The following is a 113,314-nucleotide window of genomic DNA, read 5'->3' on the forward strand; positions in this document are numbered from 1 at the left end:
TCGAATTCGAAGCAATCATGACCACACCGGCCAGCCAGGCCGCGTAACCGAAACTGTCACCTATCCGTGCAGCAGACCCGCGAGCGAACGATGAATGTGTCGAACAGCAGGCCAAGACCGATGGTCGTACCGACCTGACCGATCGAACGCAGATCACTGGTGATCATGGAGATCATGGTGAAGGCAAAGACGAGTGCCGCGGACATGATGACACCGCCGCTGCCGGCGAAGGAACGGATCAGAGCCGTGTTCATTGCGGCAGGGGCCTCTTCTTTGAGCCGAGATATGAATAGCAGGTTGTAGTCCGACGCGACGGCGATAAGCACGATGACCGCCAGCGGGAGCACAATCCAGTACAGATCAACGCCCAAGATGTGCTGCCAGATCAGGATGGATAGACCGAACGAGGCAGCCAGCGACAACACTACCGCGCCAACGATGACAAGGGCGGCAACGAATGCCCTGGTAAGCAGCATCATGACGATAAAGGTCAAGATGATCGCGGAGAGCCCTGCGATCATCAGGTCGTAGCGAGCCGCCTGGTCGATATCGCGATAGGTCGCCGCCGTACCGCCAAGATAGAATTTGGCGTTCGCCAGTGGGGTCCCTTTCACGGCTTCCTTTGCTGCCTGGAATTCATCCTGCACGGCAGCGATACCGTCGAGCGAGGCGGGCTCGGTGTCGTGGGTGATCGTGAGTCGTGCGGCCTTGCCGTCCGGGGACACCATGAGCTTGAGGCTGTGCTGGAAGTCAGGGCTCTGGAAAGCGTCTGGTGGCAAATAGAACAAATCATCGTTCTTGGCTTCGTCGAACACCTGCCCCATCACGGTCGCGGTGTCGGTCAGCCGATCCATCTGCGTCAGCATTGCCGAAAACGTGCTGTGCGTGGTGAACAGGGTCGCCCGCATGCTTTTTGCGATAGAAATCAACGGCGGGATTTGATCGGCTAATTGCGGCATCAACGCATCCATCCTGTCCAGATGGTCCAACATCGTGCCCGTCTGCTCAGTTAGTTGGTCTACCCCATCTACCGACTCCGTGATTGAACGAAGCGCCCAACATATGGGTATATCGAAGCAATGCGGCTCCCAGTAGAAGTAATTGCGCAGAGGCCGAAAGAAATCATCAAAGTCAGCTAGTCGATCTCGTACCTCGGAAGTTGTCTCCTGTATATCATGCATCGTGGCCGTCATGTCGTGGGTCGTGTCCGCCATTTGGCCCATCAACCCGTGGATACGTTCCATCACTGCGATCATGCCGTCCAAATCGGTCACGATATTCATTATGTCGCCGGTCCGGGCCTTCAAGAACTGCAGGGATTCCTGCAATGTAGTGCTTTGCATACTCATCTGGAAAGGAATCGAACCATGCTCTACCGGTGGCCCGAGCGGGCGGGTGATGCTTTGCACGCGCGCGATTCCTCGAACGTGAAAAACGCTTTTGGCGATCTTGTCGAGAACCAACATGTCCCGCGGATTCCGTAAGTCGTGGTCGGCTTCGACCATCAACAGGTCGGGATTTATCCTGGGCCCGGGAAAATGACGCGTTGCCGCAGCGTACCCAACATTAGATGAGACAGAATCTGGTATGTAAAGCCGTGCGTCGTAGGCTGGCCGGTATGACGGCAGAATGATAATTCCGACCGCCACCACGACCAGAGCCGACACAAGAACTGGCTTCGGCCATCTGGCGATAACCGTTCCCACTCTTCGCCACCGGCGCGTCGCCATCGGGCGCTTAGCCTCGAGCAGTCCTACGGAGGTCGCCACGGTTAAGACCGCGGGGCCTAAAGTGAGTGCCATCATAAGGACGACACCCATTCCCAGCGCCGCAGGAATCGCCAGGGTATTGAAGTAATTCAGCCGGGTGAAACGCAAGCATAGCAGGACGCCGGCAATTGTTAATCCGGATCCCAGGATGACATGGCCCACACGGTGGATCGCCGTATAGTAGGCTGCGTCTTTATCTTGACCCGACGAACGCGCCTCGTGGTAGCCGCCGAGGAGAAAGATGAAATAGTCAGTTCCGGCCGCGATGGCCAGCGCGGTCAAGATGCTCACGACGAATACGGTCAATCCCATGACATGGTGATCACCTAGCCATGCCACTACGCCACGCGCGGTCGCCATCTCGGCCAGCACGACACCCAACGTCAAGATAGCGGTCACCAGGGAGCGATAGATCAAAAATAGCATTACGGCGATGACAATGAGCGTGACCACGGTCATCTTCACCATGCTTTTGTCGCCGGCTTCATTGGTGTCGGCGACAAGAGCCGCCGCACCGCCGACATATGCTTTGATTCCCGGCGGCGGTCCAGAATTAGCGACAATTTCGCGAACCGCGTCGACGGACTCCGTGCCCTGCGTCGTACCCTGATTCCCGGCCAAATTCACCTGAACGTAGGCGGCCTTACCATCTTCGCTTTGCATACCTCCAGCGGTGACAGGGCTCCCCCAGTAGTCCTGAACGTGCTGCACGTGTTGTGTGTCGCGGTCCAGCGTCTCGACCAACCGCGAGTAATATTTGTGCGCTTCGTCACCGAGGGGTTTGCCTCCTTCGATGACGATCATCATCACGCTGTCGGAGTCGAACTCATTGAACTTCTGGCCCATGTGCTTCATCGAGGTAACCGATGGTGCATCCGCGGGTGATAGCGATAAGGAGTTCTCTCGTGTCACCGTTTCCAACTGCGGACTGATGACGTTTAGCACCGCCGCCATTGCAAGCCAAAAAAGAATGATCGGTATGGACAGCGCCCGGATGACGCGCGGAAGCAATGGCCGCGAGCCGCGGTCAGCATGCGAGCCGGTCATGCCGACTTCACCAAACAAAACGTGGCGGCATCGACGCCATCCGAGGATTGCTCATCGCGAACTACACCGTTAATGGTGATTCGGCAGCCCAACGGCTGCGCGTCGCCTTGGGCAAAGATATCGGCGATGACGCTGGTCGCGGTGGTCGTGATCGTCAGCGACCAGGGCAGACTCGTGAAACTCGACTTGTGGGGTTGCGCATGCTCATCTAGGTAGCTGATCATTCCCGAGGACCGCTCTGGGCCGAAGAGTTCGTATATTACGTCTTTTTTGTTGACCGAAACGATCTGATCGGTGGGTGCGTTCGTATTGCGATAATTGGATCCAAAAATACCGTGGAGATTGTAGACACCCACAACGCCGAGGGCGCCTGCCAGCAAAGCCGCGCACGGGATCCAGACGGCGGTCACCTTACTGGCAACTGTTGATCGTTTCACTTCACACTTCCATTTCGAATCCGCGGCGGCTTTCCCAACGAGCTGATGATCTATTTCCCGTAACGACCAATTGAACGGCTGGTGCATCGCAGCCAGATCGTTGCGGGACGAGACCGTCTAGTTCTCCGCCAGCGTGGAACTGCCAGGGGTGTCGGCCAACATGCTGCGGCGGGCCTCGTCGAGTTGCTCATCGCTGCTGTGCGCGACCAAGGCCAGCAAGCTTTCTGCATCCGCGCCGATCGGTGCGCGGGTCGGAGCCGGCACCTGCTCGCTGAGCGCGATCATCTTGGCGGCCGCCAGCTCCGAAGACATACCGGCGGCCTGGGCAACATTGAACATCGTCATGAAGCGGCCGAAGACCTCGCCGTATAGCGCTTGCTCTGCGGGGGTCATTGCAGCGTGAGCGCTGACCAGCGCGTTTGCGGTTTTGGCCGGCCCCCCGGTGACCATGTTGCCGGGCTGGGCGATCACCACGTCAACCCCGAAGGGGTGCAATTCGGTGCGGTAGATGTCGGCGAAAGCTTCGAGTGCAGCCTTCGACGCGCTGGAGGGGCCGTTGAATGGAACCGGAAACGCGGCCGTTACCGAGCTGGTGAATACCACCCGCCCGCGTGCCTTGCGCAGTACGGGGAGGAAGGCGTTGACCGTGGCCAGCGCCCCGAAGACGTTGACCTCAAATTCGTGGCGGATCTTGTCGAGGGACACGACCTCAAGCGGGCCCGGCGTGAGGATCCCGGCGTTGCCGAACAACAGATTCAAACCGGCATCGAGTTCGACGCTGACCTGGGCCGCGAACTCGCGTAGGGCCTGCTCGTCAGTGACGTCGACAATGTTCAAGGCCACCCGGCCCTCGGATACCGCGGTCAGGCTGCTCACCTCTTGCTCGGACCTGGCTGTGCCCCAGACCCGATAGCCCTTGGCCGCCAGTCCCACGGCGATGTCCTTGCCCAGACCGGATCCGGCACCTGTGATCACGGCTGTACGGTCGATGGGTCGCATGGTTGGCATTGGTCCTTCTTTCAGATTGGGGGGCGATCTTGGCCCTGGTGTGCGGCCCAGCCTCACCTCGGATCGGGTGATATGTCGTCACCCGATCCGGGCGATCCGTCGGTTCCCCGGGCGCATAGCCGGATACTGGGTACCGTGTCCCGACCGTCTGCTCCCGAGATGTCTGCCGCTCCGTCGGTGGTCGCACGGCCAGCGCTGTTCAGCCGACTCTCAGCCGGTGGCCGCGTGACACTGCTGTCTGCCCCTGCGGGGAGCGGCAAGACGGTGCTACTTCAGTCATGGATCGACGACGCCGGACTCGCTGATCGTGTGGCTTGGGTATCGGTGGAACGCGGTGAGCGGGACGCGCAGCATTTCTGGCTGTCGGTGATTGGGGAGCTACGCGCGGCCGTCGGTGTGGACGCCTTCGTGGAGAAACTGACGCCCAGTCCGGAGTTCGAGGGTGAGGCGGTCGTCGAGCGTCTGGTGGCCGAGTTGGCCTCGCTGGAAGCGCAGGTCGTATTGGTGATCGATGATCTGCACGAGCTAGCCGCTCCCGAGGCGCTGCTGCAGCTCGAGGCGATGCTGCTGCGGCGCCCCAGGCTGTTACATGTGGTCCTCGCAAGCCGCCACGATCCGCAACTAGGTTTGCACCGTCTGCGCCTTGCCGGGGAGTTGAGCGAACTCCGCGCGGCCGAGTTGCGCTTCACGCTCGACGAGACGCGAGAGCTGCTTGCCGTGGTAGGGATTGCCTTGTCGGAGGACAGCATTACCCTTCTGCAGGCACGCACCGAGGGCTGGGCGGCAGGTCTGGGGCTGGCGACGCTCTCGCTCCTGGGGCATCCGGATCCGGAATCGTTCGTCGCTGACTTCTCGGGCAGCGAGCGCACCGTCGCTGACTACTTACTTGCCGAGGTACTCAAGCGACAGCCCGGCGAGGTCCGGCGACTCCTGCTGCGGACCTCGGTACTCGAGCGGGTGAATGGTGCCGTCGCCGACTTCCTCCTCGAAACTACGGGATCGGAGCGGATCCTGCACGCGCTGGCCGATGCGAATGCGTTTGTCGCGCCGTTGGATTCTGCGCGCTCCTGGTTTCGCTACCATCACCTTTTAGCCGATCTCTTGCGCTTGGAGTTGCGACGAACCGACCCGGACGCCATCGCGCCCCTGCACCGCGCCGCCGCACAGTGGTACGCGGAGCAGGGGTACGTGGTGGATGCAGTTCGACACGCCCAGATTGCACAGGACTGGGGGTTCGCCACCCGCCTGATCGCCGACCACGGCGTCAGCCTCGCCCTCGACGGCCAGGGCGCGACTGTGAGCGCGCTGCTCGCGGGCTTCCCGGCCAATGAAGTCTCCGATCCGGAGCTGGCCGCCGTCATCGCCGCCGATCAGCTCGCGCGCGGTTCGCTCAACGACGCGGCGGCATACCTGGCTATCGCCGAGCGCAGTTTTTCGGTGGTGCCCGACGAGCGGCGGCGCCGCTTGGAGGTCATGCTCGGCGTTGCGCGATTGGTGGTGGCTCGTCGGCGTGGCGATTTCGGCGGCGTGCTCGGCGAGGTGCAGCCGCTGCTTGAGCCCGCTGACGCGGAGACGCTAAGCGACGTCGCACTGGCGACCGACGCGCGGGCTTTGGCGTTGATGAACCTCGGCATCGTCGAACGCTGGTCGGGTCGCGACGAGGACGCGGACCGGCACTTGGAACAGGGCTTGGAGCTGGCGCGCCGGATCGAACGGCCGTACATCGCGATCGGCTGTCTGGCCCATTCGGCGATGGGCGCCAGACCGTTCGCTCTTCTGCGGCAACGCTGCCTGGAAGGGATTGCACTGGCAGACGCCCACGGCTGGGGAGCCGAGCCGATCGTCGGTGTCGCGCTTGCGCGAATGGCTGGTTTCGACGTGTGGCAGGGTCGTTTCGACGAGGCAGAGCATTGGCTCGACCGGGCAGCGCTGGCCCTGCGCCCAGAACTCGAGCCCGCCACGGGGCTGCTCCTGCATCTGGCTCGTGGCGGTCTACATGTCGGCCAGGGCCGGCTCGTTGAGGCGCTTGAGGCGTTCCGCGCGGCGGCGCAGCTGCAGACGCTCCTCGTCACACCGCACGTGTTGACCGTCCAGGTGTGCGAGGCTCTGGTACACACTCAGGTGCGGCTGGGCGACAGTGCAGCCGCCCGCGCAACGCTCGCCACGATGCCCGAGGTGCATCGCGATTGGGGTGAGGCGCGTGCGGCGCTCGCCTCGGTGCACCTTGCCGAGGGCAATGCGCAGGCGGCCGTCGACGCCGTTGCCCCCGTGCTGGCCGGTGCGGTTCCCGTGATTCGCAATTTCACCGTCATCATGTCCCTGATCCTCGACGCGCTCGCGCACGACCAGCTGGGCGACCCGCAGGCCGCCAGGTCTGACATCGAACGCGCGCTCGACCTAGCCGAGCCGGATTCGCTCGTCTTGCCCTTCCTGATGATCCCGGCCCTCGATCTGCTCGAGCGCCATCAGCGGCACCGCACCGCCCACGCCGCCCTGCTCCAGGACATCCTCGACGTGCTTGCCGGGTCGTCACTCCCCGAGCGCTCCGACGAACCCACCCCACTGGTAGAGGGTCTCAGCGAGGGCGAGCTGCGTGTACTTCGATACCTGCCGAGCAACCTGTCAGCGCCCGAGATCGGCAACGAGCTCTACCTGTCCCTCAACACGGTCAAGACCCACATGCGTCACATCTACGCCAAGCTCGGTGTGCACCGTCGCACCGACGCGGTCGAGCGCGCCCGCCAGGCGGGGCTACTGGGACCGTCCGCCCGGCGTTAGCACCATCGTCACCCGATCGGGGCGATGCGCCCTCACCCGCGCGACTGCGACGCTCGGGTCTATGCAGGGGCTGAGATGGTTCTGAGCCCACGACGCGACGAGAAAGGCGCTAGATGCAATTCGGAATCTTCTCAGTCAGTGACATCACCCGGAATCCCGTCACTGGCTACACGCCCAGCGAGGCAGAGCGGATCGACTCCATCGTTCGAATCGCCCAGAAGGCCGACGAGGTCGGGCTGGACGTGTTCGCCATCGGCGAGCACCACAACCCACCGTTCTTCTCTTCCTCACCGACTACTCTGCTGGCGCACATCGCGGCATTGACGCAGCGGATCGTTCTGAGTACGGCGGTCACGCTGGTGACCACCAACGATCCGGTCAAGATCGCAGAGGACTACGCGATGCTCCAGCATGTGGCCAAGGGACGGATGGACCTTATGATCGGGCGCGGCAACACGGTGCCGGTCTATCCCTGGTTCGGTAAGGACATCCGGCAGGGTCTGGAACTGGCCCTGGAAAATTACAACCTGCTGCACCGCCTGTGGCGTGAGGATGTGGTCGACTGGGAGGGCGGCTTTCGCTCCCCGCTGCAAGGGTTCACCTCCACTCCGCGCCCGCTCGATGACGTGCCGCCGTTCGTCTGGCACGGATCCATCCGGACCCCCGAAATCGCCGAGCAGGCAGCGTATTACGGGAACGGGTTCTTCGCCAACAACATCCTCGCCCCCAACTTCCACTTCCGGCCGCTGGTCGAGTTCTACCGGGAGCGGTTCGAGCACCACGGTCACGGCACACGCGAACAAGCAATCATCGGGCTTGGCGGGCACGCGTTCATCGCCAAGCGTTCGCAGGACGCCGTCGAAACGTACCGTCCGTATTTCGAGGGCTCGTCCATCTATGGCCGCAGCTACGCGCTCGAGGACTACATGAGCTCCACCCCCATGAGCGTCGGCAGCCCGCAGGAGGTCATCGACAAAACCCTGACCTTCCAGGAGGGCTTCGGGGACTACCAGCGTCAGTTGTGGAACGTCGACGCGGCGGGACTGCCGGTGGAGATGGTGCTCGAGCAGATTGAACTGCTTGGCACCGAGGTCGTGCCGGTGCTTCGGAAAGAGATGGAGGCGCGGCACGCGCCCGGCGTCCCCGACGCCCCTACTCACGAGAGCTTGGTCAAGGCGAAATACGGCGACGGCGAACCGCGTCAGCCGCGTCCCAACCCCAACCGCGGCGACAATGTCACAGGCACGTCGCCGTATCAGGACAGCGATCCCAACCTCGTCGCCAACCTCCCGCTGGTGAGTTGAGACACTGATGAGCACCACGGTGCCTGATCCCGACCCGGCCGCGAACGCGACAGGATCGACAATGCCTGCTGCCCCCGCCCGCCTCGTCATCGTGAACGCGGGCGTGAGCTCCCCCTCGTCTACCCGGCTGCTCGCCGACCGGCTGGCCCAGAAGAGCATTGACCAGCTGCGACGGGCGGGCATAGCTGCGGGCGTCGACGTGATCGAGCTCGGGCCACTTGCAGTCGACATCGCGCACGCCACCATCGCCGGCTTTCCGAACGAAAGACTCCAGAACGCGACGGACCGACTAGCGACTGCCGACGCCGTCATCGCCGCTACCCGGTCTACAAGGCTGGAATCAGCGGGCTGTTCAAGTCATTCGTAGACCTGCTCGATGACGATCTGGTGGTCGCCAAGCCGGTGCTGCTCGCCGCCACTGCCGGAACCGCTCGACACGCGCTGGTCGTCGATGATCAGATGCGGCAGCTGTTCGCCTACCTGCGTGCTCTCACGCTCCCCACGGCGGTTTTCGCTGCACCCGAGGACTGGGCTACCAGTGAACTGGGCATGCGGATTGAACGCGCCGCAAACGAGCTCGTGGTGCTCGTCGCCTCGGGCGCCAGTCACAGCATCATCACTCACCCGTGGGCCAGCTATCCGCATGAATTCGACAGCAACGCGGCTCGGCCGGATCACGTGGCGGCCGGTGTCGATGTCAACACGACGCTCATGCGGCTTGCGGCCGGAGGAAGTGCCTTGCCGGAAACCAATTCTGAGCCTGCCCGCTAACCACCAGCCAAGTCGGGTCCACCGTCGTACGTGCCCTCGACCTCGCCGGATTCGCTCGTCTTTCCCAGCAACCTGTCCGCATCGGGGATCGGCCAACGAGATCCACAGCGCCGAGGTGGTCGACCACGCCCCGCCAGGCGGGGATGCTGGGGTCGCCCGGCCGCCGCTGGGAGGATCGCCTCACCCGATCGGGGTGATGTGCCTTCACCCCCTCGAATGCGACGCTTGGCCGATGGACGGTGCGGCGAATACGGCTAACCCGCCATCGGCGGGCTATGAGATCCGCGTTCGCGGGCAGCTAAGCGCGACGATGCTCGCGGCCTTTCCCGCGCTGAACGCCGAGGTGCAGGGCGCCGAGACGGTGCTTACTGGTGGGTTGCCCGATCAGGCGGCGCTTTATGGCGTGCTCGCTCAAATCGAGGCACTGGGCTTGGAACTGCTCGAAGTCCGCTGCCCGCGCGGCTGAGCCGCCGGCAGATCGCCCGGATCGGGTGACGACCGTTCACCCGGTGGCGCGCGAACCTGTGCTATGGGACGTCCTCGACGGAAAGGACGCGATGGCCACGACGTCCCAGCCGTGCCGACAGTGCAGCGGCTCAATCCGGACAACCAGTTCAACTGCTCATCGATCACCAAGGAGCTTGTGATGATTGAAATTATTGATCCCAACGATTCTCGTGCTGTGCGCAACAAGGACAACGTCCTTGCCTGGTGCGAGCTGATGATCAACCAAAAGCGGCCCAAGGAGGCTGTGGCGAAGTACCTCAACCCTAACTACATTCAGCACAATCCGCTCATCGCCGATGGCCCCGACGGGCTGGCCGCCTACTTCGAAACGCTCACCACCGAGCGCAAGTACGCCCGCCTGGTGGTTGACAAGATCATGGCGTCCGGCGACTGGGTATGGACGCACGGCCGGTTTTTTAACTTCATCAACGACAACCCCAAAGACACCGGGATCGCCGTCGTCGACATCTACCGGATGGACGAGGACGGGAAAGCCATCGAGCATTGGGACGTGTTGCAGCTCATCGGCGATCCGAAGACAAACGCCGCTCCATTTTCCAACCCGACTCCCAAGCTAATACCGATGATGATCCCCAGGATGCGGTGGAAAGTCCGAGCCCTAAACCCCAACGGCGTCGTCTGAACGCAAACACTGACGGAACACACGACCGGCACCGTAGAGCAAAGAGTCCCGTTGGCGTAGGCAGCGCCGTCCGTTCTCAGGGCGGCGGACGAAAGCACGCGACTCCCGCAGGGAAATGTCGCCGCACAACTCAACGGAGATATGCCATGACGGCTGATGGGAATGCAAACGGTACCGAATCTTGGTGCGACTCAGGAGGAACCACGGTGACTGAAGGATGTAACTCGAAATCAAAAACACTGCTGCGGACGTCGGATCAACACTCCCGTTCGGCTCGAAACGGGAAAGGCATTGATGCAGACGGGATGCGCCGCCAACGTACGAATCCTGCTTTCCGCGCCGGCGCTGCCCTGCTGGCCCTCGGCATCGGCGCGGTGGCCCTTCCCGGGGTCGCCGTCGCCGACTCCACAGAGGACTATCCGATACCTCGCAGGATCATCCGGACAACCTGCACCGCCGAGCAACTCTTGGGAGCTGCGCGAGACGTCACACCGATTTATTACGAGCGGTACATGATTGACCTTCATAATCACCCGCCGAGCGTCCAACAGGCCGCCAAGGACGAAATTCATTGGTTTCTTTCCTTGAGTCCAGAGTCTCGCAGAGCCCAGTCCGAGGAATGGGTGACTCATTTCGCCGACCCCTTGACGGCGGCGTGGCCCAACTGGGGCAAGATCTTCTTCAACAATAAAGGTGTTGTAGCCAAAACAGCAGATGCATGTAGCCAATACCAGCCCGATGATGAATCCGTGTGGGACTGGTGAGGGCGATGAAACCCGCCAAGCTATTGGCTGCGATCGTTGCCGTGGCAATCGCTGCGGCTGGGCAGGTGCACGCCGACGTCGACGCCGATTTTGGCGATCAGCTCCACACCCACGGCATCTACGGGCCCCGCGACTACAACGCGTGGCTGGGCAAGATCGTCTGCGAACGACTGAATCGGGGCCTAGACGTCAACGCCGACAGGTCGGCCCATTTCCTATCCACCAATCTTCCAAGACACACCACACAAGTACAGGCGTGGGAGTTTCTTGCGACCGCGATCAGCTTCTACTGTCCGCAGCAGGCGCCCGCGCTGGAAAACGCGGCCGTTGAGTCCCGTCGGTGATCGTGTATGGCGCACTGAGGGGTAGTGTGTGGCGATGAGCAACACCGACACCGCCCCGGGCGAAGTGGCGTGTGCCGCATCGACATTCACCGGCGTGCTACATCCGCGCGAAGTGCCCTTGGGTGGGGTGCGGGCAGTCCGGGTGCGCCGCACACTGCCACAGCGGGAGCGGTCGCTGATCGGGGCGTGGTGTTTCGCCGACCATTACGGCCCGCACGACGTCCGCGACGGCACCGTCATGGATGTGCCGCCGCATCCGCACACCGGGTTGCAGACGGTGAGTTGGTTGTTCAGCGGCGAGGTGGAGCACCGCGACAGCGCCGGGGTGCACGCCCTCGTGCGGCCAGGCGAGTTGAACCTGATGACGGCCGGAGCCGGCATCTGCCATTCCGAGGTGTCCACCGCCTCGACGACAGTTCTGCACGGCGTGCAACTGTGGGTGGCGCTGCCGGATGCCGACCGTGATACCGACTGCGGTTTCGATCACTATGTGCCAGAGCCTGTTTCGCTTTCCGGCGGTACCATCCGGGCCTTTCTCGGTGAGCTTGCCGGTGCGCGATCTCCGGTCCGCACGTTCACGCCGCTGCTCGGCGCACAGGTCGACCTGGCCCCCGGCGCCCGCATGCTCCTCGATGTCAATCCGACGTTCGAGCACGGTGTGTTGCTCAACCAGGGCACAGTTGCGGTCGCCGGGAGCGCGCTCGATGTCGCTGACCTCGCGTACCAGCCTCCGGGCAACCACGGGCTGCCCCTGCACAACCTGGGGGAGCGTTCCGCTCGTGTGCTGCTTCTCGGCGGTCCGCCGTTCACCGAGCAGTTGGTCATGTGGTGGAACTTCGTCGGGCGTAGTCACGACGACATCGTCGCCTTCCGTCGGCTGTGGGAAAACCACGCCGACCGGTTCGGTGCCGTGCAGGGCTATCGCGGAGCGCTATCCCGACTGCCGGCGCCTCCGTTGCCAAAGGCCACGCTGCGACCACGTCCCAACCCGACCTGAGGGAACGCGCATGAAGCCGGCCCGGGAAGATCGACATTCAGCGCCCGGGTCTGGTCCAGCGCAACACCTGCAAGGCAGCGGCCACCTGGACTGGGTTCTCCGCGAGGGGTCGGGGTAACAGCGATTCAGCCCGCGCCACTCGACGCACGACGGTATTGCGATGTGCGTAGAGTCGGCCAGCGACCTGGCGGACACTACCGTTTTCCTCAACGTATGCCAGCACGGTGTCACGAATCTCTCGAGACGCCTGCGCGAGATCGCCGAGGATCTGCCGCACAAACTGCTCCGCGCCCTCCGCGTCGCTGGTCATCAACGCCACGAGTTGAACGTCATCGAAGAAGACGACGCGCTGAGGTGAGTCCAGTCGCGCCACCATGCGCTGCGCGACAATGGCGTCAAGGTGGCTGCGCCGGAATCCCTCCACGCCCGCAGCTCGCCCACCGACCGCAACCCGTACAGATGCGGCGGGATCCACAGCACTGCGCAGCTGGTCCCGATCGATGTCGTCGGTTCCCGGAAGCCACAGCCACTTCGTAGATGCGTCTGGCATCACCGTGAGGGGCCGGGTTCTCCGCGGTCTCCGGAGCATTTCGACGACATCGTCGACCCGGCGGAGATCGGCGTCGGGTTCTGTACTCCAGATAACTACCGCGGTGTGTGCCTGATCTAGCCGGTAGCCCAGCCTCGATTCGGCGCGTTGCTTTGCTATCGGCGCGCCGTCCAGCACAAGGGCGACAGTCTCACGGAGTTCGGACTGACTGCCCCGCAGTATTTCGGCCCGCTCGGCCCGCATCATGTCCCGGACCCCGGCCACGGTGCTGTCGACAAAGTCGTTGATCGACCAGATAGCAACATCGAGGAGGTCCTGGAGCTCCGTTGGGTCGCGGGTGAGTGTGAACGCCATGTCCAGCACCAGCCGAAAAGCCGAGGCCTGACCCGAACGGTAGGCCGCCAGTGGAAGGTCTTCGAGACCTCGTCTGATGAGGTCGCGCGCGATGTGGACGACCTCCTCGTCGAGGCCGGGAGGAACGCGGGCGCCTGGATAACGGATGTTCTGCGTGAACCAATGGAGAAAGCTAGCCCGGAACGCACGCTCAGCCGATGCTCGCAGAACCGGATCTGTAGCCGCAGCCTCCATCCCGGCCGCATTCAGCGAATCGGCTGCCAGCTTGGCCAGCCAGCTTTCCTGAGTGCGGACGAGTGCCTCGGCCATCGCGAGCAACAGCTCTCGCGTCCGGTCAGTGCAGCGGGGTGAGGTCACAGCGGCAGTCTATGGATGCGGTGCCCATTGCACCACGAAACCGCAAAACTGGTGCATTCAGCCCCTACCTCTGCCCACCAACACCCTGTGACGATCACCACATGACCTTCTCACCTTCTCCACCCTCGTGTCCGGTCTCAACCGGCGGCAGGCGTACGCCGCAGCCATGGGCGCGAAGTCAAGCTGGCTCGAGGCCACCGGGCAACGCGCCCGTCTATGAGGCGGACCTGTACTCAGAGAACGCGATTCGCGATCCTCATCCACATTACGCAGCCATGCGGGACCTCGGCCCCGTCGTTTGGCTGCCGAAACAGAAGTTATATGCACTGCCTCGTTACGCAGAAGTCAAGTCTGTTCTCAGTGACCACAACACCTTCCACTCCAGCGGCGGGGTGGCGCTCAACGTGATCTCACGGGTCATCGGGAAGAACAGCGTGCTCCTGACAGACGGAACCGCACACGATCGCCGCCGGAAGCTGACCGCGCACCGGCTCACACCCCGAGCGCTGCGACCGCTGCACACTTTCGTCGAGGATCTCGCCGAGCAGGCCGTGCTTGCGGCGTTAGCAAAAGGCCGCGTGGACGGTGTGGGCGACATTGCTCTGAAGCTGCCGCTCAGCGTTGTCCCCGACCTGGTCGGATGGCCGGAACGGGGACGAGAGCACCTAGTCGGGTGGGCCGGTGCTACGTTCGACATGCTCGGGCCATTGAACAGGCTGGCGATCCGATCACTGCCGAGCGCTTTCTCGATGTTGGGTTTCGTACATCGGCTGGCTCGTCGCCGAGACGTGCTGCCGGGCAGTATGGCCGACGAACTGTTCCAGCGCGTCGATGAGGGCACCCTAAAGCGGTCGGAATGTCCCGGCGTCTTCATCGACTATCTAGCGCCCTCCATCGACACCACGGCGAGTGCGATCGCCGCGGCTCTGTGGCTTTTCGCGCGCTACCGGGATCAATGGCAGATGCTCCAGGCGGATCCCACAACGGTGCCCAACGCAGTGAACGAAATCGTGCGGCTGGAGTCACCCGTTCGGGCGTTCGGGCGCCGTACCAGGCGCGATATCCGGATTGCCGGAACTCGAGTCCCGGCCGGATCGCGACTGCTGGTCATGTATGCGTCGGCGAATCGCGATGAGCGGGTCTGGAGCGATCCCGACCGTTTCGACATCACGCGAGACGCCTCCCGCCACGTCGGTTTTGGGCACGGGACGCACGGCTGCGCAGGTCAAGGTCTCGCCCGACTGGAGACGCAAGCCATCCTGCGCTCATTGATACGACACGTTGACCACATTGAACTCGACGGCACGCCGGGAAGGGCCGTCAACAACGTGATTCACCGATTCGAGAACCTGCCAATCCGGCTGGTGCCCAAGGGTCCAAGCACCTAGGTCCGCGTCGACTTCTGCCGTCGCCAACATCGCCCCACTGGGCAATCATCCACAGGAGGACAACATGAAAATCGGGATCGACCGCAATCGGTGTGAGGGTCACGGCTTGTGCGTCGAGCAAGCCCCCGCCCTGTTCACCACGGACGAGGAGGGGGAGCTCATTAATCACCACGACGGGCAGAATCTTCCCAACCACCTGGTCGGCGCAGCTCGGGGCGCCCTCAGCGCTTGTCCCGTGGCAGCCCTGAGGGAGGTCCTGTGACGGCGCAGAAGGGGCGTCTGCCCGCGATCATTGAAAGTCGCCATTCCACCTTCCACACGGAGGTCTAGGGGTGAGTCAGACAGTGCGCGGTGTGATTTCCCGGAAAAAAGGCGACCCGGTCGAACTGGTGGACATCATCATCCCTGACCCGGGCCCCAACGACGTCGTGGTCAAGGTGACCGCCTGCGGGGTGTGCCACACCGACCTGACCTACCGCGAGGGCGGCATCAACGACGAATACCCGTTTTTGCTCGGCCATGAGGCGGCCGGCACCGTCGAAACGGTGGGGTCGGCGGTCACCGCGGTGGCTCCCGGCGATTTCGTGGTGCTGAACTGGCGCGCGGTGTGCGGGCAGTGCCGGGCCTGCAAACGCGGCCGGCCGCAGTACTGCTTCGACACCTTCAACGCGTCGACGCCGATGACGCTGACCGACGGCACCGCGCTGACCCCGGCGCTGGGCATCGGCGCGTTCGCCGACAAGACGCTGGTGCACGAGGGCCAGTGCACCAAGGTCGACCCGGACGCCGACCCGGCGGTCGCCGGGCTGCTGGGCTGCGGGGTGATGGCCGGGCTGGGTGCGGCGATCAACACCGGCGGCGTCACCCGGGATGACACCGTCGCGGTGATCGGCTGCGGCGGCGTCGGGGACGCCGCGATCGCCGGTGCGGCGCTGGTCGGCGCCAAGCGGATCATCGCCGTCGACACCGACAACACGAAACTGAACTGGGCCCGCGACTTTGGCGCCACCCACACCATCAACGCCCGCGACCTCGACCCGGTGGAGACGATCGCCGACCTCACCGACGGCTTCGGTGCCGACGTGGTGATCGACGCGGTCGGCCGCCCGGAAACCTGGCAGCAGGCGTTCTACGCCCGGGATCTGGCCGGCACCGTGGTGCTGGTCGGGGTGCCCACCCCGGACATGCGGCTGGACATGCCGCTGATCGACTTCTTCTCCCGCGGCGGATCGCTGAAGTCGTCGTGGTACGGCGACTGCCTGCCCGAACGCGACTTCCCCACCCTGATCAGCCTGTATCTGCAGGGCCGGCTGCCGCTGGAGCGCTTCGTCACCGAACGCATCGGGCTCGACGCGATCGAGGACGCCTTTTCAAAGATGCACGGCGGCCAGGTGCTGCGCTCGGTGGTGGTCTTGAAGCGACCGCGTGCGCTCGGCTGATCATCCGTCACTTTGTAAAGGGTGTCTGTGAATTGCCAGCCGCACGCGACCTACTGCATGAGGCTTCCCGCTCATGACGAAATCCAAGTTGATGTCCTCAGGCGCTTCGCACAGTGAAAACCGGGTTGATGTCCATGTAGATTCGGTAATCCGCAATGAGACCGCCCCGCTGACGAAAGGTGTTAACACAGGGGAGCGTCAGCTGGGCACCGTCATGGCGCTGGTATGTGACTGCCATCTCACAGATCACGACTGGATCGGGGTCTGCCGTTGTCCAGACCGTCAGCAGCTCATGCGAGATCGTTGCGATGACCTCGGCCATTGCGGCACAGTTGGCGGCGAAGGCAGCTCGACCCGTGGAGGGCTCCGCACTACCGAATCGGAATGCGACATCCTCGGTCATGAAGCCCAGCGCGGCTTCAATGTCGCCAGCATCCAGGACGGCGAACAGCTCGCGGATGGTCCGTTCGTCAGGCCTCTGAGTCCTCACAGCCCCATATCCTTTGCGATGATCATCTTCATGACTTCGCTGGTGCCACCGTAGATGCGGGCGACACGGTTGTCCGCGTAGAGGCGGGCGATCGGGTATTCGGTGATGTACCCGTAACCGCCATGAAGTTGCAGGCAGCGATCAATGACCCGGGATGCGGTTTCGGTGCAGAACAATTTCACCGACGCGGCGTCGGCGGCCGACAACTCACCGTTGTCGTATGCATCCAGCGCACGGTCCGCGACCGCCTCAGATGCGTCGACCTCAGCCCGACAGGCCGCGAGTTCGAACTTGGTGTTCTGGAACTGCGCCACCGGTTTACCGAAAACCGTGCGCTCCTGCGTGTACTGGTGAGCGAAGCGCACTGCCGCGTCGGCTTGGGCGTGAGCGTGCAGGGCGATGCACAGCCGTTCGCGCGGCAGACTCTGCGTGAGGTAGGCGAACCCCCGGTCGGGCTCCCCGAGAAGGTCGTCGACCGGAACATGGACATCGGTAAAGCTCAGCTCGGCGGTGTCTGAGACTTTCAGGCCGATCTTGTCGAGTTTGCGTCCAACGTGATACCCGCTTGATGTCGTATCGACGGCGAACAATGAGATCCCGTGACGGCGGTCGTCGTCGCGTGGCGGCGCCGTGCGAGCGCATACGATGACTCGGTCGGCGTGTACCCCGCCGGTGATGAACGTCTTCGCACCATTCAACACGTAGCTCGCGCCGTTATCCGAGAGCGTCGCCGTGGTCCGCATCCCGGCGAGGTCGGAGCCCGCGCCGGGTTCTGTCATGGCGATGGCGAACATGCTTTCACCCGTCACGAAACCAGGCAACCACCGCTCCCGCTGCTCAGTGGAGGCGTACAGAGTCAGGTATGGCAGGCACAGTCCCACGTGCACAAAGGAGCCGCCGAGAGTTACCCCGGCACGCGCGGCTTCCTCGGCAAGAATGGCCTCGAACTTGAACGATGCGATCCCGGCGCCGCCGTATTCCTCAGGCACTTCGATGCCGAAGACGCCCAATTCGCCTAACTTGTAGTAGAACTCGCGGGGAACGATGCCGGCGTCATACCATTCGTCGTACACCGGGACGACCTCGGCTTCGATGAACGAACGGATCGTTTTGCGAAATGCATCGTGGTCCGAACCGAAAGCTGTCCTGCGCATGTATGTTTCTCCCGTCATGGATTCCGCACGAGGCGGTAGGTGAGCGGATAGCGGCCAAGGATGTCGTCAACCGCCCGGCCGTCTGAGTTCTCGGTAATGGCGATGGTGACTACGGGGATGCCATTCTCGATGGCATCGGTGATCGCGGCGATGTCCGGCACTTCATGAAGTGCTTCGGCGGCGACGGCGCGAGCCGAATCAGCGCGCAGCCGCAACTTGTATGGCTTACCGACCGCCGTGACCGGCAGCGAATCGATGACCATGACAGCTTTCGGTGCGGCGGCGCGGTCGACGACGCGCTGACCGGCCCAGACGCGCAGTTCGTCTCCGGTGACGGTGGCTCCGGGGCGGAGTGTCACGTACGCGACCGGCACTTCGCCGGCGTGCAGATCGGGCCTGCCGATTGCAGAAGCCGCGGTGACGTCCGGGTGCGCCAACAGTGCGTCCTCGATGATGGTCGGATCGATGTTGTGCCCACCGCGGATGATTAGATCCTTGGCGCGGCCTATCAGGTACACAAAGCCTTCGTCGTCAATCCGGGCGAGGTCACCGGTGTCGAGCCACCCGTCCACCACTTTGCCGTCGCCGTCGAGCAGGTAACCGCCCGCATCACGGCCGATCACGTATCCGGGGAACACAGTCGGACCGGCGATTACAAGATTGCCGACCGCCCCGCGGGGCAGTTCATACCAGGTGCCATCGCTGTCGATGCGCACCACTTTGACGTGTTGGTAGGGCATCCGTTGGCCGACCGATCCGTGGCGCGGATGGGTAGGAAAGCTGCGTACGCTGGCGCAGGTGGCCTCGGTGAGCCCGTAACCTTCCACGAGCGGAATACCGGTCCGGGATTCGAAACCCTGACGCACCGCCTCCGGCAGCGTCGAGGCACCAACCAGGGCCATGCGCATACTCGCGATGTCGGCATCCACCGGATACTGGGCTAGCACCGCGTACACGGTGGGTACGGCGCTCATCGCGGAGATGGCGTAGCGCTCAATGATTTTCCAGAGGTTCTCGTGGAGGGCAGTATCCCGGTATCCAAGCGGTCCGGCCCACACCACGTGTTGCCCGCGTAGCAGCGGAGCCAGTGTGGTGACCACCAGCGCATTGACGTGAAACAGCGGCAACCCCGCAAATACAACTGACTCTTCGTCAAGCAGACCGTTGGCGGCGATCATCCAGGCGTCGCTGACCTCGTTGGCGTGGGTATGGGCCGCCAGTTTCGGTGCGCCGGTGGTGCCGCCGGTGTGGAACAGCGCCGCCAGATCATCAGCGGCGGGTGCCTGCCCGGAGAATCTCGTGCCGTCGTAGCGTTCGGCAAGCCGACTCAGGTAGCCGACTGCGACGCCAGACAGTTCCGGCGGCAGGTCATCAGCAGGGGGCGCAGTGGTAGGGCGTAGCAGCAGCACGGTGTCGACCGCGCCGGTGCGGGCTAAGTGCTGAGGAATCGCCCAGCTGCTCTGATCAAGTTCGGGGCCGGCCGCAACCAATACCCGGGCGCCGCTGCGGCGAACCAATTCGCCGATGTGCTCAGGCGATAGCGCACCGTTGATGGGCGCGGCGATGCCGGCGAGTTGGGCTGCCAGAGTGGCGGTGATCAGCTCGTCACAGTTCGGTGCGATGAGAGCAACGGCACTCTGCCGCTGTATCCCCAAATCCCGCAGCAGATTTGCAATCCGGTGCACATCGTGAAGGAGCTGCGCAAAGGTACGCCGCGCGGGTTGTTGCCAACACCGTCCGTCGGGTAATGCGGTCACCGCGGGCCGATGGGGCCACAGTGCGGCCGCGCGGACCAGCATCGCGTAGGTCGAGGTGGGCAGGCCCCGATCGGCCAACGGGACCTCCTCGATAGCCGCTAGGTCGCCGGGTGCGGAGTACCTCGGCCACAGCAGGTCCATGCTCACGCATACCTAACGGTGTTGCGCTGGAGACCAAGATCGATCGTGCCGTCATCGGTCTTGACCGTGGTCTCCACGACATCTCCGTCGTGGAGATATTTGGGATTGCCCGACTGCCCCTTGAAAAAGGCGTTCCATTTCAGCGTCGGCGGCAGCAGGTTGGCGACGAATGCGATCGGCTTCGGTGGTGCGCTCAGCGCGGTACCGACCGGGGTCCCGGTCAGGATGACATCGCCCGCGGCGAGGTCCTGAAACCTGCTGAGCGACTGCAGCGCCTGCACCGGCGTGTACAGCATGTCGCCGTCCACGACCATGTCCTGGCGAAGTTCGCCATTGACCTTCAGCCGCAGTCTCAGCTCGCCAAATCGCCTGAGTTCGTCGGCGTCGAGTAGCACCATCGCCGGGCCGACCGGGGTGAAGGTGGGGTAAGACTTGGCCTCGTAGAACTGGGTCTGGGGCAGCTGGATGTCCCGCGCCGATACGTCGTTGGTGACCACCAGGCCGGCAACGAAGTCAGACAGGTTCGACTCCGAAACGGTGGTGCCGACCGGGATGTCGCGGCCGATGACGAGACCGATCTCCACCTCGTAGTCCAGGAACCGGACGTGGCGGGGTTTGACGATGTCATCGAAAGGCCCGGTGATCGACGCGGACGACTTGCGGAAGAAGGTCAGCGGAATCGTTTTCGGATCCATCCCCGCGTCTTTGACATGAGAGGCAAAGTTGGTCATCTGCGCCACCACCCGACAGGGCGTGGTCACCGGCGAGACCAGCGCCAGGCTGTCAACAAGTACCGAGTGGTCGGCGTCGACGGCGGCCTCGATGGCGGATCGATCGGCGAGCAGCTGGGCGGTGGTGGTGGCGCCGGTAGCGATCTGGGCGGCACCAGCAGCAGTTTGAACCCACCACGCGTCGACGGTGCGCAAGACGGAGACTGTCACGATTGGGTCACTTTCATCAGGCCGATCAGGCGACGGATATCGAACTCGTTGTTGGCCCGCAGCGCGGTGAGCATCGAGCGCACTTCGTGGGGAAGGGATTTAGGATTGGTCCCGAGGAAGTCCTTGCTGGCGGGCGGTCCCCACTGGGCCAGACCCGAGGCGGTGAACGGTGCCCACCCTGGCTCCAGGGTGCGGTCGAACAGGTCACCGTCGGTGAAATGTTCGACGAGGAAGCCGTCCGGGTCTCGCCAATAGTCGAAAATCTGACTTCCCTGAATGTGGCGTCCAATCCCCCAGGATCGCTGGTAGCCGTGGTCCTTGAGGTATTCACCGCCGGCGGCCAGCGCGTCGAGATCACACACCTGATACGCGGAATGTACGTAGCGGTTCGATGCACCCAGCGCAATCGCCACGGTGTGGTGATCGACCGGCGTCATGCCGCGATCGCAGCGGATGAAGCTCATCGTCGGTCCGCGGTCGCGTTGTCCGGGAAAGTACAGGAAGTCACTGACGATCATGCCGAGGATGTCGAGATACCAGTTGAGCGACTTAGTGTATGTAGTGCTCTGCAACACCACGTGCCCGAGGCGCTGCACCCTGGTCGGAACCCGCGGTGGGCGCTGCGTCGCGTTCACTCGGCGCAGATCGTCACCGAAATTGAAGGTGTGTGGCGTCTGCACCGGGAGCGCATCGAGTTGATGCGTGTCGGCCACAACGTGGACCGGTATGCCGCTCGGGTCGATCAGGTCGACGCTGAGCCCGCCGATGGCGTCGGGTAAGGGGCTAGTTCGAGCGCCGGTCGCTTCCGCCAGCCGGATAAGGTCGGCGTTGTCGTGGGCGGTAAATGCCATACCACGGAAACCCGTGCTACTGCCGCGGCGAATGATCACGCACGGTAGGCCGGCATCAGTGCCGCGCAGATGTAATTCGGCACCGGTGCGGAGCACCGTGGCGAAGCCGAAAGCATGCGCGAATGCCTCGGCCCTCACCAGGTCCGGTTTCACAAACTCCAGCCAAGCGATGTCGCGGACCTTGATCACGGGGTTACGCGACCGGCCGGGGTGCTCGCCCTTAAGTGCACCCGACTCGCTGTGCAGGTCGGTGTGGGCGCCCACTGGGTGACTCATCGCAACACTCCTTACCTGAGCTTGATCAGAACGCGTGGGGCCCGAACCGTCCCCAGGCGACGACCCCGGCCATGATGGCCAGCAGCACGTTGACGCTCACGTCGCGATACTCGTCCCGTCGACTGTGGATGATGATCGCGCCGATCATGATGACAACCAGCCCGCTCGCAGCGACCGGCGCCAGGATCGGTGCATTGTCGACTACCGGCGGCACTATCAGCCCAATGGCGCCGAGGACTTCAACCAGACCGAGCGGCTTGATCAGCGGAGCGGGAAAGTCGTAAACCCAGGCGCCGATACGGCCGGCGAGTTGATCCCGAGACTGGATCAGTTTGATGGCGCCGGCGCCCACGAAGACGACAGCCAGCACAATCTGCAGTGTCCACAGCAGGGTATTCATCGGTGTCCGTTTCTCTGGTGAGGTGGGATTTTCTCAAGCGTTGGCGTCGGTCGACGTCGCCGCGTGCATGCCGCGCACGCGGGCGACGATCTCCGCGGCGTCCGTGGTGTCAGTACCGCTCCAGGCGATGTGCAAGTCCGGGCGGACCAGCACCAGCCGATGGCAGTAGAGGTCGGCGAGGGCGGGATCGGTCAGCGTCAGATGCCGCACCGGAAGGCCGACCCGGGCGGCCTCGCTGAGAAGTTTGGAGGATTGGGTGTTGTCGTCGAGGGCATCGACAAGTGTGAACACGGGGCCGAATCGGTCGAACAGCGTGTTGTGCTCACCAAGCACGATATTGGGGGCGCGGTGCCCGGGGCGCACGGTGGGCAGGAAGGCTCGACGGTCCCACGGCGGCGCGACGCTGCCATCGGGCACCACGACCGGCGAGGTGTCGTAGCGCACGTCGAGTTCGATGCCCAGGCTGAGATTCTCGGCGTCGTTGGCGGCGAGGAACTCTGCGACCTGCCGCCGGTGCGCTTGCCCGGCGTCGCCCTCAGCCTTGAGGAGTTCCGCATCGACCATCTCTCGGTATTGCAGTTGGACCATAGCGTTCTCCACACAGGCGGTGCGATTGCGCTCCCCGATCGCGCGCCGCTCAACTTCGTAACTGTCCAGGAGCTGCGTCCCACCCCAACCCTGAACTGCCGCAGCGAGCTTCCACCCGAGGTTGACCGCATCCCCCAGTCCAGTGTTCATCCCGTATCCGCCCAGCGGGATCATGGTGTGGACCGAATCACCAGCCAACAGGATCCGGTCACGGCCGTAGGCATCTGCCAGCAGCGCGTTGGGGCGCCACACGCTTCTGCAGAGGACTTCATCGATACCGACCGGTCGTCCGAGCGCGCGCGCAACGAACTCTCGTGGGTCACCGATGGGGTCGGGATCGTCGACCTGCGCGCCGAGGTCTTGGTGCAACGTCCAGGTGTCGATCTCGTTTTGGGCGATCAGCACCGCCCCTGTCGAGGTGAACAGGTGCCAGAACTGGCCCAGTGCGTGCAGATTCGTCAAATCCAGCGACCGGAAATGCACCAGGGCGAAGGTCAGGATGTCTTTCAGCCCGTCCATTTTGATGCCCAGGTCGGTGCGGACCCGGCTTGAGGCACCGTCGCAGCCGACAAGGTAGTCGGCGTTGACCGTCACAGACTGGCCATCCGGGTCGACCAGCTCAGCGACCACCACATCGCCGATCTGGCTGCAGTGCTCGAGTCGCCAGCCCTGCCGAACGTCAACCAGCGGGTCGCGGTGGGCTCTATCCATCATCATCGCCTCGAAGATCGCCTGTGAGCAGCGCTGCCAGGGCTGACCGGGCACGCTGCCATCCCGCGTCGCGGCGATTGTGGCTCGCTGTGCATCGACCGACGGCAGCCGCCACCGTCCGAGTTCGGGCCCGTCGAGGCCGGGGGCGAAGATCACGTCGAAGGAGTGCTGGGCGCCCACCCCGAGCGCACGCAGTTCGGCGTCGACGCCGAGCCGGCGCAGCAGTTCCATGCTGGCGCCGTTGGTGATGTCCATCTTCGGAAACAAGGTGGTGTGCTCGCTGCGTTCGGCCAGCACGCTGGCCACACCGTGCCGGGACAGCTCCGCGGCGAGTACCAGGCCGGTAGGTCCTCCCCCGGCGATCAGCACGGGGACATGCAGCGGTCGGGTCATGGCGGTTACTCCTGTGGGCTGTGCGGCTAGTCACACGCTAGGCTTAAAATTGCTGCCTGTCAATATAAAAATTGACAGAGTGTGTGGCATTATTGGTTGCATGCCCACCCAGATCAAGCCGGAGCGACCGCGCGGGCGTCCGAGGGCGTCGGATTCGATGCCGACCGAGGAGATCCTGGATAGGGCGTTGGCCATGTTTGCCACCCATGGGTACGACGGGATGTCGCTGCGGACCCTGAACCGGGAATTGGGGGTCAGCCACAACCTGATCTATCAACGATTCGGCACCAAGGATGAGCTGTGGCAAGCGGCGGTCGACTTCGGCTTCGGCCGTCTGGCGCGGCACATGCAGGGACTGTTCGACCCGACTCTGAGCGATCCACTCGAACAGCTGCGGCTGGCAACGCACCGGTACGTGGTGTTCTCCGCGGCTCATCCCGAGTTGGTCGCGTTGATGAACATCGAGGGCCGTCAGGACAGCGACCGGTTGACCTACATCTACGACACCTACATCGCGCCCATACTCACCGACGTGGACCGGCTACTCACCCACCTTGCCGAGCAAGGCGTGATCCGCCCGATTCCGTTGCGGACGTTGTTCTTTCTTCTCGCCCACGGCGCCACCGCACCCCAGGCGCTGGTGCCGCTGGCGACGAAGTTCGACGCGACCTCACCGACGGAGCCGACCGCCGTCGAGGAACACGCACGTCTGGTGTCGACCATCCTGGTAGAGGGCCTGCGTTTGTCACCGCGATGAGCAGGCCGGCTCAATCAAGCAAGCCGTAATCCCCGACCGCTACGCCCGCACCGACTGCCGCACACGCAATCTCGAGCAGGTCGTCGAGATCCAGGTTCTCAGTCATCGGCGCGACTCCGCAATTCCGGCCACGCCGGCATCATCGTGGTCCGCGCGGGTCATGTGTCCTTGAGACGCTCCAGCACCCCGGCCTCCTCGCGCACCATGCGCGGCAGAGCCTCGCCAACTTTGGCCTTGTGGGCGCGCCGGGCGATGTACTCGTCGATGGCCGATAGCGCGACGGCCTGCATCGACCGCCCCTCGGCGGCGGCCTGCCGGCGCAGCGCTTCGGTCTGCTGCTCACTGGTTCGCAGCGTCATACCCATGACCACACGATATCGAATTGATATCACCGCATACCAGGTGTCAGCGTGGCCGCAGTCCGTTGAGGATGGTCGTCATGGCGAACTCGGCGATCTCGCGAAGCTGCTGGGGTTCAACCACTTTGCGATCGGCGCGCCATCCCAGCGCCAGGATTCCCTCCATCATGGCCCACAGCGCGGTGGCCGCGGTGTCGGGTTGCACGGAGGAGGCAAAGCTCCCGTCGGCCACTCCGGCAGCCAAAACGTCGGCGAGTCGGCCCACCTGCTCGTCGATCTTGTCGGCGATGCGTTCCAGCGCCTGCGGCTCGTCGGGCGGGTTGCTCAGTACCTCAAATTGGTGCGGCCGCTCAACCGCGAAGGCCAGGTAAGCCCGTGCCACAGCGATGATCCGGTCGGTGGGCGACCCGTCGGTGGCGAAGGCGGCATCCATATAGCGGCGGTTGTCCTCCACGGCGCGTTCGGCGATAGCCACCAAGACCTCCGGACGGCGACCCACCCGGTTGTAGACGGTTTGGATGGCCACGTCGGCGCATGCGGCGACCACGTCCACGGTGACGGCAGCCATGCCACCCTCGACGAGTAGCTTTTCGGCGGCATCGATGATCGCCTCACGGTTCGCTGCCGCCCGCCGCGCGGTCCGGGTGTTACCGACCTCACTCACCCATCAAACTTTACCGCCCTCCATTCTTGGAGTAAATTCCAATCTTAGGGCACGCCCCACAGTGGGAGGTGCGGAGGCCGAGAAGTCCCCGGATGGGCAAAACGAAACCTGAGTTCTACCGCGACCAGCAGGCCTGGCGTGACCTGCAGAACTACCTGCCGCAGCGACTGCGCCTGACCGATCAGACCGTCCCGGCCGAGGAGTTCTGGTCATGGCGCGGCCACCGGGTGCACCTGGACCGCTACGCCAACCCCGGCGCCCCCGCCAAGATCGTGCTGCACCACGGCGTCGGCACCAACGGACGGCAGATGAGCCTGATCGTCGGTGCCCCACTGGCGGCGCGCGGATTCGAGACCGTGGCGCTGGACAACCTCGGCTACGGCCTGACCCAGGTGCGCCCCGGGACGACCGTGTCCTACGACGACTGGGTCGATCTGGTGGTGGACTTTTTGGCCTACGAGCAGTCCCGCGATGACCGGCCGATCGTGCTCTACAGCCTCAGCGCCGGCGGGATGCTGACCTATCACGTTGCCGCCAAGGCGCCGAAAGGCACGCTGCGCGGAATCGTCGGGATGACATTCCTCGATCAGCGCAACCAAAAGGTCCGCGACGACACCGCACATGACAAAGTCGGCTCCCGCCTCGGTGCGCCCCTGCTGGGCCTGCTGGCCCGCACCCCGGCGGCGCGGGTGCGTGTCCCGATGACGCTGGCCTCCAAGATGTCGGCTCTGGTCAACAACCGGGACGCCTTGAAAATCATGACCGCGGACCGCACCTCGGGCGGCAACTGGGTGTCCACCCGATTCCTCTCCAGCTACATGAACTATTCACCCGCCGTCGAACCCCAAGACTTCGATGCCTGCCCGATCCTGCTGACCCAGCCCGCCGAGGACCGCTGGACTCCACTGGAACTCAGCCAGCCCGTGCTCTCCCACATCACCCGCGCCCCAGTGCAGACTGTGCTGTTGACCAACGTCGGCCACTACCCCCTCGAAGAACCTGGGCTGACCCAGATGCAGGACGCCATTGCCGAATTCGTCACCGCCAACGGACGGTGACGTGAGTCTGGTGTCGACCATCCCGGTGGAAGGCCTGCGGCTGTCAATGCGATGACCAGCGAAGAATTGTTGGTTACTCGGTCGATGAAATGATGGTTAGCAGATAGATATTTTGTCGGCTAGAGCGTTGAGAATTTGTCGGTTAGTCAGTACCCTGGCGACGTGGAGCCAGCGGATCAAACGTGGATACCGCGCCGCGCCCTCGACGTCGTCGAGCAGTCGCTCGCCGCGTTCCGCGTAGTCGTCCTGCATGGTGCGCGGCAGACCGGCAAGACGACGCTTGCGCGTCATTTCGCAGAACGCCATAACGCGGCATACGTCACTCTGGACCGAACCGACATCGCCGATGCAATGGCCAGCGACCCGGTCACCTATCTGTCCACCAGTGGCACCCCCCTGGTGATCGACGAGGTTCAGCGAGTCGGTGAACCGTTGATCCTGGCGGTGAAGTCGGCGGTCGATGTGAACAACCGGCCGGGCCAATACCTGCTGACGGGATCCACGAACTTCCTCACGGTACCCATGATCGCCGAAACGCTGGCCGGCCGAACTGACATCGTTACCTTATGGCCGTTGTCTCAGGGTGAACTCACTGGCGGGGACGACGATTTCGTTGATCGCGCCTTCGCCGACGCTGAGTCACTGCTCACACACCAAGGGCCGACACCGGCACGATCGGCCTACTTCGACGCTCTCTGCCTGGGCGGGTATCCCGCAGCACAGGGACTTGGCGTGCGAGGACGCCGCCGATGGTTCGCTCGTTACGTCCAAACGGTGCTCCAACGCGAGATTGCGGTCGCCGCCGACATCCGCCGGGCCGACGCGCTCATGGAGATGGTGCGCTACTTCGCCGCGACGACGGCGCAGGAACTGGTGTTGAACACCGTGGCGCAGCGACTGGGTATCGATCGCTCCACCGTCAACACGTACGAGCCTTGGCTGGAGACGGTCTTCCTGGTTCACCGATTGCCGGCGTGGAGCAGAAATCTCACCGCAAAGGTCGTCAAGCGTCCGAAGCTCTACATCGCCGACACGGGGATAGCGGCCAACCTGCTGGCTAAAGACGCCAGCGCACTACAACGGGTCAACGACCCGGCCTCGGGAGCGTTGTTCGAAACATTCGTCGTCAATGAAATCGCCAAACAGTGCACTTGGTGCGAAACGCCAGTACGCATGTTCCACTTTCGCGACAGCGATGGCGCCGAAGTCGATTTGGTTCTAGAGGCCGACGACGGACGAATCCTTGCGATCGAGTTCAAAGCCAGCACCACACCGCGAAGCGATGACTTCCGGTGGTTGACGCTGTTACGAGATCGGCTCGACAAGGTCGGGGGCCAGTTCATCGCCGGATTTGTTCTCCACACCGGGACAGCCAGATTGCGGTTCGGCGATCGAATGATTGCGCTACCGGCGGCGGACGTCTGGACCTGAGGCCGCTCAGCTGACCCAGCGGCGGACGCCGAACGTGCACTCACGGCGAGAATTCCACGAAAATATCGCCACAGGCGCACATTCGGCGCATCGACGCTAGTCGATACCCGATTGCCCGACTCCTCCACGGCCCGCTACGCGGGCCGCCTCGCCGTCAGGCGACGTTTTCTTCTTCCTCGTCCTCCAGCATGTCGCCGAGCCGACCGCTGATGAGCTCCTCGGCCTCGGCCACCATGCGCGACACCAGCTCCCCGCAGGTGGGGATGTCGTTGATCAGCCCCATCGCGGTGCCCACCGTCCAGATGCCGGCCTCCACGTCGCCGTCGTCGAACACCCGCCGGCCGCGCACCCCGGCCACCAGCTCCTGCACGTCGGGGAATTGGCCGCCCTTGTTGAGGATGTCGACGACCTCGCGCGACACGGTGTTGGACGCCACCCGGGCGGTGTTGCGCAGCGGGCGGAAGATCAGCTCGGTGCCGCGCTCGTCGCCGGCGACGATGGCTTCCTTGACGTTCTGGTGGATGCAGGACTCCACGGTGCACATGAACCGCGAGCCCATGTTGACGCCGTCGGCGCCCAGCGCCAGCGCGGCCACCAGGCCGCGGGCGTCGGCGAACCCGCCGGAGGCGATCATCGGGATGTCGATCTTGGCCGCCGCGGCCGGGATCAGCACCAAACCGGGGATGTCGTCCTCGCCGGGGTGCCCGGCGCATTCGAACCCGTCGATGCTGATGCCGTCCACCCCGAGGCTTTGCGCCTTGACCGCGTGGCGCACCGAGGTGCACTTGTGCAGCACCTTGATCCCGTTGTCGTGAAACATCGGCAGGTGCGGGGCCGGGTTGGAGCCGGCGGTCTCCACGATCTTGATGCCGGCGTCGACGATCACCTGCCGGTACTCGTCATAGGGCGGCGGGTTGATCGTCGGCAGGATGGTCAGGTTGACCCCGAACGGCTTGTCGGTGAGCTCCCGGGTCTTGGCGATCTCGTTGGCCAGATCGGCCGGGGTCGGCTGGGTCAGCGCGGTCAAAAACCCCAGCGCACCCGCATTGGCCACCGCGGCAACCAATTCCGCGCGGCCCACCCACTGCATGCCGCCCTGCACAATCGGGTGCTCGACCCCGAACGCCTCGGTGAACTTCGTGGTGAGGCTCATCGCGGTGCCATCCGGATCGCGCCGTCGAGGCGAATCACCTCACCGTTGAGCATCGGGTTCTCCACGATGTGCACGGCCAGCGCGCCGTACTCGTCGGGGTCACCGAGCCGGGCCGGGTGCGGCACCTGCGCGCCCAGCGACTTTTGCGCCTCCTCGGGCAGCGACCCCAAAAGCGGGGTCTTGAACAGGCCGGGCGCGATGGTGACCACCCGGATCAGCTCGCGGGACAGATCCCGCGCGATCGGCAGCGTCATGCCGGTCACGCCGCCCTTGGACGCCGAGTAGGCGGCCTGGCCGATCTGGCCGTCGAACGCGGCCACCGAGGCGGTGTTGATGATGACCCCGCGCTCCTCGCCGACGGGCTCGGTCTTGGCGATCCGCTCCGCGGCCAACCGCAGCACGTTGAAGGTCCCGATCAGGTTGACCTGAACGACCTTGGTGAACTCCTCCAGCGGGAACGCGCCGTTTTTGCTCAGCGTCTTGATGGCGTTGCCGATGCCGGCGCAGTTGACGTTGATCCGCAGCGGCCCAAGCGATTCCGCCACATCCAGGGCGGCGGTGACCGACTCCGGGTCGGTGACGTTGGCCTGCGCGAAACGCGCCCGCTTTCCCAGCTCCTTGACGGTGTCCTCGCCCTTGAGGTCGATGACCACGACCTGCGCACCCGCATCCAGCAGCCGCTTGGTGGTGGCCAGACCCAGCCCCGAAGCACCGCCGGTGACCACCGCTACCGCGTCTTTGATCTGCACGTTCCCGCGTTTCCTTCCTGGCCGGCCCCAATGCCGACCTACCGGTTGGTTGGGACTATACCCAGTCGCCGAGAATGGTGTCGTTGTCGGCCCCCAGTACCGGGGGCGGGGTCGGGGTGTCCGGGGTGCTGCGGGAGAACCGCGGCGCCGGCCTCGGCTGCAAATAGCCGTCCACCTCGTAGAAGGTGTCGCGCTCGGCGATGTGCGGCTCGGTTTCGACCTCACCGAACGACAACACCGGCGTCACGCAGGCGTCGGAGTCGGCGAACACCTTGGTCCAGTGGTCGCGATCGTGCGCGGCGAACGCGTCGGTCAGCCGCGTCCGCAGCTCCGGCCACCGGCTGACGTCGTTCTGGTCGGGCAGCTCGGCCGGATCCAGGCCCAGCCTGGCCAGCAACTCGGCAAAGAATTGCGGCTCGATCGCGCCCACCGCGACGTAGCGGCCGTCGGCGCAGGTGTAGGTGTCGTAATACGGCGCGCCGGTGTCGAGCATGTTCACGCCCCGCTCGTCGCTCCACACGCCCTGCGCACGGAAGCTCCACATCATCGCCGACAGCATCGCCGACCCGTCGACCATGGCGGCGTCGATGACCTGCCCCTTGCCGGAGGTCTGCCGCTCCCACAACGCGGACAGGATGCCGACCAGCAAAAACAGTGAGCCGCCGCCGAAGTCGCCGGTCATGTTCAGCGGCGGAACCGGGCGCTCCCCCTTGCGGCCGATGGCGTGCAGCAAGCCGTTGAGCGAGATGTAGTTGATGTCGTGACCGGCCTGCAGGGCGCGCGGCCCGGTCTGCCCCCACCCGGTCATCCGGCCGTAGATCAGCTTCTCGTTGACCTTGGCGCAGTCTTCCGGGCCCAGCCCGAGGCGCTCGGTGACACCGGGCCGGAACCCCTCGATCAGCACATCGGCCTTGGCGACCAGCTTGAGCACCAGCTCGCGGCCCTCCGCCGACTTGAGGTCGGCGGTCACCGAGCGCCGGTTGCGCAGCATGGTGTCCTTGGACGCCCCGGGAAATTTCGGTGGCCGTTCCACCCGCACCACCTCGGCGCCCAGGTCACCGAGGATCTGTGCTGCGTGCGGGCCCGGACCGATCCCGGCCAACTCGATAACCCGCAACCCTGCCAGTGGTCCCGCCATGTCCGACCTCCTCGTGAGTATGTGATGTGCATCTTCGCAGCCACCGGTTCGTGACCCACAACCCGGCCGCTTTACAGTGAGGCCCATGACCGTCACTGATTCCGGAATCGAGACCCTGGCGCCCGTCGCGGGCCTGTCCGTCACCTTGACCGACGGCGTGCTGTCGGTGACCATCGACCGCCCCGACAGCCTCAACTCGGTGACCACGCCGGTGCTGGCCGGCATCGCCGACGCGATGGAGAACGCCGGACGCGACCCGCGGGTGAAGGTGGTGCGGCTGGGCGGCGCGGGCCGCGGCTTCAGCTCCGGCGCCGGGATCAGCGCCGAGGACGCCGCCGACGGGGTGCCCACCGAGATCATCGTGGAGGCCAACCGCGCGATCCGGGCGATCGCCGCGCTGCCCCGGCCGGTGGTGGCCGTCGTGCAGGGCCCGGCCGCCGGTGTCGGGGTGTCGCTGGCCTTGGCCTGCGATCTGGTATTGGCTTCGGACAAAGCGTTTTTCATGCTCGCGTTCACCAAGATCGGGTTGATGCCCGACGGCGGCGCCTCGGCGTTGGTGGCCGCGGCGATCGGCCGGATCCGGGCGATGCGGATGGCGCTGCTGGCCGAGCGGCTGCCGGCGGCCGACGCGTTGGCGTGGGGTCTGATCAGCGCGGTGTATCCGGCCGAGGAGTTCGACGCCGAGGTGGTCAAGGTGCTGGCGCGGTTGATGGCCGGCCCGGCGGTGGCGTTCGCCAAGACCAAACACGCCATCAACGCCGCCACCTTGACCGAGCTGGACGTCGCGCTGGACCGCGAGTACGTCGGGCAGTCCATCTTGTTGACCGCCAACGACTTTAAGGAAGGGGCCAAGGCGTTTCAGGAGCGTCGGGACCCGAACTTCACCGACGCCTAGACCGCTGTGCTCGCTGCCACGGCCAGGTCATCAGGGCCCACACGATGAGGATGAGGGTGGCCGCGGTCAGCAGGTATACCGGCCACGGCCCCAGGACGTCCAGCAGGGTTGCGGCGGCGGGCTTTTCGTTGAGGAAACCGTAGTTGGTTCCGGCGATGCTGTTGAACGCGAAGGTGGTTGCCGCCCACGCCAGCGTGACCAGAACCGTGGTCCGGTAGCTGCGCCACCCGGGCCGCATCCGCCGGCCCCAGGTGAGGTAGATGGCGGCCCAGACGACGAGCAGGTGTATCGCCCAGAAGCCCAGGTACTGGAAGTGCGGGAAATCCGGGCCCGCCAGAACCGGCGAAATCAGCGCCTGGGTGCTCAGCACCAGGCCCCAGTAGTAGGTCAGCGCAAAGGCCCAATGTCGCTGCGACCACAGGGCGTAGGCCGCCGCCACGGTGGCGAGATCGGTCAACCGCAGCGGCACCGACCGGCCGACGGCGGGTGGCAGCAACGAACAAACAAGAACCGCACCGTATATCACCGCTGTCAGCGCACCCAGGAGACGCGCGAAGCGGCGCGCCTGCCGTTCGGTCTGCCGGCGTCCGATCCAGACCAGCAGCGCCGCGCCGATCGCGAACACCGCGAGCACGGCCCAGTGCGACGGGCCGTACGCGGTGAACTCGCGTGCTGTCGATAGCGGTTTCATCGATCCCTCACGGCCATTATCGGCGGCACCGGAGCGCCGCGAGGGCGGCGGCCGCGAGGATCGCGAACGCCAGCGCCAGCACCCAGTCGCCCAGCCGCTGGTACAGCGTGGTCGGCGAGCCCAGCGGCACCGTCACCACGGTCACGCCACGGTAGGTCGACGCACACCAGGCCAGTTCGTGGCCGCGCGCATCGAAGGCCGCGCTGATGCCGGACAGCCCGGCGTGCACCGCCGGGCGACCCACCTCGACCGCGTGGACCGCAATCTGGGCGGCCAGCTGCGGTTGCGCCCAACTGCCCTGAAACGTCGAGGTGGAACTCTGGTAGGCCAGCAGCTGGGCGCCGAGCTGCACCTCGCGGCGGGGAAGGTCGGAAAACGTCGCTTCGACGCTGACCAAGGGTCCGACGGCTAACGAGCCGGCGTGCAGCACCGCCGGTCCGCTGCCGCGGCCCCGGTCCTGGGCTGCGGCCTTGGTGTGTCCGGTGATCCAGCCGAACAGCGGGCGCAGCGGCACATACTCGCCGAAGGGCACCAGCCGCGATTTCCGGTAGGCACTCAGCGATCCGTTCGGTCCGATCAGCACCGACGACTTGTAGATTTTCCCGGTCGGATCGGGTGCGTCGACGTTGACCAGCAGGTCCGCGCCGACCCGCCGGGACAGATCCGCCAGCGCCGCCGTGACGTCGGGATGGCCGGTGAGGTCGACGCCGATGCTGCTCTCCCCCCAGACGACCAGGTCGGGTCGCTGGCCGACCAAGGTCGCGGTGAGCGCTTCGGCGGCGGCCCGACGCGCCGTCGAGTTGGTGATGTCGCCGGGCTGCACCAGCGCCACCCGGATGGTGCTGCCACCCGTCGGTGCGGGCTGCAGCTCAAACCAGACCGGCCCCAGTCCGGCACAGACCACCGCGACGGCCACTGCGATGACCCGAGCGGGTACACCGCGGTGCAGGATCGCGGCAGCGAGCGCGGTATTCACCGCGACGATCAGAAAGCTGGTCAGCCAGACCCCGCCGAGTGCGGCCGAGGCCAGCGTGGTCGGTTGGTTCCACTGCGTCGCGCCGAGCAACGCCCAGGGGCCGCCCAGCATCGGCCGGGAGCGCACCGCCTCGGCCGCCACCCACGCGCTGGGTAACACGATCACCGCGGCACCGGTGCGCCAGGTGCTGAGCGGTGCCGACAGCAGCCGGTGCGCGGCGTACCCCCACGGCAGCCACAGCGCACCGAGTCCGGCGGCCAGCACCACCAGCAGCGGACCGGCGCTGGGCCACAGCCAGTACTGGGTGGTCAGGACGAATCCGCCAAGACCCCACCACGCCCGCATCCCGCCCTCGCGGGCCGTCGGCGCGACGCGCACCACCAGCAGCAGCGGTATCACACCGACCCAGGCCAGCCACCACCAAGACGGCACCGGAAACGCGATCGCCGGCAGCGCGCCGACCACCAACGCCGCCGCCCGCCCCGGCGCGCGCCGCCCGGCCCAGCGTGGGGTGCAGGTGCGCACACGTTCAGGATGGCCGCGAGGGTGCGCAGAATCGGTGTCCCGCGCGGCGTGTCGGCCGGGGACGCGCACGCTCGCGCGGGACGGGACCTACGTCCCGAACACCGGCGGCAGCGCCAGCACCATGATCAGCCCCCACACCAGGTGGGTCAGGATGGGCGCCAGTACTCCCCCGGTGGCCCGACGCTCGATGGCGCACACCGTGCCGAGGATCAGCGCGGCGAACCCCAACATCGGGTTGGCGCTGGCCAGGGTGACGGCGACGTAGAGCAGCGTGGACACCGCGACCGGGTGATAGCGCCCGATCGCGGTGTACAGCGCGCCGCGGAAGAACATCTCCTCGGCGACGGCATTGGCCACGGTGATCAACACCAGCAAACTCAACGTGCCGCGGTCGGCGAACACCAGCACCCGCTGCACCGGCTCCGACACGGCCGGAATCTGCCGAGCCACCATGCCGCCCACCACGAATACCGTGCCCAGCACCAACCCGATTCCGGTGCCGGTGAACACCGGCCGCTCGTTGCGACCGCGGAACCGGACGCAGCCCAGGTGCAGCGGCCCGGACACCAGCGCACCGACGAACCAGACCGCGGCCAGCGCCAACGTCAGCCAGTAGAACGCCGAGTCGCCGGGTCGCCGGGTCAGCGCATAACCCAGCACGATCGTCCCGATCACCAACACCACGGCGACCACCGCCCGGCGACGCAATACGGTCCTGGGCGCTTCGTGATGCGGCACAGCGACGTTGGTGATGATCTCGATGAACTCGTGAACCAGGCCAGGATGGGCCGGGGTGGACTGGGTCATGCTCGGTGTCCCGTCGGTCTCAGATCAATCGGGGCGACCGGGTGATTCCCAGCCGCGCAGCGTCGGCGATCAGCATCCGCACGCGTTCAAGGTAGCCGCCCAGGCGGACGGCGGTGGCCGAAATGCGCAGCCTTCTCCCGACGGTTCGGGCTACGCCGAGGTCGACACCAGCGCGGAAATGTGCGAGTAGACATCACGCCCGCGTCGATCTCGGCGCAGCACCAAGCGGGCACGGCGGTTCAGCTGGTCGAATCCCGATGCACGTCGATCAGTCGCCGGTACACCGCGGCGTTGTGCCGATTGTGGCGCACCTCGGCCTCGCTGAGCTCGCGTCGCACCCGGCCCGGCACCCCGGTCACCAGCGAACGCGGCGGGATCACCATGCCCTGCGGGATCAGCGCACTGGCCGCCACCAGCGAGCCGGACCCGACCACCGCCCCGTTCATGATGACGGCACCCATCCCGATCAGCGAGTCGTCCTCGACGGTGCAGCCGTGCAAGACCGCGTTGTGCCCGACGCTGACCCCCGAGCCGATCCGCGCCGGGAATTCCTTGTCGACGTGGATAGTCACCCCGTCTTGGATGTTGGTGCCGAAGCCGACCTCGATCGGTTCGGCCTCGGCGCGCAGCGTCGCCGCGTACCAGACGCTGGCCCGGGCGGCCAAGCTGACCCGTCCGATCACGTTGGCGTTGGGCGCCACCCAGGATTCGGTGTGCAGTTGGGGACGATGACCGCGAATGGCGACGATGAGCGGCTCGGGCATGGCCGCCATCGTAAAGGCCCGTTAATCGTCCGCTGCAGCGGTCGGCAGGAACAGGGTGAACGTGGTCGGGGTGCGGCTGCTCAGCCGCAGCCGCCCGCCTTCGGCTTCGGCGAGGTCACGCGCCAGCGCTAACCCGAGGCCGTGCCCCCTGGCGCTGCGGCGGTACAGCAGGTCGAATTGGTCCTGGTCGAGACCGGTTCCCTCATCGGCGACGTCGATCGCGGTGGCGGCGCTGGTGTCGCGGGCGTGCACGGTGACGGCGCCGACCCCGTGTTGGACGGCGTTATCGATCAGCACCGCGAGAATCTGGCGGACGGCCGCGGTGGAGGCCAGCGGCGGCGGCAGGCCGGCATCGGCGCTGACCCGCAGTTCCCGCCCAGCTTCGGCCAAGCGGCGCCCCCAGGTGTCGGCAAGCTCGTCCAGCAACGCCTGCAGCTCCACCCGCTCGGTGCTGCGAGTGGTGTTGCGGGCCAGCGCAATCAGATCCTCGATGGTGTCGCTGAGGCGTTCGGTGGTGGCGACGGCATCGATGATGGCTTGCCGGTGGTCGGCGTGCGGGGAGTCCAGCGCCGCCTCCAGCCCCAGGCGCAGCCCGGTCAGCGGGGTGCGGAGTTGGTGGGAGGCGTTGGCGGTGATGGCGCGTTCGCGCTCCACCAGGTCATCGAGGCGTTCGGCGGTCTGGTTCAGTGAAAAACCGGCGGCGTCGATCTCACGAATCCCGCTGGGCTGCGCGCGCACGCTGAAGTCGCCGTCGCCGAGGGTGCGGGCGGTGGCGGCCAGGTGTTCCAGCGGGCGGGCCAGCCGCCGGGCCTGCCAGCGGGCGAGCTGGAAGGTGACGGCGAGCACGACGGCTTCCAGCAGCAACATCAGCGCCCAGGTGCGCAGAATCCGCAGGTACAGGGCACTGGTGGAGGCGGCGGAGCGGACCACAAACACGATGCGCGGACCGTCGGTGATGGGGACGGCGGCAGTCATCTGACCGTTGGCGGCGGAGCGGTGCACCAACTTATCCCGCAGGGTTCGGTGCACCACGGAGTCGGCGGTCGACGGCCCCTCACCGGCGACGAGTCGACCGTCGGGGGTGTAGATCGCCACCCCGGTGCCCGGTTCCAGGTCGGGCACCTGGTCGACGAGCCGACCGTGGATCATGTCGGCGGCCAGGTCGATAGCGGTCTTGTTGGCGGCCCGCTCAACCTTGTTGCCGGCAGACACGCGGTAGTAGCGCGCCGCGGACAGCGCCAGCGGCACACCGAACAGGCTGGTCGCCAAGGTCGCCGCGAGCATCGCCAGGACGACGATGCGCCTACGCATCCGGCACTCCGGTCGGCTCGCGTCCGGGGGAATCCAGCCGGTAGCCGTAGCCGCGCAGTGTGGTGATCTGCGGCGCGGCAGCGGGATCCGCGCCGTGCGACGTGGCGGCAGCGGTTAGTTTTCTGCGCAGGATTCCGATGTGCACGTCCAGGGTTTTCGTTGAGCCGTACCAGTTTTCATCCCACACGTCGGCGATCAGCGCCTCCCGTGACAATGCCGTGTCGGCCTCGGCGGCCAGTCGGGCGAGCAGGTCGAATTCCCGGGGCCGCAACTCGATGACGTGGTTGCCGTAGCTGCCGGTGCGCGCGGCGGGGTCGACCACCAGATCACCGACGACATACGCCTCGGCCGGGGTGGTCGGAACCGGCCCGCGGCGCAGGTGAGCGCGGATGCGGGCCAGCAGTTCGGCATAGCGGAACGGTTTGGTGAGGTAGTCGTCGGCGCCGGCGTCCAGACCGACCACGACGTCGATTTCGGCGTCGCGGGCGGTGAGGATCACCAGCACACAGCCCGGCTGAGTGGAGCGCAGCTGCCGGCACACCTCGACTCCGTCCAGGTCGGGTAGTCCCAAGTCGAGCAGCACCAGGTCGAACTGCTGGACTGCCGCTTCCCGCAGCGCCGCCCGTCCGGAACGGCACCACCGCACCTCGTGGCCGTGGGTCTGCAGCCCATCGGACAGCAGCCGACCGATGGTTTCATCGTCTTCGACCACCAGCAGTTGCGCCATGAACGGCGATCCTAATCGTCCAAACCTGGCCAGGGCGAAGGTAAACAAGGCCTTTACCTTTCGGTAGCCACCCGATGACCAGCACCTTCGTAGCGTGTGCAGCGACGGGAGGTAAAGCGATGGATTTCGGGGCGTTGCCGCCGGAGGTCAACTCGGCCCGGATGTATTCCGGCGCCGGGTCGGGCCCGATGCTGGCCGCCGCGGCGGCCTGGGACGATCTGGCTGCCAACCTGCAGTCCGCGGCCACCAACTACTCGTCGGTGATCTCCGGGCTGACCGGGCAATGGACCGGTCAGGCGTCGGCGTCGATGGCGGCCGCGGCCAGCCCCTATGCGGTGTGGATGAGCACCACCGCCACGCAGGCCGAGCAGGCCGCCACCCAGGCCCGCGCCGCTGCGGGCGCCTACGAGGCGGCGTATGCGATGACGGTGCCACCGCCGGTGATCGCGGCCAACCGCAGCCAGCTGATGTCGTTGATCGCCACCAACATCCTCGGCCAAAACGCCCCGGCGATCGCGGCCACCGAAGCCCAGTACGGCGAGATGTGGGCCCAGGACGCCGCAGCGATGTATGGCTACGCGGGCAGTTCGGCGGCGGCCTCGACATTGACCCCGTTCTCCGCGCCGCAGCAGGTCGCCAACCCAACCGCCGCGCTGGCCCAGACCACCGGCACCTCCGCCGACGCCGGCACGCAAGCCGCGTTGTCGCAGCTGATTTCGACGACACCGCAGGCGTTGCAAAGCCTGGCCGCGCCGGTTACCGGGTCAGGGTCGACGACTGGCGGCTCGTCGTCGCTGGGGTCGCTGTCCTCGTTGAGTTCCATGATGATGCCGCTGCGGATGGCGACGATGCCGATGAGCATGCTGATGCGGTTGTTGATGGGCGGCACCAACGGGGCCAAGGCGATGAGCGCCGGCGTGGGTGCGGCCGCGTCGACCGTCGCGGCCGGCGCCAGCTCCGGGGCGCTGGGCTCGGCGGGCCTCGCGGGGCTGGGTCTGGGCGGCGCGTCGACGGTCTCGGCGGGGGTAGGCCAGGCGAGCACGATCGGCTGGATGTCGGTGCCGCAGACCTGGACCGCCGCCACGTCCGCGATGCAGCCGGCCGCCGCGGCGCTGCCGAGCATCGGCGGCCCCGCCGCGGCCCCGGCGGTCAGCGCCGCCGAATCGGCGGGCGTGCCGCCGATGATGCCCTTGGCGAATACGGCCGGACGTGGGGTGCCCGGCGCCACCCTGGACACTCGGTTCCTGTTGCGCCCCACCATGTTGCCGCGCTCACCGGTGGCCTGATACCTGCGACCCCTAGCGGGCCTTCCAGACCGGCGCGCGCTTCTGCGCGAAGGCTAGCGGCCCCTCCTTGGCGTCCTCGGATTTCAGCAGCGTGCCGAACTCGCGGTTGGTGCGCCGCCAGCCGGGCTCCTCATCGGGGATGGTGCCGTCGTCGGCGCCGTAGGCGATCCGCTTGCTGGCCTGCACCGACAGCGGCGCGTTGACGGTGACCCGCTCGGCCAGCGCCAGCGCCGCCTCCAGCACGGTGCCGTCCGGGACCACCTGGTTGATCAAGCCCCACTGGGCGGCCTCGGCCGCGCCGATCGGCTCCCCGGTGAGCACCATCTGCAGGGCGACCTTGCGGGGCAGTTGCTGCACGATGCGAAACACCCCGCCGGCGCCGGCGATCAGCCCGACCTTGACCTCGGGCAGCCCGAACTGCGCGCGTTCCTGGGCCACCACCAGGTCGCTGGCCAGCGCCAGCTCGGTGCCACCGCCCAGCGCGGTGCCGTTGACCGCGGCGATGGTCGGCTTGTCGATGAAGTGGTGCACGTATCCGGCGAAGCCCCAGTCGCTGTGGTCGGGGTGAAACAGGTTCTCGCCTCGCGAGATCGCTTTGAGGTCGGCGCCGGCGCAAAACGACTTGTCGCCCGCGCCGGTGATCACCACCGCGCGCACCTCGGGGTCGTGCTGGGCCTGCTGCAACGCGTCGCCGACGCCGGTGCTCACCGCGCTGTTGACCGCGTTGCGGGCCTCGGGCCGGTTGAGGGTGATGACCAGGACGTTGCCGCGGCGCTCGGTGAGCACCGCGGCCGGGGCGTCCGTCACAGCAGCTCGAGGATGGTGGCGTTGGCCTGGCCGCCGCCCTCACACATGGTCTGCAGGCCGTACTGAATGCCCTTGTCCCGCATGTGATACAGCATCGTGGTCATGATCCGCGCGCCGGAGCCGCCGAGCGGGTGGCCCAGCGCGATCGCCCCGCCCTTGGGGTTGAGCTTCTTTTCGTCGGCGCCCAGATCGTGCAGCCAGGCCATCGGGACCGGGGCGAACGCCTCGTTGACCTCGAACACCCCGATCTCGTCGATCTTCAGGCCCGACTTTTTCAGCGCCTTCTGCGTGGCCGGGATCGGCCCGGTCAGCATGATCACCGGGTCGGCGCCGGCCAGCGTCGCGGTGTGCACCCGCGCCAGCGGTTTGAGCCCCAGCGACTTGGCTTTCTCCGCCGACATGAACAGCAGCGCCGCCGACCCGTCGGAGATCTGGCTGGAGTTGCCGGCGTGGATCACCCCGTCCTCTTTGAAGGCCGGCTTGAGCTGGGCCATCTTCTCCATCGGGGTGCCGCGGCGGATGCCCTCGTCCTTGAGCACCACGTTTCCGTCGGCGTCCTTGATGCCGACGATCTCGTCGTCGAACGCACCGGAATCCTGTGCGGCGGCGGCCTTCTCATGCGAGTCGAGGGAGAACTGATCGAGATCGGTGCGGCTAAAGCCCCACTGCTCGGCGATCATCTCGGCGCCGATGCCCTGGTTGGGGGTTTGGCTGTAGCGGGTCCGGAACGCCTCCGGGTAGGGGTGGCCGCCGTTGGCCAGCGAGGCACCCATCGGCGTGCGCGACATCGACTCCACCCCGCCGGCGACGACCACGTCGTAGTGGCCCGCGACCACCCCGGCCGCCGCGAAGTGCACCGACTGCTGGCTGGAGCCGCACTGGCGGTCCACCGTCACCCCGGGCACGCTCTCCGGCCAGCCGGCGGCCAGCAGCGCGGTCCGGCCGATGTCCAGCGCCTGCTCCCCGGCCTGCATGACGCAGCCCCAGATCACGTCGTCGACGATCTCGGGGTCCACCCCCGCCTTCTGCACCAGGCCGTTGAGGACCTGCGCGGACAGTTCGGCCGGGTGCACCCCGGACAGTCCGCCGTTGCGCTTGCCGATCGGGGAGCGCACTGCCTCGACGATGACGGCGTCAGCCATGGTCGTTCTCCTTTGAACTTGAGGGTCGTGCCTCGATTGTCGACCAACGGGTTGGGCGACCGGCAGCGGGGGTCGATTCGCGCCGACTGTGCGCATTTATACGCCGATGCCGACGGATGCGGATCACGCCGCACACTCGCGGATGCTCGCAGCGACAGCCAGTTACGGGACCACCAAATGCTGCTGCTGGGCACCCACAACAGCTTCGAGTGCAACGGATTGATCGAAACTGACAAACCTGCCGCCCTTCTCGACAGCGAGCGCGAGCAAATACGCATCGGTGACCTGCTTGGAGCTGTGTAGGCGAGAACGATCGATGGTGTTCGCGCCGAGGATGCTGACTTCGCAAGGCCAGAACTCGTGATGGCGCGTCTGAGTTGCGCGAGCCAGCATGTCGATCGCCTGGCTGGGTGAAACAGGACTCGGATAGCGCGACTGACTGATGATCCGGACAAAGCCGTTCTGCGTAATCGCACACGATGCCCAGCCCTGGTTGATTTCTTCGCTTATCCACTCACGCGCACGCCCGTGGTCGACGTGGTCGCTGTCGAGCAGGGCGAGCAGCACATTGACGTCCAGAAGTGCCCGCACGATTCACACCGCCTCGTCGTCGCGAAGCCGGTCGATCAACGCGTTGGAGACCGCCTCGCCGCGGTGCGGCAACGGCTCGAACCCATAGAACTCATCACCGTCCGATGCCCTCGAGGCCACGTGCTGGGTGGTCAACGCTTGGCGGGCGAGATCGGACAGCACCGCGCCCGCGGTCCGCTTTTCTCTGGCTGCCCGTTCCTTCACCGCTAGCAGCACGTCGTCATCGATCGAGAGCGTGGTGCGCATACATCTGATGTTAGTGCATCAATCCCCCAACGTCGCCGTTCACCGGAGCCGGGTCGAACCGCAGGTGCAGCTCCTGCAGGCCCCGCATGATGAAGGTCGGCTCGTAGCTGTAGCGGCGAGCCTCGGGCGGGCCGTGCCGCTCCTCGGAGATGGTGATGTCGGCCATCCGGTCCAGGATGCGGTTCAGCGAGATCCGCCCCTCGGCGCGGGCCAGCGGCGCACCGGGGCAGGAATGCGCTCCGCGGCCGAACGCCACATGTTCGCGCACGTTGGCCCGGTCAACCCGGAATTGATCGGGCTTGTCGAACTTGCGTGCGTCCCGGTTGCTGGCTCCGGGCAGCAGCATCACCGCGGTGCCGGCCGGAACGGTGACGTCACCAACCGTCGTCGTGGTCCGTGCCATGCGGAAATGCGATTTGACCGGGCTCTCGGTGCGCAGTGCTTCCTCCAAAAACACCGGGATGCGGCCCCGGTCCTCACGCAGCAACGCCTGAATGTCGGGCCGCTCCGCGATCACCCGCATCCCGGCGCTGAGCAACTTGACGGTGGTCTCCTGGCCGGCGGCGAACAGGAAGGTGGACACTCGCACCACATCGATGATTTCGGGGACGGAGCCGTCCTCGTATTTCGCCTGCGCCAGCTCGGTCAACACGTCTGCCCGCGGCTCTTGACGGCGGTCGTCGATGTAGGCGTAGAACTTGTCGTCCAGCCACTGCAGCGGATTGTGCGTCAGCGGATCGTCATCGAGCGAGCCGACCTGCTCACCACCCAGCACCGTGCGGAATTCGTGGTGGTCGGCGGCGGGCACCCCCAGCAGATCGGCGATCACCAGCATGGAGAACGGTTTGGCGTAGTCCTCAAGGAACTCGCACCGACCTGAGCCGACGAACTCGTCGAGCTGCTGATCGGCCAGCCGCCACATGAAGTCTTCGTTCTCTTTGAGCCGCTTGGGGGTCAGCAGCCGACTCAGCAGCCCGCGGGTGCGGGTGTGCTGCGGTGGGTCCTGGGTGACGATGTGTTCGCTCATCGGGATCTGGTCGCGGTGCTGTTCGATCAGGGCTCCGACGTCGTCACCGACCGGCTCGAACGGCAGTCCGGAGAACGGCCCGGCCACCGACACGCACGAGGAGAACGCCGGATCTTTGTACACGGCAAGGGCTTCGGCGTGCCCGGTGACCGCAAACACCCCCTGGTGGGGTTCGGGCACGATGGGGCACTTGGCCCGCAGATAGTCGAAGTAGGGGTAGGGGTCGGGGATCAACGACGGGTCGGTGAAGAAGTCGACCGATTCGAAGTCGCTCATTCGGCAACGCCAAACAGCACCGGCAGCGAGGTCGGCGAGCGGAACACCTGGCCGCGGATATGCGGATCGCCGCCGTCGGGATCCAGCCGAAGGTTCGGCAGCCGGTCGAACAATAGGTTGAGCGCGACCCGCATCTCCATGCGGGCCAAGTGCATACCCAGGCACACGTGCACACCATGCCCCCACGCGGTGTGCGACCGCGCCGAACGGAAGATGTCGAGGCGGTCCGGGTCGGGGTGACGGTCTTCTTGGCGGTTGGCGGCCCCCAACATCGGCATCACCGAGGAGCCGGCGGGGATGTGCACCCCGGCCAGCTCGGTGTCGCGGGCGGCCACCCGGGTGATCGTCAGCAGCGGCGGCTCCCAGCGCACCCCCTCCTCGATCGCCTGCGGCAGCAGTGACCGGTCGGCGCGCAGCGCGTCGAGCTGCTCGGGGCGGCTGAGCAACCCGAACAGCAGGTTGCCCAGCGCACGGTAAGTGGTCTCGATCCCAGCCGGAAGCAGCAGCCGCAGAAACGAGAAGATCTCCTCATCGGACAGCTTTTGCCCGTCGATCTCGGCCTGCGCCAGCCCGCTGATCAAATCGTCGCGGGGCTGGTCGCGGCGGGCGGCGAGGATCGGGGTGAAGTAGTCGCGCAACGCCTCCGACGCGGCGCGCCCCCGTTCGGGGTTAATCGTGAACGACAGCAGCGAGATCGACCAGCGCTGAAACTGCGGATAGTCCCGCTGCGGCAAACCCAGTAACCCGGCGATGATCTGCGTCGGGTAGTCGAAGTTGAACTCCTTGACCAGGTCGGCGTGGCCGCGGTCGGCGAACCGGTCGATTAGCGCGTTGCCGACCCGGCCCACCAGTTCGTCTTCCCAACGGGCCAGCGCCTTCTGGGAGAACGCCTTGGCGACCAAGGCCCGGTGTCGACCGTGTTCGGGCTCATCCATGCCCAGCATCACATGCTTGCCGAGCACATCACCGAACGCGTCGATGATGATCGACGAGGAAAACGTCTCATTGTCGCGCAGCATCGTGATGACGTCTTCGTGGCGGTACACGATGAACACTGGCTTGGATTCCTCGTGCGGCAGCACCGAGAAGTCGATGCGTTGCACGGGTTCCTCGCGCCGCAGCCGGGCCAGCTCGGTCTAGGGGTCGCGGACATCGCCGGACACCACATCGTCGAACGCGCCGAAATCGTCCAGGTCATCAAACAACTGCATGGTGCTCCTCTAGCCGGCCGGGTAGGCGACGGACTTGATCTCGGTGTACTGGTCGAAGCCGGCGACGCCGTTCTGGCGGCCGACGCCGCTGGCCTTGTAGCCGCCGAACGGCGTGTCGGCGCCGTAGCCGGCCGCGCCGTTGATGCCCAGGAACCCCGCCCGTAGGCGCTTGGCCACGGCCAGCCCGTGTTCGGGCGACCCGGACATGACGTTGCCGGCCAGCCCGTAGGGGCTGTCGTTGGCGATGCGCACCGCGTCGTCCTCGTCGTCGTAACCGATGACGGCCAGCACCGGCCCGAAGATCTCTTCGCGGGCGATGGTCATCATGTTGTCGACGTCGACGAACAGGGTTGGCTTGACGAAGAATCCGCGCGTGAAGCCGTCCGGCGCCTCGGCTCCCCCGACCAGCAGTTTGGCGCCTTCGTCGACACCTTGCTCGATGTAGCCGCGGATGCGGCTGCGCTGTTTGGCCGAGATGACCGGCCCGCACAGCGTCGCCGGATCCTGCGGGTCGCCGGGGGCGATGCCGTCATAGATCCCCTGCAGGAGGGCGACGCCTTCGTCATACCGGGACCGGGGCAGCAGCAGCCGGGTGGGGTTGGCGCAGCCCTGGCCTGCGTGCATGCACGGCGCGATGCCCATCATGCAGCCCAGCGCGAGGTCAGCGTCCTCCAACACGATCGTCGCGGATTTGCCGCCGAGTTCGAGGAACAGCCGCTTCATGGTGGCGGCGCCCTTTGCCATGATCCGCTGACCGACCGCGGTGGATCCGGTGAACGAGATCAGGTCCACCTTGGGCGACACCGTCAGTTCTTCGCCGACCAAGTGGTCGGAGGCGGTGACCACGTTGACCACCCCGGCTGGGATGTCGGTGTTTTCGGCGATCAGCCGCCCCAGGCGGGTGGCGTTGAACGGGGTGTCGGGTGCGGGTTTGAGCACGACGGTGTTGCCGGTGGCCAGCGCCTGACCGATCTTGTGGATGGTGACTTCGAACGGAAAGTTCCACGGCACGATGGCCCCGACCACCCCGACGGCCTCCCGCCAGATTTTGCGGGTGGTGTTGACGCCGGTCACCGAGACGAACGCGTCACCTAGCGACGTCTCCCACGGGTAGTCGTCGATCAGGTTCGCCGGGTATCTCAGCGCGTCCGACAGCGGTGCGTCGAGTTGCGGGCCGTGGGTGATGGCCCGCGGGCAGCCGACTTCGCGGATGAGTTCTTCGCGCAGCTCTTCCTGCTCGGCTTCCAGCGCCTCCTGCAGTTGCCGCAGACAGCGTTGCCGGAACTTGTGATCGCTGGACCAGTCGGTGTCGTCGAAAGCGCGTCGGGCGGCGTCGATGGCCCGGCGCATATCCGCTACCGACCCGTCGGCGACTTCACCGAGGACCTCTTCGGTGGCCGGGTTGATGTTGGTGAATGTGCCGGCTTGGCCGTCGACGAGTTTGCCGTCGATCATCATCTTGGATTCGAAGCTCAGAATCTCAGCCATGCCTGTCCTTCGTCAGTGCACCGAACCGCGGCAGGCCCATCATCACGCGGGTCATCTGATGGAGTCCCGCGGCGGGAAGTAGCCGGTTGGCGATCAACAGCATTCGCGCGTCGGGACCGACCGGACGCCGGGCAAACGGGGCGGCGCCGTCCAGGGCTTTGGCCAGCCCGGCCGCGAACCGCCGCGGGGAGCGGGCCGCGACCTTCATCGCGAACCGGCCCCGTTTGTCCATGGTGGCGTGGTGCCGGGCGTAGGGCCCGGCGAAGTCACGGCAGTCGGTGGTGCCGGCGTCGGTGATGATCTCGGTGTCATACGTCCCGGTCACCAGGACGGTGACGCCCAACCCGAACGGGGCGATCTCGCAGGCCAGCGATTCGCCCCACCGCTCTGCGGCGCCCTTGGCCGCCGAGTAGGCCGCGGTCGCCGGCATCCCGCGCACACCGCCCTGGCTGGACACCAGCACGATGCGCCCTCGGCCGGCCGCCCGCATCGACGGCAGCAGCGCGTTGGTCAGCGCCACCGGACCGAAGACCGAGGTGGCAAACATGCGCTCCCACAGCGCGGCCGGTGTCTCTTCAGCCATCCCGGCCGCGGAGATTCCGGCGTTGTGCACCACCGCGTACGGTGCCCCCACCGCCGCCTCGATTGCCTTGGCGGCGGCAGTCACCGAGGCCGCATCGGTGAGGTCCAGCGGGATCCCGATCAGCCGGGCGTCGTCCTCAGACGCGCCGGTGGCGCGCCGGAGGTCCTGCAGTCCCTTGTCCGGTGAGCGCATCGCGGCCACCACCCGCCAACCGGTGCGGTAGAGGTGGGCGGCGGACGCAAAGCCGAGGCCCCGCGATGCACCGGTGATGACGACGCTGCGCGGCTCACCCATGGTCCGGTCCGCAGCGTGTGCCGTCGGCCGCCAGCGCAACGTCTGGCCGCCCGTTCGGCTGACCGCTCAGCCAGGTCGACCACTTACCCACCGAGTAGGGCCCGAGTTGCCCGTTGCGCTCGTAGAAGCCCTGCGGGTCATAGACTTTGGCCTCCGGATAAGGCCACGGGCAGGCCACCGACGTCGCGGCGTGTGACATCTTGACCAGGGCGAACGTGCCGCCGTAGCACAAGTAGCCCACGTTGATCAGGGCGAGCATCACCACGAACATGCCCAGGGTCGGGCGGCCGGCGAAGATCCTCGCCCGCTGGGCCAGCTTCTCGGCCACGGTGCGGCCGGTGTCGTCGCGGTATAGCAGCACCCCGGCGGGCACCATCACGAGGTTGACGGCCAGCACCTCGACGATGAACGGGAACTGGTAGGTCTCCCCGACGAACACGGAGCCGAACGGGATCACCTGGGAGTAGATGTACATCCCGGTGCGGACCAGGGTCATCTCCAGCGCGGCGTCCAGCACGATCCCGATCGGCAAAATAATGGCCGCCAGGCTGAGCAGCGGGTGGCGCCAGACGAACGCGTCGACCGGACGGCCCGCCTGAATGCGACGCAAGATCCAGATCGCCGGGAAGTAGGGTCCCAGGTAGAACATGATGTAGCCCAACACCAGGAAGGGCTCCACCGTGGGCGACAACGACGCCAGCGGCCAGTCCTCCGGCAAGTGGTAGAGCTGTGGGTTGTACACCGCGTACGGCGCCCAGTTCATGATCGGGTCCTGCCAGACGATCAGCGTCGTAACGATGCCCATCAACAGGGCCGGGTGATATGGGTGCCGCCGCCAGGCCACCAGGTAGACGCCGATGATGATCGCCATCGTGACGATCGTGAATGCCTGCAACACCCCGAGCCAGTGCTGGAACCCGAACAGCGGGGCCACCGGCCGCGGCGCACCGCTGACCTCGGGGTTGCGGATGCGATCGGAGACCGCACCCACCCGGGCGTAGCAGGCGAACGCGACGGCCACCGTGAGGGCGGCGACGATCCCCAGGCCGGCCCACGGCGATCCCCGCTTGGGGGTGACGACGGCGGCGGACGACACTGTCTGCTCAGCAGTCATCGCCTACTCCTCTCCGAACCGGTCGACGAGATGAGAGTTGACGCCGTCGGGGTCGAGCTTGCGGGCCACCAGATACCCGGCGCCCATCCAGGCCCGACGCGTCCAGTTCCCGAACGACACCCGGGTGCCCGGCGCCCCGGACGCGGCCGGCATCATCTTCACCCGCTCCAAGGCTTCCTTCACGCCGCGCGGACTCAACGGATGCGCATCGCTCAGCGCCCGCACCAGCGTCGTCGCGACGTCGCGGTTGACCACCGGCACACACCATTCCGGACGCCGGCCGTAGGCCTGCTGGTATTCGTCGAGAAACGCCTGCCCGACCGCGTTGCCCTCGTCGTACTGGTCGACGCCGATCCAGCCCATGAACGCGTTCCACATGATCGGGTTGAGCCAGGCGTTCTGAAACGCGGTGCTGGTGAACCGCGGCGGATCCCAGTCCAGCGCCTCCAGCGCCGGGTTGATGAACACGATCCCGAACCCGAAGCCGCAGTGCACGATCGCCGGTGCCTTCGCTTCGTGTAACGCCTGCACCGCCGCCGAGACGTCTTGCGCGGTTTGGGCGATCGACGCTTCGGCCACGATCCGGATACCCTTGCGCCGGCACGCTTCGCGGAAGTTCTTCAGATAGGTCTCGCCGACCAGCGATTGCTCTTTGAGCACACCGACCTCGCTGTACCCGCCCTTGGCCAGCAGGTCCGACCAAAAAATGGGCTCGTCGGTCAGCGATCCCATGGCGAAGGAGAACACCCACTCCCCCAGCGCGGCGTCGGAGCCGGTGACGCTGATACACGGCACCTTGAACCGCTCCTCGATCGCCTCGCGGGTGGGCACCACGTTGTCGGTGATGTTCGGGCCGAAAATGACCAGGCAGCCCTCGTCGCACAGTTCGGCGTAGGCGTCGATCACCGCCTTGACCGAGCCCTTCGGCAGGCCCTCCACTTCGCGGTAGATGATCTCGATCGGCCGGTCCAGCAACCCGCGTTCGGTGGCTTGTTTGAACACGAGGTCGAACGGTTGGGTCAGGTCTTCGAAGTATGTCGTCGGGAAACCTTCGGGAAGCCGGAAGTCCATCAGGTAACCGATTTTGATCGGCTCCGCGGTGCTTTCGTAGGACATCTCACCTCCGTTGACGCGGCACCTGCGAACCCGCGCCACGTATGGAACCTAATATTTGTTCAGACCCTAGCGTGCAGCCGGCGGAGCGTCAATCATCGTGCCCGGCTTGATCGGCCAGGTACGCATCGATCATCTCGCCGAGGCCGCGGCTAACCAGGGAGTCGTCGGTGAGTGGCCCGGCGATGGCGGCAGCGGCTGCCGCACGGGGGCTCAACCCCTCGGCGATCAGCCGGGCGGCGGAGATCAGCACCCGGGTGGACGCCACCTCACGCAGCCCACCATCCTCCAAGCGCCGAATCGCCTGCCCTAACCGCACCAGCGCGACCGCATGGTCATGATCGACGCCGGCCTCGCAGGCGACGATCTTCTGCTCGATGTCGGGTGTGGGGAAACCGAACTCGATGGCGACCATCCGCTGACGGGTCGAGTCCTTGAGGTCTTTGAGTACGCTTTGGTAGCCCGGGTTGTAGGACACCACCAGACAAAAACCCGGTGCGGCGTCGAGGGTGATGCCCAGCCGCTCGATCGGTAGCTGACGGCGATGGTCGGCCAGCGGGTGTAGCACCACGGTGGTGTCCTGTCGTGCCTCCACCACCTCATCGAGGTAGCAGATGGCGCCTTCCCGCACCGCCCGCGTCAGCGGGCCGTCCACCCACTCGGTCTCGCCACCACGCAGCAGGAACCGCCCCACCAGGTCGGCAGTGGTCAGGTCATCGTGGCAGGCCACGGTGATCAGCGGCCGGTCCACGTCGTGCGCCATTGCCTCCACGAAGCGCGTCTTCCCGCACCCGGTGGGGCCTTTGAGCACCATCGACAGTCCTTGCCGGAACGCCGCTTTGAAGACATGCTCCTCGTTACCGATCGGCACGTAGTAGGGACGCGGACCTGCCATGTTTCCCGACACCCTTCCTGTCACGCGACGTGTCGCCGCATCTCGGTTGAGCGCAGCGCCGAACGGAACAGCGGCCCGATCACCCGGCTCAGTTGGTCCAGTTGCGGAATGGTCGCGTGCGCGGCGTTGCCGAAGACCCGCCGCAGCTCCTCGGCATCGGTGGCGGCGCCGATGGTCAGGCACAGGCATCCGATGCCCCGGTGCCGCGCCTCGGCGAGGGCGCGGCGCGCGTCGGCGGCACCGTAGCCCCGGTCGTAGCCGTGGTCGTAGGCCAGCCCGTCGGACAGCACGACCAGCAGTTGTCGCGGCGTGCCGCCGCGGCGCTCCAGCACGGTGGCGCCATGGCGAATCGCTGCGCCCAGCCGTGAGTACGCCCCGGGTCGAAGCCCACCCAGTCGCCGAAGCGCGGCGACATCCCACGCGTCGTGGAATCGCTTGACCGGTGCAACATGCACGGCAGTTCGGCCTTGGGAGTGAAACGCATACAGCGCGACGCGATCTCCCAGATCGTGGAGGGCGGTGGTCAGCGCGGCGGCCGCGGACCGTTGCTGCTCGTGCACGCTTCGACCCTGCGTGGCCGGCTCGGCGGTCGAGCCCGAGATATCGAGGAGAATCAGGACGGACAGATCCCGCCTGCGGCGCAGGCTGTCGAGGTAGACCGCCTCGTCGGGCGCCGATCCGGCAATCGCCTCGACCCGTGACTCGATCGCGGCATCAAGATCGACGTCATCTCCCTGCGCCTGGCGGTGGCAGCGATCCAAGCCGACACCGAGGCGGGCCAGCGGTCGGCGCAACCCGTGCCCCGCCGACCGCGGCGCCGGGCCGCTGTCGCCACCCGGCGCGGTCGCCAGCACGGTGCACCAGTTGGGCCGGTAGCACCGCCGATGGACGTCCCATTCGTGATATGCCGTGCCTGCGTCCGCGCTCGCGGTCATGCCCTCCTCGATGCCGCTGGCCGCGGGTGATGCCACGGCGGCACCGCCGCTACGGATGCCGGATCGGGTTCGGTGGGTCGGCGCGTCGGCGCCGGGCGGACCGTTACTGCCCAGCCGACGGGTCACCGCGAGCATCTTGGCGACCATCCGCCCGAACGCGGCCCCGCCGCCGACCGGGCTGGAGAAGGGATCGTTCTCGGATTCGCGGTCCTCAGCGTCCAAGTCCTCAAGTGGCCTGCGCTGCTGGCGTGGCAAATGCTGTCCGGCATGTTGCGCGTCGTCGTGATCACCGCTGGCTGCCAGCAGCTTTCGCGGCTGAATCACCCCGAAGCACTCCGGCGGCTCGCACCTGACGGTGCGGTCGCGGGCCAGCCTCAGCGATGTGGCCGGAGAGTTGCTGCGGGCGGCTAGGTCGTGATCGATCAGTGTGCGCACCGCCGGCGGTAACAGCTCCGCGTTGCACGCCAGCGCCCGATGGCCTTCGATGGCGAGGTATCGGTGCGCGAGCGCACGGCGCCGGTTCAGCTTCCGCGCGATGCCAGGCTCCAGGCTTCCGGCCGCGAGCAGGCAGGCCTGAACGGCTACCACCTCGAGCTGGCGCGCCGCATCTGTGTCCGGGCCTATGAAGACGGTCTTACCGTCGGTGCACGCCGGCTCACCGGGATCGGCCACAGCGACCCGCACGGCGCGCCCGGACAGCGCGGACGCCAACAGGTTCCAGCGCTGCAGAGCCTCGGCGTCGTGGTGTTGGTTCGTCACGGACTCTCCATCCCGGCCGATTGACCAAATATCTGTTCCACCGTAGAGTCCGCCGAGACCGCAGTCAATGAGAGGTGGGCGCAGCATTGATCGATTTCAGGGGCCAGGTGGTTGTCGTCACCGGGGCAGGTCGAGGCCTGGGCCGGCGCTACGCGATCGAGTTGGCGCGACGCGGCGCCTCGGTGGTGGTCAATGACCTCGGCGGGTCGATGCACGGCGACGGCGCCGACAGCAGCGTTGCCGATCTGGTGGTCGATGAGATCACCACCGCCGGGGGTGCGGCCGTGGCCTCGCACGAATCGGTAGACAGCCCGGCCGGCGGCGAGGAGATCATCGCGACCGCTGTCGAGCGTTTCGGCCGGCTGGATGCGGTGGTCAGCAACGCGGGGATCTTCAACAGTATTGCGTTCGAGGAGATGTCCGCCGATGACTGGCGACGCATGTTGCGGGTGCACTTGGACGGCGGGTTCTATCTGAGCCAGCCCGCCTACCGCGTCATGAAGAAGCAGGGCTATGGGCGCTTTGTGTTCATCTCGTCGTCGGGCGGGCTGTTCGGGCAACCATTGGAAGCCCATTACGCGGCGGCCAAGGCCGGCCTGGTTGGGCTGGCCAACGTCATCGCCATCGAAGGTGCACAGTATGGCATCTTGGCCAACACGGTGCTGCCGTTTGGCTTCTCGCGGATGGTCACCGAAACGGTCGGGGACCCGAAGGCCCTCGAAGAGACCGGCTTTTTGAAGGTGATCCGTCCTGAGCTGGTGGTACCGATCGTGGTGTATCTGGCCAGTCGTGCCTGCGAATTCACCCACCACAACTATTCGGCCTGCGCTGGCCGGTTCGCGCGGGTGTTCATCGGTCTGGGCCAGGGCTGGCTCGCCGAACCCGACACCACCCCCGCCGCCGACGACATCGCTGCGCACCTGGCGGAGGTGTCCTCCACAAAGCACTTCACGGTGCCCGGCTCCATTTTCGAGGAGGTCTTCAGCGTCTGCGAGCGGCTCGGCGTGGGCGTATCTGCTGAAATCGACGGGTAAATTTCATAAACCGCCGGCCTCGGAGGCTGTACGTCAATCTGGGCGTCTATTTCAGCAGCGCAACCGGCCACCCGACCTATCGGGTCACCACCGGTAGCCGCGCCCAGCCGCGGACGCTGGCGGTGTGCGCGCGTTCGGCGTTGGCGTAGTCGACGTCCCACTCGGGCCAGCGCTTGAGCACCTCTTCGAAGGCCACCCGCGCCTCAAGCCGGGCCAGCGCCGAGCCGAGGCAAAAGTGCAGGCCCTGCCCGAAGCTGAGGTGCCCGCCCCGGCGGTGGATGTCGAAACGGTCCGGGTCCGCGAAGTGCCGTGGGTCACGGTTGGCAGAACCGTTCAGCAGCAACATGAACGACCCTTCCGGCACCAGGCGGCCGTAGTGCTCGGCGTCGCGGGCGACGTAGCGGGCCTGCACCGGCGACGGCGCTTCGTAGCGCAGGGTCTCTTCGATCGCGCCCGGGATCAGGGCGGGATCGGACACGAGTTCGCGGCGTTGCTCCGGGTGATCCGCCAGCAACTGTCCCATGAACCCGATCAGGCGGGCGGTGGTCTCGTTGCCGGCTCCGGCGATCATCGCGGTGTAGGACAGCACCTCGGTGCGCGACAGCGGGCGCCGGGTACCGTCCGGTTCGTCGATCTCGGCCCGCAGCAACTCGGTCATCAGGTCGTCGGAGGGATGGTTCGCCCGCCACTCGATGTACTCGGCGAACATGACGATGGTGTCGGCGAACATTTTCTCGTTTACCGCACCGGGTTTTCGGCCCTCGGCCACGTCGATGAAGGCTCCGTTGCGGTCCCGGATGGCCTCTTGGTCCTTCTCGGGGATGCCCAGCAGATAGCCAATGGTGCGCATCGGCATCATCGCCCCCAGGTCGGCGATGAAGTCGAACCCGCCGGCCACGATCAGCGGATCCAACTCGCGAGCACAGAATCCACGGATCAGGTCTTCTACCGCCAGCATGCGTCGCGGCGTGAAGACCCGCGACAGCAGGCGGCGGTGCAGATCGTGCAGCGGAGGATCCTCAAACAGCAGAATGCCCGGCGGCACTTCCAGGTTGTTGAACAAGATGTCCGCGGTGGTGCCGCGGCCGGACCGGTAGGTCTCCCAGTTCGGAAGTTCACGGGCCACGTCCTCGTACCGGCTCAGCGCATAGAAGTTGTACTTTTCGTTGTAGTACAGCGGCGTTTCGTCGCGCATGCGCTGCCACACCGGGTACGGGTTGTCGTCGATGCCGACGTCGAATGGGTCGTAGTACAGCTCGATCGCGCTGGCGCCCGTCATTGTCGCGTCCCTTCAGCGGAACCGGGAGAGTTTGGAACAAATATTTGGGTGGGGACGGTACCGGCGTCTGACCTAGGGTGTCAATGAGCGACAGCGCGGCGCCTGCTCAGTCGGTGCGGTGCAGAAAGCCGTGCAGGCTCGCCTGGGTGAGTTCCGCAACGATCACTTCCCGCGACGGCGGGTTGGGCCCGAAGTAGGTCGAACGCAAGGCGGCCATACCGGCGATCATCGCCACCGTGGAGTGGGCCGGCAGGTCGGGGTGGGCTGACCCGATCGCGCGCAAGTTCATCCCCTCGGCGCTGATCTGGCCCAGCACGGCGAGCGCTCGCCGGATGTCGGCAATACCGGTGTCGGCCATTTCCTCTTCGCTGAGCGCGTCCGCTGCCATGAGTGTCACCAGGAGACCCTGGTGTTCTACGAACACGTCGTAGAGCTGGCCGACGAAGTGGCGGGCCAAATCCTCCTCGCTGGTCTTCTCGGGGACGACCGATCGCCAGGTCCGGCCGAACTCGTCGATGAAGCCGGTGAAGGGTAGGACGAGCGCCTCGCGGAACAGCGCCGCCTTCGACCCGAAGTGGCGGAACAACAGCGCCTCGGTGACGCCGGCCGCCTCAGCGATTTCCCGCGTCGTGGTGCTGCGATAGTCGCGGCGGGCGAAGAGGACACGGGCGGCGTCGAGCAGCAGCCGGCGCGGCGCGCCACGGGGCCGCCGCACCGCCGGGGCCCCCAGCCCCGTGGCGCGCGGCTTCTTGGCTGGAGGTCGCTGGGACACCGTCGTTTCACTCCTCGAACCGCACTTGACTCTTGACGCCCTTCAAGATAGCCGCCACTATCTTAGGATAGCCGCCACTATCCACAGATTGTGCCGATACCGAAAGAGGCTGGGACGTGGGAGCTCTCATCATGTTGGGCACGCTATTCGGATTGATCGCCCTGCTGTTTGGCGTCGTGCTGCACTTCGATCCCGAAGCGCGCCGCACCCCGCAGCCGGAGACCGAACGATGAACACCGGGTTGACTCCCCTACTGACGGCGGGCATCGCCTTCGCTTACGTCGGTGGCATCGGTTTTGTGGTTATCGGCGTATATCTCAGCGTTCGGCAACGCCGCCTGCACCCATTACTACTCCTGTGCATCTCGGCGATCTCGTTCTCCTGGATCGAGGCGCCCTACGACTGGGCGATGTATGCGCAGTTCCCGCCCGCCTTGCCTCGCATGCCGTCCTGGTGGCCATTGAACCTGACCTGGGGCGGCCTGCCCTCACCCGTCCCCGTCGGCTACATCTCCTACTTCGTGCTGCCCGCCGTGCTCGGCGCAACACTCGGCCGATGGCTGTCCGCGAAACTCCAGTGGCGCAGACCCATCACCCTGCTCAGCGTGGGCCTCGTCGTCGGCTTCTGCTGGGCCTTCCTGTTCAACGCGATCCTGGGGGCCCGGCTGGGCATCTTCCACTACGGCTACGTCATCCCCGGGCTAGCGCTATCAGAGGGCACCAAGTACCAGTACCCGATCTACGACGCCCTGGCCATGGGTGTGCAGATGATGGTCTTCACCTATTTGCTCGGCCGGACGGACGCGGAGGGACGAAACGTCATCGAGATGTGGGCCGACAAGCGCTCGACCAGCAGGCTGCAATCGTCGGTCCTATCCATCATCGCGGTCGTCGTGATCGGGAACGCGCTGTACGGGGCGGTCTTCGCGCCCCATTTGGCCACCAAGCTTGGCGGTTGGGTGACCGCGGGGCCCTCCGCCCCGCTGTTCCGGGGCGTACCGAACCAACCGTTCGCGGATCATTGACCAAATAATTGCCCCCACCGTCAGCGCCAGCAGTGGCGCTGGACGCGGATCAGCCAGTACCAGATCGGCTTCTCACCGGCCGTGGATAACGCTGTGGCACCGTTGAACAACGCTCCGTCCAGCACCCGCAATCTAACCGTTGACCGCGCCATGATCGCACGATAGGCTCCGCTGACGAAACCAAACATTGGGTCCATCGTGCCGAGATCTTCGGCAGACCGCTGTTGCAACGAGGAGCCGTTTTCGTCCACGCGTCGGTCACCGCCTTGCGGCAACTCTCGGGCCGCAATCGCCGAGCAGAACTGGGAGGGTCCGCTGACTGTCACATCAGAGCGGGAAGAAGATATCGACGGGGGTTGGGCGGTCACCGAAGTCGGAGCGTGGGTTCGGTCCTACATCCGGTCGCATCCACTGCAGTCACTGGGCACGGTGGGCGGACAGACAACCCTCGGTATCCGCACCGTGCAATACCTGTTCATCGACTTGTTCACCGGACGCTTCGCGGTATCGGAGTTCGTCAAGCAGGCGGCATTCATGGCGGGTACCGCCCTGCTGCCCACCCTCCTGGTGACGATCCCGGTCGGGGTCACGCTGTCCATTCAGTTCGCCGTACTCGCCGGACAAGTCGGCGCTGAATCGCTCTCGGGAGCGGCCAACGGGCTGGTGGTGATCCGACAAGGCGCTCCCCTGGTGGCGGCGATACTGCTCGCGGCGGCGGTTGGGTCAGCGGTGAGCTCGGACCTGGGCTCCCGGACGATGCGCGAAGAAGTGGACGCGATGGAGGTGATGGGGGTTTCGGTGATACGCCGGCTCGTCGTTCCCCGCTTCGCCGCGCTCATTTTGGTCGGCGTCGCGCTGACCGGCCTCGCAACGTGCGCCGGCTTCTTCGTCGGTTACCTGTTCAACGTGTACATGCAAAACGGGACTCCGGGATCGTTTGTCGCGACCTTCGCCTCGTTCGCGACCGTCGATGACCTGGTCTTGGCCCTGGCCAAGGCCATCGCGTTCGGCGCCATCGTCGCGGTCGTGGCCTGCCACAAGGGCTTGGACACCCGCGGTGGGCCAGCGGGTGTCGCGAACTCGGTCAACGCCGCGGTCGTCGAATCCATCCTGCTGTTGATGATCGTCAACGTCGGCATGAGCCAGCTGTATCTGCTGCTCTTCCCCAAAGCGAGCTTGTAAACGCGATGACCGTAGCCGTCTACCGCCCCGTCGCGGTTCGCCAGATCCTTCGAGCGACCGACTATGCGTGGCTGCCCATCGCCCGAGCCGGCCACCTGCTGGACTTCATTTGGCGTGTCGTGCTGGCGGTCCCCGTCATGCTGGCCCGCTACCGCCGGGAGTTTATCCGCAACCTTTGCGATATCGCCTGGGGCAACGGGGCGCTGGTGGTCGGCGGCGGCACAATGGGCGTGTCGGTGGTGTTGGGGATCACCGCCGGCGCTCTCCTGGCTATCGAGGGCTACAACGCTCTGAATCTGCTGGGTCTGGGCCCCGCTACCGGGCTGCTGTCCTCGTGGGGCTCGACCCGCGAATTGGTGCCCGTGATGATCGCCATCGCGTTCACGACGCAGGCCGGTTGCCGCTTCACCGCCCAGCTGGGCGCCATGCGCATCGCCGAGGAGATCGACGCGATGGATGCGCTGGTGATCAAACCGATTCCCTACCTGGTGACCACCCGGGTCGCGGCGTCGGTAGTGGCGGCCATTCCGCTGTTCCTGGTCTGCCTGGCGGCGGCCTACCTTTCCGCGCAGGTCGTGGTCAACATGATCGCTGACACATCTGCCGGTACCTACGGGCACTACTTTGCGTTGTTCAGCAGCGGGCGCGACGTTTTCTACGCGACCATCAAAGGGGTCGTCTTTGTGTTCTTCGCCGCGGTAATCCAGTGCTACTACGGCTATTACGCATCGGGTGGGCCGCAGGGAGTTGGGGTGGCGGCCGGCCACGCGATGCGGGCCACCATCACCGTGGTGATCATCTTGAACGCGCTGCTGACGATGGCGATGTGGGGCGTCAACGCCGGGGCAAGGTTCGGTGGCTGACGATGCCCAATGCATTCGACGCCAATGACCGCGGCCCGTCCAACCCCCGATTGTTCGTCAACGGTCTGGTCCTGCTGGTGATTGTGACAGTCGCGGTGACCCTGCTGATCGCACAATCCCAAGGCGCCCTGCAACATTCCGTGCGGGTCAGCGCCGAACTTGTCAACGTCGGCGACGGGCTGCCGGTGAAGTCCGACGTGAAGTTCCGCGGTGTGCTGGTCGGGTTCGTGTCAGCGGTCACTCCCGCACCGGCGGGCCGCCCCAACATCGTGGGTATTGACCTCAGCCCGGGGTACGCTAGCGGCATTCCGGACACCGTGACCGCCCGGGTGGTGCCGTCCAACGTGTTCGCGGTGTCGTCCGTGCAGCTGGTGGACAACGGCAAACACTCGGCACCGGTGCGGTCCGGCGTGGTGATCAGCGAAGACAAGACGTTGCCCACCGTGCTGTTCCAGACCACGCTGAACAAATTCCGCCAGGTACTCGCCGCCGTGGGCCGTCAGCCCTCCGCCGACAGCGTCGGATGGCTGACCGCGTTGGGCGAGGCCGCCAGCGGTCGCGGCAACCGGCTGCGGGACGCCGGCCATGATTTGAACGAAATCGTCAACGAGCTCAACACCGTCGTCACCGACGACGAGGTGGGCCCGTCGACAATGTCCGCGCTCACCGCCGCGACCTCGGCGCTGGGGCGGGCCGCGCCCGAGCTGCTCGACGCGCTCGACGGTGCCGTCCAACCAATGCGCACATTCGCCGAAAAACGGTCGGTCCTCACGCATCTGCTGTCATCCGCGTTGGGGACCGTCGGAGCGCTCGGCGATGCCTTCGACCACAACACCGACCGGATGATCGGCATCTCTTCCCAGCTGACGCCGGTGGTCGGTGTTCTCAGCGATCACGCCGACACCCTGCACGCGATCTCCACGCGGCTGACCACACTGGTCAGCCGCGTGTGGGACATCGCATGGAATCCCGACACGAACCAGCTCCAAGCCAAAGCCGTCGTCTCATTGAACCCGACCCGGTCCTACGTGCGGGCGGACTGCCCGCGCTACGGGGACATGACTGGGCCCAGTTGTTTGACCGCCCCTGAGGTCCCGACGGCGCCAGCGTTGGCTCCCTCGCTTGAATCCCGCGGGCTTCCGCTACCTCCCGGAGTTTCCGAGAACCGGCCCAATTTCGCGCCGCCGCGGGGCTCGGTCGCAGCGCCGGATGACACCACGGGGGTGGAATCACCGGAGCCCGCCGCGCCCACCGAGAGTCAGCCGCCTGACGGGTCGCCACCGCCCCCACTGGGGGCCGCGCAGCCCCAGGCGGCAGTGATCGGCGGCAACGTCGGTCCGGTCGGCAGCAGCACGGAAAAGCAGCAACTGGAGGTCATCATGGGCGGCCAGGTCACCAGTGCCACCGAGATTCTGCTCGCGCCGATGATGCGCGGCACCGCGGTGCGGCTTACCGCAAGCGCCGGGGGTGGCAAGTGAGATACCGCAAGGCGCTCCTCGGTTTGAGCGTGTTCCTGGTGGTGTCCAGCACCGCGACCTGGCTGGTGCTGGTCACCCTGCGCCGCGAAGTCAGCGGTCCGACGAACACCTACACCGCGGTGTTCACCGACGTCTCCGGTCTGCACGCCGGGGACGATGTCCGTACCGCGGGCGTTCGGGTGGGACGTGTGGACAGCGTCGACTTGGATGGCACCCTCGCGAAAGTCACGTTCCGAGTACCGAAGACCCAAGTCCTCTACGACGACACCACCGCAGCGGTGACCTATCAGAACATCATCGGCCAGCGCTACGTCGGGCTCTCCCCCGGAACCTCCCACTCCCACACCCGGTTAGCCGATCGCGGTAGCATCCCCGTCGAGCGCACCCACCCCTCGTTCGATATCTCCCATCTGCTCAACGGATTCGAACCCCTGTTCACCCTGTTGAGCCCGCAGCAGGTGGACAATCTTACCGCCGGCATCATTCAAGCGTTGCAAGGTGATTCCGCGTCGGTGGTGACGGTGATCAACCAGACCTCGGCGCTGGCAGAGTCCCTCGCCGGACCCGATCAGGTTCTCGGCGACGTCATCGGCAATCTCAACGAGGTCACCGCGATCCTGGCCCGCCAGGACCGCGACCTGCAAGCCGTCATCGACCACTCCCGCACCGCGTTGGCGACACTGGCCAGCCGGCGCGACGAGTTGGCGGCCTCGACCGGGTCGATCACCCAGGCAATCGATCGGCTGTCGACGATCATGGCCGCCGTGTATCCCGATCTGGAAGAACTGCTGCACCGCGAACCCGGATTCATCGGTCATCTCACCGGCGAGGGACGGCAGCGGTTCGCCCATTACGGCGCGAATCTTGTCCTGGTTCTCAAGGGCCTGGCCCGAGCGTCTCAGAGTGGCAGCTACATTGACGGCTACATCTGCGACATCAACGCCACGATCTTCGCGTTCTTGGCGCGGCTGATCCCCGGCATCGTCCGACTCGCGTCCCCGGGCAACATCATCCAACATTCGCCGATCTGCAGGTAGGGCCGCGATGCTGCTCCGAGGAAAACGCACGCTCGAGGATTACAACGCCATCTGGGTAGGAACCGTCACCGTTGCGGTGCTGGCAGTGGTGATCACCGCAATCGTCGGCATCGGCAAGTTGTCTCTGGGCCATCGCGAGTATCGGGCCGAGTTCGCCCAGGCCGCCCAGGTCAGTTCCGGTGACCAGGTTACCGTGGCGGGAATCGAGGTAGGCACGGTGACAGACGTCGCTCTCACCGGCAACCACGTCACGGTGGAGTTCACCGTCCGCAACGGTGTGCGGGTGGGCAACCAGTCGCGCGCCGCCATCAAACTGACCACCCTGCTGGGGCGCCGCTACCTCGAGTTGTCCCCGGCCGGTGACGGCGAACTCCCGTCCCGCACCATCGCGCTGGCCCACACGTCGGTGCCCTACAACCTGCAGGACACGCTGGCCGACGCGACCACCACCTTCGAACAGGTCGACGCCGACCGCGTCGCCGCATCGCTATCCGAACTGAGCGACGGCCTCACCGGTGTCCCCGAGGCGCTGCCGCAGGCCCTGCAGAACGTCAAATCCCTGGCCGCAGTGGTCGCCTCGCGCCGCGACCAGATCGGCTCGCTGCTCAAGAACGTGGACACGATCACCCGGGTGATCCGCGACCAGAAGGCCGACCTGGGCGCACTGGTGACCCAGGGCCGGGATCTGTTGCAGACTGTCACGTCCCGGCAAACCGCGGTGCACCGATTGTTCGCCGCTACCACGGCGTTGGTCGATACCTTGGGGACGATCGTCGACGACGAACCCGCATTTAACGAACTCGTGGCCAACCTTCAGCAATTCGCCCAGATGGCCGCCCGACACGACGCGCTGGTCCGCGACACGCTGCAGGTGATGCCGGTGACCTTCCGTAATCTCGCCAACGCCAGCGGCAGCGGCACGGCCCTCGATATCAACCTGCCCGCCGGGATACTCGTCGACTCGTGGATGTGTGCGCTCAGTGGGCGCGCCAAACAGTTCGGCCTGGCTCAATACTTCACCGATTGCCAACCCACGGCGGATCCATTTCCTGGTTGGCCGCCGCCGGACCCAGCGAGGCTACCGCAATGAGCCGTCACCTTCCCCAGGTCAAGTCGATCGCTATCGGACTAGCCGTTGTCGCGTTCGCCGGGATCGTCCTGTGGTACATCACTTCCGGTGAACGGCACCGGCCGCTGACGGTGACCGCGCAGTTCGAAAACGCCGTCGGACTCTACGACGGCAACGCAGTCTCTGTGCTGGGCATGCGGGTCGGGAAGGTCACCAAAATCAGCCCTACGGACGGCTACGTCGAGGTTAAGTTCGTCATCGATAAGGACGTCAAGATACCCGCCGACGTTCAGGCGGTCACCGTCAACACGTCTATCCTGACCGACCGGCACATTGAGCTGACGCCCGCATACGATGGCGGGCCCACGCTGCACGACGGGGACGTCGTGAGCCTTCCGCGCACCAGAACACCCGTCGAATTCGATCGCACCCTGGCCATGGCCGACAAGCTGTCCCGCGCCTTGGGCGGCGACAACCAGGGCCAGGGGCCAGTCGGCAACCTGATCGGGATCGGCGCCAAGATCTCCTCCGGCAGCGGACCCGACATCAAGGCCGCCCTCGATCAACTCTCCCAGGCATTGCGCCTCAGCGGGGATGACGGGGCCGCGACCAAAGAGACGGTTCAGTCGATCGCGACCAGCCTCACCGACCTGACCCAGGCCGCCGCCGACAACGACACCGCGATCAGGGAATTCGGTTCGAACGTCCGCACACTCAGCGATGTCGTCGCCGCGGAGAACCTCGGCGCGGGCAGCACCGGCGCCAAGATCAACCAGATTCTCGACCAGGCCACCGCGCTGCTGGAGAAGAACCGCGACAAGCTCAAGGACACGGTCGGTGACTTTGGCGACCTCACCGGCACGCTCACCGACTACCACCGCGAACTCGAAGAGATTATCGACGTTTTACCGCTGGTGGGCACCAACATCTACAACGCGGTTGACCGCAACGGCCACACCCTGCGGTTACACCCCACCCTCGACAAGCTTCTGCTCAACGGCCAGATGGCCAAGGAGGTCTGCAATCTTGCGGGGCTCAAAGACTTGGGTTGTGCGACGGGGACCGTCGCCGATAACGCGCCCGAGTTCGGCACCACCTTCTTCGTGGAGGGAATGACGGGCATGCTTGAACATATGGCGGGAGTGGGGGGATGACGCGTCATCGAGGTACCGCCGCCCGCGCAGTGTGCGCGGGCGCATTGGCGATGGTGGTGGCCGGCTGTGCGACCGGGCTGGGTAGCGTTCCGCTGCCCGCGCCCGGCCATATCGACGGGGACATCACGGTGACGGCCGTGTTCGCCAACGCAACCAACCTGCCGGTAAAAGCGAAGGTGAAGCTCAACGGCGCCGACATCGGCGAAGTCGAAGCCATCGACGCCCAAGACTTCTCGGCACGCGTGACCATGAAGATCAGTGTTGACACGCCGTTGTATACCGACACCATTGCCGAGTTGCGCTCGGCGACCCCCCTGGGCGACATCTTCGTCGCGGTGCGACCCGGACCAGACCCGGGCGCCGCCCGGCTGCACGACGGCGACACCATCGGCTTGGACCATACGACCTCCGCCGCGACCATCGAGGACGTCCTCAGCTCGGCCACGCTTCTGGTCAACGGCGGTGCGATCCGCCGCCTGGTCTCCACCGTCAACGGGGCGGGCACCGCGGTGGGCGGGCGGGGAGAGAAAGTCGCCGCACTGCTGCATAACTCCAACATGCTGCTGTCGCGGCTCAACCAGCGTTCGGCGCAGATCGACGGCGCGCTGCGGGACACCTCCGAGCTGGCCGCCACCCTGTCGGCTCGCCGTAACACCCTCGACACCGTCCTCACCGCGGCCGCGCCGGCGACCGACGCACTCGCCGACAATGCGACCAGCCTGGCCGACCTGGTTTCTGCGACCGGCCGGATCACCCGCCAAATCAACCGCTTTCCCTCGATGCAGGGCACGGACACCCGCAGCATCGTCGCCGATCTCAACCGGCTTTCGGATGTCTTCAACCAAATCTCCACCGACCCCGAGCTCAACCTCAACAGCTGGAATCGGATGATCTCCGGGATCACCCACATCACCAGTGGGCCCAACGTCCACGCCGTCGGAATCGTCACCCAGCTGGCGCTCGGTGCGTTGCCCGACAAAAACTATCCGGGCGATCCCGGTATCCACGGCCCCGACGGCACGGACTGGCACGCCATGATCGGCAGCCTCCGCTACGAGTGGAACGTGCTGTTGGGCCGGATATACGGACCCGAGCACCAGCCCCGGTGATGACGCCCACCCGGCCCCTCCTGGAAGGCCCGGCCCGACTGCTGGTCTACGCCGTGCGGGCGCTGACGCGCCATCGCGTCGCGGCATCGGTCACCGGCATCGTGGTGACCCTGATCGCCGTCACGGTCTACATCGTCGGTGGCACGTTGGGGATTAGCCCCGTCCGTTCCACGATCGCCGTGCAGGTACGACTCCGCGAATCGGGGGGCCTGCTGGCCAATCAGGACGTGACGCTGCGGGGCGTCCGGATCGGTCGGGTCAATTCGGTCCAATTCACCGACACCGGTGTCGTGGCCTCCATCGAGATCGACAGCCGGATACGGGTGCCGCGCGATAGCCTCATCCGGGTTTCCGCGCTGTCGGCGGCCGGCGAACAATACCTGGATTTCCAGCCGCAACAAACCGGCGGGCCGGCCCTGACCAACGACGCCGTCCTCGACGAGCACCGCACCGCCGTACCGGTGTCACTGGCGCAACTACTCGCCGACGCCAACGGGATGCTGGCGCAGGTGGACCCGGACAAGCTGGCTGCCATCACCACCGAACTGCGGGTGTCGAACCAGGGGCCCGCGAAACTGGCGGCCTTGCTCGACGGCGGGGTGTTCCTGATATCGGCCCTCGATTCGGTACTTCCGCAAACGGTCAGCGTGTTACGCACCAGCCGGACGGTGTTGACCACCCTCGTCGAAACCAACTCGGGGCTGATCCACACCTCACAGAATCTGCACGACATTCTGCGCGGCACCCGTTCGATGGACGGGGGATTCCGCACCCTCGTCGACCGCGGCGAGCGACCGCTGACCGCGCTGGACAAAATCATCACGGACAACTCCGACACCATGGTGCAGCTGCTGGGCAACCTCGCCACTACCGCGCAACTGTCCTCGGTGCGGCTGCCCGCCCTGAACGAACTTGTCAACTCGGACCGCGGCGGCTCCGCGGTGGAAGCCCTCGCAGATGTGGTACGCGACGGCGCGGTCTGGGTGCTCGTGGACCTGTATCCCCGGTACAGCTGCGACTACGGACTTCCGGCGCTGCCGCCGGCGTTACCGAACTATCCCGAGCCGTACCTGTACACCTACTGCAAGAACCCCGACCCCGCAGTCCTGGTCCGCGGCGCCCGTAACGCGCCGCGTCCGCCCGGCGACGACACGGCCGGCCCACCACCCGGCTATGACCCCAAGGCGCAGACCGACCCGGCTCCGACCGATGCCCCTACCCTGCCCACCCCGTTCGGTGGCTCGCCGATGCAGGTGCAACTGCCCCCGGACCCACCCAATTGACAGCGAGCCCACCGTGGGCCCGCGCGTGGGATCCGGCCGGGCGACCGAGAGGAGCTGCGATGACCGTAACGCGGCGCAGCGCACCGATGGTGGCGGTCCTTGCGCTGGCTAGCACCGTCCTGACCAGCCTGGCCTGGGCCGAACCCGCCGCCGGCGACCCCGGTGTGACCGCCGTGCCGGCGACAATTTCCGGCGCTAGCCCCGACGGGCTGGGCACGTGGACCGTGCAGTATCAGCTCCTCAACACCGACGAGCCGCCAACGGCGGCGGTCATCAACGAACACATTGACGCCGAGGCGAACCGTGAAGTCGCACAGCAGACGTGGGACGGCTCGACCAAACGTCCCTGGACATTCGACGCGACCGGCACGATGGACGCGCGGGCGACGACGGTGTCCGAGCTATTCGTCGGGGCATATAACACCGATGAGCCGCACATGCCGATGCAAACGGTGGGCAGTGTCGTCTGCGACACCCGCAGCGGCATCGTTATCACCTGGGACAACCTGTTCCGCGACAAGCCCGCGGGGCTGACTCGGCTCGCAGACCAGGTCGAAGCGAATCTCACCGCCGTGGCGTCCGCGAACGACCTGCGCGACTGGCGACGCGCCGGCCAGTTCGCACCGGTCGATGTCAACTTCAAGTATTGGATCCCCACGCATGAGGGTATCCAGTTGCACTTCCCCGAAGCGCAATTCGGCCGTGGGCTCAAGGTGGTGACCGTCCCGTGGGCACAGCTGAGCGACCAGATCGTACCCGAATTCCTTTCCATCGCAGGATGATGACGGCGGTCATCTACGGCGGCGCCGTGGGCGTTGACCAAATATCTGTTCCGCCGTAGAGTCACGGGTGCGACGCCTTCGGTCCAGATCGAGGTGACATTGATCCAACGGGCCGGCCATCACCGTCAGTCGCTGCCCGTGGAATGCACCGACACAAGGAGCCCGCCATGAAGATGGACGATTACATCCTCGTCTCCGTGGACGATCACCTCGTCGAGCCGCCCGGCATGTTCGACGGCCACATCCCCGACAAATACAGGGACGACGTGCCCAAGCTGATCCAGCGGCCCGACGGCACTGACGCCTGGGTCTTCGAGGGGCAGGAAGCGACCAACGTCGGCCTCAACGCGGTTGCCGGCCGCCCGCCGGATGAGTACGGCGCCGAACCGACCAAGCTCAGCGAGATCCGCGACGGGTGCTACAACATCCACGAGCGGATCCGCGATATGAACGCCAACGGCGTTGCCGCCGCGATGAACTTCCCGTCGTACCCACAGTTTTGCGGGCAGTACTTCGCGCGGGCGAAGGACAAGGATCTCGGGCTCGCGGTCCTGCGCGCCTACAACGACTGGCACATCGACGAGTGGTGCGCCACCTACCCGGGCCGGATGATCCCGCTGGCGCTGCCACCGATCTGGGACCCGAACCTGATGGCCGACGAGGTTCGGCGGGTGGCCAAGAAGCGCTGCCATGCCGTCACGTTCTCGGAGAACCCCACCAAGCTGGGGTATCCGTCGCTGCACGATCCGCATTGGGACCCGTTCTGGCAAGCATGCAGTGACGAAAACACCGTGGTGTGCCTGCATATCGGCTCGTCGTCGTCGGTGGTGATCACCTCGGTCGACGCGCCCGTGGACACGATGATCACCCTGCAACCGATGAGCATCGTCAACGCGGCGGCCGATCTGGTCTGGTCGCCGACGCTACGCAGGTTTCCCGACCTGACCTTCGCGCTGTCCGAGGGTGGCATCGGCTGGATCCCGTACTTTCTGGAGCGCATCGACCGGGTCTACAAGATGCACCGCGCCTGGACGCACCAGAACTTCGGCGACAAGCTGCCCAGCGAGGTGTTCCTGGAGCGCATCGTCACCTGCTTCATCGACGACGGGTTCGGCGTCGAGAGCCGGCACAAGCTCAACCTGGACATGATCACCTGGGAGTGCGACTACCCGCATTCCGACTCGACCTGGCCCCTGGCACCCGAGTCGCTCGCGGGCTATCTCGACGGGGTCCCCGACGCGGAGATCAACAAGATCACCCACGAGAATGCGCTGCGGCTCTTTTCCTTCGACATGTTCCGGCATCTGCCCCGCGAGCGGGCGACGGTCGGCGCGCTACGGGCGCAGGCCCGGGATGTGGACCTGGGCTACCGTTCCTCGGAACGGCTCAAGAAGACCGGCATCGACACCGTGACCGTGCTCGACCTCGCCGCCAAGCTGCCCACCGGCACCTGATCCGCGTGTCCCCGCGGCGCCCAACTACCCAGTCCCGCAGCTACCTTCTGGTAGCGTTTAACCAAATGTTCGGTCTGTAGATGCACGGGTGATCCCGGCTGATCGCGGGAGCAGGGGAGGTGACGTGGGGCGCCAAAAGCCAGCCGGGTCGGCAACCTCCGCGACCCGCGCCAGCGCCTACGACGATGGGACACGCCGCACCGAGATCCTACAGACCGCAGCTGCGCTGATCGCGTCCTCGGGGTTGCGCACGTCCCTGCAGGAGATCGCCGACGCCGCCGGGATTCTCCCGGGCAGTCTGTACCACCATTTCGAGTCCAAAGAGGCGATCCTGGTCGAGCTGGTCCGGCGCTACCACGCCGACCTGGAGCGAATCGGCGAAGTCGCCCATGCCCGGTTGGACGACGCGGGTTCTCAACCGGTGTCCGAGGCGATTGTCGAGTTGGGGACGGCGATCGCGCGGTGCGCGGTGGCGCATCGGGCCGCGCTGCAGATGTCGTTTTACGCGGCTCCCAGCGCCAACCCGGAGCTGGTCAAATTGCTACGGGAGCCGCCCACCGCGGTGCAGCACGCGATGCTGCAGACCCTGCGTGCCGGTAGATGGAGTGGGTATATCCGGTCGGATATCGACCTACCGACGCTGGCCGACCGGATGTGCCAGTCGATGATGCACGTGGGGCTCGACGTCATCCGACATAAGGCCAGCACCGACCAAGCCGCGGCGGTCCTGTGCCGCATCATGTTGCAGGGCCTGGCGAGTCGGCCCTACAGCGACGCGGAGTTGGACCGCTCCCCCGCCTTTGCTGCCGCCGAGGACGCCATCAAGACCTGGGCCGAAGAACACGCATCCGGGTCCGAGGATAAAGCCGCGCACGTCCGCGCGGTGGCGCGCGCCGAGTTCGGCCGCAAGGGCTATGAGGTCACCACCATCCGGGATATCGCCTCGGCGGCCGGGATGGGCACCGGCACCGTCTACCGGCTGATCGGGTCCAAGGACGAACTCCTGGCGTCGATCATGGAGTCGTTCGGCACGAAGGTCGGCGGCGGATTTGCCGCGGTGCTGCGCAGCGACGCGACGCCCATCGAGAAACTCGACGCGCTGAGTTGGGTCCACATCAACGCCTTGGACCAGTTCCCGGACGAGTGGAAGATCCAACTGGCGTGGATGCGCCACTCGCCGCCGGATACCCCCAACCCCGGCCTGGCGTTCACCACACGGCTGCGACAACTCAAATCGCTGTTGTCGGAAGGGACCCGGTCGGGCGAGATCCGCATCGACACTCCCTCCCTGGAGATGCTGTCGCGGTGTGTGATGGACGTGCTGTGGATGCCGGAGAACATCGTGGCGGCCGAGGGAACGCGGGCGGCGCTGGTGCTCTTCCGTGACACCGTGGTGCGCGGAGTCACCGATCGCAGCGTCGACGCATAGCGCGAGTAGACATCCGGGGAGAAATTTGCGCCGACTGTGCGGTTTCATACGCCATACGGCGCTTGGGCGTATAGGACCGCACAGTCACGAGCGCTCTGGTTCACGGAGCCGCCGACAAAGGCGTGCTACCGATCGCCGGGCAGACGCAAAAGTCCTTAAATCGCCTCGCGTTTGGGGGCTTTTGCGTCTGCTCGCGCCCACGGAGGTAGTGGCAACCAAAGTTTTGTTCCACAACCTATTGATTAAGCCGGCGGCATCACATAGGTTCGGTTTGCGCGCACGCGCGGGTTCTTACACGTGCCCAGCAACCATGGAGGATGCATGTCCGGAAAGCTCAGCGGCAAAGTCGCATTCATCACCGGCGCGGCCCGCGGGCAGGGACGCGCCCACGCGCTCGCGATGGCCAAGGAAGGCGCCGACATCATCGCGGTCGACATCTGCCGCCAGATCGAGTCGAATCCCTATCCCCTGGCAACACCCGAGGATCTCGCCGAGACGGAAAGAGCGGTCAAGGAACTCGGACGCCGGGTGATCGCCCGGATCGCCGACGTGCGGGAGCGGCACGAACTGCGCGAGGCCGTCGAAGCCGGACTGGCCGACCTGGGCCACATCGACGTCGTCGTCGCCAACGCCGGCATCTTGCCGATGGCGATGGGCAAACCGGACCCGACGCAGTTCGTCGACGCCTCCGACGTCGACCTGCTCGGTGTGATGAACACCGTCGCAGTCACGATTCCGCACCTGCCCAACGGCTCGTCGATCATCGTCACGGGGTCGACGGCAGGCATGATCCGCGGCACCACCGACAATCCCAACATGGGCCCCGGCGGCGCCGGATACGGGTGGAGCAAACGCATCGTGATGGAGTACGTCGAGGAGATGTGCCTGCACCTGGCGCCCCGGATGATCCGGATCAACGCCATCCATCCGACCAACTGCAACACCCACCTGCTGCAGAACGACGGGATGTATTCCATGTTCCGCCCGGATCTGACCGCCGAGGGCAAGAAGGCCACCCGTGAGGACGCCGAGCCGCTGTTCACCATCTTCCAAGCCATGCCGATCCCGTATGTCGAGCCGGAGGACATGGCCAACCTCGGGGTGTTCCTGGCCAGTGACGATGCCCGCTACATCACCGGACAGCAGATCCGCGTCGATGCGGGCTCACTGCTCAAGTGGCCCAACGGCCCGGGCAGGTAGCGCGCGCCAGACAAGGAATTCTCCGATGGTGGAGCTTGAGCGCCCTCCCGACGAATCGGCGGCTCCGCACGAGGTCGCCTTCGGGCGTCCACTGCCTCCGCGGGTCGATCCGTTCTGCCACCCGCCAGAAGGGCGCACCCCCGGCCGACCGTTATCACCGCCATCCGGGCAGCCGGCGGCGAATGCTATCCGGCGGCGCATGGGCCGCCCGCTGTATTGGCGCCATAGACGGCGGAAGCGCCCTGCACCTGGATCTGCAAAGGCCATTGCCAGCACAGAACACTCGCAGGACCGGTAATGCCAATGGACCGCGAATTCGTCTTCGCCGCGGTTGCCGACGAGCGGCGAAAGATCGCAGAGCTGCTCGATACCCTTGATGACGCCCAACTGGCCACGCCCAGCTTATGCGCGGGCTGGGACATCAAGACCGTAGCAGCCCACGTGGTCAGCGTTTTCACCGATAGCTTTTGGGTGTTCATGGGCACCGCCCTGCGTCATGCGAGCATGGCGCGCGCCGTCGACGACCTCGCCCGCCGCCGTGCGCAGTTAGACGCGGACGAGATTGCTTCCGTCCTGCGACGGCACGCCGATTATCCGCTGAGTCCGCCACTATTCGGTCCCCTCGACCCCCTGGCTGACATCCTGGTTCACGGCGGCGACATCAGGATTCCGCTGGACCTGCCATTTGCACCCGATCCTGTTCTCTCCACGCTCGCACTGGACTTCCTGACCGGCCCATGGCCGTTCGGTTTCGTACCGCTGGGGCTCCTGAGAGGTATTTCTCTGCACGCCACCGACATTGATCGAACCTGGCGCAAGGGAAATAACGTAAAAGGACCGGCGGCGGCCCTCATGATGACAGTTGCCGGCCGCACCGCGTTCCTTGACGAACTCGAAGGGCCCGGATTACCGTTGCTACGCCGACGGCTGGGTCTAAATTAAACCGCCACACACCGACACGGCGCCCGTCGATAATCACCGCTGAATCGGTGATCTCGTTCATTACTTGCAGCACATCTCGGTGGCCGCGGCGTAGAACTCGGCGCCCCCGAGTCGGGCGCCCGCCGCCAACGGTCGCCGGGGCGCTTGGCGACAGGTAGCGTCGGCAGGTATGGCACGCATCGTCGTTATCGGCGGCCACGGCAAGGTCGCCCTGCTTCTGTCTCGCATCCTGTCCGAGCGCGGCGACCAGGTAAGTGCGGTGTTTCGCAACCCCGACCACGCCCAAGATGTCGCCGCGACCGGCGCCACCCCGGTGGTGGCCGATATCGAACAGTTGGACACCGACGGCTTGGCCCAGCTGCTGACCGGGCACGACGCGGTGGTGTTTTCCGCCGGCGCCGGCGGCGGTAATCCGGCGCGCACCTACGCCGTCGACCGCGATGCCGCCATCCGGACCGTCGACGCCGCCGCCCAGGCCGGGGTGCGCCGGTTCGTGATGGTGTCCTACTTCGGCGCCGGGTCCGATCACGGGGTGCCCGAGGGTGATTCGTTTTTCCCGTACGCCGAGGCCAAAGCCGCCGCCGACGCGCACCTGCGCGCATCCAACCTGGACTGGACGGTGCTAGGCCCCAGTCGGCTGACTCTGGAGCCGGGCACCGGCCGCATCGCGGTCGGCCCGGACACCGACAAAGGACAGGTGTCGCGGGAGAACGTTGCGCTGGTGGCCGCGGCGGCCGTGGCCGACGATGCGACGATTCGCCGCATCATCGAATTCAACGACGGTGAGCAGCCCATCGCCGAGGCGCTCGCGGCCGGGTAGCGGTTGGGGGCGGAGCCCGCCAGGCGGTAATCTCGACGGCACAGCTGGTCTGCTGACCCCGTCGTATCGGCGGGGTGGGCATCGAGCGAAGCGTAGGCGTCGCGAGAGGGAACCCGGTGGGAATCCGGGACTGTCCCGCAGCGGTATGCAGGAACGACCGCCGTCAACGGCACTGGTCAACAGACTGGGAAGCGACGGCCAGTAGGGGCACCCATCCGGGTGCGCGCCTGTGAGTCCGAAGACCTGCCAGCTGCGCCGGGCGCGCCGCGCCCGGCGGCTCATCGCCTCGTGGAATGGGCGTATGGCCGTCCCGGTTGCAGGTGTTGTGTCGGCAGGCGCCCCGCGACCGGATCGGCTGCGCGTCCGTCGGCGGTGACCACACCCGCGAGTGAAGGACGACCTTGTGACCGCTCAACCATTTACCGCCACCGTTACCGGCTCCCCGCGTATCGGCCCCAACCGCGAACTCAAACGTGCCACCGAGCGCTATTGGGCCGGCCGCATCACCCAGGGTGACCTGCAGGACATCGCCGCCACCCTGCGCCGCGACACCTGGTCCGCGCTGGCCGACGCCGGACTGGACTCGGTACCGGTGAACACCTTCTCCTACTACGACCAGATGCTGGACACCGCGGTGCTGCTCGGCGCGCTGCCCGACCGGGTCGCCGGTGTCGCCGACGAGCTGGACCGCTATTTCGCCGCCGCGCGGGGCACCGATGAGATCGCCCCGCTGGAGATGACGAAGTGGTTCGACACCAACTATCACTACATCGTTCCCGAGATCGGACCGGACACCCGGTTCGGCCTGAACCCGGCCAAGGTGGTCGGTGAGCTCAAAGAAGCCCTGGAGCTGGGCGTTCCCGCCCGCCCGGTGGTCATTGGCCCGGTTACCTTCCTGCTGTTGAGCAAGGCGGTGGGCGGTGCGGGTGCACCGATCGAACGGCTCGACGAGCTGATCCCGCTCTACACCGAACTGCTGGGGCTGCTCGCCGCGGCCGGCGCGGAGTGGGTCCAGCTGGACGAGCCGGTGCTGGTGACCGACATCGCCGCCGATGCGCCCGCGCTGGCGGAGCGGGTCTACACGGCGCTGGGATCGGTGACCAAGCGGCCCGCGCTGTTTGTCGCCACCTACTTCGGCGACCCCGGCGCTGCGTTGCCCGCGCTGGCCCGCACCCCGGTCGAGGCGATCGGCGTCGACCTGGTCTACGGCCCGGACACCGCGGTCGCCGCGGTGCCCGAACTGGCCGGCAAGACCCTGGTCGCCGGTGTCGTCGACGGACGCAACATTTGGCGCACGGACCTGGAGTCGGCGCTGAGCAAGCTGGCCAGCCTGCTCGGGTCAGCCGCGACGGTGGCTGTCTCTACGTCGTGCTCGACGCTGCATGTGCCCTACACCCTGGCCGCCGAAACCGGCCTGGACGACAACCTGCGCAGCTGGCTGGCGTTCGGCGCCGAGAAGGTCACCGAAGTGGTGGCCCTGGCGCGGGCGCTGCGCGACGGCCGTGACGCGGTCGCCGACGAGATCGCGGCCTCGGCGGCCGCGGTGGCGTCACGGTCCAGCGATCCTCGGCTGCGCAATGAGCAGGTCCGCGCCCGCATCGACACCATCACCGCCGCCGGTTCGCAGCGCGGCTCGGCGGCGGCCCGGCGCGAGGCCCAGGACGCCCGGCTGCACCTGCCGCCGCTGCCCACCACCACGATCGGGTCGTTCCCGCAGACCACCGACATCCGCAAGGCGCGCGCCGCGCTGACCGCCGGTGAGATCGACCAGGCCGAATACACCCGCCGGATGCAGGCCGAGATCGCCGACGTGATCAAGCTGCAGGAGCAACTCGGCCTCGACGTGCTGGTACACGGTGAGCCGGAACGCAACGACATGGTGCAGTACTTCGCCGAGCAGCTGGACGGCTTCTTCGCCACCGCCAACGGCTGGGTGCAGTCCTACGGCAGCCGGTGTGTGCGCCCGCCGATCCTCTACGGCGACGTCGCCCGCCCGCACCCGATGACCGTCGAGTGGGCCACCTACGCTCAGTCGCTGACCGACAAGCCGGTCAAGGGCATGCTGACCGGGCCGGTCACCATCCTGGCCTGGTCGTTCGTCCGCGACGACCAACCGCTGGCCGACACCGCCAACCAGGTGGCGCTGGCGATCCGCGACGAGACGGTGGACCTGCAGCAGGCCGGTATCGGGGTGATCCAGGTCGACGAGCCAGCGCTGCGTGAGCTGTTGCCGCTGCGCAACGCCGACAAGCAGGCCTACCTGACCTGGGCGGTCGGCGCGTTCCGGCTGGCCACCTCCGGGGTGGCGGACTCCACGCAGATCCACACCCACCTGTGCTACTCGGAGTTCGGTGAGGTGATCGGCGCGATCGCCGACCTGGACGCCGACGTCACCTCGATCGAGGCGGCCCGCTCGCACATGGAGGTGCTCGACGACCTGAACGCGATCGGGTTCTCCAACAGCGTCGGACCGGGGGTGTACGACATCCACTCGCCGCGGGTGCCCAGCACCGCCGAGATGGCCGACTCGCTGCACGCCGCACTGCGGGCGGTGCCCGCCCAGCGGCTGTGGGTCAACCCGGACTGCGGCCTGAAGACCCGCAAGACCGACGAGGTGACCGCGTCGCTGCGCAACATGGTCGCCGCGGCCGCTGAGGCACGGGCGAGCGCCTAACCGGCCTCCGACCTCGCCTCGCCGAACGTGCGCTCACGGCGGAAAAATCGCCAAAATCCCGCCCTGAGTGCACGTTCGGCGAACGGGTGCGTCACGACTCCACGTGCACCGGCAGGCCGTCGTCCCACGGCTGGCGGGTCACCATGTCGGCCACCCGCACGTAGCCCCGCTCGAATTCGCCGGTGGCGGCGTCCACCAGCCGGTACTGCTGGGTTTGGCGGTGGATGGGTTGCGCGTCGAGGATCACCACCCGCACCTCCCCCGGCTCGAATCGGCACCGCCGCTGCAGCGCGGCGATCAGCTGTTCGTTGCTGAAGTGTCCGTCGCCGAAATTCCAGCCGATCGCGGTGCTGGTGATCCGCTCACCGTCGGTCAGCACGTAGTCGTCCTCGTTCTGATCGGCCATGGCGCGGTGCGCCAGGGTGAACAGCGCCCGGCCGTGAGTGTTGAAGGCGCGGAACGCATACCCCATGTACATCGGGATCTGGGCGGCTTCCTTGCTGCCGTAGAACTTCTCCAGCTGGGCGGCGGGCATGCTGGCGATCGCCACGATGCCGCGGGCGATCTTCTCGTCGGCCGACGGCTTGATACACCACAACGTGGTGTCCCAGTTGCCGGCGTAGTAGCGCATGCCCGGCAGGAACGACACCTTGCGCGGGAACAGGTTGCCGAGGGCGACGGTTCCCGCGACGACGGCGAACAGCGCGATCGGCAGCGGTGTCGTCACATCACCCAGCCCGACGTCGGCGTGGCCGACGAACAGCGCCAGCACGGAAAACATCATGAAGACGTTCCATTCCAGCGGCACCCCCATCGGAATCGCCGACAGGATGCCGAAGTGGAAGCACAGCATGATGAACGCGGCGATCGCCGTGGGCCACCCGCCGTGGCTGAACAACAGCACCAGTGGCACCAGTCCCTCGATCACCGTGGAAAAATGCGCGAGCCACCGCGAACGCCGTCCCGGGCGCAGGTCGTCCGGGAAATGTTCGAAAAACTTGCGTTTGATGGACCGCGCCCGAAACAGCGGGTTGTTGCTCATCATCGTGGAGATGACGAACGGGAAGTGCTTGTTGAGCTTGGACGTCGCCGCGCCCAGCCAGATGACCAGGCACACCAGTTTGGCGGCCACGATCATGTCCACGCCGTAGCCGGCGAACAAGAACGCGACGGTGAAGGAGGCGTACACCTCGCCGCGGGCGGCCAGGAAGATGACCTTGTCGCGTAGCCCCAGCACCGCCAGCACACCCAGCACTGCCCAGATCTGCCAGGCCGGCAGCACCCCGACGGTCGTTCCCAGCGCCGGGGTCGGGCCGGTGCCGTCGGAGAACAGCGCGATCAGCAGCAGCACCAGCAGCGCGCCATACAGCAGCGCGTCGATGGGGGTGCGCCGGTCACCGGCGGTCAGCGGTACCCGGCCCGGCCATGGCGGCAGCCGGATGGTGCCGGGCCGCAGCCAGTACAGGATCGAGCCCATCGGCGGGAAGAACCGGTTGTTCAGCGGCCCGAAGCCGCAGCCCAGGCCGACCACCTCGAACAACATGGTGTAGAGCACGACCTTCTCGAACACGATCGGCTCGGCGTACCAGTGCGCGACATTGGTAAAGCCGTCGATGCCGGCGGTGGTCAGCGCGATCAACCACGCACCCAGGATGTAGAGGCCGATCTTGACGACGTAGAACAGGTGCAGCAGCACCGGCGTGCCGAAGCCGACCTCGGCCCAGTGTCGAGCCATCGGGATGATCTTCTCGGCGCGGGTGCCCTTGCTCCACTCCTCGAAGTCGATGACCGGGGTGTCCTGTTTGAGAAATCCCATGACCGACAGATTAGAACGTGTTCTAGAAGCTCGTCTCGGGGTTCGCGCGTTGACCCTTGACTACTACAGGTCGTAGTAGTAAGAAGGTGGGTACCGGCCGGCTTCATCACCCGCACACACGTCAGGGGACGGTGATCCGTGATGAGCGATCACGATAACTCGGATCGGTTCCTACGCTGGGCCGCAGTGGCTTTCGCGATCGGCTTCGCGATCCACGGCCTGGACCACCTACGTCGCGGCATGTCGGCATCACCCCCCGCCGTCATGGTCGGCGGCACCGTGCAGGCGGTGTTCGTGGTCCTCGCGGTGGTCCTGGCGCTTAGGAATCACCCTCGTGCGCGGCGGGCGGCGGTGCTGGCCGGGTTCGGCAGCGCGGTGCTGTTCAGCTACGCGCACCTGTTGCCGACCATCTGGCCCGGCTACCAGGACAGCTTCGTCTCGCCGCCCCACACCAACGTGACCTGGTTTTCCTGGTTGAGCGCGGTCGCCGAGGTCGGCACCGGCATCGTCGTCGGCGGTGCCGGGATTGCCGCCACGCGCCGGGATCGGTCCGCCACCCCGCCGCCGTACTGTGAGTCCCTTCCCGTCGATTGCTGACAACCGGTGCGGCACGATAGCGGTCGTGACCGACGCGTTGCGCTATGTCCTGTTTCCGGGCCGCCACCATCTGCTGACCCGCTTCCAGGCGCGCTACCTCGCCGACCTGCTCGGGAGCTGGCTGACCGACACCACCGGCGCACCGCTGACCTTCACCGACGACGCCGTCGTCGTCTGGGCGGTGACCAGCGCCAACCACCAGAACACCCGGCGCAACCCGGTCCCGGCCAACCGGCGCGAGGCCGCGATCGAATTGCTTTCGCTGCGGGAGGGATTCCGTTCGGTGGTGGTCCCGATCACCGATGTGCCGGCGACCGACCGGTTCGCTGAGATCACCCTCAAGGCCGTGCGGCACGCGACCGCGGGCCGGGTGGATCTGCGCCCGGAGAACACCGTGGTCGCCTGTTCGACGCCCGGTGTGGCGGCGCTGTATCAGCGGCTGGGGTTTCGGATCGCGCCGGTCGAGCGCGACCATCCCGAGCGGCCGGCGCACCCGTGGCAACTGCTCGATCGGGTCGCCGCCGGCGACCCGGAATGGCGCCGGCACGCACACCCCGCCACCGTCGACGTGTTCGACCGGTACGCGCTGGCCGAGCACGTGGCCACGATCAGCGCCGACCCGATCGTCAGCAGCGAGGGGGCGCTGACCGACACCCGCGACTACCGGACCTACAGCGCGGCGTTCGACGCGGCCGCCGAACGGAAATGGGGCCAGGCCCGCCCCTACCTGCGGCCGGGACGCATCGTGGACATCGGCTGCGCCGCCGGCGCGATGCTGGAACTGCTGGCCGGCGACCCGGAGCTGGCCGAATCCGATCTCTACGGCATCGAGGTGGCCCGCCACCTGTACGAGGAGTGCGAGCACCGCAAAGCGCAGGGCGTCTTCGCCAACCCCAACACGTTCTTCTACCAGCGCAATATCCTGGCCGGTCCGGTCTTCCCGGACCGCAGCATCGACACCACCCTGACGTTTGCGCTGACCCACGAGATCTACAGCTACGGTGACGGGATGGCGTCGCTGCGCCGGTTCGCGCAGACCATCGCCGACCACACCGCAGCGGGCGGGGTCTGGATCAACTCGGACGTCTGCGGCCCGGACAATCCCGACCAGCGGGTGCGGCTGGCGTTCCACGAGCCCGGTGTGCGCCAGCCGGCGATCGATCTGACCGCCATGCCGGTCGAGGCGGCGCGCGATCATCTGGCCGCGCTGCCGCCGGCGGGTCGCTTCGCCCAGTTCGCCGCCGACTTCCGTCGCGGCGCGGGGGTCCCGTTCGAGTTCCAGGTGCTCGATGACCACACGGTGCAGCTGCGGTTGGCCGATGCGATGGAGTTCCTCACCAAATACAGCTACATCGACAACTGGCTGTCGGAGACCCACGAACAGTTCTGCGCGTTGTCCTGGCGCGACTGGGTGGCGCTGGCCACCGACCTGGGCTTGGTGGTTGATCCGCGCTCCGGGGCGTGGCGCAACGACTGGCTGATCGAAAATGTCTTCGACCCGGCCGCCGCGCTGCTCACCGCCGACGGCGCACCGCTGGATTGGCCGGTCACCCATCTGCTGCTGGCGGCGGGCCGGGGCCACTAAGCGGGACCGCCCCCGCTCACCGACAGCCCGCGGGTGACTTGCTAGCACACGGGCTGATCACGGTACAGTCCTCACCAGCGTTGCGGTGCGCGTCCTGGCTGGCTCAGGGGTACGGTCAGGTACTGGTCCAATCCAGAGGGGGGACGACCAGGAGAAATGCCGAGATGGGATTGGGATGGCCAAGGATCTGACTGAGATCGAGCTGCTGACGGAGTTGGAGCCGGTAGTAGCCGACTGCACAAACCAGCACCTCGCCATCGCCAAAGCGTGGAATCCGCACGACTACGTGCCGTGGGACCAGGGCCGCAACTTCGCCGCCCTGGGGGGCACCGACTGGGCCGAAGAGCAGTCACAGCTGTCCGAGGTCGCGAAGATCGCCATGATCACCAACCTGCTGACCGAGGACAACCTGCCGTCCTATCACCGCTACATCGGTGAGAACTTTTCGGTCGACGGCGCCTGGGGCACCTGGGTGGGCCGGTGGACCGCCGAGGAGAACCGGCACAGCATCGCGATGCGCGACTATCTGGTGGTCACCCGCGGGGTAGACCCGGTGGCGCTGGAGACAACCCGGATGCAGGTCGTGAACCGCGGGATCCACGCGCCCGACGAGTTCGGCGGGGTGCTGATCCAGCTTGCCTACGTCACCGTCCAAGAGGTGGCCACCCGGATCAGCCACCGCCAGACCGGCCGGGTCTGCGACGACCCGATCGCCGATGCCATGCTCAAACGGATCGCCCAGGACGAGAACCTGCACGCGGTGTTCTACCGCAATGTCACCACCGCCGGGTTCGACCTGGCACCCGACCAGACCGTCGAGGCCGTGACCAAGGTGGTGAAGCAGTTCGACATGCCGAGTCGCGGCATGCCCAATTGGCGACGCAACGGTGCGCTCATGGTCAAGCACGGCATCTACGACCTGCGTCAGCACCTCGACGAAGTGCTGACACCGCTGATGCGGGCGTGGAAGGTATTCGAGCGCAACGACTTCACCGCACGCGGAGACCGATACCGCAACGAGTTGGGTGAATACCTGGACAAGCTGCAGGCCGACGTCGTCAAATTCGAAGAGCGTCGGGCCCGTATCCTCGAACGCACGGCGGCGAAGGGCGATCGCGTCGCCGAAGGCCAAGTGCCAGTCCGCGTCTAGTGCGCGCACGCGCGGCGATCTCCACCGGCCCAGACGCACCTTTCGACATCCGCAGCGTCGATGTCGACGACCCGCGTGCCGACGAAATCCTGGTGAAGCTCTCGGCGACCGGGATCTGCCACACCGACCTGTTCTTCAAGTCCAAGGTGCCCGCCGCGGCGGGGCCATGCCTGTTCGGGCACGAGGGAGTCGGGGTGGTCACCGCGGTCGGGCCGGCGGTCACCACGGTCACCCCGGGTGATCACGTTGTGCTCAGCTATCGCAGCTGCGGAGACTGCCGGCCGTGCCGGCAGGGACAACCCGCCTACTGTGACCGCAGTACCGAGCTGAACGCACTGGGCGTGCGCCCCGACGGCGCACCGGGGGTCAGCTGCGACGGCAAAGCGGTGCTCGCCGGCTTCTTCGGCCAATCCAGCTTCGCCGAGTACGCGCTGGCCCACCCCGACAACGTCGTCGTGGTCGACGCTGCGGTCGACAAGGCCGTCATCGCCGCGCTGGGGTGTGGCTTCCAAACCGGCGCCGGTGCGGTGCTGAACGTGCTGCGGCCGACGTCGTCGTCGCAGCTGGTGATCTACGGCACCGGCAGCGTCGGCTTTGCCGCGTTGTTGGCGGCCCGCGCCGCCGGTGTCGAACGGATCGTCGCGGTGGACCCGGCCGGTCCACGACGGGAGCTGGCGACCGAGTTGGGTGCGGTCGCCGTCGACCCCACCGAACCCGATGCGGCGCAAGCGATTGCGTCGGCGACCGACGGTGGCGCCACCCATGCCCTCGACACCACCGGCATCCCGGCCGTCATCCGCCAGGCCGCCGCGTCGCTACGGGCAACCGGAGCACTGGCGGTGGTGGGCCTCGGCGCGGCCGAGGTCACGATCGACATCCAGGACCTGTTGTTCAAGGGGAAAACGATCCGCGGCTGCATCGAGGGCGATGCGCGCATCCACGAGTTCATCCCAGCCCTGGTTGACCTGTACGCGGCGGGCACGTTTCCCATCGACCGGTTGATAACGCGGTATCGCCCGGAGGAGTTCAATCAGGCGATCGCCGACCAAGCGGACGGCCGGGTGATCAAACCGGTCATCGTCTGGGATCACTAACGCCGAGCAGACGCAAAAGCACCCCAAAAACGTTATTTTTGGGGTGCTTTTGCGTCTGCTCGCGGTTGTCAGCTGACCAGCTGGCGCTGCTCCTGTCCGGAGTAGGCGCTCAACGGGCGGATCAGCGCGTTGGATGCGGTCTGTTCGATGATGTGCGCGGTCCAACCGGTGATCCGGCTCATCACGAACAGCGGGGTGAACATCGGGATGTCGAATCCCATCAGGTAGTACGCGGGCCCGGTCGGGAAGTCGAGGTTGGGTTTGATCCCGGTCGCGGCGGACATCTCGGACTCCAGCACCTGGTAGATGTCCAGCCAGCGTTGCCCCTCGCGGGCCTCGGCGACCCGTGCCAGCGCCGCCTTCATCGTCGGCACCCGCGAGTCACCGTTCTTGTACACCCGGTGACCGAACCCCATCACCTTGTCTTTGCGGCTCAGCTTGCCGCGCAGCCACTCCGAGGCTTTCGCCGGATCGCCGATCTCGATCATGTCGTGCATGACGGCTTCGTTGGCGCCGCCGTGCAGCGAGCCCTTGAGCGCACCGATCGCCGCCGTCACCGCGCTGTAGATGTCGGACTGGGTGGAGGTCACCACCCGAGCGGCGAACGTGGAGGCGTTGAACCCGTGCTCGGCGTACAGGATCATCGACTGCTCGAAGGCCTGCACGATGACCGGTTCGGGCACCTCACCGAAGCACATCCGCAGGAAGTTCTCCGAATATCCCAGCGCGTGATGCGGGGCGATCGGCTCCAGCCCGCGGCGGCGGCGCAGGTCGGCGGCGACGATCGTCGGCAACACGGCGAACATCCGCAGCGACTTGGCGTAGTTGGCGGCCTCGGTGCTGTTGTCCTCGTCGAGGTCCTCGGCGCCCAGATAGCTGATCGCGGTGCGCACCACATCCATCGGATGGCAGGTGTCGGGCATCTTGGTCACCAGCGACAGCAGCGACTGATCCAGCCGACGGCTGGCCCGCTCACGCTGGCAGAACAGCGCCAGTTCAGCGTCGGTGGGCAGCTCGCCGTGCCACAACAGGTAGGCGACCTGCTCGAAGCTGCAGTGCGCGGCCAGATCCTGCACCGGATAGCCGCGGTAGGTCAGCGAATTGGTTTCGGGAACCACCTTGGAGACGGCGGTGGTGTCGACCACCACACCGGCCAGGCCCTTGCGGATCTCTGCTGTCGCGGTAGTCACCGGTTTCCTCCTTGGATGGTGAAATTGAAGATGTCCGTGTCGAAGTCGTTGTAGTCGGCGTAACGCAGCAGCTCATACAGCCGGCTGCGGTGCTGCATCTGATCCAGCAGACTCGACTGCGTCCCCTTCAGGTCGATTTCCCGCAGCCCCTGTTCGACGGCGAACATCGCCAGCCGCAGTGTGGTGACCGGGAAGATCACCACGTTGTAGCCGATGTCGGCCAATTGCTGCGTGCTCAGCAGCTGCGATTTGCCGAACTCGGTCATATTGGCGAGCAGCGGGACATCCACTGCGGCGCGGAACTTCTCGAACTCACCCGGGTCGGCTAACGCCTCGGTGAAGATCAGGTCGGCGCCGGCGTCGGCATAGGCTTTGGCCCGTTCGATGGCCGCATCGAGCCCTTCGATACCCGCCGCGTCGGTGCGGGCGCAGATCACGAAGTTGGGGTCGCGGCGCGCGGAGACCGCCGCGCGTAGCCGCTTGACCATCTCGGCGGTCGGCACCACGGCTTTGCCGTCCAGATGCCCGCAGCGTTTGGGATTGACCTGATCTTCCAGGTGGCATCCGGCCAGCCCGCCGTCCTCCAGCACGGTGACGGTGCGGGCGGCGCTCATCGGCTCACCAAACCCGGTGTCGGCGTCGATCAAGGTGGGCAGGTCGGTGACCGCGGCGATCTGCGCGCCCCGGCCAGCGACCTCGGTCAAGGTGGTCAACCCGATATCGGGCAGCCCCAGATCGGCGGAGAGCACCGCACCGGACACGTAGACGCCCTCGAAGCCGATTTCGGCGACCAGCTTGGCGACCAGCGGTGAGAACGCCCCGGGAAAACGCTGCAGCCGACCGGAGTTCAGGCCCGCCCGAAACGCCGCCCGTTTGTCGGCGGCGCTGCTGGCCGCCCCCAGCAGCCCGGTCACCGGAAGATCCCCGACGGGATGGTCGGCGCCTTGTCCAACACCCGGGCGTCGACCCGCACGTTCAGCGCCGCCAAGTCACCACCCTTGAGGTTCGCGACACCGTCGACGGCGGTCAGGAACCGTTGCTGCTCGGCCGGTTCCACCACGCCCTCGGCGAGCTCGGTGAACTTGCCGATGTACTGCTCCCGCCCGAACGGCCGCGCACCCAGCGGATGCGCGTCGGCGACCGCCAGCTCATCGCTGATCACCTCGCCGTTCTTCAGGGTCACCTCGGCGCGGGCGCCGAACGCCTTTTCGTTCGGGTCGCTCGAGTGGTAGCGGCGGGTCCACTCCGGGTCTTCCACGGTGGAGATCTTGCGCCACAGCTCGATGGTGTCGGGCCGGTGCGCGCGCTCCGGGGCGTAGGAGCGCTCGTGGTGCCAGCTGCCGTCCTGCAGCGCGACGGCGAAGATGTAGGGCACCGAATGGTCCAGCGTCTCCCGCGAGGCGTCCGGGTCGAACTTCTGCGGGTCGTTCGATCCGGTGCCGATCACCACGTGGGTGTGATGGCTGGTGTGCAACACGATGCTGGCGACCTGGTCGAGGTCACCGATCCGGTCCCGGAGCCGCCGGGCCAGGTCGATCGGCGCCTGGCTCTGGTATTCGGCGGAATGCTCCTTGGTGTAGCTATCCAGGATGGCGCGCTTTTCCTCGCCGGGGCCGGGCAGCGGCACCTGGTAGGTGTGCTCGGGGCCGGCCAGCAGCCAGGCGATGACACCGTCCTCGCCCTCCCAGATCGGTGCCGGCGAACCCTCGCCGCGCATGGCCCGGTCGACGGCTTCGATGCCCACCTTGCCCGCGTAGGCCGGCGCGTACGCCTTCCAGCTGGAGATGAGCCCCTTGCGGGACTGCCGGGTGGCGGTGGTCAGGTGCAACGCCTGGCCCACGGCTTGGTAGATGATCTCCGGGTCCAGCCGCAGCATGGTGCCGATCCCGGCGGCGACCGACGGCCCCAGATGCGCGACGTGATCGATCTTGTGCTGGTGCAGACAGATTCCCCGCACCAGGTCCATCTGGATCTCGTAGGCGGTGGCGATGCCGCGGATCAGGTCCGAACCGCGCACCCCGAGTTGCTGGGCAACGGCCACCAGCGGCGGGATGTTGTCGCCGGGATGGGAGTATTCGGCGGCCAAGAAGGTGTCGTGAAAGTCCAGTTCGCGCACCGCCACACCGTTGGCCCACGCCGCCCACTCCGCCGAATAGCTGCCGTCGACGCCGAACACGGTGGCGCCCTGACGGGCCGGGTGCGCGAGGGCCTGCTGGCGGGCCACCGTGACCGGGCGACGCAGCACCGACGCGGCGCTGACGGCGGCGTTGTCGATGATCCGGTTGATCACCATCGCCTCGGTTTCGGCGGGCACGGCGACCGGGTCGGCGGCCACCTCCGCGATCTTCCAGGCCAGGTGCTCAGTGCGGGGAAAGTCGTCGGCGCTTCGCCGGGTCCGAACGGAATGCATCAACATGGTTTACACGCTACGCAGCAGGGCTCAGCCGGGAAAGACCCTGTAATTGTGTAATTCTGCGTCCTGACCTGGACCGGTTTGCGAATGTTGCGAATGCGGGTCTGGGGTACTCTGTCGGCAGTGGCCAAGATGTTTTCCGGTGCTCGGTTGCGGCGGCTACGCGAGGAACGCGGGCTGACGCAGGCGGCGCTTGCCCGCGCCCTGGACCTGTCCACCAGCTATGTCAACCAGTTGGAGAATGACCAACGCCCGATCACGGTGGCGGTGCTGCTGGCGTTGACCGAGCGGTTCGACCTGCCTACCCAGTATTTCTCGCCGGATTCCGACGCGCGCCTGGTCGCCGACCTGCGTGACCTGTTCACCGCCACCGCCGGCGAGCATGTGGCCAGCGACACCCAGATCGAGGAATTGGTCGCCCGGATGCCCGAGATCGGCCGCAGCCTGGTCACCATGCATCGCCGGCTGCGTGATGCCACCGAGGAACTCGAGGGGTATCGGTCCCACGCGATCACCGAGTCGCCGCTGCCCGCGGATCGGCCGATGCCGTTCGAGGAGGTCCGCGACTTCTTCTACGACCGCAACAACTACATCGGCGAACTCGATGTGGCCGCCGAGCAGATGTTCGCCGACACCGGGATGCGGATCGGCGGGCTGGATATCCAGCTGGCGGAGCTGATGCGGAACCGGTTCGGTATCACTGTGCTGGTCGACAGCGAACTCCCCGAGGGCGCCAAGCGTTCCTTCGACCCCGACACCCAGGTGCTGCGGGTCGCGCGTTGGCTGCGGTCAGGGCAACGCGCCTTCCAGTTGGCTACCCAGTTGGCGCTTTTGACCCAGTCCGAGCTGATGTCGGACATCGTGGCCGGCGACGATCAGCTCAGCCCGGAATCGCGGGGTGTCGCCCGGATCGGGCTGGCTAACTATTTCGCCGGCGCATTCCTGTTGCCGTATCGGCAGTTTCACCAGGCTGCCACCGAGTTGCGGTACGACATCGACCTGCTGGCCCGCCGGTTCGAGGTGGGCACTGAGACGGTATGCCACCGGCTCTCGACGCTGCAGCGTCCGCAGCGGCGCGGGGTGCCGTTCATCTTCGTCCGGATCGACAAGGCCGGGAATATCTCAAAGCGGCAGTCGGCCACCGCATTTCACTTCAGCAGGGTGGGCGGCGGCTGCCCGCTGTGGGTGGTGCACGACGCGTTCGCGCAGCCGGGCCGGGTCATCACCCAGGTCGCCCAGATGCCCGACGGCCGGTCGTATTTCTGGATCGCGAAGACCACGACACCTGAAGGACGCGGCTATCTCGCTCAGCACAAGAGCTTCGCGATCGGGTTGGGCTGCGACCTGGTGCACGCCCACAAGCTGGTCTACTCCACCGGGATCGCCCTCGACGACCCGAACACCGCGGTACCGATCGGGGCGGGTTGCAAAATCTGCGCCCGCGAAGCGTGCCCGCAGCGCGCGTTCCCCTATCTGGGCGGCCGCGTGGTGATCGACGAGAACACCAGCAGCGGACTGCCGTATTCGCCGGGTGTGCGCTGACATCGACGTCCAGATTGAGATAAAGCCCGAGAATCGGCGGTTTGCGGAATTTAGACGTCGATGTCAGCAGGCACGCCGCCTACCCGGCCTGTTTGACCGGCGGCCGATAGAAGATCAGCAACTGGCCGGCGGCGCCGGCCAGGCCCAGCAGCGCCGACAGCAGCAGTCCGTTCCAGCCATCGAGCCAGTTGTGTCCGAAGATGAGCCAGTCCAGGCTGTATTTACCGGCGCCGAGCGTGGCCACCACAATCGCCGACACCGCCAGCACCAAGTTGTACTCCCAGCCCTCCTTGACGATGAAGAAGCCATTGTGGCGGTGCACCGTCCAGGCGGCGACCAGCATCAACGAGACGAATCCGGCGGCCGGGATCGGCGTGAGCAGCCCCGCCGCCAGCCCCAGGCCGGCAGCCGTCTCGGTGGAGGCGGCAACCACTGCGTGGAACGTGCCCGGCTTCATGCCGATACTGGCGAACCACCGCGCGGTCCCGGGGATGCGACCGCCGCCAAAAAACTTGTTCAACCCGTGCGCGGCCAGCGTCAGCCCCAGCACCAGCCGCAGAATCAGCAACGCAACATCAACAGACATATGTGTAAACCTAGATCATCGCCGGTGCACCGGCCACACCCCGCCGATCCAGCGCGTCAGTCGGCGGCGACGTGCAGCGCCTTGACCGCCGCCTGCACCACGTCGCGGCGTGCTTGATCACCGATGGGTGATGAACCCAGAAAGTAGGTGCTGGGGCTGGTGCCGACGACGATGATGACCAGGTCGTCGCCCTTGATGGTCGGATCCTCGAAGGTCACCGGGACGGCCACGTCGATCTCGCTGGTCGAGATGCCGTCCAGGCGGCCGGACTTGACCGACACCCCGGATGCAGTCGCCGATGCTCCGTCGTACAGTTCGCTGGCCACAATGCATTTGAGCATCAGCTTGGCCTGGTCGGCCAGACTCATCGACTGATCGAAGTTGGTGACACCCACCGTCACCTGAGCGATCCAGCTCATGCTCGCGGTTTCGGAGACCGTCTGGTCCAGCGAGACCGCGTCAATTGAATTCGGCACCCGGTGCTCGGGCTTGACCCGCCAGTCCGGTGCCACGTTCTGCGGGAAGGACAAGCCCCCGGCCGACACCATCCCGTTGACCGGCAACTGACCGCTGGACACGCTGTGCGTGCAGTCGGTCGCGGATTGCGCATTGCGCGTCGTCGGTGCCGCCGCGGCCGAGGATGACGCCGTCGAGGCGGAGTGGTTGCCGCCGCGCACGATCACCGCAACCGCGACGGCCACCACCGCCACCACGACGGCCGCGCCGGCGCCGACGGCGAGCACCACCTTCCGTCGACGCGGGTGGTGGCCACCGGGCGGCGGCGCACCTGCTGCGGGAAAATCAGCCGGCGGCGGCAGGCCAGCCGGGTTGGCGGGCCCGAACTGCTGGGGACCGTAGGCGGGCGGCCACGACCAACCCGGCGGGTCGCTGCCCTGCTCGCCGCCGCCGTACGGATTGCTCATCCCGGTTAACTCCTCGACCAGTTGCTCATTCCTGCCCATTCTCCCCCGCCCGCGCCGCATACGGGATCAGATATTGGGGTCAGCTGGCGAGAGGAGAACCGGTGGCCGACGTGGTGCTTCCTTGACCACGGTCGGCTATTGCCCGGGTGGGACGCCGCGTGGTACGAGCTACCCATGCATCTCGCGATCATCGGCGCCGGCTCGGTCGGCAGCACCTTGGGACAGGCCTGGCGACGGCGCGGGCACGATGTCCGTTACGGGGTGCGCAACCCCAATGACGAGAAGTACGCCGACCGGGTCGGCGTCACGACAAACGCCGACGCGGTCGCAGCGGCCGATGTCGTCGTGTTGTGCACGCCCTGGCAGGGCACCCGACAGGCCGTGCAGTCCTGCGGCGATTTGAGCGGCAAAATCCTGATCGATTGCACCAACCCGCTGACCCCGGACTTCACCGCATTGGAAGTCGGTCAGACGAGTTCGGGCGCCGAAGAGGTGGCCGGCTGGGCGTCGGGTGCGCGGGTGTGTAAGGCGATGAACCAGATCGGCGCGCCGATGATGGACACCCCGCAGCTGCCGGGGACGCCGGTGATGTTCGTCTGCGGTGACGACGAGGCGGCCAAGGAGATCACCGCGGGCCTGGTGAGCGAACTCGGTTTCCAAGCCGTCGACGCCGGCGAGTTGGCCCTCGCCCGGTTGTTGGAACCCTATGCGTTGCTGTGGATCCACCTGGCGCTGCGCCGCGGGTTCGGCACGAATTGGGGCTTCGGTCTGCTGCGTGGCGACTGACCTTCGCCGAGTGTGCGTCCAGGGCGGGATTTTTCGCCAAACCCCGCCCTGGACGCACACTCGGTACCGGGCCAGCAGCTACAGCGCCGCGTCGAGGCGGCGCAGATAGTCGTCGACGTCGCCGATCGCCGACTCGGCGGCGTGCACGCTGATCGCGACGGTGTCGCCGATGCCGTGCACCCCGTGGGTCAGTCCCATCGCCGGCGACAGCGCCGGATACCCGGCCGTCAACAGCACCGGGGCGTCGCCGAACCGCAGGTCGGCGGCGCCGCGGTGCACGCTGGACACCACCGTGTTGCCGCCCACCTGCTGCGGTCGGACATCCGGGTCGAACTGGCCGACCCCCCAGCGCAGCAGCGGGGCGGGCACCGCGGCGAACGCCCGATCCGCCGCGGCCGCCGCCGGATGCTGGGCGCGCCGCCGGCCGTCGGCCACATCGGCTGCGATCCGCTCGGCTCGGGCCGGTGGCTTCAGCGTCGGGTACAACCCGACGGACACGTTACGGAAGTGGTTGTGCGCCAGGCGGGCACCAGGTTTCGCCAGCGGAACCTCGGCCCCCAACCGATCGTCGGCGGTAGCGAGGTAGCCCGAGAGCGCGGTGGACACCGCGGTCAGCACACCGACAGTCACGGTGGGCCCGAGCAGCTGGGCGCGGCGGCGCACCAGGGTGCGTAGGGTGCGGGCACCGTCCGGCCGGGTGTTCGTGACCGCCACTGGCCAGGATCCGGCCGACTCCGGCAGCAGCCCGGCCTCGGTGTCGCGCACCAGGTGGCGATGGGCGCGCGCCGCCGCGGCCGCGCGCCACGGCAGGAAACCGCGCGGCGGCCGCGTGAGCGCGGGCACCGGCGCATTGCGGCCAAATAGCCAGGCCGCCAGCGCGGATGCCCGCGCGCCGTCGGCCAAGGCGTGCGCAACCTGCAGTACCGCAACCGTGCCCGGGCCTGTCCCGCCGGGTAACTCGCGCACCGGGGTGAACACGTGCAACCGCCACGGACCGCGACGGATATCGAGCTGATCGCCGGCGAGCCGGGCTACCGCGTCCAGGCAACCGCGCCAGGTGTCGTCGGCGAGCTCGTGGCGCACCGCCCCGACGTGCTCGGTCGCCGGCACCCAGGTCGGGTAGGTCAGGGCCCATCCGTCGTCGACCCGCATGGTCAGGTCGGGGCAGGCGCGGGCACGGGCGAGCACCGCATCGACGGCGCCGTCGAAATCCGCGGGCACCCCGGCGAAGACGTACAGCAGGAACTCGTCGTTGGGGATCTTGGCCGACATCCAGTAGAACTGCGCGTCGACCGCCGCCATCCGGTGCGGGGTCATCGGACCTCAGGCAGGTGAGCCGACGAAGTCGAGCACCAGCTCGGCCACCTCGTCGGGCGCTTCGAGCTGCAGGAAGTGCCCGGCGTGCTCGACGACGGCGACATCGCTGCCGGTCGGCAACACGGTATCCACCCAACGCGTGAAAGCCGGTGTCATGCACCCATCGTCGTGGCCGTGCAGGTACAGGCTCGGTATTTGCGGTGACTGCAGCCAGTGTCGGTGCAGCTCGGCGTAGCGGGCCGGTGGCTGGCGGTTGCGGATCGTCGCTCGGTACGGCCCCAGGGCGGCGCGCCAGCCTTCGGGGGTGCCGATGGCTGCGTCGACGTGGCGCAGATCCTCTTCGGCCTCATAGCCCGGCGACCATCGCCGCCACAGCAGCGGTAGCACCCAGGAGGTGGATCGTTCGGGCAGCCAGGGCAATTGGAAGTAGCTGATGTACCAGCTGCGCACCAGCTGGGCCGGGAGGTGGCCGGCGGCCCGGAGCCGGTCGGTCAGCCGTTCCAGTGTCCGAAACGCCGCCGGTGGGGGCACCGACATGATCACGGCTTTGGCGAATGGGCTGTCCGGCACGGCGGCCAGACCGGTGGCGGCCAGCGCCCCCCAGTCGTGGCCGATCACCACATCGCGGTCGGTGCCGCCCGCCGCGGAACGCACCTGCAGCGCGTCGTCCATCAACGCACCGATGTGATAGCTGCCGTCGGCCGGGATCGACGACGGCGCATAGCCGCGCATAAACGGCGCCACCACCCGCCAGCCCGCCGCGACCAGCCGGGGCGCCAGCTTGCGCCATCCGTAGGCGGTGTCCGGAAACCCGTGCAGACACAGCGCGATGGGGGCGTTTTTCGGGCCCCAGCTCAATGCCCTGAGCTCGACTTCCGGTGCCTGAACATCGATCCAGCGCGGTTCAGCAGTCATTGGCGCCGCTCCTCCTCATCGCCTACACGGGGTCGAATCCCGCGACCAGCCAGCGTCCGCCAACCTTGTCCAGGGTCACCCGGAAACTCGCCGGAACCTCCACGGGCGGCGACGAATCGGTCACCAGCGTCTGATCGGCGAACACCAGCACCACGGCGTGGTTCACATTCACCGACACCGCCGCCGCCCCGGGCACGCTCACGGTGGCCGACATGTGCCGTTCCTTCGCGCTGGGCACCACGTGGTCGTGGGCCCGCTGCAGGTAGGTGTCGCGGAAGCCGTCGGTGGTCAACGCCTGCGCAGCGGCCACGTCGCTGTCCACGGTCTCGGGGCTATACGACAGCATCGCGACGGTGGAATCGATTGCGGCGTCGGTGGATTCCTCCCGCATCAGATCTGAGCTACGGTTGGCCACGTCCTGCCACTTCAGCCAACCGGCGGCCATCGCGAGCAGCAACACCAGCGCGGGCGCCACACCATAGGCCAGCACCCGCACCGGGTTGACGCGCCGGGTGGGCGGGGCGGTCACGGGACGGTCGTCGCTGCTGTCGGTCATCGCACCAACTCGACATCGGAGACCTTCAGCTGGTTACCCGCCTTCTCCACCAGCATCCGCATCCGCATCCCTTGCGGGGGCTTGTCCAGCCCACCAAGGTGCTTGGACCGCACATTGACGGCCACCAGTACCTGCGCCTGATTGCCCGCTTCGGACGACAACGCGGCCTCGGTCGCGGTACCCACCGCTTTGGACTCCTCCCGCTTGACGGTGTCGATGAGGTCCTGGGAACTCCGAGCGAAGCTGGCGTAAAAGCTGCCGGTCGCCAAGTCCAGGACACGCTGCACGTCGGCCTCGGGGTTCTGGTAGTCGATCGTGGTGATATTCACCGCTTCCTGCCGAGCTACGGCGACTATCCGGTCGCGGTGCGCCTCGACGTCACGCCCCTGCTGCGTGCGGAAACCGAGCCAGCCGACCACGACCGTCAGCACGATCGCCCCGATCAGCCCGACGGCCAGCGTCGCCACCTCGGGCGCAATCCTCGACCGCGCCGAACCGGCACCACCGGTCGGCCGCTCACTCGCTTCCCCCTCGGGGGCAGCAGTGTCCTCTGCCATCTGTGCTCCTGTTCGGCACTTCGGGCCAGGTTGACCGGCCTTCTCACGGGCTGTCCGCTTCAAACTACGCGCCGGTGGCTGGATCGTACCGTTGGGTGCGGCGGGTGCAGACGCGGCGCACGGGCTCGGTAACGTCAGATCGATCCCACCGAGAGGACGCCCCGTGAGCAACGTCAGCAGCACCTTCCAGACCGTCGAGTTCAGCGGCGCGGGCGGGATCACTCTGGTCGCCGACGAGTGGAACCGGGGCAACACCACCGCCGACCGGCCGACGATCCTGATGCTGCACGGCGGCGGCCAGAACCGGTTTTCCTGGAAGAACACCGGCCAGGTCTTGGCCGACGCTGGCTACCACGTCATCGCGATCGACACCCGCGGCCACGGTGACAGCGATCGGGCACCGGGCGCCGACTACGCCCTGGAGACGCTCACCAACGACGTGCTGCACGTCCAGACGGCGATCGACCGGCCGGTGGTGCTGATCGGGGCGAGCATGGGTGGGCTGACCGGTATCTTGGCCGCCGAACAGGCCGGACCGGCGCGGGTGAGGAAGCTGGTGCTCGTGGACGTGGTGCCCCGGTACGAAAAGGACGGCAGCGCGCGCATCCGCGACTTCATGTTCAGCAACATCGACGGCTTCGACACCCTCGAGCAGGCCGCCGACGCGGTCGCCGCCTACCTGCCGCACCGGACCAAGCCGCGCAGCCCGGACGGGTTGAAGAAGAACCTGCGCCAGCGCGACGGCCGCTGGTATTGGCACTGGGACCCGGCGCTGATGACCAAACCCGGCGACGATCCGGCGCTGCGCACCGACAAGCTCGAGCGGGCCGCCACCGCCCTGCAGATCCCCATCCTGCTGATCCGCGGCAAACTCTCCGATGTGGTCAGCGCCGAGGGCGTCCGGGATTTCCTGGACAAGGTGCCGCACGCCGAGTTCGTCGAACTCTCCGATGCCGGGCATACTGCTGCCGGCGACGACAACGACGCCTTCAGCGACGTCGTCGTGCAATTCGTCAGCCGCTGAAGCACCGGAGGCCGTCATCCGCGATTACGTCTACGACCAGAACTTCGCCGAGGAGCGCGCGCGGCTGGCCAGCTCCGAGCAGCTCTGGGATCCGGGCAGCCAACTGGTGCTCGACGACCTCGGGGTCGGCGCGGGGTGGAGTTGCCTGGAGGTCGGCGCCGGCGTCGGGTCGCTGGTGCAATGGATGGCCGGTCGCGGCGCCAGTGTGCTGGCCGTCGACATCGATACCCGGTTCATCGAACCGCTGGCCGGCGACCGCGTCGAAATCCGCCGGGTCGACATCCGCACCGACGACCTCCCGGCGTCGCAGTTCGATCTGGTCCATGCCCGACTGGTGCTGGAACACCTCGCCGAGCGCCGCCAGATCGTGGGCCGCCTGGCCGCCACGCTGCGGCCCGGGGGCTGGCTGATGATCGAGGACTACGACTGGAGCAGCTTCGGCTTCGACGGCACCAATCCGCAGCTGGACCGGGCCGCCGAGGCGATCATCGCGTTCATGCAGCAGGCCGGCTACGACCCGCGGTACGGCCGTCGGGTCTTCGACGACCTGACCGCCGCCGGCCTCACCGACATCCGCGGCGACGGGCGCGCCCGGGTAATCGACTCCCGCTCGCCGGGCTTCGACTTCTATCGGCTGACGTTCGAGAGCATTCGTGATGCGGTGGTCCAAGCCAGGCTGCTGGCCGCCGCCGACGCCGACGCCGCATCGACCCAGCTGCGCACCGACGTTCGCCTGTTCACCCCGATGATGGTCGCCGCGATCGGCCGGCGGCCGGCTCCTTGAGATTGCGCACACGGTCGTTGATCGACCGGTGACCACAGCCCTGGCCACATTCTCGACCGGTGCGGAAAGATGCTCCCCGTGGTTACCGGCCCCATGATCGCGGTCTACGCGCTGGCGGGCCTCGCCGCGATCGAGGCGGTCGGGCTGGTGGTGCTGTGGCGGCAGCTGACCCGCAGCCGCGCCGAGGTCGATGAGCTGCGACACCGCGCCGACACCCGAAATTGGCTGCTGTCCGGCGGCCGCGAGGCCGTCAAGACGGTGTGGCAGACCGCCAACCTGGTCCGCAAAGAGGGGTTCGGCGCGGCGGTGCGCAGTTCGATCGAGGACCTTGCGGACTGGGCCGAAGTCGAGCGCCCGGACCTGGCCCGCATCACCCCCGACGGCAGGGTGGTCATCCTGTTCTCCGACATCGAGGGGTCCACCGTCCTCAACGAGCGGATCGGCGACCGGGCCTGGGTGAAGTTGATCAGCAGCCACGACGAGCTGGTCGGCCGGCTGGTCCACAAGCACGGCGGGCACGTGGTGAAAAGCCAGGGCGACGGCTTCATGATCGCCTTCGCCCACGCCGAGCAGGCGGTGCGCTGCGCCATCGACATCCAGCGAGCACTCGACAGACGAAACCGGAAACGGCAGCATGCAATTCGGGTGCGGATCGGTATACACCTGGGTCGCTCGGTGCGCCGCGGCGACGACCTGTTCGGCCGCAACGTCGCGATGGCGGCGCGGGTGGCGGCGCAGGCCGACGGCGGGCAGATCCTGGTCAGCGAACCGGTGCGGGACGCGGTCGCCGACTGCGACGGCATCGCCGTCGATGATGGACGTGCCGTCGAGCTCAAGGGCTTCACCGGCACCCATCGGCTGTACAGCGTGGCGTGTTAGCCGTCTCCGACCGCGTCGGATTCGGCCAGCCGCTGGTGCAGCCGGGCCCGGATCTCGTCGGCGGTGTAGGCGTGGCGTCGCCGCTGGTCGCGGGCGACCAGCACTCCCCCGGCCGCGACCCCGACAACCCCGGCCAGTCCGATCCACTTCCAGATGCTGCGCATGGACACACCCTATGCAGGGCTGCCGCGGCGGTCGACACGCTCTATGGTGCTGTCGTGGACGCGCACACGGTGACCCTGGATCGGGCACTGCAGGAAACCCGCACCGGCGACATTTGGCTGTTCCGGGGCCGCTCCGGGCCGGACCGCACCATCCAAACCCTGTCCAACGCGCCGGTGAACCACGTCGGGATGACGGTGGCCATCGACGACCTGCCGCCGTTGATCTGGCATGCCGAGCTCGGCGACAAGTTGACCGATGTCTGGACCGGCACCAATCACCGTGGGGTGCAGCTCAACGACGCGCGAGAAGCCGTCCAGCAGTGGACGCAGCGCTATCACCAGCGGTGCTGGCTGCGCCAGCTGACCCCCTTCGCCGACCGGAACCAGGAAGACCGGCTGCTGCGGGTCATCGCCCGGATGGATGGCACCGCGTTCCCCACCACCGCGCGGCTGACCGGTCGGTGGCTGCGCGGGCGTATCCCGACCACCTACGACTGGGTGCGCGGAATCCCATTGCTGGACAAGAAGATTGGCGAGGCAACGCAGCGACGCAAGGTGCAGCGGCGCGCCGTCGGGGTGGAGACCGCCTACTGCGCGGAGACGGTGGCCATCACCTACGAGGAAATGGGCCTGTTGACCACCGAAAAACATTCCAACTGGTTCGATCCGGGATCGTTTTGGAGCGGCGACATTCTGCCGCTGACCCCGGGGTACGAACTGAGCCGGGAAATCGCCGTCGTCGACTAATCGGCGCTGGCCCGCATCGTCTCGCTGCCGGTGGTGCGGCTGGGCCCGGTCGGCGACAACGGGACGCCGCCGGTCCGCCGGCTGGCCCTGGTCGGCCGGACCGCTGTCCCGACCAACCCGGCCGCCCGTGCGTTTCTGGCTCTGGTGCCGGCATAGCCACAAAACCGCAAAAAGCGGCTGCAGCAATTACCGGTCAGCGGTTAAATATCGACGTTTTCGCCGTCGGGAATTTCCGGCGCGGGAAGTGGCTCTTCCTCTTCCGCGTTCACGAAAACCGCTTCTTCCACGGGCGCCGGCTCTTCGATGGGCGCCACTTCGTCGATGGGCGCCGCTTCTTCGATGGGACCCGGTTCATCGGCAGGAAATTCCTCATTTACGAGAACCGCAGGTGCTGGATCCTCCACGGGGCCAGGCTCATCGAAGTCGCCGTCCGGGAGCTGATCTGCGGGCAAAAACATGTGATGCGTGAATTGGCTTTGGTAGGCGCCGCCACCACCGATCCGCACTCCGCCGCCCTCACCGCTGGACACGGGCGTGCCGTCCGGCAGGGTCACGGCGGTGTGGCCAGAATTCCAGCCCACCACCAATGCATTCGGGGCCGTTCCGTATTGGAAACCGCGTGCGAGCAGGGCCGCCTCTTCATTGCCGGTGTTGAACCGATCACCAAATGTCGGCCGGCCGGTTGCCGCATTGGTCACCCACGACGCCAAACCGGAACAATCTGTACCGGCGGGAGAATCCCCACCGGGAATGTACGGCGTCCCCGAAACCTGGTGAATCAGGGCCACCAACGAAGCTAGAGCAAACATGAGCGGGGACATTAACAAGCACTTGCATAGGCAATCAAAATTTGTGCGAAGGGTCACGAACCGTGCGTTCGATGACCTGCGTTACACCACACAGCGAATCCGAGGCAGGTAACTTGAGAGATTTTCTAAACCCCTGGTCAGACGGATTTTCTGCCCCGTAAATAACTACTGTTCCACACTTCGCCGCAACTTTGAATAGGCCACGCGGGCATCGGCGATATCTGTGACCGGCGTCATACCGCGATGCCCGTTACCGCGCCGCGTCCGCGGCGAAATCGCGGCGTTGTGAAAGGCGAGGCAACGCAGGTCAGATCACCGATAGGCAGCCCGGCGATGCGCGATGTGGATGACGCGAACGACCACCCTTTCATCGAAGATCTGGTAGATCAGCCGGTACTCGCCGCGCCGCGCCGAGTATCGCCCCTCCAACTGGCCGCGAAGCGGTTTGCCGGCGCGGTAGGGATTCTCCGCGAGCGGCCCTCGAATGAATTCCCAGCACGCAACGGCCACCGCTGGGGGCAGGACATCGGTGAGCGCCTTCTTCGCAGCTTTCGTCAACTCGATCCGGTAGGTCACTGCGGGAGCCGCCCGGCGGCGCGCATCTCCTCCGTCACCTCGTCGAGCGGGTAAACCTCGCCGGAATTAGCCTCGGCCTCAGCCGCCCGGACCTCCCGCATCAGTTCTGGGTCCCCGAGGATGTCCAGCGTCTCCATGATCGAGTCGTAGTCCTCGGCAGACAGCAGCACCGCGGCGCGCCGGCCCTGTCGGGTGACCTCAATCCGCTGATGAGTACGAATCGCCTCTTCGACAAGCTTGGAGAGGTTGGCACGAACCTCAGCGAGGGGAAGCGTCGCCATGTACAGAATTCTAGCGCGATTGGCCAGGACTACACGTTGAAGCGGAACTCCACCACGTCGCCGTCGGCCATCACGTAGTCCTTACCTTCCATGCGCACCTTGCCGGCGGCCTTGGCGGCGGCCATCGACCCGGCCTCGATCAGGTCGTCGTAGGAAACGATCTCGGCTTTGATGAAGCCCTTTTCGAAGTCGGTGTGGATCACCCCGGCCGCCTTGGGCGCGGTGTCGCCCTGGTGAATCGTCCAGGCCCGCGCCTCCTTGGGCCCCGCGGTCAGGTAGGTCTGCAGGCGCAGGGTGTGAAACCCGGCCCGGGCCAACGCGTCCAGGCCCCGCTCGGTCTGCCCGATCGACTCCAGCAGCTCGGCGGCCGACTCGTCGTCGAGCTCGATGAGCTCGGCCTCGATCTTGGCGTCGAGAAAGACCGCGTCGGCGGGGGCGACCAACTCGCGCAGCTGGCTGAGCCGGCCCGCGTCGGTCAGCACCGTCTCGTCGGCGTTGAACACGTACAGGAACGGTTTGGTGGTCAACAGGTTCAGCTCACGCAGCGGCGCGGCATCGATGCCGGCGGCGAACAGCGTCGTCCCGCCGTCGAGCAGCTGCTGCGCGGCCAGGGCCGCCTCGTGCGCCGGTTTGCGGTCCTTATTATTACGGGCTTCTTTCTCCAGTCGCGGCACCGCGCGCTCCAAGGTCTGCAAATCGGCCAGGATCAGCTCGGTCTCGATCACCTCGATGTCGGACTTCGGGTCGATCTGCCCGTCGACGTGCACCACGTCGTCGTCGGCGAACACCCGCACCACCTGGCAGATGGCGTCACATTCCCGGATATTGGCGAGGAACTTGTTGCCCAGCCCGGCGCCCTCGGACGCGCCTTTGACGATGCCGGCGATATCCACGAACGTCACCGGCGCCGCCACGATGCGCTCCGATCCAAAGATCTCCGCCAACCTGGCCAGCCGCGGATCCGGCAGCGGGACCACCCCCTCGTTCGGCTCGATCGTCGCGAACGGGTAGTTGGCGGCCAGCACGTTGTTGCGGGTCAGCGCGTTGAACAGGGTCGACTTACCGACATTGGGCAACCCCACGATTCCCAGGCTCAAGCTCACAGGGAGCCAAGTCTAAAGGGGGGTGTGACCGACGTCCGCAGGCCATGAGGCATGGTCTTGAAAGGCGTTGGCGTCGCCAGCCGGTACGGTCGACGTGTGTTAGCACAGCGGGCGAGGTCAGCGGTGGCCGCCGAGCATCGCTCGATCCACCCCGGCCTGGCTGGCGTGCCCTGGTGGGCGGCCATTTTGATCGCCGCGACCGCGACGGCGGTCGGGTTCGCCTTCGACGCCGGGTCGGGCAACAAAGAACTGACCCATGTGTTCGCCGCGCTGTATGTGTTGGGCTGCGTGACCGCGGTGCTCGCCGTCCAGCAGTCCGGGGTGTTCACCGCCGTCATCCAGCCGCCGCTGATCCTGTTCTGCAGCGTGCCCGGCGCGTACTGGCTGTTCCACGGCGCGGCGTTCCCTGGGCTCAAGAACATCCTGATCAACTGTGGCTACCCGCTGATCGAGCGGTTTCCGCTGATGGTGTTCACCTCGGCCGCGGTACTGCTGATCGGGCTGGTCCGCTGGTACATCGGGATGGCGACACGGCTGAGCACGGCGTCGACGCCGAAAGGCGGCGCCGGGCCGATGGCGGGCATCGTCGCGAAACTCACCTCCCTCGTGGGTCGCCCGTCGGCGGGCGACGACGCCCCCGACGACAATGCCGCGACCAAGACACGCCGGCACACCATCGAGCGGCCCGCCCGGTCCGGGGCCGCGACCCGGGGGACCCGCGCGACCAAAACCGCGAAGGCCACCAAGCGGACCGCGCCGACCCGGTCCCGGCATATCCGTCCGCCGGTGGATGACCCGTCCGAACCGCCGATTGAGCGGCCGCGTCGGCGCCGCCCCGACTACGCCCGCGACGCCGACGCCGCCCCCGAACCGCGCCGTCGGCCCCGGGAACGCGAACCGCGCGACCCGAACCGGCGCGGCCAGCCGCCGCGCGAAGGCCGGGCCGACCCGCACGTGCGTAAGGGCCGGCCGACGCGCACTGCGCGCGTCGACCCGTACGAGTCCGCCGATCCGCCGGAACGGCCGCGTCGCCGGCAACCGGTGGTCAAGGGCACCAACGGGGCCAGTTCGACGCATCACCCGATCTCGCGGGTGCGCTATCGCGGCGCGACCGACAAGGACGCGCCCCAGCCGCGCCCTCGGCGCAAATCCGAGCCGGAATCCTGGGAATACGACATCTGAGGCAGCAGAGGCTGTCGACTGTGCGATTTCATACGCGACACGCCGGCTGCGGCGTATCAAACCGCACACTCGGCGCAAGGGCGCGCCGTAAAAATTAGTGCCGGGCGGGGCGGATTTCGCGGGGCAGCGCGAACACCAACGTCTCGTTGGCCGTCGTCACCTGTTGCACCACGCCGTAGCCGTAGTCGGCCAGCCGCTCCAACACGCCGCGCACCAGCACCTCGGGCACCGACGCCCCGGAGGTGACGCCGACGGTGGTCACCTTGTCGAGCCAGGCCGGGTCGATGTCGTCGGCGTAGTCCACCAGGTGCGCGGACGCCGCGCCGGCACCGCGCGCCACCTCGACCAGCCGCACCGAGTTCGACGAGTTGCGCGACCCGACCACGATTACCAGCTGGCATTCCGGGGCCATCGCCTTGACCGCGGTCTGGCGGTTCTGGGTCGCGTAACAGATGTCGTCGCTGGGCGGGTCCTGCAGCTTGGGGAAGCGTTGCCGCAGCCGCTCCACGATGTCCATGGTCTCGTCGACACTCAAGGTGGTCTGCGACAACCACACCACCTTGTTCTCGTCGCGGACCGTGACGGCGGCCACCGCGTCCGGGCCGTCCACCAGTTGCACGTGCTCGGGCGCCTCGCCGGCGGTGCCGATGACCTCCTCGTGGCCCTCGTGCCCGATCAGCAGGATGTCGTAGTCGTCGCGGGCGTACCGCTTGGCCTCGTTGTGCACCTTGGTGACCAGCGGGCAGGTGGCGTCGATGACCTGCAGCTCCCGCTCGGCGGCCGTCTGGTGCACGCTCGGCGCCACCCCGTGGGCAGAAAACACCACGATCGCGCCCTCGGGCACCTCGTCGGTCTCGTCGACGAACACCGCGCCGGCCTTGGCCAGCGTGTCGACCACGTGCCGGTTGTGCACGATCTCGTGGCGGACGTAGACCGGGGCGCCGTGCTTTTCCAGCGCGCGTTCGACGGTCTCGACCGCCCGGTCCACCCCGGCGCAGTATCCGCGGGGCTCGGCGAGGAGCACCCGCTTCCCGGTGGGGGTGTCCACCAGCGGCGTAGACGCCCCCGGAATCCCCATGTTGACGGTCGGTGGCATGGCAACCAGGGTACGTTCCACGGATACGGGTCCGCCATCTCCGCGCCACGGCGCCCCCGCGCTTGGCGTTGACCGGCGGTTAAGGCAGTCTGGGACCCATGGGTACTGCACCGTATGGGGTTCGGCTACTGGTGGGTGCGGCGACGGTCGCCGCCGAGGAGACCAAGAAGCTGCCACAGACCATCCTGATGTATCCGATGACGCTGGCCAGTCAGGCGGCGCACTTGGTGATGCGCTGGCAGCAGAGCCTGGCCGAGCTGGCGGTCAAGGGCGACGCCACCTTGGAGACGTTGTTTCCGCCCAAGGATGAGCAGCCGGAGTGGGCGACGTTCGACGAGGACCTCGACGACGCCGACGACGTCCTCGACGCGGCGCCGGGCACCGACGACACCGAGCGGCGCACCGAGGGGCGCTTCGCCCTGTACTCGTTGGACGAGACCGACCCGCCGGCCGAGTCCCCCGCCAAACCCGCGAAGAGCTCGGCGACCGCCACCACGGTGCCGGCCCCGGACGTGGCCGCCGAACTGGGCTATGACGGGTTGACGCTGGCCCAGCTGCGGGCCCGGCTGCACTCGCTGAGCCTCGATGACCTCGAGGCCTTGCTGGCCTACGAGGAGGCCAGCAAGGCACGCGCCCCGTTCCAGACGCTGCTGGCCAACAGGATCACCCGCGCCACCGCGAAGTGACCCGTCCGGCACCGGCGAACTCCGCCGAGCATCCGTGGCCGGTGCGCGCGGTCGCCACCCGGGTGGCCAAATGGATCGACCGGCTCGGCGCGGTGTGGGTGGAGGGTCAGTTGACCCAGATCAACCTGCGACCCAACGCCCGGACCGTGTTCATGGTGCTGCGCGACCCGGCGGCCGACATGTCGCTGACCGTGATGTGCTCGGCCGACCTGGTGGCCGGCGCGCCGGTCAAACTGACCGAGGGCATCCAGGTGGTGGTCTGCGGCAAGCCGACCTTCTACACCGGCCGGGGCACGTTCTCGCTGCGCATCAGCGAGATCCGCGCCGTCGGCATCGGTGAGCTGTTGGCCCGCATCGAGCGGTTGCGCCGACTGCTGGACGCCGAAGGGCTGTTCGATCCGCGGCTCAAGCGGCCGATCCCGTTCCTGCCCGGCACCGTCGGGTTGATCACCGGCCGGGCCAGCGCCGCCGAGCGGGATGTGACCACGGTGGCCGCCGCCCGCTGGCCCGCGGTTCGCTTCGCGGTGCGCAACACCGCCGTGCAGGGGCCCACCGCCGTGCCACAGATCGTCGCCGCGCTGGCCGACCTGGACGCCGACCCGGAGGTGGAGGTGATCGTGGTGGCGCGCGGCGGCGGCAGTGTGGAAGACCTGCTGCCGTTCTCCGATGAGACGTTGTGCCGGGCGATCGCGGCGTGCCGCACCCCGGTGGTCAGCGCGGTCGGCCACGAACCCGACAACCCGCTGTGCGACCTGGTCGCCGACCTGCGGGCCGCCACCCCCACCGACGCGGCGAAGAAAATCGTCCCCGACACCGCGGCCGAGCAGGCGTTGATCACCGACTTGCGCCGGCGCAGCGCCCAGGCGCTGCGCAATTGGGTGTCCCGCGAAGAACGCGCGCTGACCCAGCTGCGCAGTCGCCCGGTGCTGGCCGATCCGCTGGCGGCGCTGCGGGTGCGGTCCGAGGAGATCCACCGCGCCCGCGCCGCGCTGCGCCGGGACGTCACCCGGCTGGTGGCCGCCGAAGAGGACCGCATCGGCCATCTGGCCGCCCGGCTGGCCACCCTGGGGCCAGCGGCGACGTTGGCCCGCGGTTACGCGGTGGTGCAGGCGGTGTCCGCGTCGGGGTCGGCGTCGGTGCTGCGGGCGGTCGAGCAGGGCCCCGCGGGCACCCGGCTGCGGATCCGGGTGTCTGATGGTGCGGTGGCCGCGACGAGTGAGGGACCAACCGATGGCCGATGACACACAGGGCGAGGCTAGGCCCATTAGTGGGCTGGGGTACGAAGCCTGCCGCGACGAGCTGGTCGACGTCGTCCGGCAACTGGAACAGGGCGGGCTGGACCTGGATGCGTCGCTGAACCTCTGGGAAAGAGGGGAGAAACTGGCCAAACGCTGCGAGGAACACTTAGCTGGAGCCCGCAAGCGGGTGGCCGACGCCCTAGCCGCCGACGACCCCGACCAGGAATGAGCCGGCGGCCGATTTCACTGCCCTACTCGTAACTGGAACACGTTTCAGTTATCCTCGCCGTCATGGCAGATGCATCCCTGACGACCCCCCTCGGCCGCGTCTTGGTCACCGGCGGCTCCGGCTTCGTCGGCGCCAACCTGGTGACCACCCTGCTGGAACGCGGCCATGAGGTGCGCTCCTTCGACCGGGCGCCGTCACCGCTGCCCGACCATCCCCGGCTCGACGTCGTCCAGGGCGACATCTGCGACCCCGACACGGTGGCCGCCGCGGTGGCTGGCATCGACACCGTGTTTCACACCGCGGCCATCATCGATTTGATGGGCGGGGCGTCGGTGACCGACGAGTACCGGCAGCGCAGCTTCGCCGTCAACGTCGAGGGCACCAAGAACCTGGTGACGGCCGGGCAGACCGCCGGGGTGCAGCGGTTCGTCTACACGGCGTCCAACAGCGTGGTGATGGGCGGCCAGCGCATCCAAAACGGCGATGAGACCTTGCCCTACACCGCCCGGTTCAACGACCTCTACACCGAAACCAAGGTGGCCGCCGAGAAGTTTGTGTTGGCGCAGAACGGTGTCGGCGACATGCTGACGTGCTCGATCCGGCCCAGCGGGATCTGGGGGCGCGGCGACCAGACCATGTTCCGCAAGCTGTTCGAAAGCGTGGTGGCCGGCCACGTCAAGGTGCTGATCGGCAGCAAGAACGCCCGGCTGGATAACTCTTACGTGCACAATCTTATTCACGGATTCATCCTGGCCGGCGAACATCTGGTGCCCGGCGGCACCGCCCCGGGGCAGGCCTACTTCGTCAACGACGGTGAGCCGATCAACATGTTCGAGTTCGCCCGACCGGTGGTGGAAGCCTGCGGGCAGCACTGGCCGCGGCTGCGGGTGAACGGCCCGCTGGTCCGCTGGGCGATGACCGTCTGGCAGCGGCTGCACTTCAAGTTCGGGTTGCCGCAGCCGCCGCTTGAGCCGCTGGCGGTCGAGCGCCTCTACCTGGACAACTACTTCTCGATCGCCAAGGCGCACCGTGATCTGGGGTATGAGCCGCTGTTCACCACCAAAGAGGCGATGGCCGACTGCCTGCCGTACTACACGGATTTGTTCGAGCAGATCAAAGCCGCCGCCGAGCCGCATGCGGCGACCGTCGTGGCCGCGGCCCCGCCGGAGTAGCAGTCACGGCAGCGAGGGCAGCGGGCTGACCTCGCCGGTCGCGCTGTTGACCAGGGCGGCGCGGTCCAGCGTGGCGTGCAGCGGCAGCACATCGAACACCGCGGCGACGGCGACCGGCAGCTCGACCAACCGGGCCCGCGGCGCCAGCGAGCAATGCGGCAACCAGATGCCGGGCCGATAGTGTTTGTGCAGTTCGGCGCCGGTGGCGGTGACGGCTTCGACCACCCGCTGCTGGCGCGCCATGAACTCCGCGCTGACCCCGGCGACCAGCCACGCCCGGCCGCGCCGGAACAACCCGACACCGTCGAAGTTGACCTGGACCGGGGATCCGTCGTCGAGTTCGGTGAGCGCGGCGGTCACCGCGGCCAGGTCCCAGCTGCGCAGCACCGCATACGACAGGTGCGGGACGTGCTGTCGGTGGGTGTGCGAGGCCAGGCTGGGTACCCCGTGCTCCTCGAGCCGATCCCACAAGGCGCGGACCGCCCGCTCGGATCGCCGGTCGAACAGCAGGCAGACGGCCAGCGCCACCGGTCAGCGGTACAGGTGGACCGGGTGGTGGGTGGCCTGTTCGATCTGCGCCGACGCGGTCTGCAGCAGCGCGGTGCCGAGCGAGATCAGCCCGCGGGCCGCGGCGATCTGCTCACCGACCGCCGGCTGGCTGGCGTCGTCGGGATGCCGGTAGGCGTCGCCCCGCGTCGTCATGGTTTGGCCGTCGGAAAGCTCGGCCCGCACCGTGGCGTGGGTGTGGGTCTCGTCCTCGTCGAATTCGATGTCGACATGCCAGTTGGGGTCCAGATTCTTGTCATACATCGCGATCACCTTCTCTCCCCTCTAAGGGTGCTCCGCGCAACGCCGTTGTACGAGCGGTTTCGCCGGAAGGTCTGTTCTCGCGCCGACTTTCCCGGCAAGATCGCTGGAACACGTTCTCATTGAGGAGTTGCATGGATACGGTTTTGGTCACCGGCGCGTTCGGGCTGGTGGGGTCGGCGACGGTCAGGCGGCTCGCCGAGGACGGCCGGCGCGTGGTCGCCACCGACCTCGATGTGCCCGCCAACCGCAAGGCGGCGGCCAAGCTGCCGGCATCGGTGCAGGTGCGCTACGCCGACCTGACCGATCCGGCGGCCGTCGACGGGCTGGTCGGCGCGGTCTCCCCCACCGCGATCGTGCACCTGGCCGCGGTTATCGCGCCGCTGTGCTATTCACGCCACGAACTGGCCCGCAAGGTCAACGTCGACGCCACCGCCCATCTGCTCAAGGCCGCTGCCGCCCAAGCCGATCCGCCGCGCTTCGTGCAGGCCTCCAGCGTCGCGGTGTACGGACCCCGCAACCCGCACCGCATCACCGACGTCCTCACCGCGGACACCCCGGTCAATCCGGTGGACATCTACGGCGCCCACAAGGTGGAAGCCGAGCAGCTGGTCCGCGACTCGGGCCTGGACTGGGTGGTGCTGCGCCTGGGCGGCGTACTTACGGTGGAACAGCGCTTCGACATCGACCCCGACTTCATCGCGTTCGAGGGCATGCTGCCGGTCGACAACCGGATCCAAACGGTGGACGTGCGCGATGTCGCGCGCGCGTTCGCCGCTGCCACCACCGCCGACGTGGTCGGTGAGACGCTGCTGATCGGCGGCGACAGCACCCACCGCAGCCGCCAGGGCGATCTGACGCCGGCGATGACCGCGGCGATGGGCCTGGTCGGGGCGATGCCCGCCGGCCGCCCCGGGGACCCGGACAGCGACGACGGATGGTTTGCCACCGACTGGATGGACACCGAGCGGGCGCAGCAGGCGCTAGATTTTCAGCGCCATTCCTGGCCGGACATGCTGGCCGAGACCGCCGAAAACATCGGCTGGAAGCGGTATCCGCTGCGGGTGATCGCCCCGCTGGCCGGCTGGTATCTGAACCGCAACTCGGCGTACTACCGCAAACCCGGCCGCTACGCCGACCCGTGGGCGGCCATCCGCGATAAGTGGGGCGACCCGCGGCCGGGCAAGGGCGTGGCGTGAACCCCCGCGACGCCCTCGTCATCGGCGGGGCCTCCGGGATCGGTCGGGCGGTGGCGGAGGCGCTGACCGCCGACGGCTGCCGGGTGCGGGTCGCCGACCGCAATACCGCGGGCGCGCAGGCCGTCGCCGCCGCCCTCGGTGACCCGCACACCGCGGCGACCGTCGAGGTCACCGACGAAGAGTCGGTGGCTGCGCTGTTTGAGCAGGCCGGGCCGCTAGACGTCGTGGTCAACACGGCGGGGTTCAGCAACGTCGGCCTGATCGTGGACATGCCGGTGGACCAGTTCCGGGAGGTCATCGACGTCTGCCTGACCGGCGCGTTCATCGTCACCAAGTACGCGGGTCGGCAGCTGCGCAGCGGCGGTGCGCTGGTGTCGATCTCGTCACTGAACGGTCGGCAGCCCGCGGCGGCGATGAGCGCCTACTGCGCGGCCAAGGCCGGGCTGTCGATGCTGACCCAGGTGGCCGCACTGGAGCTGGCGCCGCGCGGGATCCGGGTCAACGCGGTGGCCCCAGGCTTTGTGCACACCCCGCTGACCGAACCCGCCGCGGCCATCCCCGGCGTCGTCGAGGAGTACCTGGAGAACACCCCGTTGGGTCGGGCCGGCGCCCCGCAGGATGTCGCCGACGCGGTGGTGTTCCTGTGTTCGCCCCAGGCGTCCTGGCTGACCGGCGAGGTGCTGGACCTCAACGGCGGCGCGCACCTGCGCCGCTACCCGGATGTGTTGAGCCACGTGATGAAGCTGGCTGAACAACAATGAGTTTCACGCACTCCGACCGTTAGCCAACCGCCAACTTCAGGACACGGTGATCGCCAATATCGGTGATGTAGACATTGCCCGCCGAATCGACCGCCACCCCGCATGGGTCGCGTAGACCCTTGAAGGGCAGCGTCCGCGGCGTGTCAGACCCCACCGGCAATTTCACCACCCGCCTGGTGCCCTCGTCGGTGACGTAGACGTTGTCAGCGGAATCCACTGCGACCCAGAACGGGCTCGCAAGTTCGGTGAACGGCAGTACCTGTTGGGTGTCTGAACCGGCAGCCAACTTCACCACGCGCTTGTTGCGGACGTCGGCGACGTAGAGGTTGTCGGCTGAGTCCACCGCCATTCCGAGTGGTCCATTCAGTCCACTGAACGGCAAGACCTCTTGAGCATGTGAATCCGCAGCCAACTTCACCACGCGGTTGCCGCCGTCGGTGATGTAGACGTTGCCAGTCGAATCCACCGTAATCCCACTCGGCCCCGCAATTCCGGTGAACAGCAACACCTGTTGGGTGTTCGAACCCGCCGGCAGTTTCAAGACGCGGTTGTTGCGGGTGTCGGCGACGTAGACATTCCCGGCGCCATCAACCGCGACCGATAAGGTGTCCTCGAGCTGGGCGAACGGCAAGACCTCCGGGGCACTGGACCCCGGCGCCAACTTCAGCACCCGCTTGTTGCCGCTATCGGCGACGTAGACGTTGCCCATGCGATCGACCGCCATCGTGTATGGCCTATTGAGCCCGGAAAAGGGCAATGCCTCTTGGGTGATCGGCCTGGCGGGCAATTTCACCACGTGGTTGCTCTTGACGTCTGCGACGTAGACATTGCCAGCAGAATCGACCGCCAGCCCGATCGGCTGCACAAGACCGGTGAACGGTAACGCCTGCGGGCTGGCCGAACCGGTCGCCAGCTTCATCACGTGATGTATGGCGCCGTCGCTGGCATAGACATTTCCGGCGTCATCAACGGCCACCCCGGACGGTATGGTGAGCCCCCCGAAGGGCAACACCTGCTGGGTGGTGGACCCCGCCGTCAACCGCACCACACGGTTGTTCTTGAAATCTGCCACGTAGACACTCCCGGCAGAATCCACCGCGACACCAATCGGTTCAGCAAGTCCGGTGAACGGTAGGTCCTGTTGGGTGTGCGACTCCGCCACTAGCTTCACGACACGGTTGTTACCTTTGTCCGCGGCGTAGACGTTGCCCGCGCCGTCAACCGCCACTGCGAACGGATTATTGAGTCCCGCCAACGGCAATTCCTGTTGGGCATCGGAGCCCGCCACCAACTTCACCACCCGGTTGTTGAGGGTGTCAGCCACGTAGATGTTCCCAGCACCGTCAACGGCCACCCCGTTCGGCCCGCGCAAGCCGGTGAACGGCAAGACCTGTTGGGTGGTGGACCCCGCCGCCAACTTCACCACCCGGGCGTTGTTGAAGTCGGCGACGTAAACACTCCCAGCGGAATCCACCGCCACGCCGAAGGGCTCATTGAGCCCGGTGAAGGGCAGGACGGTTTGACCCGGCTGCTGGGTCTGGGATGTGGGCGCGGCCTGACTTGTTTGAGTGGGAGTCGGTGTCGAACGTTTCCGCGTGACAACGCCAACGGTAATCCCGCCCGCAACGACTAGCAGGATGACGGCCATGAGGATCAGCGACCGCGTGCGTTTCCGTGGCCGCGGAGCACGACCTGGCGGGCCCAGATACATCGGCGGCGGGGGCAAATACGGTGGAACTTGGGCCCCCTGGGCGGGCGCATATCTCTGCGAGGTGACCGTGGGCTGGGTCATCACGGGCGATGCGGCGGCGTTCGGCCGCGATCCCATCGTCGGGAGCGCCGGGGCCGTCTGTGCGCTCGGTGCACGTAAGGCCTCCACGAACTCGGCGCAGGTCTGATACCGCGCTTCGGGTTCTTTGGCCAGCGCTCGGGCCAGCACCCTGTCCAGGTAGGCCGGCAGGGCGGGGTTGCGTTCGGTGACCGGCGGGACGGGCCGGCTGAGATGTGCGGCCATCAGCGCGGTGATCGAGTTCGCCCTGAACGGCAGCGACCCGGCCAACATCTCGAAGGCGGCGCAGCCCAAGGAGTAGATATCGGCCCGGTTGTCGAGCACACCGCCCTCAATCGCTTCGGGCGAGATGTAACTCATGGTGCCGACGGTCGCCCCCGTAGAGGTCAGCGAGGTGGCCTCCCCAGCGGCCTTGGCGATCCCGAAGTCGGCCAGCTTCACGGTCCGCAGCCGGTGGTCGTGACCGAACTCGACGAGGATGTTCGCCGGCTTCACGTCACGGTGGGTGATGCGGTGTTCGGCGTAGGCGTAGTCGAGTGCCGCCCCCGCGCCAGCGATGACCTGGATCGCCACATCCAATGCGAGGGGCCCGGACTTGAGTAGTTTCGCCACGTCGGTTCCGGCGACGTACTCCATCGTCAGCCACAGTCGGCCGTCATGCTCGCCCCGGTCATACAGGGTGATGATGTTGGGGTGTCGTAGCGGAGCCAGCAGATCGGCCTCGCGCGTGAAGCGCTGGCAGAACTCGTCATTGCGGCTCACACCGCCGTCAAGGAGCTTCAGCGCATCGAGGCGCGGCAAGCGGGGATGCGCCACCAGGAACACCTCACCCATGCCGCCAGCGCCGAGCCGTTCCACGACCCGATACCCGGCGATGAAGGTCTCACCCCCTGCCACGATCCGAGTTTGTCACATCCGGTCCGCCGCATGCTGTGGAGCGCGAGGACAGCAACACGGGCAGTGACTTTCGCCCTGGCGAAGGATCCTGCTGGCTATCGGCCGGGTTGAACCTCGACGAATCCCGCCGCCGCGAAATCTTGGTCGAAGGCGAGCGCTTCCCGCACCCGCCGATCACGCATGACGCGAAAACTCGTCGCATCCACGTAGGAGTACACCCGTTCGTCATGCTTGCGCAGCCAGTCCCACGCCGCCGCTTCTTGGTCCTCGGTGACTCGGTGCACAACGAGGCGATCAGCCTTATTGAGCACGTCGAGCCGATCCAGGAAGGCTAGCGCGGTCCGATGGCTGTCCTTGCGACGCAAGAAGGTCCACGTCTCGCCCGCAACGAGGTTGGTGGTGAGGACCTGCTCGGACTGCCCGAGAGCAGCCAGCATCCCCAGCGCGTCGGTGTGGCGAGCGTCCCCCGGCAGCGCCCACGCCACCCACCAACCCGTGTCGGCGAACTTCATGTGCCGTACACGACGTCGTCGATCTCGCCGGGCCGTACTGACACATGGCTCGACCCGAACCCGGCCAGTGAACTCCACGGGTCATCACCGTCATGTCCGAGTGGCGACGAGATGACGGCGCCGAGCCCCAGACGGATCAACTCAGATTTGGAAATACCACGACGGCGAGCCTCCGCGGCAGCCAGCGCGTCGAGTTCCTCCGGGATCGTGATGGTGATTGACTTCACCACACCACTATACATAGCTGCCGTAACGGCAACTACATACGATAGGGCCTCCCGCACCCGCGAAACGGCGTCGCCTCCCGTCGAGCCCGATTAAGGTTCACGACGGGACGAAGAGGAAAGGGCGGCGATGGAAAGCGAATTCACCACCACCCAAAAGCGCGCTTTGGCCGTCGCCACCATCGTCGCGCTGCTGTTCGGCGCGTACTTTCTGCGCGGGTTCTTCATCCTCATCGTGGTGGCCGCGGTGGGCGCATATCTGTTCACCCCGCTGTTTCAGCGGTTGCGCCGGCGGTTTTCCACCGGCCTGTCGGCGACGCTGACCCTGGTCGCCGCGGTGGCAACGGTGATCGTGCCGGCGGCCGCGGTGGTGTTGCTGGCGATCATGCAGATCACCCGGATGGTCGGCAGGGTCAGCGAGTGGGTCGCCGCCACCGATATGAGCACCCTGGGGGACAAAACGCTGCGGGTGGTCAACGACGTGTTGGCGCGGGTGCCGTTCGTGCACGTCACGGTGACCGCCGAATCGCTGCGGCACGCGATCGTCACCGTCGCCCAACGCGGCGGCGAGTGGCTGCTGCACGGGCTACAGGGGGCGGTGGGCAGCGTCGTCGCCGCCATCGCGGCCTCGATCATTTTCTTGTACGTGTTCATCTCGCTGCTGGTGAACCGGGACCAGATCCACGCGCTGATCCGTCGACTCAACCCGCTCGGCGAAGAGATCACCGACCTGTATCTGGCCAAGACCGGCGCCATGGTGCGTGGGACGGTGATGGGCCAGTTCGTCATCGCGCTGTGCCAAGGTGTTGCGGGGGCGGCGTCGATCTATATCGGCGGGTTCCACCAGGGCTTGTTCATCTTCGCGATCCTGTTGACCGCGCTGTCGATCATTCCGCTCGGCGGTGGCATCGTGACGATGCCGTTCGGTATCGGCATGATGTTCTTCGGCCACGTCGTCGGGGGTGCGTTCGTGGTGCTGTTTCACCTTCTGGTGGTCACCAACATCGACAACGTGCTGCGTCCGGTGCTGGTGCCGCGGCAGGCACGGCTGGATTCGGCGCTGATGCTGCTGGCGGTGTTCTCCGGGATCGCGATGTTCGGTTTCTGGGGCATCGTGATCGGGCCGGTGCTGATGATCCTGATCGTCACCACCGTCGAGGTCTATCTGGCGGTGTACAAGGGCGTCGAACTCGAGCAGCCCGAGGACGAGGAGGAGCCGACGCCGAAGCGAAAGTGGTTTCCCCGCAGGCGGCGCGTCAACCCGTCAATCGCTCGTTGAGGAACTCCACCACCCGCTTGCGCGCCTCGTAGGCGGGATGCCCGTCGACCTCGCGGACCTCGTCGGTGAGCACCGAGTGCGCCATCCGGGTAAAGCCATGCGCATTGCCCGGCGATGAGTCGATCTCGATCACCTCGAACGCGTCGCCGAGCCGCTCCTTCAGCGTGACGAACCGGTCGCCGGGGGCCATCTTGTCCTCGCTGAACCGCAGCCCCAGCGCGCACAGCCCGTCGCTGGCGGCGCGGTCGGCGATCACCCCCAACTCGACATCGGATAACCCGGCGTCGCGGCGCTGCTTGGGTGTCAGCGGGACCGGCAGGGACGGCTGGCTGAGCACCGGGGCCAGCACCGCATCGTCGACGGCGGCGGCCAGCGCAAAACCGCCGGTGAAGCACTGCCCGATCACCCCCACGCCCTTGCCCGGCGTGGAGGCATTGAGGTCACGGGCCAGCGCCCGCAGGAACTGGGTGACCGGCCGCTGCCGGTTGGTGGCAAACGCGGCGAATTCCCTTGTCACGCAGGCCCGTGCCATCGTCGTCAGCGCGTCCACACTCATCCGCGGTGCGCCCGGCGTGCCGAACAGCGACGGCATCGCCACGGTAAACCCGTTGTCCACCAGGTGATTACCCAACCCCAGCACGCCCGGGTGGATACCCGGAATCTCGGGAATCAGCACCACACCGGGGCCCTGACCCTTGCGATACACGTCGTGAGTGAAGCCGCCACCGGTAAACGGCGCCGCGGTCCATCCGGTCAGGTCGGCCTCGGGTGCGCTCACCTGCTGTCCTATCGCTTGCTCGGCAGCGGCGGCTGGGATTGGGTGGCCACCGCCAGGGTGCGGAACTCCTCGGCGCTGCCCGCGCCGGTGATCGCCAGCTGCGCCGGGCCGCCCGGACCGGTCAGCCGGGTGGTCCACACCGGCTCGGCGTCACCCTGATAGACGATCCAGCTGGTGCCGTCCACGTCGACGGTCCCGGTCGGATGCATCGACGCGTGAATCGAGCCGACCAACTTGTCCTCGTCGGCGTTGCTCTGGGTCAAGCTGACATACATCCCGGTCGGGCTGAGGTAGCCGACGGTCGAGGTGACCGCACGCAGCCGCTGTCGCGTCGCCGGGTCGGTGCGCCCGTCGTCGATGCTGCCGCGGCCACCGGAGTTGGGTTGCCAGCCCTCCGGCAGCCTGGGCAGCCGAATGGGGAACCCGAACGTCTGCGCATCGGCGCGCAGCGCAGCGCCCGCATCGTAGGACGGCGCCGTTCCGGGCTCGCTTCCGCCGGGCCGGAACGAACACATTCCGGCCAAGCCCGCCAGCACGATGCAGGCCACCACCAGCGGCGCCAGCGACCAAAACATGTCGCGGCCGTCTTGCAACAGCCGCGGCTTGGCTGGCCGCGGCGACGGCTGTGGCTGCGTGGTCACCGTGCCAGTATCCCAGCTGCCATTTCTGCGGTGCGGCGGCCGCTGTCCAACCCAGATCACGAGCACCCGGCAATACCAGTTCTTGCTGATATTCTGCCATTGACAACTGGCACACTACTGACTGAAACTGAAGACGCGCGGCGAACCGGCGCGCGCCCTGCCGGCGAGAAGTAGGAGTGGACGAAGGTGACGACGCTGGACTTGCAGCAGACGCTGCAAACCATCAAGGACCGCCAGTGGATGCTCAAGGACATCGACTGGGACGCGCCGGGTGCCGAACTGGTCACCGAGGAGCAAAAACCCAAGCTGAAAGCGTTCATGGCCGACCTGATGTGGGTGGAACACATCGGCGCCCGGGCGTTCGCCGGTATGGCGATCAACGCACCCGATCCGACACTGCGCGAGGTCTACCGCTACTTCCACGCCGAGGAGCAAAAGCACGCCAACGCCGAGTTGGCGCTAATGAAGCGGTGGGGGCTGCTGGACGACGCCGAGGTTCCGTTGCCGACACTGCAAATCGCCTACGCGCTGGACATGATGGACAAATCCGCCGACCGGGTCCCATTTGAGACGATGGCCACCTCGATCCCGATGCTGGAATGCGCACTGGACGGGGCGCTGCTGAAGTTCCTCACCGACGAGGTCAAAGATCCACTGCTAAGTGTCGTCCTCAACAAAGTCAACGCCGACGAGTCACGGCACTTAGCAGTGGGTTTCCACGTGATGGGAATGCTCTCCGGGGCCCCGCTGAGAAGGCTGCTGGTCATCGGCTTCAAGATGGCCAACGGTTGGGGCGTCATCGGGCTGAAGCACCTGGTCGCGATATTGCCGCTCTACGGCGCGATGCGCGAGGAGCTCTACGACATGGGGATGGACGGCTCACGCTTACACAAGGCGATGGAGCGCTACCGCAA

Annotated in this window: 112 protein-coding genes, 1 pseudogene and 1 riboswitch (1 of these 114 cut by a window edge); of the genes and pseudogenes, 53 read left to right on the forward strand and 60 right to left on the reverse strand. The window is 66.6% G+C overall.

Annotated features, from left to right (window positions below):
- Nucleotides 1-56: 56 nt before the first annotated feature.
- From ACAG26_RS15765 to ACAG26_RS15775, 3 genes are read right to left on the reverse strand one after another with little or no spacing between them, the layout of a single operon-like run.
- The gene (locus tag ACAG26_RS15765) at nt 57-2,816 is read right to left on the reverse strand and encodes an RND family transporter (protein WP_370483747.1); all 2,760 of its coding nucleotides are present in this window, start codon (nt 2,814-2,816) and stop codon (nt 57-59) included.
- Complete coding sequence (locus ACAG26_RS15770; RefSeq protein ID WP_370483749.1) at nt 2,813-3,340, reverse strand: MmpS family transport accessory protein; 528 nt, start codon at nt 3,338-3,340, stop codon at nt 2,813-2,815. The genes ACAG26_RS15765 and ACAG26_RS15770 overlap by 4 nt, the downstream gene beginning before the upstream one ends.
- A gap of 30 nt (nt 3,341-3,370) precedes the next feature.
- Nucleotides 3,371-4,252, reverse strand: a complete 882-nt coding sequence (locus ACAG26_RS15775) for an SDR family NAD(P)-dependent oxidoreductase (protein WP_370483750.1) — start codon at nt 4,250-4,252, stop codon at nt 3,371-3,373.
- A 168-nt stretch (nt 4,253-4,420) separates the two neighbouring features.
- Here ACAG26_RS15775 and ACAG26_RS15780 point away from each other — a divergent pair, with 168 nt between their 5' ends.
- From ACAG26_RS15780 to ACAG26_RS15820, 9 genes are all read left to right on the forward strand, one after another.
- Nucleotides 4,421-7,039: a LuxR C-terminal-related transcriptional regulator gene (locus tag ACAG26_RS15780; RefSeq protein ID WP_370483752.1), complete on the forward strand. Its 2,619-nt coding sequence runs from the start codon at nt 4,421-4,423 to the stop codon at nt 7,037-7,039.
- 113 nt (nt 7,040-7,152) lie between these two features.
- On the forward strand, nt 7,153-8,343 hold the full coding sequence (locus tag ACAG26_RS15785) for a CE1758 family FMN-dependent luciferase-like monooxygenase (RefSeq protein WP_370483754.1): 1,191 nt from the start codon (nt 7,153-7,155) through the stop codon (nt 8,341-8,343).
- 7 nt (nt 8,344-8,350) lie between these two features.
- Nucleotides 8,351-8,710 carry a hypothetical protein gene (locus ACAG26_RS15790; protein ID WP_370483756.1) on the forward strand — a complete coding sequence of 120 codons (360 nt, stop codon included), beginning with the start codon at nt 8,351-8,353 and terminating at the stop codon, nt 8,708-8,710.
- A 2-nt stretch (nt 8,711-8,712) separates the two neighbouring features.
- A complete protein-coding gene (locus tag ACAG26_RS15795) occupies nt 8,713-9,114 on the forward strand; it encodes an NAD(P)H-dependent oxidoreductase (RefSeq protein ID WP_370484090.1) in 402 nt (133 codons plus the stop codon).
- Nucleotides 9,115-9,346: 232 nt separating this feature from the next.
- Nucleotides 9,347-9,580, forward strand: coding sequence for a hypothetical protein (locus tag ACAG26_RS15800; RefSeq protein ID WP_370483758.1), 234 nt, complete (start codon nt 9,347-9,349; stop codon nt 9,578-9,580).
- A 111-nt stretch (nt 9,581-9,691) separates the two neighbouring features.
- Nucleotides 9,692-10,264 carry a nuclear transport factor 2 family protein gene (locus ACAG26_RS15805; protein WP_370483760.1) on the forward strand — a complete coding sequence of 191 codons (573 nt, stop codon included), beginning with the start codon at nt 9,692-9,694 and terminating at the stop codon, nt 10,262-10,264.
- 305 nt (nt 10,265-10,569) lie between these two features.
- Entirely contained in the window at nt 10,570-11,028 is a 459-nt protein-coding gene (locus tag ACAG26_RS15810; RefSeq protein WP_370484091.1) for a DUF5078 domain-containing protein, read from the forward strand.
- A gap of 5 nt (nt 11,029-11,033) precedes the next feature.
- Nucleotides 11,034-11,372, forward strand: a complete 339-nt coding sequence (locus ACAG26_RS15815; protein WP_370483762.1) for a DUF732 domain-containing protein — start codon at nt 11,034-11,036, stop codon at nt 11,370-11,372.
- Nucleotides 11,373-11,406: 34 nt separating this feature from the next.
- Nucleotides 11,407-12,369, forward strand: coding sequence for a pirin family protein (locus ACAG26_RS15820; RefSeq protein ID WP_370483764.1), 963 nt, complete (start codon nt 11,407-11,409; stop codon nt 12,367-12,369).
- A gap of 37 nt (nt 12,370-12,406) precedes the next feature.
- Here the strand turns inward: ACAG26_RS15820 and ACAG26_RS15825 are convergent, their stop codons facing one another.
- Nucleotides 12,407-13,582 carry a PucR family transcriptional regulator gene (locus ACAG26_RS15825; protein WP_370483766.1) on the reverse strand — a complete coding sequence of 392 codons (1,176 nt, stop codon included), beginning with the start codon at nt 13,580-13,582 and terminating at the stop codon, nt 12,407-12,409.
- Between the two features lie 323 nt (nt 13,583-13,905).
- Here ACAG26_RS15825 and ACAG26_RS15830 point away from each other — a divergent pair, with 323 nt between their 5' ends.
- From ACAG26_RS15830 to ACAG26_RS15840, 3 genes are all read left to right on the forward strand, one after another.
- Nucleotides 13,906-15,018 carry a cytochrome P450 gene (locus ACAG26_RS15830; protein WP_370483770.1) on the forward strand — a complete coding sequence of 371 codons (1,113 nt, stop codon included), beginning with the start codon at nt 13,906-13,908 and terminating at the stop codon, nt 15,016-15,018.
- A 64-nt stretch (nt 15,019-15,082) separates the two neighbouring features.
- Nucleotides 15,083-15,280 (forward strand): ferredoxin, encoded by a 198-nt coding sequence (locus ACAG26_RS15835; RefSeq protein ID WP_370483775.1) that lies wholly within the window; start codon nt 15,083-15,085, stop codon nt 15,278-15,280.
- 70 nt (nt 15,281-15,350) lie between these two features.
- Entirely contained in the window at nt 15,351-16,457 is a 1,107-nt protein-coding gene (locus tag ACAG26_RS15840) for an S-(hydroxymethyl)mycothiol dehydrogenase (protein WP_370483780.1), read from the forward strand.
- Between the two features lie 97 nt (nt 16,458-16,554).
- On the opposite strand, the gene ACAG26_RS15845 is transcribed toward ACAG26_RS15840, so the two are convergent.
- Genes ACAG26_RS15845 through ACAG26_RS15875 form a run of 7 tightly spaced genes read right to left on the reverse strand, consistent with a single transcriptional unit; the run spans nt 16,555 to nt 24,159 of the window.
- Complete coding sequence (locus tag ACAG26_RS15845; RefSeq protein WP_370483785.1) at nt 16,555-16,947, reverse strand: nuclear transport factor 2 family protein; 393 nt, start codon at nt 16,945-16,947, stop codon at nt 16,555-16,557.
- Nucleotides 16,944-18,101: an acyl-CoA dehydrogenase family protein gene (locus ACAG26_RS15850; protein ID WP_370483790.1), complete on the reverse strand. Its 1,158-nt coding sequence runs from the start codon at nt 18,099-18,101 to the stop codon at nt 16,944-16,946. The genes ACAG26_RS15845 and ACAG26_RS15850 overlap by 4 nt, the downstream gene beginning before the upstream one ends.
- Before the next feature lie 14 nt (nt 18,102-18,115).
- Nucleotides 18,116-19,999: an acyl-CoA synthetase gene (locus ACAG26_RS15855; protein WP_370484093.1), complete on the reverse strand. Its 1,884-nt coding sequence runs from the start codon at nt 19,997-19,999 to the stop codon at nt 18,116-18,118.
- Between the two features lie 2 nt (nt 20,000-20,001).
- Nucleotides 20,002-20,940 carry a fumarylacetoacetate hydrolase family protein gene (locus tag ACAG26_RS15860; RefSeq protein ID WP_370483793.1) on the reverse strand — a complete coding sequence of 313 codons (939 nt, stop codon included), beginning with the start codon at nt 20,938-20,940 and terminating at the stop codon, nt 20,002-20,004.
- Nucleotides 20,937-22,067 carry a VOC family protein gene (locus ACAG26_RS15865; protein ID WP_370483797.1) on the reverse strand — a complete coding sequence of 377 codons (1,131 nt, stop codon included), beginning with the start codon at nt 22,065-22,067 and terminating at the stop codon, nt 20,937-20,939. The genes ACAG26_RS15860 and ACAG26_RS15865 overlap by 4 nt, the downstream gene beginning before the upstream one ends.
- 25 nt (nt 22,068-22,092) lie before the next feature.
- Nucleotides 22,093-22,467 carry a DoxX family protein gene (locus ACAG26_RS15870; protein ID WP_370483799.1) on the reverse strand — a complete coding sequence of 125 codons (375 nt, stop codon included), beginning with the start codon at nt 22,465-22,467 and terminating at the stop codon, nt 22,093-22,095.
- Nucleotides 22,468-22,500: 33 nt separating this feature from the next.
- The gene (locus tag ACAG26_RS15875) at nt 22,501-24,159 is read right to left on the reverse strand and encodes an FAD-dependent monooxygenase (RefSeq protein WP_370483801.1); all 1,659 of its coding nucleotides are present in this window, start codon (nt 24,157-24,159) and stop codon (nt 22,501-22,503) included.
- A 100-nt stretch (nt 24,160-24,259) separates the two neighbouring features.
- Here ACAG26_RS15875 and ACAG26_RS15880 point away from each other — a divergent pair, with 100 nt between their 5' ends.
- The gene (locus ACAG26_RS15880; protein WP_370483803.1) at nt 24,260-24,916 is read left to right on the forward strand and encodes a TetR/AcrR family transcriptional regulator; all 657 of its coding nucleotides are present in this window, start codon (nt 24,260-24,262) and stop codon (nt 24,914-24,916) included.
- Between the two features lie 158 nt (nt 24,917-25,074).
- On the opposite strand, the gene ACAG26_RS15885 is transcribed toward ACAG26_RS15880, so the two are convergent.
- Nucleotides 25,075-25,281: a CopG family transcriptional regulator gene (locus tag ACAG26_RS15885; RefSeq protein WP_370483805.1), complete on the reverse strand. Its 207-nt coding sequence runs from the start codon at nt 25,279-25,281 to the stop codon at nt 25,075-25,077.
- 40 nt (nt 25,282-25,321) lie between these two features.
- Complete coding sequence (locus ACAG26_RS15890; RefSeq protein ID WP_370483807.1) at nt 25,322-25,939, reverse strand: TetR/AcrR family transcriptional regulator; 618 nt, start codon at nt 25,937-25,939, stop codon at nt 25,322-25,324.
- A gap of 92 nt (nt 25,940-26,031) precedes the next feature.
- Here ACAG26_RS15890 and ACAG26_RS15895 point away from each other — a divergent pair, with 92 nt between their 5' ends.
- Together ACAG26_RS15895 and ACAG26_RS15900 are read left to right on the forward strand one after the other, a co-directional pair.
- Nucleotides 26,032-26,997 (forward strand): alpha/beta hydrolase, encoded by a 966-nt coding sequence (locus ACAG26_RS15895; RefSeq protein ID WP_370483809.1) that lies wholly within the window; start codon nt 26,032-26,034, stop codon nt 26,995-26,997.
- Between the two features lie 162 nt (nt 26,998-27,159).
- Nucleotides 27,160-28,428 (forward strand): ATP-binding protein, encoded by a 1,269-nt coding sequence (locus ACAG26_RS15900; protein ID WP_370483812.1) that lies wholly within the window; start codon nt 27,160-27,162, stop codon nt 28,426-28,428.
- A 154-nt stretch (nt 28,429-28,582) separates the two neighbouring features.
- Here the strand turns inward: ACAG26_RS15900 and ACAG26_RS15905 are convergent, their stop codons facing one another.
- Genes ACAG26_RS15905 through ACAG26_RS15915 form a run of 3 tightly spaced genes read right to left on the reverse strand, consistent with a single transcriptional unit; the run spans nt 28,583 to nt 31,468 of the window.
- Nucleotides 28,583-29,581 (reverse strand): NAD(P)H-dependent flavin oxidoreductase, encoded by a 999-nt coding sequence (locus ACAG26_RS15905; RefSeq protein WP_370483814.1) that lies wholly within the window; start codon nt 29,579-29,581, stop codon nt 28,583-28,585.
- Nucleotides 29,578-30,330, reverse strand: a complete 753-nt coding sequence (locus ACAG26_RS15910; protein ID WP_370483816.1) for a 3-hydroxyacyl-CoA dehydrogenase — start codon at nt 30,328-30,330, stop codon at nt 29,578-29,580. The genes ACAG26_RS15905 and ACAG26_RS15910 overlap by 4 nt, the downstream gene beginning before the upstream one ends.
- A 55-nt stretch (nt 30,331-30,385) precedes the next feature.
- The gene (locus ACAG26_RS15915) at nt 30,386-31,468 is read right to left on the reverse strand and encodes a CaiB/BaiF CoA transferase family protein (RefSeq protein ID WP_370483818.1); all 1,083 of its coding nucleotides are present in this window, start codon (nt 31,466-31,468) and stop codon (nt 30,386-30,388) included.
- Nucleotides 31,469-31,553: 85 nt separating this feature from the next.
- On the opposite strand from ACAG26_RS15915, the gene ACAG26_RS15920 reads away from it, so the two are divergent.
- Nucleotides 31,554-32,363 carry an enoyl-CoA hydratase gene (locus ACAG26_RS15920; RefSeq protein WP_370483820.1) on the forward strand — a complete coding sequence of 270 codons (810 nt, stop codon included), beginning with the start codon at nt 31,554-31,556 and terminating at the stop codon, nt 32,361-32,363.
- Here the strand turns inward: ACAG26_RS15920 and ACAG26_RS15925 are convergent.
- The 6 genes from ACAG26_RS15925 to ACAG26_RS15950 all read right to left on the reverse strand — a co-directional run bounded on the left by ACAG26_RS15925 (nt 32,350) and on the right by ACAG26_RS15950 (nt 38,164).
- Nucleotides 32,350-33,054 (reverse strand): TIGR02206 family membrane protein, encoded by a 705-nt coding sequence (locus ACAG26_RS15925; RefSeq protein WP_370483822.1) that lies wholly within the window; start codon nt 33,052-33,054, stop codon nt 32,350-32,352. The two genes, ACAG26_RS15920 and ACAG26_RS15925, sit on opposite strands and share 14 nt — an antisense overlap.
- Before the next feature lie 16 nt (nt 33,055-33,070).
- Nucleotides 33,071-34,555: an apolipoprotein N-acyltransferase gene (lnt, locus tag ACAG26_RS15930; RefSeq protein ID WP_370483823.1), complete on the reverse strand. Its 1,485-nt coding sequence runs from the start codon at nt 34,553-34,555 to the stop codon at nt 33,071-33,073.
- 87 nt (nt 34,556-34,642) lie between these two features.
- Nucleotides 34,643-35,362 carry a lysostaphin resistance A-like protein gene (locus ACAG26_RS15935; protein WP_370483825.1) on the reverse strand — a complete coding sequence of 240 codons (720 nt, stop codon included), beginning with the start codon at nt 35,360-35,362 and terminating at the stop codon, nt 34,643-34,645.
- A 239-nt stretch (nt 35,363-35,601) separates the two neighbouring features.
- Nucleotides 35,602-36,126, reverse strand: a complete 525-nt coding sequence (locus ACAG26_RS15940; RefSeq protein ID WP_370483828.1) for a gamma carbonic anhydrase family protein — start codon at nt 36,124-36,126, stop codon at nt 35,602-35,604.
- Nucleotides 36,127-36,147: 21 nt separating this feature from the next.
- Nucleotides 36,148-37,437: a sensor histidine kinase gene (locus tag ACAG26_RS15945; RefSeq protein WP_370483830.1), complete on the reverse strand. Its 1,290-nt coding sequence runs from the start codon at nt 37,435-37,437 to the stop codon at nt 36,148-36,150.
- The gene (locus tag ACAG26_RS15950; RefSeq protein WP_370483832.1) at nt 37,430-38,164 is read right to left on the reverse strand and encodes a response regulator transcription factor; all 735 of its coding nucleotides are present in this window, start codon (nt 38,162-38,164) and stop codon (nt 37,430-37,432) included. Before ACAG26_RS15950 ends, ACAG26_RS15945 begins: the two co-directional genes overlap by 8 nt.
- Nucleotides 38,165-38,283: 119 nt before the next feature.
- Here ACAG26_RS15950 and ACAG26_RS15955 point away from each other — a divergent pair, with 119 nt between their 5' ends.
- Complete coding sequence (locus tag ACAG26_RS15955) at nt 38,284-39,450, forward strand: PPE family protein (protein ID WP_370483834.1); 1,167 nt, start codon at nt 38,284-38,286, stop codon at nt 39,448-39,450.
- Between the two features lie 12 nt (nt 39,451-39,462).
- Here ACAG26_RS15955 and ACAG26_RS15960 read toward each other — a convergent pair whose 3' ends face one another.
- From ACAG26_RS15960 to ACAG26_RS16015, 12 genes and pseudogenes are all read right to left on the reverse strand, one after another.
- Nucleotides 39,463-40,257 carry a crotonase/enoyl-CoA hydratase family protein gene (locus ACAG26_RS15960; RefSeq protein ID WP_370483836.1) on the reverse strand — a complete coding sequence of 265 codons (795 nt, stop codon included), beginning with the start codon at nt 40,255-40,257 and terminating at the stop codon, nt 39,463-39,465.
- Nucleotides 40,254-41,399, reverse strand: coding sequence for an acetyl-CoA C-acyltransferase (locus tag ACAG26_RS15965; RefSeq protein WP_370483838.1), 1,146 nt, complete (start codon nt 41,397-41,399; stop codon nt 40,254-40,256). Before ACAG26_RS15965 ends, ACAG26_RS15960 begins: the two co-directional genes overlap by 4 nt.
- A 162-nt stretch (nt 41,400-41,561) precedes the next feature.
- Entirely contained in the window at nt 41,562-41,990 is a 429-nt protein-coding gene (locus ACAG26_RS15970; protein ID WP_370483840.1) for a type II toxin-antitoxin system VapC family toxin, read from the reverse strand.
- Nucleotides 41,991-41,993: 3 nt separating this feature from the next.
- A complete protein-coding gene (locus ACAG26_RS15975) occupies nt 41,994-42,236 on the reverse strand; it encodes an antitoxin (RefSeq protein ID WP_370483842.1) in 243 nt (80 codons plus the stop codon).
- 10 nt (nt 42,237-42,246) lie between these two features.
- Nucleotides 42,247-43,539, reverse strand: a complete 1,293-nt coding sequence (locus ACAG26_RS15980) for a cytochrome P450 (protein WP_370483844.1) — start codon at nt 43,537-43,539, stop codon at nt 42,247-42,249.
- Nucleotides 43,536-44,750: pseudogene (locus ACAG26_RS15985) on the reverse strand (cytochrome P450). Before ACAG26_RS15985 ends, ACAG26_RS15980 begins: the two are co-directional and overlap by 4 nt.
- 9 nt (nt 44,751-44,759) lie before the next feature.
- Nucleotides 44,760-46,208: an aldehyde dehydrogenase family protein gene (locus ACAG26_RS15990; RefSeq protein ID WP_370484095.1), complete on the reverse strand. Its 1,449-nt coding sequence runs from the start codon at nt 46,206-46,208 to the stop codon at nt 44,760-44,762.
- Nucleotides 46,209-46,230: 22 nt separating this feature from the next.
- On the reverse strand, nt 46,231-47,115 hold the full coding sequence (locus ACAG26_RS15995; RefSeq protein WP_370483846.1) for an SDR family NAD(P)-dependent oxidoreductase: 885 nt from the start codon (nt 47,113-47,115) through the stop codon (nt 46,231-46,233).
- Nucleotides 47,108-48,229, reverse strand: a complete 1,122-nt coding sequence (locus ACAG26_RS16000) for a spirocyclase AveC family protein (RefSeq protein ID WP_370483848.1) — start codon at nt 48,227-48,229, stop codon at nt 47,108-47,110. Before ACAG26_RS16000 ends, ACAG26_RS15995 begins: the two co-directional genes overlap by 8 nt.
- A 3-nt stretch (nt 48,230-48,232) precedes the next feature.
- Nucleotides 48,233-49,345: an ABC transporter substrate-binding protein gene (locus ACAG26_RS16005; RefSeq protein WP_370483850.1), complete on the reverse strand. Its 1,113-nt coding sequence runs from the start codon at nt 49,343-49,345 to the stop codon at nt 48,233-48,235.
- An 88-nt stretch (nt 49,346-49,433) separates the two neighbouring features.
- Nucleotides 49,434-50,237, reverse strand: a complete 804-nt coding sequence (locus tag ACAG26_RS16010) for a CbbQ/NirQ/NorQ/GpvN family protein (RefSeq protein ID WP_370483852.1) — start codon at nt 50,235-50,237, stop codon at nt 49,434-49,436.
- A gap of 20 nt (nt 50,238-50,257) precedes the next feature.
- Nucleotides 50,258-51,931: a nitric oxide reductase activation protein NorD gene (locus ACAG26_RS16015; RefSeq protein ID WP_370483854.1), complete on the reverse strand. Its 1,674-nt coding sequence runs from the start codon at nt 51,929-51,931 to the stop codon at nt 50,258-50,260.
- An 86-nt stretch (nt 51,932-52,017) separates the two neighbouring features.
- Between ACAG26_RS16015 and ACAG26_RS16020 the strand changes: the two genes are divergently transcribed.
- On the forward strand, nt 52,018-52,965 hold the full coding sequence (locus ACAG26_RS16020; RefSeq protein WP_370483857.1) for an SDR family NAD(P)-dependent oxidoreductase: 948 nt from the start codon (nt 52,018-52,020) through the stop codon (nt 52,963-52,965).
- Nucleotides 52,966-53,041: 76 nt separating this feature from the next.
- On the opposite strand, the gene ACAG26_RS16025 is transcribed toward ACAG26_RS16020, so the two are convergent.
- Together ACAG26_RS16025 and ACAG26_RS16030 are read right to left on the reverse strand one after the other, a co-directional pair.
- The gene (locus tag ACAG26_RS16025; protein WP_370483859.1) at nt 53,042-54,244 is read right to left on the reverse strand and encodes a cytochrome P450; all 1,203 of its coding nucleotides are present in this window, start codon (nt 54,242-54,244) and stop codon (nt 53,042-53,044) included.
- Between the two features lie 106 nt (nt 54,245-54,350).
- On the reverse strand, nt 54,351-55,016 hold the full coding sequence (locus tag ACAG26_RS16030; RefSeq protein ID WP_370483861.1) for a TetR/AcrR family transcriptional regulator: 666 nt from the start codon (nt 55,014-55,016) through the stop codon (nt 54,351-54,353).
- Between the two features lie 229 nt (nt 55,017-55,245).
- Between ACAG26_RS16030 and ACAG26_RS16035 the strand changes: the two genes are divergently transcribed.
- A complete protein-coding gene (locus ACAG26_RS16035) occupies nt 55,246-56,040 on the forward strand; it encodes a spirocyclase AveC family protein (RefSeq protein WP_370483863.1) in 795 nt (264 codons plus the stop codon).
- A gap of 20 nt (nt 56,041-56,060) precedes the next feature.
- On the opposite strand, the gene ACAG26_RS16040 is transcribed toward ACAG26_RS16035, so the two are convergent.
- Nucleotides 56,061-56,291: a hypothetical protein gene (locus ACAG26_RS16040; protein ID WP_370484112.1), complete on the reverse strand. Its 231-nt coding sequence runs from the start codon at nt 56,289-56,291 to the stop codon at nt 56,061-56,063.
- 94 nt (nt 56,292-56,385) lie between these two features.
- Here ACAG26_RS16040 and ACAG26_RS16045 point away from each other — a divergent pair, with 94 nt between their 5' ends.
- From ACAG26_RS16045 to metE, 15 genes are all read left to right on the forward strand, one after another.
- A complete protein-coding gene (locus tag ACAG26_RS16045) occupies nt 56,386-57,222 on the forward strand; it encodes an MlaE family ABC transporter permease (protein ID WP_370484097.1) in 837 nt (278 codons plus the stop codon).
- Between the two features lie 5 nt (nt 57,223-57,227).
- Nucleotides 57,228-58,085 (forward strand): ABC transporter permease, encoded by an 858-nt coding sequence (locus ACAG26_RS16050; protein WP_370483865.1) that lies wholly within the window; start codon nt 57,228-57,230, stop codon nt 58,083-58,085.
- A 2-nt stretch (nt 58,086-58,087) separates the two neighbouring features.
- The gene (locus tag ACAG26_RS16055; RefSeq protein ID WP_370483867.1) at nt 58,088-59,563 is read left to right on the forward strand and encodes an MlaD family protein; all 1,476 of its coding nucleotides are present in this window, start codon (nt 58,088-58,090) and stop codon (nt 59,561-59,563) included.
- Nucleotides 59,560-60,600 (forward strand): MCE family protein, encoded by a 1,041-nt coding sequence (locus ACAG26_RS16060; RefSeq protein ID WP_370483869.1) that lies wholly within the window; start codon nt 59,560-59,562, stop codon nt 60,598-60,600. Before ACAG26_RS16055 ends, ACAG26_RS16060 begins: the two co-directional genes overlap by 4 nt.
- Nucleotides 60,601-60,607: 7 nt before the next feature.
- The gene (locus tag ACAG26_RS16065; RefSeq protein WP_370483871.1) at nt 60,608-61,690 is read left to right on the forward strand and encodes an MCE family protein; all 1,083 of its coding nucleotides are present in this window, start codon (nt 60,608-60,610) and stop codon (nt 61,688-61,690) included.
- Nucleotides 61,687-62,823, forward strand: coding sequence for an MlaD family protein (locus ACAG26_RS16070; protein WP_370483873.1), 1,137 nt, complete (start codon nt 61,687-61,689; stop codon nt 62,821-62,823). The genes ACAG26_RS16065 and ACAG26_RS16070 overlap by 4 nt, the downstream gene beginning before the upstream one ends.
- On the forward strand, nt 62,820-63,932 hold the full coding sequence (locus ACAG26_RS16075; RefSeq protein ID WP_370483875.1) for an MCE family protein: 1,113 nt from the start codon (nt 62,820-62,822) through the stop codon (nt 63,930-63,932). Before ACAG26_RS16070 ends, ACAG26_RS16075 begins: the two co-directional genes overlap by 4 nt.
- Nucleotides 63,932-65,215, forward strand: coding sequence for an MlaD family protein (locus ACAG26_RS16080; protein ID WP_370483878.1), 1,284 nt, complete (start codon nt 63,932-63,934; stop codon nt 65,213-65,215). The genes ACAG26_RS16075 and ACAG26_RS16080 overlap by 1 nt, the downstream gene beginning before the upstream one ends.
- Nucleotides 65,216-65,274: 59 nt before the next feature.
- Nucleotides 65,275-65,997 (forward strand): DUF3298 domain-containing protein, encoded by a 723-nt coding sequence (locus ACAG26_RS16085; RefSeq protein WP_370483880.1) that lies wholly within the window; start codon nt 65,275-65,277, stop codon nt 65,995-65,997.
- A 167-nt stretch (nt 65,998-66,164) separates the two neighbouring features.
- Complete coding sequence (locus tag ACAG26_RS16090) at nt 66,165-67,451, forward strand: amidohydrolase family protein (protein WP_370483882.1); 1,287 nt, start codon at nt 66,165-66,167, stop codon at nt 67,449-67,451.
- A gap of 124 nt (nt 67,452-67,575) precedes the next feature.
- Nucleotides 67,576-68,880 carry a TetR/AcrR family transcriptional regulator gene (locus ACAG26_RS16095; RefSeq protein ID WP_370483884.1) on the forward strand — a complete coding sequence of 435 codons (1,305 nt, stop codon included), beginning with the start codon at nt 67,576-67,578 and terminating at the stop codon, nt 68,878-68,880.
- A 321-nt stretch (nt 68,881-69,201) separates the two neighbouring features.
- Nucleotides 69,202-70,080: a mycofactocin-coupled SDR family oxidoreductase gene (locus ACAG26_RS16100; RefSeq protein WP_370483886.1), complete on the forward strand. Its 879-nt coding sequence runs from the start codon at nt 69,202-69,204 to the stop codon at nt 70,078-70,080.
- Between the two features lie 303 nt (nt 70,081-70,383).
- On the forward strand, nt 70,384-71,022 hold the full coding sequence (locus tag ACAG26_RS16105) for a maleylpyruvate isomerase family mycothiol-dependent enzyme (protein ID WP_370483888.1): 639 nt from the start codon (nt 70,384-70,386) through the stop codon (nt 71,020-71,022).
- A gap of 169 nt (nt 71,023-71,191) precedes the next feature.
- The gene (locus tag ACAG26_RS16110) at nt 71,192-71,842 is read left to right on the forward strand and encodes an SDR family oxidoreductase (RefSeq protein ID WP_370483890.1); all 651 of its coding nucleotides are present in this window, start codon (nt 71,192-71,194) and stop codon (nt 71,840-71,842) included.
- Between the two features lie 77 nt (nt 71,843-71,919).
- Nucleotides 71,920-72,108: riboswitch (cobalamin riboswitch) on the forward strand.
- 137 nt (nt 72,109-72,245) lie between these two features.
- Nucleotides 72,246-74,516 carry a 5-methyltetrahydropteroyltriglutamate--homocysteine S-methyltransferase gene (metE, locus tag ACAG26_RS16115; protein WP_370483892.1) on the forward strand — a complete coding sequence of 757 codons (2,271 nt, stop codon included), beginning with the start codon at nt 72,246-72,248 and terminating at the stop codon, nt 74,514-74,516.
- A 91-nt stretch (nt 74,517-74,607) separates the two neighbouring features.
- On the opposite strand, the gene ACAG26_RS16120 is transcribed toward metE, so the two are convergent.
- Nucleotides 74,608-76,332 (reverse strand): DUF3556 domain-containing protein, encoded by a 1,725-nt coding sequence (locus tag ACAG26_RS16120; protein ID WP_370483895.1) that lies wholly within the window; start codon nt 76,330-76,332, stop codon nt 74,608-74,610.
- A gap of 186 nt (nt 76,333-76,518) precedes the next feature.
- On the opposite strand from ACAG26_RS16120, the gene ACAG26_RS16125 reads away from it, so the two are divergent.
- The 4 genes from ACAG26_RS16125 to ACAG26_RS16140 all read left to right on the forward strand — a co-directional run bounded on the left by ACAG26_RS16125 (nt 76,519) and on the right by ACAG26_RS16140 (nt 80,758).
- Entirely contained in the window at nt 76,519-76,929 is a 411-nt protein-coding gene (locus tag ACAG26_RS16125; protein WP_370483898.1) for a hypothetical protein, read from the forward strand.
- Nucleotides 76,930-76,954: 25 nt separating this feature from the next.
- Entirely contained in the window at nt 76,955-78,514 is a 1,560-nt protein-coding gene (locus ACAG26_RS16130) for a hypothetical protein (protein ID WP_370483903.1), read from the forward strand.
- 175 nt (nt 78,515-78,689) lie between these two features.
- A complete protein-coding gene (locus ACAG26_RS16135; protein ID WP_370483909.1) occupies nt 78,690-79,664 on the forward strand; it encodes an acyl-ACP desaturase in 975 nt (324 codons plus the stop codon).
- The gene (locus ACAG26_RS16140) at nt 79,664-80,758 is read left to right on the forward strand and encodes an NAD(P)-dependent alcohol dehydrogenase (protein ID WP_370483912.1); all 1,095 of its coding nucleotides are present in this window, start codon (nt 79,664-79,666) and stop codon (nt 80,756-80,758) included. The genes ACAG26_RS16135 and ACAG26_RS16140 overlap by 1 nt, the downstream gene beginning before the upstream one ends.
- A gap of 68 nt (nt 80,759-80,826) precedes the next feature.
- Here the strand turns inward: ACAG26_RS16140 and ACAG26_RS16145 are convergent, their stop codons facing one another.
- The 3 genes from ACAG26_RS16145 to prpD are packed head-to-tail and all read right to left on the reverse strand — an operon-like array spanning nt 80,827 to nt 84,364.
- Nucleotides 80,827-81,948 carry a bifunctional 2-methylcitrate synthase/citrate synthase gene (locus ACAG26_RS16145; RefSeq protein ID WP_370483915.1) on the reverse strand — a complete coding sequence of 374 codons (1,122 nt, stop codon included), beginning with the start codon at nt 81,946-81,948 and terminating at the stop codon, nt 80,827-80,829.
- Nucleotides 81,945-82,862 (reverse strand): methylisocitrate lyase, encoded by a 918-nt coding sequence (gene prpB, locus ACAG26_RS16150; RefSeq protein WP_370483918.1) that lies wholly within the window; start codon nt 82,860-82,862, stop codon nt 81,945-81,947. Before prpB ends, ACAG26_RS16145 begins: the two co-directional genes overlap by 4 nt.
- Nucleotides 82,859-84,364 carry a 2-methylcitrate dehydratase PrpD gene (prpD, locus tag ACAG26_RS16155; RefSeq protein ID WP_370483920.1) on the reverse strand — a complete coding sequence of 502 codons (1,506 nt, stop codon included), beginning with the start codon at nt 84,362-84,364 and terminating at the stop codon, nt 82,859-82,861. The genes prpB and prpD overlap by 4 nt, the downstream gene beginning before the upstream one ends.
- Nucleotides 84,365-84,448: 84 nt before the next feature.
- Between prpD and ACAG26_RS16160 the strand changes: the two genes are divergently transcribed.
- Entirely contained in the window at nt 84,449-85,903 is a 1,455-nt protein-coding gene (locus ACAG26_RS16160; protein WP_370483922.1) for a short-chain fatty acyl-CoA regulator family protein, read from the forward strand.
- A gap of 79 nt (nt 85,904-85,982) precedes the next feature.
- Here ACAG26_RS16160 and ACAG26_RS16165 read toward each other — a convergent pair whose 3' ends face one another.
- Entirely contained in the window at nt 85,983-86,489 is a 507-nt protein-coding gene (locus ACAG26_RS16165; protein ID WP_370483924.1) for a DoxX family protein, read from the reverse strand.
- Between the two features lie 56 nt (nt 86,490-86,545).
- The gene (locus tag ACAG26_RS16170; RefSeq protein ID WP_370483926.1) at nt 86,546-87,412 is read right to left on the reverse strand and encodes a hypothetical protein; all 867 of its coding nucleotides are present in this window, start codon (nt 87,410-87,412) and stop codon (nt 86,546-86,548) included.
- Between the two features lie 174 nt (nt 87,413-87,586).
- On the opposite strand from ACAG26_RS16170, the gene ACAG26_RS16175 reads away from it, so the two are divergent.
- A complete protein-coding gene (locus tag ACAG26_RS16175; RefSeq protein ID WP_370483928.1) occupies nt 87,587-88,198 on the forward strand; it encodes an NADPH-dependent F420 reductase in 612 nt (203 codons plus the stop codon).
- 78 nt (nt 88,199-88,276) lie between these two features.
- Here ACAG26_RS16175 and ACAG26_RS16180 read toward each other — a convergent pair whose 3' ends face one another.
- Genes ACAG26_RS16180 through ACAG26_RS16195 form a run of 4 tightly spaced genes read right to left on the reverse strand, consistent with a single transcriptional unit; the run spans nt 88,277 to nt 91,543 of the window.
- Nucleotides 88,277-89,515, reverse strand: coding sequence for a DUF1298 domain-containing protein (locus ACAG26_RS16180; protein WP_370483930.1), 1,239 nt, complete (start codon nt 89,513-89,515; stop codon nt 88,277-88,279).
- Between the two features lie 6 nt (nt 89,516-89,521).
- The gene (locus ACAG26_RS16185; RefSeq protein ID WP_370483932.1) at nt 89,522-90,430 is read right to left on the reverse strand and encodes an alpha/beta fold hydrolase; all 909 of its coding nucleotides are present in this window, start codon (nt 90,428-90,430) and stop codon (nt 89,522-89,524) included.
- 22 nt (nt 90,431-90,452) lie between these two features.
- A complete protein-coding gene (locus ACAG26_RS16190; RefSeq protein WP_370483934.1) occupies nt 90,453-90,986 on the reverse strand; it encodes a hypothetical protein in 534 nt (177 codons plus the stop codon).
- Nucleotides 90,983-91,543, reverse strand: coding sequence for an Mce protein (locus tag ACAG26_RS16195; protein WP_370483936.1), 561 nt, complete (start codon nt 91,541-91,543; stop codon nt 90,983-90,985). The genes ACAG26_RS16190 and ACAG26_RS16195 overlap by 4 nt, the downstream gene beginning before the upstream one ends.
- Nucleotides 91,544-91,706: 163 nt before the next feature.
- Here ACAG26_RS16195 and ACAG26_RS16200 point away from each other — a divergent pair, with 163 nt between their 5' ends.
- The 3 genes from ACAG26_RS16200 to ACAG26_RS16210 all read left to right on the forward strand — a co-directional run bounded on the left by ACAG26_RS16200 (nt 91,707) and on the right by ACAG26_RS16210 (nt 94,230).
- The gene (locus ACAG26_RS16200; RefSeq protein WP_370483938.1) at nt 91,707-92,567 is read left to right on the forward strand and encodes an alpha/beta fold hydrolase; all 861 of its coding nucleotides are present in this window, start codon (nt 91,707-91,709) and stop codon (nt 92,565-92,567) included.
- Nucleotides 92,494-93,351: a class I SAM-dependent methyltransferase gene (locus ACAG26_RS16205; protein ID WP_370483940.1), complete on the forward strand. Its 858-nt coding sequence runs from the start codon at nt 92,494-92,496 to the stop codon at nt 93,349-93,351. The genes ACAG26_RS16200 and ACAG26_RS16205 overlap by 74 nt, the downstream gene beginning before the upstream one ends.
- Before the next feature lie 93 nt (nt 93,352-93,444).
- Nucleotides 93,445-94,230, forward strand: a complete 786-nt coding sequence (locus ACAG26_RS16210) for an adenylate/guanylate cyclase domain-containing protein (RefSeq protein ID WP_370484098.1) — start codon at nt 93,445-93,447, stop codon at nt 94,228-94,230.
- Here ACAG26_RS16210 and ACAG26_RS16215 read toward each other — a convergent pair.
- Nucleotides 94,227-94,394 carry a hypothetical protein gene (locus ACAG26_RS16215; RefSeq protein WP_370483942.1) on the reverse strand — a complete coding sequence of 56 codons (168 nt, stop codon included), beginning with the start codon at nt 94,392-94,394 and terminating at the stop codon, nt 94,227-94,229. The two genes, ACAG26_RS16210 and ACAG26_RS16215, sit on opposite strands and share 4 nt — an antisense overlap.
- Before the next feature lie 54 nt (nt 94,395-94,448).
- On the opposite strand from ACAG26_RS16215, the gene ACAG26_RS16220 reads away from it, so the two are divergent.
- Nucleotides 94,449-95,141 (forward strand): guanylate cyclase, encoded by a 693-nt coding sequence (locus tag ACAG26_RS16220; protein WP_370483945.1) that lies wholly within the window; start codon nt 94,449-94,451, stop codon nt 95,139-95,141.
- Nucleotides 95,142-95,341: 200 nt separating this feature from the next.
- Here the strand turns inward: ACAG26_RS16220 and ACAG26_RS16225 are convergent, their stop codons facing one another.
- From ACAG26_RS16225 to ychF, 4 genes are all read right to left on the reverse strand, one after another.
- A complete protein-coding gene (locus ACAG26_RS16225) occupies nt 95,342-96,007 on the reverse strand; it encodes a peptidoglycan endopeptidase (protein WP_370483947.1) in 666 nt (221 codons plus the stop codon).
- Between the two features lie 255 nt (nt 96,008-96,262).
- A complete protein-coding gene (locus tag ACAG26_RS16230) occupies nt 96,263-96,526 on the reverse strand; it encodes a type II toxin-antitoxin system RelE/ParE family toxin (protein WP_370483949.1) in 264 nt (87 codons plus the stop codon).
- Entirely contained in the window at nt 96,523-96,807 is a 285-nt protein-coding gene (locus ACAG26_RS16235) for a type II toxin-antitoxin system Phd/YefM family antitoxin (protein ID WP_370483951.1), read from the reverse strand. Before ACAG26_RS16235 ends, ACAG26_RS16230 begins: the two co-directional genes overlap by 4 nt.
- Before the next feature lie 29 nt (nt 96,808-96,836).
- The gene (gene ychF, locus ACAG26_RS16240; protein ID WP_370483953.1) at nt 96,837-97,910 is read right to left on the reverse strand and encodes a redox-regulated ATPase YchF; all 1,074 of its coding nucleotides are present in this window, start codon (nt 97,908-97,910) and stop codon (nt 96,837-96,839) included.
- 96 nt (nt 97,911-98,006) lie between these two features.
- Between ychF and ACAG26_RS16245 the strand changes: the two genes are divergently transcribed.
- The gene (locus tag ACAG26_RS16245) at nt 98,007-99,092 is read left to right on the forward strand and encodes a DUF6542 domain-containing protein (RefSeq protein ID WP_370483955.1); all 1,086 of its coding nucleotides are present in this window, start codon (nt 98,007-98,009) and stop codon (nt 99,090-99,092) included.
- A gap of 94 nt (nt 99,093-99,186) precedes the next feature.
- On the opposite strand, the gene ACAG26_RS16250 is transcribed toward ACAG26_RS16245, so the two are convergent.
- On the reverse strand, nt 99,187-100,188 hold the full coding sequence (locus tag ACAG26_RS16250; protein ID WP_370483957.1) for a 4-hydroxy-3-methylbut-2-enyl diphosphate reductase: 1,002 nt from the start codon (nt 100,186-100,188) through the stop codon (nt 99,187-99,189).
- Between the two features lie 98 nt (nt 100,189-100,286).
- On the opposite strand from ACAG26_RS16250, the gene ACAG26_RS16255 reads away from it, so the two are divergent.
- The 4 genes from ACAG26_RS16255 to ACAG26_RS16270 are packed head-to-tail and all read left to right on the forward strand — an operon-like array spanning nt 100,287 to nt 103,513.
- On the forward strand, nt 100,287-100,874 hold the full coding sequence (locus ACAG26_RS16255) for a lipid droplet-associated protein (RefSeq protein WP_370483959.1): 588 nt from the start codon (nt 100,287-100,289) through the stop codon (nt 100,872-100,874).
- Entirely contained in the window at nt 100,871-102,115 is a 1,245-nt protein-coding gene (gene xseA / locus ACAG26_RS16260) for an exodeoxyribonuclease VII large subunit (protein ID WP_370483961.1), read from the forward strand. The genes ACAG26_RS16255 and xseA overlap by 4 nt, the downstream gene beginning before the upstream one ends.
- Nucleotides 102,105-102,341 (forward strand): exodeoxyribonuclease VII small subunit, encoded by a 237-nt coding sequence (locus ACAG26_RS16265; protein WP_370483963.1) that lies wholly within the window; start codon nt 102,105-102,107, stop codon nt 102,339-102,341. The genes xseA and ACAG26_RS16265 overlap by 11 nt, the downstream gene beginning before the upstream one ends.
- A 50-nt stretch (nt 102,342-102,391) precedes the next feature.
- On the forward strand, nt 102,392-103,513 hold the full coding sequence (locus ACAG26_RS16270) for an NAD-dependent epimerase/dehydratase family protein (protein WP_370484100.1): 1,122 nt from the start codon (nt 102,392-102,394) through the stop codon (nt 103,511-103,513).
- Between the two features lie 3 nt (nt 103,514-103,516).
- Here the strand turns inward: ACAG26_RS16270 and ACAG26_RS16275 are convergent, their stop codons facing one another.
- Nucleotides 103,517-104,041, reverse strand: a complete 525-nt coding sequence (locus ACAG26_RS16275) for a 2'-5' RNA ligase family protein (RefSeq protein WP_370483965.1) — start codon at nt 104,039-104,041, stop codon at nt 103,517-103,519.
- 3 nt (nt 104,042-104,044) lie between these two features.
- Nucleotides 104,045-104,323 (reverse strand): DUF1876 domain-containing protein, encoded by a 279-nt coding sequence (locus ACAG26_RS16280; RefSeq protein WP_370483967.1) that lies wholly within the window; start codon nt 104,321-104,323, stop codon nt 104,045-104,047.
- A 131-nt stretch (nt 104,324-104,454) separates the two neighbouring features.
- Here ACAG26_RS16280 and ACAG26_RS16285 point away from each other — a divergent pair, with 131 nt between their 5' ends.
- Together ACAG26_RS16285 and ACAG26_RS16290 are read left to right on the forward strand one after the other, a co-directional pair.
- Nucleotides 104,455-105,519 (forward strand): NAD-dependent epimerase/dehydratase family protein, encoded by a 1,065-nt coding sequence (locus ACAG26_RS16285; protein WP_370483969.1) that lies wholly within the window; start codon nt 104,455-104,457, stop codon nt 105,517-105,519.
- Nucleotides 105,516-106,280, forward strand: coding sequence for an SDR family NAD(P)-dependent oxidoreductase (locus ACAG26_RS16290; protein WP_370483971.1), 765 nt, complete (start codon nt 105,516-105,518; stop codon nt 106,278-106,280). The genes ACAG26_RS16285 and ACAG26_RS16290 overlap by 4 nt, the downstream gene beginning before the upstream one ends.
- Before the next feature lie 19 nt (nt 106,281-106,299).
- On the opposite strand, the gene ACAG26_RS16295 is transcribed toward ACAG26_RS16290, so the two are convergent.
- The 3 genes from ACAG26_RS16295 to ACAG26_RS16305 all read right to left on the reverse strand — a co-directional run bounded on the left by ACAG26_RS16295 (nt 106,300) and on the right by ACAG26_RS16305 (nt 109,705).
- Nucleotides 106,300-108,966 carry a serine/threonine-protein kinase PknD gene (locus ACAG26_RS16295; RefSeq protein WP_370483973.1) on the reverse strand — a complete coding sequence of 889 codons (2,667 nt, stop codon included), beginning with the start codon at nt 108,964-108,966 and terminating at the stop codon, nt 106,300-106,302.
- A 95-nt stretch (nt 108,967-109,061) separates the two neighbouring features.
- Nucleotides 109,062-109,478, reverse strand: a complete 417-nt coding sequence (locus ACAG26_RS16300) for a type II toxin-antitoxin system VapC family toxin (RefSeq protein WP_370483975.1) — start codon at nt 109,476-109,478, stop codon at nt 109,062-109,064.
- Complete coding sequence (locus tag ACAG26_RS16305) at nt 109,475-109,705, reverse strand: ribbon-helix-helix protein, CopG family (protein ID WP_370483977.1); 231 nt, start codon at nt 109,703-109,705, stop codon at nt 109,475-109,477. Before ACAG26_RS16305 ends, ACAG26_RS16300 begins: the two co-directional genes overlap by 4 nt.
- A 127-nt stretch (nt 109,706-109,832) precedes the next feature.
- On the opposite strand from ACAG26_RS16305, the gene ACAG26_RS16310 reads away from it, so the two are divergent.
- Nucleotides 109,833-110,981: an AI-2E family transporter gene (locus ACAG26_RS16310; protein ID WP_370483978.1), complete on the forward strand. Its 1,149-nt coding sequence runs from the start codon at nt 109,833-109,835 to the stop codon at nt 110,979-110,981.
- Here ACAG26_RS16310 and ACAG26_RS16315 read toward each other — a convergent pair.
- Nucleotides 110,959-111,759, reverse strand: a complete 801-nt coding sequence (locus ACAG26_RS16315) for a dienelactone hydrolase family protein (protein WP_370483980.1) — start codon at nt 111,757-111,759, stop codon at nt 110,959-110,961. The two genes, ACAG26_RS16310 and ACAG26_RS16315, sit on opposite strands and share 23 nt — an antisense overlap.
- Nucleotides 111,760-111,767: 8 nt before the next feature.
- Nucleotides 111,768-112,400: a DUF4245 domain-containing protein gene (locus ACAG26_RS16320; RefSeq protein ID WP_370483982.1), complete on the reverse strand. Its 633-nt coding sequence runs from the start codon at nt 112,398-112,400 to the stop codon at nt 111,768-111,770.
- 240 nt (nt 112,401-112,640) lie between these two features.
- Here ACAG26_RS16320 and ACAG26_RS16325 point away from each other — a divergent pair, with 240 nt between their 5' ends.
- Nucleotides 112,641-113,314, forward strand: partial view of a ferritin-like domain-containing protein gene (locus tag ACAG26_RS16325; protein ID WP_370484101.1) — the 5' portion only. The gene runs 202 nt beyond the window's last position; 674 of the gene's 876 nt are visible here — the first part of the coding sequence; it begins with the start codon at nt 112,641-112,643; the stop codon falls past the right edge of the window.

The sequence above is a fragment of the Mycobacterium sp. pUA109 genome (assembly GCF_041287095.1).
GTDB lineage: Bacteria > Actinomycetota > Actinomycetes > Mycobacteriales > Mycobacteriaceae > Mycobacterium.

Coding starts and splice junctions, on each gene's coding strand:
- ACAG26_RS15765 (WP_370483747.1), bottom strand. CDS start 2,816: ATGACCGGCTCGCATGCTGACCGCGGCTCGCGGCCATTGCTTCCGCGC.
- ACAG26_RS15770 (WP_370483749.1), bottom strand. CDS start 3,340: ATGCACCAGCCGTTCAATTGGTCGTTACGGGAAATAGATCATCAGCTC.
- ACAG26_RS15775 (WP_370483750.1), bottom strand. CDS start 4,252: ATGCGACCCATCGACCGTACAGCCGTGATCACAGGTGCCGGATCCGGT.
- ACAG26_RS15780 (WP_370483752.1), top strand. CDS start 4,421: ATGTCTGCCGCTCCGTCGGTGGTCGCACGGCCAGCGCTGTTCAGCCGA.
- ACAG26_RS15785 (WP_370483754.1), top strand. CDS start 7,153: ATGCAATTCGGAATCTTCTCAGTCAGTGACATCACCCGGAATCCCGTC.
- ACAG26_RS15790 (WP_370483756.1), top strand. CDS start 8,351: ATGAGCACCACGGTGCCTGATCCCGACCCGGCCGCGAACGCGACAGGA.
- ACAG26_RS15800 (WP_370483758.1), top strand. CDS start 9,347: ATGGACGGTGCGGCGAATACGGCTAACCCGCCATCGGCGGGCTATGAG.
- ACAG26_RS15810 (WP_370484091.1), top strand. CDS start 10,570: ATGCGCCGCCAACGTACGAATCCTGCTTTCCGCGCCGGCGCTGCCCTG.
- ACAG26_RS15815 (WP_370483762.1), top strand. CDS start 11,034: ATGAAACCCGCCAAGCTATTGGCTGCGATCGTTGCCGTGGCAATCGCT.
- ACAG26_RS15820 (WP_370483764.1), top strand. CDS start 11,407: ATGAGCAACACCGACACCGCCCCGGGCGAAGTGGCGTGTGCCGCATCG.
- ACAG26_RS15825 (WP_370483766.1), bottom strand. CDS start 13,582: ATGGCCGAGGCACTCGTCCGCACTCAGGAAAGCTGGCTGGCCAAGCTG.
- ACAG26_RS15830 (WP_370483770.1), top strand. CDS start 13,906: ATGCGGGACCTCGGCCCCGTCGTTTGGCTGCCGAAACAGAAGTTATAT.
- ACAG26_RS15835 (WP_370483775.1), top strand. CDS start 15,083: ATGAAAATCGGGATCGACCGCAATCGGTGTGAGGGTCACGGCTTGTGC.
- ACAG26_RS15850 (WP_370483790.1), bottom strand. CDS start 18,101: ATGCGCAGGACAGCTTTCGGTTCGGACCACGATGCATTTCGCAAAACG.
- ACAG26_RS15855 (WP_370484093.1), bottom strand. CDS start 19,999: ATGGACCTGCTGTGGCCGAGGTACTCCGCACCCGGCGACCTAGCGGCT.
- ACAG26_RS15865 (WP_370483797.1), bottom strand. CDS start 22,067: ATGAGTCACCCAGTGGGCGCCCACACCGACCTGCACAGCGAGTCGGGT.
- ACAG26_RS15870 (WP_370483799.1), bottom strand. CDS start 22,467: ATGAATACCCTGCTGTGGACACTGCAGATTGTGCTGGCTGTCGTCTTC.
- ACAG26_RS15875 (WP_370483801.1), bottom strand. CDS start 24,159: ATGACCCGACCGCTGCATGTCCCCGTGCTGATCGCCGGGGGAGGACCT.
- ACAG26_RS15880 (WP_370483803.1), top strand. CDS start 24,260: ATGCCCACCCAGATCAAGCCGGAGCGACCGCGCGGGCGTCCGAGGGCG.
- ACAG26_RS15885 (WP_370483805.1), bottom strand. CDS start 25,281: ATGGGTATGACGCTGCGAACCAGTGAGCAGCAGACCGAAGCGCTGCGC.
- ACAG26_RS15895 (WP_370483809.1), top strand. CDS start 26,032: ATGGGCAAAACGAAACCTGAGTTCTACCGCGACCAGCAGGCCTGGCGT.
- ACAG26_RS15905 (WP_370483814.1), bottom strand. CDS start 29,581: ATGAGCCTCACCACGAAGTTCACCGAGGCGTTCGGGGTCGAGCACCCG.
- ACAG26_RS15915 (WP_370483818.1), bottom strand. CDS start 31,468: ATGGCGGGACCACTGGCAGGGTTGCGGGTTATCGAGTTGGCCGGGATC.
- ACAG26_RS15920 (WP_370483820.1), top strand. CDS start 31,554: ATGACCGTCACTGATTCCGGAATCGAGACCCTGGCGCCCGTCGCGGGC.
- ACAG26_RS15925 (WP_370483822.1), bottom strand. CDS start 33,054: ATGAAACCGCTATCGACAGCACGCGAGTTCACCGCGTACGGCCCGTCG.
- ACAG26_RS15935 (WP_370483825.1), bottom strand. CDS start 35,362: ATGACCCAGTCCACCCCGGCCCATCCTGGCCTGGTTCACGAGTTCATC.
- ACAG26_RS15940 (WP_370483828.1), bottom strand. CDS start 36,126: ATGCCCGAGCCGCTCATCGTCGCCATTCGCGGTCATCGTCCCCAACTG.
- ACAG26_RS15945 (WP_370483830.1), bottom strand. CDS start 37,437: ATGCGTAGGCGCATCGTCGTCCTGGCGATGCTCGCGGCGACCTTGGCG.
- ACAG26_RS15950 (WP_370483832.1), bottom strand. CDS start 38,164: ATGGCGCAACTGCTGGTGGTCGAAGACGATGAAACCATCGGTCGGCTG.
- ACAG26_RS15955 (WP_370483834.1), top strand. CDS start 38,284: ATGGATTTCGGGGCGTTGCCGCCGGAGGTCAACTCGGCCCGGATGTAT.
- ACAG26_RS15965 (WP_370483838.1), bottom strand. CDS start 41,399: ATGGCTGACGCCGTCATCGTCGAGGCAGTGCGCTCCCCGATCGGCAAG.
- ACAG26_RS15975 (WP_370483842.1), bottom strand. CDS start 42,236: ATGCGCACCACGCTCTCGATCGATGACGACGTGCTGCTAGCGGTGAAG.
- ACAG26_RS15980 (WP_370483844.1), bottom strand. CDS start 43,539: ATGAGCGACTTCGAATCGGTCGACTTCTTCACCGACCCGTCGTTGATC.
- ACAG26_RS15990 (WP_370484095.1), bottom strand. CDS start 46,208: ATGATGATCGACGGCAAACTCGTCGACGGCCAAGCCGGCACATTCACC.
- ACAG26_RS15995 (WP_370483846.1), bottom strand. CDS start 47,115: ATGGGTGAGCCGCGCAGCGTCGTCATCACCGGTGCATCGCGGGGCCTC.
- ACAG26_RS16000 (WP_370483848.1), bottom strand. CDS start 48,229: ATGACTGCTGAGCAGACAGTGTCGTCCGCCGCCGTCGTCACCCCCAAG.
- ACAG26_RS16005 (WP_370483850.1), bottom strand. CDS start 49,345: ATGTCCTACGAAAGCACCGCGGAGCCGATCAAAATCGGTTACCTGATG.
- ACAG26_RS16010 (WP_370483852.1), bottom strand. CDS start 50,237: ATGGCAGGTCCGCGTCCCTACTACGTGCCGATCGGTAACGAGGAGCAT.
- ACAG26_RS16025 (WP_370483859.1), bottom strand. CDS start 54,244: ATGACGGGCGCCAGCGCGATCGAGCTGTACTACGACCCATTCGACGTC.
- ACAG26_RS16035 (WP_370483863.1), top strand. CDS start 55,246: ATGAACACCGGGTTGACTCCCCTACTGACGGCGGGCATCGCCTTCGCT.
- ACAG26_RS16050 (WP_370483865.1), top strand. CDS start 57,228: ATGACCGTAGCCGTCTACCGCCCCGTCGCGGTTCGCCAGATCCTTCGA.
- ACAG26_RS16055 (WP_370483867.1), top strand. CDS start 58,088: ATGCCCAATGCATTCGACGCCAATGACCGCGGCCCGTCCAACCCCCGA.
- ACAG26_RS16065 (WP_370483871.1), top strand. CDS start 60,608: ATGCTGCTCCGAGGAAAACGCACGCTCGAGGATTACAACGCCATCTGG.
- ACAG26_RS16070 (WP_370483873.1), top strand. CDS start 61,687: ATGAGCCGTCACCTTCCCCAGGTCAAGTCGATCGCTATCGGACTAGCC.
- ACAG26_RS16075 (WP_370483875.1), top strand. CDS start 62,820: ATGACGCGTCATCGAGGTACCGCCGCCCGCGCAGTGTGCGCGGGCGCA.
- ACAG26_RS16080 (WP_370483878.1), top strand. CDS start 63,932: ATGACGCCCACCCGGCCCCTCCTGGAAGGCCCGGCCCGACTGCTGGTC.
- ACAG26_RS16085 (WP_370483880.1), top strand. CDS start 65,275: ATGACCGTAACGCGGCGCAGCGCACCGATGGTGGCGGTCCTTGCGCTG.
- ACAG26_RS16090 (WP_370483882.1), top strand. CDS start 66,165: ATGAAGATGGACGATTACATCCTCGTCTCCGTGGACGATCACCTCGTC.
- ACAG26_RS16100 (WP_370483886.1), top strand. CDS start 69,202: ATGTCCGGAAAGCTCAGCGGCAAAGTCGCATTCATCACCGGCGCGGCC.
- ACAG26_RS16105 (WP_370483888.1), top strand. CDS start 70,384: ATGGACCGCGAATTCGTCTTCGCCGCGGTTGCCGACGAGCGGCGAAAG.
- ACAG26_RS16110 (WP_370483890.1), top strand. CDS start 71,192: ATGGCACGCATCGTCGTTATCGGCGGCCACGGCAAGGTCGCCCTGCTT.
- ACAG26_RS16120 (WP_370483895.1), bottom strand. CDS start 76,332: ATGGGATTTCTCAAACAGGACACCCCGGTCATCGACTTCGAGGAGTGG.
- ACAG26_RS16135 (WP_370483909.1), top strand. CDS start 78,690: ATGGCCAAGGATCTGACTGAGATCGAGCTGCTGACGGAGTTGGAGCCG.
- prpD (WP_370483920.1), bottom strand. CDS start 84,364: ATGTTGATGCATTCCGTTCGGACCCGGCGAAGCGCCGACGACTTTCCC.
- ACAG26_RS16160 (WP_370483922.1), top strand. CDS start 84,449: ATGTTGCGAATGCGGGTCTGGGGTACTCTGTCGGCAGTGGCCAAGATG.
- ACAG26_RS16165 (WP_370483924.1), bottom strand. CDS start 86,489: ATGTCTGTTGATGTTGCGTTGCTGATTCTGCGGCTGGTGCTGGGGCTG.
- ACAG26_RS16170 (WP_370483926.1), bottom strand. CDS start 87,412: ATGAGCAATCCGTACGGCGGCGGCGAGCAGGGCAGCGACCCGCCGGGT.
- ACAG26_RS16175 (WP_370483928.1), top strand. CDS start 87,587: ATGCATCTCGCGATCATCGGCGCCGGCTCGGTCGGCAGCACCTTGGGA.
- ACAG26_RS16180 (WP_370483930.1), bottom strand. CDS start 89,515: ATGACCCCGCACCGGATGGCGGCGGTCGACGCGCAGTTCTACTGGATG.
- ACAG26_RS16185 (WP_370483932.1), bottom strand. CDS start 90,430: ATGACTGCTGAACCGCGCTGGATCGATGTTCAGGCACCGGAAGTCGAG.
- ACAG26_RS16190 (WP_370483934.1), bottom strand. CDS start 90,986: ATGACCGACAGCAGCGACGACCGTCCCGTGACCGCCCCGCCCACCCGG.
- ACAG26_RS16195 (WP_370483936.1), bottom strand. CDS start 91,543: ATGGCAGAGGACACTGCTGCCCCCGAGGGGGAAGCGAGTGAGCGGCCG.
- ACAG26_RS16205 (WP_370483940.1), top strand. CDS start 92,494: ATGCCGGGCATACTGCTGCCGGCGACGACAACGACGCCTTCAGCGACG.
- ACAG26_RS16210 (WP_370484098.1), top strand. CDS start 93,445: ATGATCGCGGTCTACGCGCTGGCGGGCCTCGCCGCGATCGAGGCGGTC.
- ACAG26_RS16215 (WP_370483942.1), bottom strand. CDS start 94,394: ATGCGCAGCATCTGGAAGTGGATCGGACTGGCCGGGGTTGTCGGGGTC.
- ACAG26_RS16235 (WP_370483951.1), bottom strand. CDS start 96,807: ATGGCGACGCTTCCCCTCGCTGAGGTTCGTGCCAACCTCTCCAAGCTT.
- ACAG26_RS16250 (WP_370483957.1), bottom strand. CDS start 100,188: ATGCCACCGACCGTCAACATGGGGATTCCGGGGGCGTCTACGCCGCTG.
- ACAG26_RS16255 (WP_370483959.1), top strand. CDS start 100,287: ATGGGTACTGCACCGTATGGGGTTCGGCTACTGGTGGGTGCGGCGACG.
- ACAG26_RS16265 (WP_370483963.1), top strand. CDS start 102,105: ATGGCCGATGACACACAGGGCGAGGCTAGGCCCATTAGTGGGCTGGGG.
- ACAG26_RS16280 (WP_370483967.1), bottom strand. CDS start 104,323: ATGTATGACAAGAATCTGGACCCCAACTGGCATGTCGACATCGAATTC.
- ACAG26_RS16285 (WP_370483969.1), top strand. CDS start 104,455: ATGGATACGGTTTTGGTCACCGGCGCGTTCGGGCTGGTGGGGTCGGCG.
- ACAG26_RS16300 (WP_370483975.1), bottom strand. CDS start 109,478: ATGAAGTTCGCCGACACGGGTTGGTGGGTGGCGTGGGCGCTGCCGGGG.
- ACAG26_RS16310 (WP_370483978.1), top strand. CDS start 109,833: ATGGAAAGCGAATTCACCACCACCCAAAAGCGCGCTTTGGCCGTCGCC.